Consider the following 114051-nt stretch of genomic DNA (forward strand, 5'->3'; position numbering starts at 1 on the left):
CTGGGCGGCAAGGCATTACGAAACCGGGCACTGTTGATTGCCCGTACCGAGTCCACGCGGGCGGCTAACATTGCCGCAGAGATGGGCGCTGAAACGACGGGACTGAAACTGGAAAAGCTGTGGATTGCCACGGCGGACTCCCGCACCCGGCCTGCACACCGGGCGATGCTGGGCAAGAAGGCGATTCCGAAAGACGCGCTGTTTAACGTCGGTGGGGCGATGATGAAACACCCCGGCGATCCGGCGGGCGGGGTGGCTAATATTGCAAATTGCAGGTGCTGTGTTACTTACGTGCCGGTAATTCGGAATGGAACAGCAGTGCCGGTGGATGCACCGGATTTGCCGCAGCGGATGGCGAGGAATGAGATTTTACAGGAACAAACGGCTTAAGAACATGAAAGAAGTTAATCGGCTCTTAAAAATTATGCAAATCGGTTTGTACGTAATATACGTGCTTTTGGCAGGGATGATAATAGCCATTTCCTTTGAAGTCTATTATATTTTTTTCGAGAAGAGCGGTTTGTCTGCGGGGTTACTATATTTTATTATTTCCTGTTGTGTAATCCCCCAGTTTATCAATTTAGCTATTCAAGAAATGAACCAGCGTGTTCAGAAGAAGTGTGATAAAATCATAAAAGATGCTCAAAAGAAAGACTCGGCGAGTATCAAGCCTTTTATCATTATGTCCACATTGAACTGAATATGGGCCTAACCACCAAATCACTCGCTGAACTTGACCAGGAGCCACCGAAGCCCGGCATTGCCGTGGTGACTATCCAGTTCAACGGGCGCACGGTAACACTCGAATTTGACGCACAGGAAATGAACATGATGACCCATAGCGAAGCCCTGCGGGTGGCGCTGGGGATGAAACCGAAAGAGAATGACAGCACTAACCAAAGATAAGCCCACCGAATACGACGCGTTTGTGACCATCTATGAACGCTGTAAAAAGACGATCCACAAGGCCAGCCGGGAGGATGCTTTCGAGGCTGCGCAGGAGTTGTTCTTTGTGCAGTATGGTTTTTGTTACTCCACTGGCTTCGATGGCTTTATCAAGCGGTATTACGCGAAGAACCCGGTTAGAACTCTTTCAGCCGGCCCAGTGCTCCTGAAGCGGGTTTGATGTTCTTCCAGTACAGGGTGTACGTGGCAGCATCGCCGGGCCGCACACCGCCCGTCTTGCCGCGCTGGTTATATCCATCCAGCCCAATAGCGACCTGACTGAATAGGCTAATGAGCTTGCGGAGCGGTGGATTGCCAACTAAAACACCCTGCGGGAACACAAAGCGCATGTATTCCTCATTGATTTCCGTCATGTATTCAATCAACGGGCCGACTAGATCAATCACTTCCCGTTCCATTTCAGAAAGCCCCTTGTATTTATCTATCTCTTCGCTCATTCCGGTACGATTAGAATGTCAGTCATTAAACACCAGCCCAATGTGTCCCGAAAAAACGCTAACTGATTAAATTCAACGACGGCATCCGGGTCTTTCGGTTCTGGATGCTCCAAAATATCCCGCAATGACTTCTTTAAGATCGCGTATTTTACAGTATCGGTCTGCCACACCGTATTAACAAGGCTGTCACAAGCGTGTAGCACATCACCTTCCGCTACCTCTATATTCCCTATTCCCTTCAATCCCGGCCAGACGCCTACACCGTACCGGTCCAGCATCTTGCTCTCCAGTTGTTGAAAAGCCGCCCGGCTGTATAGCTCTTTTGCTCCGAATCGCTCAATTTCATAACCTTTTCTGTCGATTAATTGCAATACAATATACACAATTTTCAGGTATTAACTACCTAACAATCAAGTAATTCTTACTCAGACCCTTCCCGCGCACGTACGGAACTTTAGCCTATCAACTGTAAGCTAACGTTTCGACCTTTGGAAGAGATACTTCGCAAGCGCCTTGCCATAAACTATAAAGATCTTGATGAGAAACAAGGCATCATGCAGGGATACTTCTCTCATTTTGACTCGAAAGACTCTGACGGCGATATTATAGTAAAAGGGGCTTACAAAAAAACTATTCAGGAGTTCGGCCCCGCTGGTGCCAATCGCACCAAACACCTCAAAAACCATTACAAGGAAGAGCCAGTCGGCATTCTAAAGGAGCTTTCCGAAGATGCTACAGGACTGGTGTATACCTCGCAACTACTGAAGGGCGACAACTCCCACGGCGACTATATTCTTCACTTAGCCTCCATGAATTACCCATTCGAGCATTCGATTGGATATGAGGTCGTCAAGAATGACACTAAATCACAGCCGGGCTCAAACATTCTACAAGAACTTAAGCTATGGGAAGGCTCAATTTTAACGGCGTGGGGCTCAAATCCTAATACGCCCGTTACAGGTCTCAAATCACTTGGATCTAGTCCGCTCGAAACACTGATCGATGCGAGACTCGTCCTGGAAAAAGCTCTTCGCGTAGGCAATCTACACGATGATGTATACCTGAAAATTCAATCCGAATACAATGCCATCGGTACGCTTCTCAAAGCCAAAACCACTGAGCCGCCTAGCACTCAGCCGGATGCAAAAGCCATCGCCGAACTGATCACCAATTCTTTTACACTCAAACTGAATTAACACATGGAAAAGCAATTTTTGCTTTTTGGATTCCTGTTGCTGCTGATCCACCTGGCGACAAACCGCACCGGCCTGGGCTTCGCGTTCGCGCAGTTGCCCGCTTCGTTTAAACCCACCGGCACCGCATCCGCCCTCTTCGAAAAAGCATCCAAGCTGTTTATCGAGGGTATGCAAGGCGTCGAAGAAGCCATTACAAAAGCCACCGAAGGCATTTCCAAACAAATCAAAAGCCTGGAAAAAGACTTCAACGAGCGGCTGGAGAAAGCCAACGAACAGGCGGAGAAAAACGGCAAGGTCGACCCGGAAACGAAAACTGAGATAGCCAACCTAGCCAAAGCCCACGAAGAATTAAAGAAAAGCCACGCCGATTTTGTGCTTCAGGTCGATGAGAAGATGGTGGCCATGAAACGGCTGGGAACGGCTGCCAACGATGGCAAACCTAAGACGCTGCTGAAACACCTGCACGAGTTGATGGACGAAAAGAAAGGCAATGGCCCGACGCTGCGCGAGCAAATCATCGCCAATAAGGACGCCAAACGGCCGATCATGTTCGACATCAAGGCGGTAGGTGATTTGTCGGGCGCCAACCTGACCGGTACGTCGGGAACGCACTTCATCGGCTATGACCTGCGCCCGGGCATCATTGGTCCGGTGCAGGAAACACACATCCGTAACCTGCTGTTGCAGGGCAGCACCGACAAGGATTTGCTGCGCTACATCCGGGAAACCACGAAAGAGGGCGGATTTGGCATGGTCGCTGCCGGTGGGCTGAAGCCCCAAATGGACTGGGATCTGCAAATCTACGATGCGCCGGTTCGCAAAGTAGCGGGCTGGTTCCGGTTGCCGGAAGAAATGATCGATGACATTCCGTACCTGCTCGGGTATCTAACGCAGCGCGGCATCGATGAGCTGCAAAACACCGAAGATTACCAGTTCCTCTACGGTGACGGTACGGGCCAGAACCTGACCGGTATCCTGCCTTCGGCCACGGCCTTCTCGGCGGGCGGCTCGACGGTAACAACGCCGAACGAGTTCGACGTACTGGTGGTGGCCAAAAAGCAGCTCCGCAAAATCAACCTGGTGCCGACGGCGGTGGTCGTTTCTCCGCAGGATTACGCATCAATGCGGCTGGCCAAAGGAACGGATGGACACTACATCTTCCCGGTTATCCCCGGCACCGAACGCATTACGGTGGATGGTACGCCGATCATCCAGAACAACAACATCACCGATGGCGACTTCCTGGTGATGGACGGCAAATGGGCGCAGGTTGTGGACCGCATGTCTGCTCAGGTTCGTCTGTACGACCAGGACGGCGACAACGCCCGGTATAACCTGGTGACCTGTGTGATCGAAGAGCGCCTGGCGCTGCCGATCTACCGGCCGCAAGCCTTTATCAAGGGAACCTTCGCCACGGCTCAAGCTGCCATCACTGCTTAATCTTCAAACCGCGTACGCCCTGGGTCAGCTAACAACTTAGCCACTCAGGGCTACCCATAAAAAGAACCATGAAAGCACTCCTGTTTTTTATCGCATTCATCACCTTCTCGCTGGTCGCTGCTGAGGATTCGCACGCCCAGACGATGGGCAAAGTGACCAAAGTTACCGCGTCAACCTCTACCACTGGCACCATTGTGCTTGAGGATACGCTGGCGGGCGGTGCCAAAGAGTACCTGCCGTTTCGCCGGGGCGATGTGGTCGTGAAGGTCGCCGGAAGCACGACCAGCGACGCCTGGGTATCGATTTACAGCAAAACTGGCGCTACCCCCAAAGCCATCTGGCAGGGGTCGATTAATAGCATTCGCGTCGTTGGTGCCGGGAACGGCACAGCCTCGCCCACCATCACGCAGAAGATCGCCTACCTACAAGCCAACAGCTATTAGCATGGAAAAGGTCGCTGTAACCGTCGTCTCGGAAAGCATGGCCGCTGCCTTTGGGGTCAAAGTCGGTGCTACCGTCAAGGTGACGCCCGCCAATGCCACCAAATTGACCGAAGAGGGCCACGCTGAAGAGGCTGGAGAAGGAAAGAAAGAAGAGAAAGCGAAAGGCGACACCAAAGAAGATAAGGCTGCCGCCGAACGCAAGACCAAAGCCGCATAACCCATGACCACCGCTGTTTCCTCTGCCTATCAAACCGAACTAATCCGCCGGACGGGTGACAACCCCGCCACGCGGCAACAGTTGATCGCGCAGCTGGAAATGGGGGATGTCGACACGGATACCGGGCTTTTGCTCGACCGCAAGCTGGCCGCCGCCCTGGTGCTGGTGGAAACCTATACCGGACTGTCGCTGACCAAATGCGAGCGGACGGTAATCTGGGAAAGCCTGGTCGGGGTAGGGCGACTGCCTTACGGGCCGGTCTGGACCACGCCCGCAGCCGTGGTTACACAGCTCGGCGGAACGGTGCTGCTGATTAGTTCTTATTCGCTTTCGGAAAGCCGGTTTCCGATGCTGACCGGCCAGTATTCCACCGGCGTTTCGGTGGCGTATACAGCCGGATACACGGCGCAGGCGGACGAAGATCACCCCGAACTGGATAAGTACGTGATTCCGGATGCGCTGTCGGATGCCATTCTGGTCTGTGCCGCCGAGCTGTACTGCCAGACCACGGGGTTTCAGTCGCCGAAGAAACTCATGAACAACTGGCGCAGCCTGGCCGCGCCGTTTCGCCGTTTCGAATGATCCGCGACCGCATTGTGATCACCCGTTCCGAGCCGGTTTCCGATGGAGCCGGGGGCTGGATTGAGCCGGAAGACGCTGAACCGATTCTGGACACGAAAGCGGAGGTGCGGGAGGTCAAACCCACGCAGACATTGGAGAACCTGCAAAACGCGCTCAAACGGGCGATTGTCTGCAAGTTCTGGGGCAAGCCAGCCGATTTACAGGCGGGCGATACCCTGCTCTGGGGCGGCCAGAAATGGGCGCTGTTGGGTCCACCGATTCCGAGTGATGCCACGCGCCGGGTGTACGAGTTAACCGCGACACAGCAATGAAAATCTACGGAATGGTGGACTTGCAAAGGAAGCTCTCAAAGCTTTCTCGCGAAGTGCCAGAAATCGCCAAAAACGAAATCGAAGCGACCGGCCGGTTGATTGAGGCTGAAGCAAAATCAAATGCCCCGGTAGATACGGGTTCGCTACGCCAGTCAGGTTATTACGAATCAATAAATGGGGGCTTCGGGGCGAAAGTGACTTTCAGTGTGGCTTATGCCCCATTTATAGAGTTCGGCACCGGCGGATCTGTCATGATTCCGGATGGATGGGGTGATTTGGCTGAGCAATTTAAAGGAAAAGGGATTCGGCAAATCAATCTTCCCGCCCGCCCTTTTCTGATTCCGGCTTATGCGAAAGAGAGTAAAGCCCTGATAGGCCGACTAAACAAGCATTTGGCCAAACTAACATGAAAGACCCGGCAACCGCCATCCGTACCGCTTACTTCTCGCTGCTCAACGGCATGACCGTGGGTGGTAAGTTGATCAAGCTCTACGACAGCGTGGCGCCGGACAACGCCGTACCGCCGTACCTGATCATCAAAAGCCAGCAGACGCTGGACGAGTCGACCAAAACGGGTTTCGGGGCGGATCACCGCATTACCCTGGCCTCGGTGGCCCGCTGGACGGGAGACACGGCCGGAAAGAAGCCCGCCGAGGAAGTGGCCAATGCGGCCCTGGCGCTGATCATGCCCGCACCGGGCGCGGTCGGATTGCCGCAGCAGGCTGAATTTCACATTTACACCGCCACATGGGAGAACGGCATTGACGTGCAGCTCGACACCAAAAGCGGAACGGATTACCAACGAGTATTCACTATTAAACACCTGGTACAGGAGCTATAGCATGGCAAAAATTAATGCTTCGAATATCCGCCTGAAGGTCAAGCTTGGCTCTCCGGGCTCATTCAAGATCGTGGCAGAGGAAACTACCTGCTCGTTCGATGTGGACACCGCCGACATTGATGTGACCAGCAAGGACAACGACGGTTGGGAAGAAACCCTGTCCGGTCTGCAATCCGGTTCCATCAACTGTGAATTCATCGTTGATTACGTTGCGCCCTCCGGTAAAGCTTCTTACGAAGACATTTATGGGCTGCTGATGGCGCGGTCGGTGAACGACTGGCAATTGGGAACGGGCGAAACGGGCGATCTGAAGCTTGACTTCAAGGGCCGGGTGAAGAAGTTCTCGAAACAGGCAGATATGGAGTCGGCCGCTAAGGTCTCATTGGAAATCAAAATAACCTCCCGGCCGGTAATGTCTGACGAAGCGTAATATGGTCAATGTATTCGAAATAAAAGGCACCGACGCCCCGCTGCGGCTTCTGTTCAGCACGTATGCCGTGCGCCGGTTTACCAAGCTTATGAACTGTGCGCCGACCGTTTCGGGTATTTTCCCTCTGTTTGACGGCGAGACCATGCTGGACGCAATGGTTGCCATGCTTCAGGCGGGCCTGGAAACCTCTTCGGCTGAACGCAAACAAGCGTTTACCATGACCGAATACGAGGTCTGTAGCCTTCTGGATGGTTTAACCGAAGAAGAGGGCCAGCAAATCACGTACGCCTTCATGGGGTCTGTATTGGGCCGTCCGGCCAGCGAAATGCCGGATTTCCTGCTTGAGATCCGGAAGAAAACGGCTGAACTGACCGCTGGTCCACAGCCCGAAGATGCGGGAAACCCGGAGCCGCTCCCAGCTTCATAGGCTGGGAGCGGCTGTCAGAACGCGCTTTTTATTACGGACTCCTGCCACAGCAGTTGTGGTTCGAGTTCAGCTTCAACGAGATACAGGTCTGGATTTGCGCCCGCGATGAACAGGAAAGTCAACAAGACATTCGGGATTGGCGCAGAACGCGCAAACAGCTTACTCAAATCTACAATCTCTTTGCGGACAAGAAATTTACCGATGCGGAATTTCTGCCGCTTCCGGGCGATGCGGTCTTGGAAGAGGTTTCGGGACTCACACCAAAAGCCTTCTTTAAAATCATAGCGACCACGATGTCTTCGAATGGAAAAGCTTCACGTTGAGATTACCGGCGATGCATCTGGCCTTGTCAAATCAACTGATCGGGCGCGCGATGCGCTAGGCCGATTTGTTGCCAGTTCTGACAGGGCGGCCGCTGCCACAAATCGAAACCGTGATGCGCTGGGGCGCTTCGTTGCCGGAGCAAAAGGATCTACGGGTGGCATAGCGGGCATAACGCGCTCTTTTGAAGGTCTGGGTGATACCCTCGCCAGCTTCGGAAGTCGTTTAACTGTTGGCTTTACTATTCCATTTTCCCTGCTGAGTGGCGCTGCTTTCAAAGCTTACGGTGATATCGATGCCTTGCGGCTGGGCCTTGAGAACATCGAAGGTTCAACAGCTGGGGCTGCGGCCCGTTTCGGTGAACTTCGGGAGGTTGCCAAATTGCCTGGTTTGGGTCTGTCGGAAGCCATAAAAGGTGACACCCGGCTACGGGCATTAGGGTTTTCAGCCATTGAATCCAAAAATGCGCTTTTGCAATTCGGCAATGCACTCGCCTTAACGGGCGGTGGAAAAACCGAACTGGACAATGTTCTGACGCAGCTTACGCAAATGGCGTCTAAATCCTCCGTATTAACCGAGGATCTAAAGCCAATTATTAACGCCGGTCCCGCCATTGCGGCTGCCGTCAAAAAGATATTCGGCACCGTCAATGCCGAAGAAATCAGCGACAAGTTAAAAGCCGCCGGGAAGGGACCGAAGGATTTTGTAAACGAGCTGGTTGCCGAACTCTCCAAACTGGAGCGCATCAAGAGCGGACCCAAGAACGCCATTGAAAACTTCGGCGATAACGTCAAGATCGCTTCCTACGAGTTTATGAAAGCTGCCGATTCCAGTCTGGGGTTAACCTCCAAACTGGAAGGATTGGGCAATATGATTGGAAGCGTCGCTACCGGCTTTTCTACGCTGCCCGGCTTTGTTCAGGGCTCTATTTTTGTGGTGACTGGCCTTGCAGCTTCGTTTGGCCCGCTAATCCTGGCCGTCGGAAGCTTTATTCAACTAATGCCCACCCTGCAAGCGGGGCTACGGGCGATACAGGGGGGAATGGCTGCGTTAACAAGTCCGATGGGTCTGCTGACTTTGGGGGCTGCTGCTGCTGCGGTGGCGCTGGGTACGTTGATCTACAGCGTCTGGAAATACAACGAAGCGCTGGATGCCTCTGTCGATAAATCCAGGCTACAGGCAAGCGTCAATGCGCAGGTCGAACAATCCATTGGTTCCGAGCGGGCCCGGCTCGAAAGCCTGCTCAAGGTAGCGCGTGACGAAAACCTTACGAAGGATGCGCGGGCAAAGGCCATCAAGGAAATCAACGACATTTCACCCCGCTACCTCGGCAACCTCAACCTAGAGACCATTGGTACCCAGAATGCCACGAAGGCAATTAATGAGTACGTCCGGGCGATGACTTTGCGGGCCAGACAAACGGCCCTCTTCAACACCATTCAGGAAAAACAGGCACAGCTTGCCGCCGAAAAGGCAAAAACGCCCGAAGCGACAGCCATTGATGTGATCGGCACCTTTGTCATGGGCAACGTGAACGAAGGTGGGTTGATGGATCAGGCCAACGAAAAGGCTACCTACCGGCAAGTAACGGCGATCAATACTTTGATCAACGAAATCGACGTCTTGACCAAAGAAGCCGAAACCGCTACGGCTCAACTTGCCAAGATGGGTGAAGGGGGGACTTCCGGCGCCGGTGGTGGATTTATGGGGTCAATGACCAATGCCTTAGAAGATGCCAGAGTTAAGCTAAAGAAACTGGGCGATGAAATTGCCCTGGATAAGTTCAATAAAGTCGCCACGCCCGCTGCTAAACTAGCGGAATATACCGAGTTAAAGAAAAAGATCGAAGAGGCTGACGCGGCCTTAAAATCGCCAAAAAAAGGCACGGCAAAAACTATCTCCGACTATTGGGAAGACGAGCTAAAGCTTGTTGAACAGAAGATCGCTGATTTCAAAGCTCGAAACGTCGGCGTTCAGGTATTACCTGGCTTCCTGACTGCCCGAAAAGACGAGGTGTTAAACCGGTTAGGTAAACTTGAGAAAACTGATCTACCATCCAGCACCGAGATTGGTCCCGTAAAATCGGCCGCACAGCGGTATTGGGAAGCGATTTCGAAAGGCTGGATGACTGAAGGACAGCGCGCCTTTGAAGCCAAGAGAAACGACTTTAACAAAATACTTTCCAGTCTATGGGAAGCATCTGACCGTGCCGGAGCACAGGGGCAGGATCAAAAGCGGGCCGCTGGCCGGTACAACAACATCAATGCGGCAATTGACCGGTTCGGGTCGATGGCGGACCTAAAAAGGTCGGTCAATCAACTGGTAGAAGGCGGATCAATTGGGCAGGGTGTCGTTGATGGGCTGGGACTGGATCAGGTTGACGAAGCCGTCAATAAGGGTCAAATTAGTTTGGCGAACCTGCGCGGCTTCTCTGACTCCTTCCAGGCAGTCTTACGGGCGTTCAGTGATGGCGTCCGGGAGCTTTCCATTGATGTCGGCGCGAGTATTATTGAGTCGCTAGGGCGGGCCATTGGTGGCGGCAAAAACGTCATGCAGGGACTTTTGCAGAGCGTAGCCAGTATGCTCGCTCAATTTCTGGTGCAAACCGGCAAGTTGTTGATCAAAGCGGCATCTTTCCTGCTGCTGGGTGGAACAACAAACCCTATTTTATTTGCCGCCGGACTTAAACAGGCGGGGATTGGCGCGGCTATGATCGCGGGCGCGGGCGTTGTTACCGCCCTGGCTGCCAAAGTGCCTGCAATGGGGAATAGCGGGCTGGCCTACGGTCCTACACTGACCATGATCGGCGATAACCCGAACGCCCGGTTTGACCCTGAAATGGTGGCGCCAGCCTCTGATATTACGTCAATGATACGGGCAGCGGCCAGTGGTGGCGGGAATGGTGGCGGCCGGGTTGAATTCGAAATTCGGGGTAGTAGTTTAATTGGCGTTCTACGGGAGGCTAATGCTGCCCAATACAATAACCGATGAAAGAGAAGACCTTAAAACTCATCGGCTTCAAAAACGAACCCATTCATGTATCCAGCGATCAGGTCGTCTATTTACGGGGCGACCGGGAATACAGCCACATTCATCTCAACGATGGACGGGTATTGGTGAGTGGTTATGATTTAAAACGCCACGAATCGCTTCTCCCGCAATTCTGGCGCATCTCAAAAGGCTACCTGGTCAATCCTGATTACATTAAATACTTCAACGTCGGCGGGGGTGTTTCGCGCCTGAATGGCTACATTAAACTCAAAAACGGGATGCACTTCGACGTAGCCCGGCGACGGGTTGGTGACACCTTTGTACGGGTATTATTCTCAAAAACAAGATAGTTACTCCTCGTCGATTACCGTAGGTTTAGTTTGCTCGGCAATTTGCTTTAACAGTTCAATCGTGCGTTTCTGGAAAGCAATGTCTTCCAGCCGTTTTGAAGCCAGAGCATCTACGGCGCCTATAAACGGGCTCAAAAAAAAGGAAAGCAAGAATGGTTCACCAAAGCCACATTCCCTGTTTTTGCCGATGAGGCCACAGAAAAATGCGCCAATAAGCCAGCCAACGGCTAGTATGATAAAGCTCTCCATTTGTGCTTTAAATGATAGTTTGCAGAAAAGTACAAACTATCCTGAGAATTGCAAAAAGTGGTGAGGGAGAACGGTTGGCAGTGCGTCAGTTGTGGCTACCTGAATGGATGATTTAGCGAACGGTAGGGCCACAAAAAAGCCCGACTTTCGCCGGGCCTGTTTGCTAAGGTTGCAGGTAATCTTGGGGGGACTCCTTCATTTGATTCAGCATAGTCAATAGTTTTTGGGCTTCTACTTCTGGAGTTCGTGGATCAAACGCCAGCTTTTCAAGTGAAATCATCGAATAAAAGAAATCAGACTTTTGCTCCTTCCATTCGCAGTGGCAGAAAAGAGCATCTTGAAAGTCCTCATCCGTCCACTTCTCTTTTGCATTGACTTCTTGCCAGCACCGTTCTTGTGTGGCCTTGATCATCGCCAGGTCTTCGGCGGTTGGGCTATTGGTGTTTACTTTCATCGCTGTGGTTTTCCAGGTCTATTTCGGTAGGTGAGTAAACATTGTGGGTTGTCTGCCGCTTAGACATCATTCTGATTTCTGGCTTTTTATAAAACATCCATCGTAAAAAAGCCCGTCCGCGTTGAGTCCAAACCATTTGTTCGGCCGACCCCGTAACCCCATTGCCTTTATCAAATAGCTGCGTTTCCATTTTCGTATATCCGCGATTTGAATATGCTACGGTCAATACCCAGGTATCACGACGTTTATATTGAATTTGCAGGTATTCAAGGATTCGATTAAGTCGGGTGGCTGAAATACCCAACTCAGTAGCTATTACAGTTGTCAATACGCAGTCTTCAGTATTTAGTAACACATCCACGTATTCAACCTTTGGCCTGTCCTGCTCGATTTTGGCCTCCAACAGCAGGAGTTTATTGTTTGCTAATATAACCGCGCGAGTTAATATCTCATCGTCGGACATTGGCGCCATTTCAGTGTTAATCTTTTCAATAATCAAATCCTCCGCCCAATCCCTGAATTTGGCAGCCCGCTCGCCGTGCATTCCAAAACCTAGTCTTATCACACCTCGCTTTGTCCAGAGTGTAGAGGTCTGATTTCCTACCGCGTAACAGTTTGTTACGCTGATAAAATGCTTTCCCTCGATTAGTTCACTGGCTTTTCTGCTTTTCCGATTTCTGATTGCATCGGGAGTAACGCCGTACCCTTTTGCAACAAGTTCGGTATCCATTAGCCATCCATGAGTTTTGTCCTCCTGAACGTTAATCTCAATGTCCTCAAATTTTACCAGCATATTATTTTCTGCCTTCTGTATTGCGGTGTTCATACGTAGTCGATGTAGTTTGGTTGTTGTTCGTAGACAATGTAAGAGTCGGCCCGGCGCTGGAGCATTTGACCGACGGCGTTGATTTCATCCAGCAATTGATCGGATGATTCGTTAGACTCGAAAACCCGCTTCGCTAGATCATCCTGCTTTTGAATGATACCGTTAATCGTTGTAGCTTCCCGGTTAACCAGGCGCTCGTTGACCCGTTGAATGCGGCCGAGTAGTGTGCTGGCCGTGGGCGATAGCTTACCGGTTCGATTGTGAAGGGATAATTCCAGATTCAGTTGCGAGATCAGATTTTCCCGGTGAGTAATGAGGTTGGCGCGTTTCATTAGCATCTCCGGTTGCATGCGTATGAAACGTATTCCCACAAACTCACGCCATATCCAAGCCGAATAGCTACATCAACCAAATGTTCCGATCCTCTGCGGGGAAACCGGCGAATGTCAACATTGAAGTCTTTAGCGAAACCATCAAAGATATCTTTCCAATGGCGTTCAGGCTCTCGTACCGTTATTCGCTTACACAGATCAATTACGATTGTCATGATGTCAGTGTGAAGTTTTTTCTTCATTACGAGATCTTCTGACTCAAAAATCTCACACTTAACGATTTTGGGGACAATATAGAGGTTGTGGATTTTTTCAAGCGAATCGATTTTCTTTTCCAATTTTGCGAGAGACGTACCACACTCGCATTGAACAGGCTTTTGCTCAACAATATCGGCAACTCGGTGAAAGACCTCGCGGTAAACCTCGAATACACTACGGACTTTCCGAGCCACAAAGAACTCCATACAAGGGACGGAAAGCGAGTAAGAAACGGTAGTTGTCGCCCCGATTTCTCGCTTGACATTTTTGTCTAATGATTGATAATCAAGCCCTTCTATAAATTGTTTCCTTAGTGCGCGGACTGCTACTTCTTTATAAGAGTAGCAAAGCGGCCATACATCATTAAGGTTAACAGGGTATTGATTACCCGACTTGAGCAGTGATCGGACTTTTTCGAAATAGATTTTGATTGACTCAGGAGTTTCGAATATCTCCCCAGTCGAACCTGTTGCTACAGGTAGTGCTTTTGTGTAACTTTGCTGGGTACTCATAATTGAGTGGTTTTAATTGTGATACATAGGCCCTGCACTGTGATCTTGGCGGATTGGTGCAGGGTTTTCTTTTATGCCATCGCTTGAGTATAGGGGTCGAATAATTGCATCCATTGCGCTTCTCGTTCGTAGGTTTTTTGAACTCCACATAATTTTGCACGAAACGTGTGCTCTTGGATGCCGTGGATTTTGCAGAACTCTTGCCGAGCGATTTGTCGATGCGAACGGCCAAATGACTTGTATGCTGTCTCGAATGCGATTCGGTTTGGGTCATATTCAAATAGATTGACTTTCTTTCTGAAACCAGGCCCTTGCTTTTTCATTGTCGTAACCATACGTTTGCGTTTAAAGTGTTATGTGATTGTGTTTGATTGTTTAGTAAATGTATTTCAAAAGAAATAATAATACAAGTTTTTGAAACAGAAAATTATCATTATGGATATAAATCCAAATGTTGACCCAAAGATTGAGAGGCTAAAACAATTGAGGGAATTAAAGGGTCTTAACCCTAATCAGTTCGCTAGGTTGTTAGAAATCAGCGGGCCTAATTATTATCAGATTGAATCAGGCCAAAGAAAGTTGGGAAAAAATATTTCAATTGCTATAGCTTATAGATTAGGATTGAACCCTAATTGGTGGGAAACTGGCGAGGGTCCAATTTTTCTAAAAGAAGAAAAAGGGGAAATAGAAAACTATGACCTACTTTTGAACCTACACAAAAGAATTGCCGAACTTGAAATGGATAAAGAGTTTTTGCAGGCACAAATAAGATCACAGAACGAAACCATCAGAATACTGCAAGCCGCTGTCACTGGCAGTAAGCCGAACTTTGGATAATTTCATCTCTAAACTCTTCTAAATATGAATCCGACTACCTTTTTCTACATTACCAATAGTAACGGGGCAACTTGTTTAATAAACGTTGACAGCATTGATTTTGTAAAAACTGAGCCTTATCGCGATACAGTAATTCGATTAAGATCCGGGGAGTATATTTATGTAGAAATGACTGCCGAACAAGTGGCCGAATTGATAGCGCAATCGGGTGGCATGATCCATTAATTTAAAAATCAGACTTTGCAGAGCGGTCAACCGTGTACGTGAGTTGCCGGTTTTGGGTATGGTTGAGGGAACGGTAAAAAGAAAGCCCGCCGGGGTGGGGCGGGCTGGGGTGATGTTTATTTTCTTTGACTGGTGATATATTCGGCAAATGCAGCCGGATCGGTGTAAACCTTACGGCCAAAGTCAGATTCGTGAAAAATGGAATTCTTGGCCCCAGGCTCCATCGTTGCCGGTTTGATTTCGTAGAAAACATTGGAGAGGTAGCCGCCCACGTCATCTAAATCATCATGCCACGTTTCCTGATAGCCGCGGCGCTTAATCCAGCCCGCAAAAGGCTTTCCATCCTGTGACCAATAGACCTTTGTGTTGAGTGCAAATTTGAAATCGATAGCTTCCATGTAAATGGTTATTAGACGGACGGCACAAAGTTGATATTATCAATACATTCCCAAATTGCTTCATCAATCGTATCTCCGCCATGGCCATCGACAGCAGTACCGAAACTAATCTCAGAATTAAACGCCCTCGCGTAGAATCCGCGCTCATCGTCTTCATCATCCCAATCTTCCGGATACACATGGATTTCAAAGCCCTTGTAATTCCCGCAAAACTCGCGTTTCTCATCGGTCGTAATGTGTCTGAATCGAAACGACTTGCCGTTTACTTTTCTGGTGATCATATCGGCGATTATTGGCCAACAGTTAATTTGATTTCCAATCCAGTCGCCTGCTCAATGGCATCTTTGATATTATTCTGCACGTCGGGCTCGATGACGATCGGCTGAACCGAATCATCGGGAATGGTAATGGTCGCTTGAAGCTGGGGTTTGCGGAACAAGGCATCAGGAATTTGAAGCGCAACCTGAACAGAGATTTCATTTGAATCCAGACCGGGGCGATTCTTAACCGTCCGGACGGTGCCGTTTGAGTTTACGACTAAGTAGAATGAGGTTTTCATCTTAAAAAGAAAGATTTGTACAGTAAATGTACGTACATAATACGTACAAAACAAGTAAATTGTACGGAAAAGTTTATATATTTAAGGCATGAAAACCGAGCGCAAAGAGATTCGACTTACCGAAGAAATGCTAAAAAAAATGGAGAAGCGCGCTGAGCAGTTGGGACTTAACCTGTCGGCTTATATTCACTATTGCATATCGCAGGAATTGAACAGCTCTGCGAAGTCCTAGCCCCAAAAAACAAAACCCGGTTCCACACGTGAACCGGGCTGTCGCCATTTTCTCTGTCCTACCTACACGTTTCCTGTGTGGTACAGCAAGGTGCAATAATTTCTGAATTAATCAAACTGTCTTCGTTGGCGGCATCCGGTGCCACTCCACTTTCTTCCAGTCCGCCTTGCCGACAATCTTGTGATGCCGCATGTACACGCTGCTGCTGCGCGTCGAATTGCCTTTTGGATCACAGGGCACCAGCACCACGCCCGCTGTATCCACTTCGGTAACTTTCAGGTAGTGGGAGCCAAATAGAAGGGCTGTATGGTGAACCACCTCGCCGGAGGCCAGCGGGGCGGTAATGGGTTTCTGGTGTTCGTACATGGCAACGGTGGTAATCGGTTACCAAAAATCACGAAATGGTGACATAAAACAAAGCCCGGCCCCAATGGATGCCAGGCTTTTATAATTTTCTCTGTCCTACAGTACACCGCACAGGTGCATACCCAAAGATAACAAACTTTCTGAAATTACCTTACAAGTATAGGATATATATTTTAGTTTTATTATAGTTGCAGTCCCAATGTCCTGCAACCGTTATGTTATTTAAAGGTTACATCTTTCATCCCAGCACCAATCTGCGAATCAAGGAGCCTGTTCTGGCTTTACTAAAGGCCGACCTTGCCGAGCGCGTCACCCGGCACCTGTATGACTATGTACACATCCAGGAGGAGTACATCGATAAGAAGAATGAAGAGGGCTACAAAGTGTCTACGGGCTTCATCGTTTTGAATCAGGGGGATTATAAACGGCTTATTAATCACTTACTAAGCCTTGTCAATGGCGACCGGGAGCACCCCACCTATAGAGCGATCCGCGCCCTAATAGACAACCCATTCCCTAATACGGCAAAAGGTAATGCCAAACCCATCGATGAAGCAGAATTATCATTATACGGGAAACAACTATGAAAACCATCACAATTACCTATCAGGGGCAACCCTACGAAATCAACGCGGAATTTGCGCGTCAGGCCCACATTGATAACTACTTTCGCGCCCGAACGCAGGACGATTTAGACGCGATTCTTGAAATGGAAAAACGCTACCTGAACCGATTAGGCCCAAAGAAATGAACACGGACAACCTGCATTACATTTACTTTCGCGGGCAGGAACTGTACCTGAATCCCGATTTTGCCGCCGCGCTGGGTATTCCCGAGTTCGCTACCATTGAGACCAAAGAGGAAGTATTCGCCCTGCTTAGGCAGCAGAAGATTTACCGAAAATACCGGATTGCCGTTATTGCCACTGACAACTAGCCCGCCCACCAGCGGGCTTTTTTATTCCTGCAATCCTTAGTGTTTCCTCAAACGGGACTTTTACCACTTTCTACGCCGGTAACTTCGAAAAAAACGCACGAAGTACCGCTTTGGCTCTCTACGGATTACGATACACCTGTCAATTTCGCACCGATCCACTTGTGAACGGTGATCTGGGATTGCTGTGTACCATCAACATCTCCAAGCGGGATTACACCGGAGAGTCAACCGAACTAAGACCGGGTGGTATATCTCCGTTGGTGCTCGACAAGCAATCCACTGAGCCAGACAATCTATTTGCGCCCATCATGGCGACGGTTGCAGAGTTTAATCTGGTTACGGATGACTCCTGGCAGCTTTCGGACCTCTATAGTGACGACGACCGCACGTTTAAAGTTGAAGTAACGCAGGAAATTGGTCTGGAAACGATCAATTTGTTTACCGGCTTCGTTGCCCCCTTTGATGCAAGAGAACCTTATCAGGAAGCCCCTTACCCGGTGCGCTTCACCGCCACCGACGGCTTAGGTGCCCTCAAGGACGTTCCATTTAACATTTACCCTACGGAGCAGCCGTTTGTACTCACGTTCGACGCGCTGAACGTGCTGAAAACCTGTCTGGCGTGGGTGGGCTACATGCTGCCCGTTTCCATCAGCATCAACACGGTGGAGTACTCCATGCTGGTCGCGGGCGAACGCCCGGACTACCCGGCGGATATTCTCAGCCAGTTCAAGATTGATACCCACCTGTTCTTAACCGATACCGGCATTCAGTCGTGCTACGAGGTACTGACCAAGCTGCTGACCGTGTTCAACGCCAGTGTGGTACAGGACCGGGGCCAGTGGCGCGTTATTCGCAAAGACGAATACCCGCAGTACTTATCCGAGGGCGGTAACATTCCGTTTTCGGTATTCTCCAGCTTCGTTTCTACCGACCACACGGCAGATCTGCACGACGCGATTCGAACCGTGTATAAACACGCTGATGCCATTCCGCTGCGGGGGTCGCAGATTTCGATTCAGGCGGACCGGAAGAAACTGACGGTCAACTACGACTACGGCAACCTGCGCAACGAACTGGTGAACGGGGATTTCCGCAGTGCGCTCGACGGCTGGACCCAGAACGGTCCAGCCTTTTCGTGGACCGGTTTCGGCACCGAAGATGAGCCGTACGGCGTCAAGGCCGATGGGCTAACCAACAACTACATCAACCAGGAGGATACGGTCTGGCTGCGCAAAACCATTGAATACCCGGCGCGGGGCGGCAACGAAGACCTGTTAACCTTCTCGTTTACCTACGTTAACATCAACACGGTCGGGGCGAAAGTAAGCGTCATGGCGACCGTGCAGGGCAAAGGGGTGTTCTTTCTGCAATCCGACGGCACCTGGTTACCGAATAACCCGAAGGTGAATTACTACATCTTCAAGGACAACGTTCGTACCGATATCGACGGGGCGTATCAGCCCAAGCCGACGCGGGGCGAAAAGGTGGAAATCGAAATGAGTGCGGTACCGGGACGGGGCAACTACCGGATCGATGTACTGCTCTACCGGGGCCGCATTTTCAAGGAGCAGGACCACGTACCTTCCACGCCTTCGCCCTACACCATTTACCGGGATGTCAAGATCACCCGCAAAGACCCGGCCCAGCTCGACGTAAAAGGCGAGCAGGTCAAGGCCGAAGCGCCGGGATCGGACCGCAAGCGCAAAGCGGATGAACTGTCTATTGTGCTGGGGGATCAATCCTCGGCGCTGATTCACCGCAATGTACCGGTCATCAATATCAAAGGCCAGATTACGGGCTACGTGCCCCTGACGGCCTATTACCCGCGTTACGGGGCACTGCTGCGATTAGACGGCACACCGACGGAGAAATGGATTCCGTACGGGGCCGATGTGGATACGCCCGGCAATTTTCAGAAGATCCAGCGCCTGTGCGCCAAAGGGCGCGTCACCATGACCGCCCGGCAAGCCATTTCGGGCGATCTGGATCTAGTCGTGGTCGACACGGCCAATCAGATGGTCGGCCCCTGCGATATTCTCCGGCTCACCGAGATCAAGAACAGCGATCAGGACGAGGTATACGCCCTGTCGTTGACCTACCGCCACGATGTGAAGGCCAACCGGCTCAAGATCAAGCCACTGGAAATCCTCAGCGTAGCGGGCGTTGCTGTCAAAAATTACTGGCAGACGGCCGACGGCGCCGAGCTAATGGAGGACAGCGGGGAAATCCCAGCGGCCAAATCGCCGTACATCGGAGCGCTGAACAATCCCGGCAAAATACGGGAAGAGATAAACCGGCAGTCGACCGGCATCGGCCACGGCTTCGCCTACGATCCGGCGAAAGGTCGCCCGGTAACCACCGGCACCGGTACGCTGGACTTTGGCAGCATCCGCAAACAAATCATAACCCGGCTTTACAAATAATGGCAGAGTCAGCCCTTTATATCGATGATCCCGTAGGCCCGTTCTGGGAGTTCGCACTCAGCCAGGATGGAACATTTGCGACCATCGGCGAGTGGCAATCCGGCGGGGAAGACGGCGAAGAAGGGCGGAGTTTTGAGAGCCTGCCGAACGGCGATCCGTTCGTATTCGGCAAGAGCTACACCACGTTTGCCCGCGACCAGAACCCGGCTAACGTGCCGCCCAGGGGCTGGAACTACAGCACCGTAATCCCCTTTCAGGGCGAGGCTTCCCAAATCCAGAACCTGCAACAGGTCACCAATATTGGCAACAAAACCACGAAGCCCATTGAAGTTGAGAAACTGTACTTTAGAACACTACCGGCTGTGGGGTCTTCGCAATTTGTTCTCGTGCCGATTAAATATCCGGACGGCACCTATGGAATTGGGGTAAACGCCACACCGGACGGCACCGGCCAGACGCCGATTCAAAGCAACCCCGGCCTGCCCGAAGTGCTTCACAATGACGCATCAGCGCCCGACTATACGCCCACGGTGGCCAACATCAAGCTGGCGCGAATCACTGGGGCTGACAATGTGGATTGCTATGTAGGGGTTGTCAAACAGCCAGACGGCACTTACCTGCCGGTCATCACCAACCCGCCCACCCAAAGCACCACCGAGCCGCCGACCGTACCGCTGGGTATCCAGAACCTGACGTACGTGGCGGGGGTGCCGTTCAGCTTTCAGCTTCCGGCTTTCATCAACGCCACGCGTCACGAAATATCGATTCCACCGACCGGGGCCACCCGCGACACGATCAACCGCGTGATCGCCGGAACCAGCACGAAGCTGGGCGATACGGTCATTCAGTACACCGGCATCAACGCGGGCGGGGAAACCACCGTGGAATTCATCATGACCGGCGTTCCGGCCCCGGTGCCGCAGGTCATTGAATCCATCTATTGGGGTGAAAACGAACCCGGTAAAACCCTTTCCATCTATGCGTTTGGAAATGCCGAGGACAGTGGGGGTATTAACATCGAGCTACGGAAAACATCCGACGATAGTGTCGTCATTGCGGCCCGAAAGCTGATTTATTCGCCGGGCGAATACACGCGGGATGATCTTTTTTCCGGCGATGCTCCTTATTCGGCACTACTGACTGGGCCGGTGATTGGCACCGAATACAAACTCCGGTCCTGGATCGAAGGTAGCACTGATGTGATTGAAGGTATTTTCACCTTTACAGTCAACGGAAAAGGGAAACTGTACCCCGCCGTCACGAATATTCTGGCGTTTAAGCCCGCCGTTGCCAGTAGCAACAATTCGGATGCGGGCAAGGTCAACGATGAAAACAACGCCACCTACTGGCTTTCAAGTGCCACGGCGAACCAAGCGGTTCAAATCGACGCGGGTGACAACTACAATGGGGATGCGTTTGCGCTGGACTGTAATGACACGCTGGCGGAATACTTCTATTTGATTCTCTATCCGTACGGAGCCGTCATTCCGCCAATCACCTCCAGTCTGAATGACTCGTTGAATGTGCCGGGCATTTACTCACAACTTTTCGGCGCGACCGGACTCAACAGCGTATCGATTCCGCACCTGAATAAAAAGTTTCAGACGATCCGGTTGCAAAAGACCAACTCGGATGCGTTTAAGGTTGCCAACATCAGCCTGACCGGCTCAAAAGTGGCCAACATTCCTCCGAATGTGGTGGAAGCGATTTCGAATCTGGTAGTCACCGAAGGCGATGCCATTACGAAAGACATTCGGCCGAACTTCAACGACGCCAACCAGGATAACCTGACGTATTGGGCTAGTCGTAAAAACGCCACAACTGGGGCATTTACGGAGGATGTTTACGACTGGATACCAATCAACAACGGCGTTTTCATTTCACCAGCGGCCGAATACGAAGGTGCTACGGGCACTACCTCGCTGGTCGACACGATCCGCGTTTTTGCCAGTGACGGCAAGGCTACGGTCTTCACCGACTTTACGCTCACCGTCAACAAAAAGAACACCGTTCCGGCGGGCCTGACCCGGGCGTACGCCTTTGTCGACAAAAACAACATGTCGCTGACGGTGCTTGCGCAGGTGGACTCGGGGACGCCCACTGTGGAGGTCATCGGCATTACGTCGACCTACCCCAACGGCGCGGTCAAAGGTACCGTCTCCGGCACGTTCAGCAACGACAAGGGCACCAACTACAACCGCCGGGCGATCTTCAACAGCGTTGAAAACGGCAAGACGTATAAAATCCGCATTACACTGGCTACCGGCGTGTTTGAGGACACGATCACGCTGTCGACCAACTCGACCCGCGATGATTTTGTGCTCTACCCCAAAACCACAAGCGGAACGGCCAAAATCATCAATGTTACTTACGACGAAGCCCGTTTAGCCTCAACCCGCCAAATAACAGCATTGACAGAGGCCGATGAATTGGTGCAGCATCAACTTAAAAAGGCTTCTGATAATTCGATTGTCTTTAATTATACGGATAGCCCCTTAACCAGTGGCAAATACACGCTGGTGAACAATACGGTGCTCACGCAGGGCGAGGGGTACGTGCTAACGGCGCGGATAAAAAGTGATCCCAACATCACCAAGAGCATTTCGTTTACGATCCCGGCGGCCGTTGTGCCGCAGATCGTCAAGATCGGGATTGCGCCCGCATCGATCACCGACGGCATTTGCCGCAGTGTGAACGTGTACGCACAGGTCACTACGGGCAACATTCAGGAGGCTTATTACGCCTATCCGGATGATTTCTACAACATGACCACCGGAACGTATCCGAACGATTACAACCGCTCAGCCAACCACGGCGGAGCGCCTGCCACCGGCATTGAGTTCGAGACTTCACGGCCGTTCAAGTTCAAATTGCCGGGCTCTACCGATGTGATCACGGTTTACTACGCCCGCAACGGCGACGCGGTAGGTGTGATCCGACAACTGTACCCGGCCCGACCCGCCGATGCACCACCGCAGAACTTTTTGATTCGGGCAGAACCCAGCGTCGCCGACTACCGTGTAAGGCATGCCGACGGCAAAGCTTATTGGCGGCTGGTGATCAATAAGGGAGACCGGCACGTCGTAACGGTCGACTCAACCGGCATCCCGAAAGTGGATGACACCGCTGAGCACGCCGTTGAAATCGGCGAAATCATCACGCTATGGGGTTATCTAACCCGGTCTACAACTGGCTACGACCTGAATAATCAACAGAACGGCGAACCACCTCCGGCGGGCGATTTCATTACCCGGCGACCACTTGCCACCGTCTACACCGATGTACAACGACTTGACACCTGACCATGGGACTAATTGCACCAAAATACATTGAACCCGGCTGGTTGTCGCTGTATCCCTACTTGGCGGACGATATGACCCTGCCGCAATTCATCAAGTACGGCGTGTACATGGGTAACCTGACCAATAACAACGCCCGCTATTTTCAGAAGGGTGTGACTCATTTGCCTGAAAGTTCGTTTGGAGTGGCTAACTCCACAAATAGGGCACTGATCCATAAAATTCCGGGTACAGGAGTCTTAAAGAACAACGGAGCGAACATCGGCGGAGCCTCGAACATGACCCGCTCCCAGGTGCGGACGGCGGCTACTCAGGCGAATATCACCTGGATGCTTAACCACCAGATGCAGGAGGGCGAGTATTACATCGCAGCAGGGAGCAACCAGGCGTATTGGTTAATGGAAAAATGGCTGGAAGACCTTGAAGGCTTCTTTCCCGGTCAGAATTACATATCCGCAGGCAACTACGGCGATTCCAGCATGGGACAGCCGGACGGCATGAACAAGGATAATGCCGTATCATTCAACGGCACACTTGCGAATGCTACAGCCGCGAAAGCGGGTCTTCCCTTCTTTCAGAGCGCTTTTTCAGCCATTGGTGGCGGCACCAAGACACTCGCCGATGTGCATACAGGTTACAACTGCCGGTTTTATCCCACCCTGCACATCGGCAACGAATACTGGATTCACCGCATGCTGTACATGATGCAGCGGTACGTCACGGCAGGTTGGGGCACCAAATGGCATCAGCTGTTTATCTGGCCGATGTTCGAGTCGACCGGTTCGGATGTGGCGCACAGTGGCTGGCCGTACCAGTTCAATACGACGAACCCTGCCGGGGTGTTGGATAAGTTCGGGCATACCGTCATGGCGATCAATCAGTGCATTGCAGCCGGGTTCCTCTGGTGCCAGGCGATGGCTGGCGTTACCAACCGGTGTGTACTCGTCTGGAACAACACCAACGGCTACAGCGCCGATATCAACAAACAGGGGGCGACCTACCCCGGCTCCAAGCCCGCCGACCGCTGGAACCCGGCACCGGGATCACCCAGCACCTTTCCGTACGTCGGCGATGGTCAGCTTTCCTACCCCGGCGAACCGCTTTATCCGTTCGATGCGATTCACGAAGGCATCAACATGTGGTACCGCAGTTATCTGGACCTGGGCGGAGAAGGTACGAAAGCCTGGGCGGCCTATTCACTGGACAACGGCTCTACGTGGGTCGATGTCGATCCGGGCGGCACCAAGTCGGTGATTTACGGCATGGCCAACCGGGGGCCGGTGGTCAGCACGGAAGACTACGGCAGCAAACGCAAATGGGTGTTTCATCACCCCTACGCGACACCGGGCGTGAAAATCAACTTCCTGATCAAGCACGTAGCGACCAATGCGGTCCACAGCGGCAGCATCATCGGGGATAAAGTATACTGTAACGTTCAAAACGCATAGAAATGGCAGCGCCTTGTGGATGTAGTGGTGATGTAACGCTCAACGGATCGGATTTCGCCGTTGGCAGCATCCCGTTTGAGAAGCTGAAGCAGTATCTCAGCGAAGATCTGCCGGGCATTGACACCTGGCCGGTCACCAAAAAGCAGCTGTTGAAATACCTGTCCACCTGGGACAATCCAGGAACGGGTAGCGGGTCTGCCGGACTTGGCTATTCTTTCGTTGATTCCTTCAGCGGAGGGGCCGGGAAGGCAAGCAATGAGAATAAATCCGCGCTGGCCCTGGCGATTGCCGACCAACAGGCAAAAGGCATTGAGGGTGTTCAGTTTGGACCGGGCACGTATGTGATGGACTTCAACGATTTTATCGGTCTTCAGAATATCGTCATTCAGGGCGTCGGTGCGGCCACTAAAATCCAGATGAGCAACACCACCGGCGACTCGGTGTTTAAGATTGCCGAGGCCCATAACGTGACCATCCGGCGCATGACCATCGACTGCGAAGGCAGTAATCCGGATGCTAAATCCGGAGCGATCTGGATTAACGGGACGGATTGCCTGGTCGAAGATGTAACGGTCTTAAACGGCGATAGCCATTCGATCATCGTATCGGGTGTTTACTCGAACGGGTCTGGTTTTGTCTCTTTCAATACCGACCGCAACAAAGTTCGCAACTGCATTATCTCTGGCCAACGGCGCTACCACACCATTGCCGGAAAAGCCGCTTTGCTGGCCGGTGACGGGGCAAAAAACACCCTGTTCGAGAACATCTTTCTGGTTGACAACTTTCTGGCGGGGGGCGAAACCGGCGATTACGTCGACAGTGATGCGGCCTTGTACACCACCATCCGAAACGTTACCTGCCTAAAAACAACGGTGGGTCTTGATGGAACCGCCATGCACCTGGAAGGGGGTGAATCGTACACGGACATGTTTGTCACCGTCGAGAATTTCTACGCAAAGAACTTCACGGTGGGCGTCTCGGTCGATGAAAACACGAAGGCTACCTTCATAGGCCAGAACACGATTGTGGGCTGCAAATACGGCATCAAGAGCTACGGGGCCTACACCAGTACATTCAGCAATTTCGAGTTCATCGGCTGCGGGGCGGGTCTGGAAGCCAGCGATACCGAGGGGGTTATTACCAATCAAAAGAGTGGTATCTACCGCAATATCCGCACGACGGGCACACTGGCCAAATGCGCGTTTGTCAACTACAACGGCAACCCGGCCAACAGCACCGGCGTCCCGGTAGACATCATTGACTGCGAGTTTGACAAGATTGTGCAGTGCAGCTACGAGAATGTGGGCAGTTACTGGGTTAATATCAGCAACAGCCGACTGCTGAACACCAATCTGGGCTGGTATAACAATGTTGGCCTGCGGGTGAACATCGATAATGTCTATTTCTACCGGAGCACGATCAATGGCTTCCGATCCAAATTTGTTCAGGTGCATAAATGCACGTTCGAAGGGTCGGGCACTGGCACGGCAGTAACGTGCGATCCGACCGACGACAAGGTCTATATCAGCAATTCGTCGTTCACCTCCTACGCTTACGTCCACAGCGGGGCAAAATTCGAATTAGGCAACATCTGGGACACGATCACCAACCCGCCGACCGACTACCTGGACGGGCTGGAATCTCGCGTGGAAAGCGTGGAGGCTGATTCGCCCACTCGCCTGAAGGTGATCTCTTCTTCGGGCGACTTTGCCACCCGTACCGAGGATATTGTTCAGTTTGGCGGGCGGGCCTTCCTGAAGAAATCCGGAAGCACCCCCAGCAACGGATCGGGATCGGTTTATTTTGCCGGACCCGGCAGTACCTACTACGAGGCCGTGGCTGACAACTTTACGGTAGATATGTTCGGGGCGGTGGGCGATGGGACGACCAACGAGACCACGGCCATCAACAACGCCGTCACGTTCGCTTCGACGCTGGGCGCGCTGCTGGGCAAGCAAATCCGCCTGCGGTTCGGCAAAGACAAAACCTACCTGACCGATGGTATACTGATTAAATCCTGGGTCTGGCTGGATTTAGACACGGCCATCCTGAAAAAACGCACGGACGGCGGCTCAGTAGCCACCAACTCGCTGATTCGAACCGTGGAGACGCTGACCAGCGGCTCCTACTACGGCACCTACAAAAACATCCGGATTACCGGCGGGGCGCTTGACGGCAACGGCAAACTGGCACCCAACAACATGGTCGCCCTGACATTCGTGGAAAACCTGGTCATCGACGGCGTCAAAGTAACGGCTTACTGCGCGGGGTCGTGGGCGATGCTGGTGGGCGGCAAAAATATCCGGGTGACCAACATCGATATTCTGGGCGGCAGCGCCCTGTTTGAAGACGGTGTACACGTCGTCCACGGCAGCAACATCGTCGTCGACAACGTGTACGTCGAATCCGGCGATGATTCGGTGGCCGTCGGCATCGACCCGTCCACGATTCCGTTCTACGGTACCAGCTACTACGACGGCATCCGGAATGTCACGATTACCAACGTGCGGGGCAAGTCCAACCGGGCCAACCTAATTTCGCTGTACACCTCCGCTGACTCATCGAACGCGGTCTATTTCATTGATAACGTCACCGTCTCGGGTGTTACCGGCGCGGGCGGGCAGCTGCGAAACGGGGTCATTCAGGTTTACGACAAATCCAGCCCGGCGCTGGGGTCGGGACGCATCACCAATGTGATCATCGACGGCTTTACCGTTTCGGCGGGGTCCTCGTCGCACGATGATACAAATCCCTATGCGGTGCTGGTCAAGAACGCGCAGAGCATCAGCGTGCTGAACGGAAAGATCAAGCTCACCGACGGCAGTTCGGCCACCACCGGCTTTCGGATGGTGCAGGTTGAGAACAGCAAGGACATCGAATTTGACAAGGTAACCACCGGGGCGCTGACCCGCCGGGAGGCCTTTTACGTCACCGGCTCGGAGGATGTGCGCATCAACGCGGCCGGAGCCAAACAAACCAGCGCGGCCGCTACGCCGATGATCACCGCGATTTCCACGCCGATGCTTCAAATCAGCAACTCACGGCTGCTGGAAGGCAAAAGCGGCCAGCACATCATCGAGGCTACCGGCGGCACAACAACCACGCTGTACATGCGGGGCAATATCCTGACCCACGCGACCGGGGCCAGCAATGCATATGCGGTGCAGCTCACCACCACCTCGCTGGCGCACCTGCAACTAGAAGGCAACGACTTTTCCGGGGTGGCGGGCATCGTGGACGGTAACTCCGTCAACCAGAAGATTTCCATTGGTGGCATTACGGGGCTGGCCAGCTACGTGGTGCAGAACAACCGGGCGCTAACGATGGATGGCAACCTGGGCCTGAACCGCAAGACGCAGGACGGCATTCAAACGATTGGCAACAGCGCAGCCACGGTAGTGCAGACCTTTCTGGGAGGTGCCGGAGGAAATGGCGTTGTGCGCTTTCAGCGGACGAGTGGTGTAAGTATTTTCCACGAAATCAAGCTGGAGAACATGTTCTCCATCGCCCAGAACGGAGGGTCTACCCACTTTGCCACGCAGGTTTCCGGGGGCGACAACATCATTTACGCGGGCGTTCCCCGCGCTACGACCACCCCGCGCCGGGGCGTCATTGCCGCCGAACCGCTGAACGCCGGGTCCGGAACCAACCTGGCCGGGGGGAATTTCGTCCTGCGGTCAGGCTTGGGCACCGGTAGCGGCACCCCCTCCGCAGTCGCGATCGAAACGGCGGACGCGGGCAGCAGCGGCACCAGCCAGCAAACCGCCAGTTCCAAGTTTACTGTCGATGGGGACAAGGTAAAAATAAAAGTGACGGTGCGCAGTGCCGACCCTACCACCTCGGATATTCTGGATGGGGAAATGATCGCCTGGCGCAACACGACCGCCGGAGAAACGCGCTGGTGGCAGCGGGTCGGCGCAACAATGATCAAGGGCTCGGTCCTGGTTTAACCACTCAAAATGTATTGCTATGCGACCCATCAGCCTGCAACCCAAAGCGATCACGATCTCAGCCTACCCGGATGTGCCGCTGCTGTTCATCGCCAAAAATCCGGTGCTGGAAAACGACGATACCCTGCTGGATTTCACGGTGCGGGCCTACCGAAGGGATAAAGTAACCGGTCAGCCGGAGAACCTGCTGCCCGAGCTCGTGGTCACCGACGAGGGAACCGAGATTCAGTATTCCGCCGAGCAGACCCGCAAGCTGGCAGCGGTTGGAGGCTGTTACACCGAGATCTGGTACGGCGATCAGCCGATCCTGACTGCCACGGCCACATTTGAAAAGTCCGCCAGCGAAACGCCGTATAACCCCGAGATTCCAATTCAGACCGTGATCGGCGCCGAAGGTATCACCATCGACGTAAAGGTCACCACGGCGTCCGGAACGGCGGGCTCTGCGCCCGTATCGGCCTACGAACACACCTTTACGGGCATTACTCATCTGGTGATCAGCCAGGCGCAGCACGGACACCCGCGCGTGGCCAGCGTACTGGTGCTGGACCAGAGCGGACACCAGTTATTCGTCGACATTACGGTGGATGCAGGCACAAAGGCTGTGACCATTGACAGCCAGGTTGCCATCACCGGAACCATTTACATTCTATAGGCATGAGAAGTACTTCGCAATTTGACTTTTCCCGCGTTCCGGTCAAGAACCTGACCCTGGAACAGGCCATTACTGCCACCCTGGATGCGGCCCTGACCGCCCTGGGGCAGATTGGCTACGACACCACCCTCCAACGCCTGAAGCTCTACGACGGCACGACGGTTCGAACTTTGCTGCAAAGCAACGATATTTCGGGCTCTTCGCTGGCCACCGCCGTTACCAACGGCGACAAGCTGGTGAGTCCGTCGGCGATCAAAACCTACATCGACGCCGTAGCCGCTGCGGGCACCAACCCGATCACCGACTTTGACGCCAGCGGGGGCAGTTTTCCTTCGGGGGCAACGCTGGCCGACCGCTACCGGGTGACGGTGGCGGGGACCGTGCAGGGCATCGTGCTTCAGGTGGGCGATATGGTCCTGCCCAAAGTCACCAGCCCCGGCACGAGCAATGCCGCCGACTGGTTCGCCGTGCAGGGCAATGTCGATGCCGCCAGCACGTCGGTATTGGGCCTGGTCATTCTGGCCTCACTCGCGCAGATTCAGGGCAATTCGGGCGGGGATGCCAACAAGGTGGTGACCGTGGCGACACTCAACAGCTGGGAGTCGGCGCTGGGGCGGGTGCGCAAGTACAGCACCTCAACGAACCTGACGAATGGGACCGTGGGCATTACCCACAACCTGAATTCAAGCACGCCGGTGGTGCAGGTGTACGATTCCGCCGGGCCGATTCTGGTTGACTGGACGGTTTCGTCCGCCAACGCGGTCAACCTGACCAGCAGCGTGGCCGTATCATCCGTAACCGTTGTCGTACTGGCATGAAAGACACCCGGCCTGTTGTTTCCGCCTACACCGACATTGCCCATTTTGGTGTGCTGGATTCGTCCATTGGGGCCAAGAAAGCCACGCCGGACCACGTACGGTCGGTGCTGGGCCTCAATGGGGAAATGGTTGCCCGGGATGTGTTCATCAACGGCATGCTGCTGGAATCCGACCCGGTATCGGCGGTCCTCGGATCTACCGACACACCCGCCAGCGGCACAGCCCAGATGAGCCGGGTTATTGCGCCGTATTCGGGCGCGGTGACCAAAGTGTGGTTTGTGATCACCGGCACAGTCGGATCGGGCTTATCGGGTACGGGAGGCAACGGAATCGGGTTGTATGCCACCGACGGCACGCGGCTGGCCTGGGCGGACTGCACCACGGCATTTACGGGATCGGGCATTATCTCGGCGAGTCTGGACGTCACCGTCAACCTGGTGGCCGGGACAGAATACCGGCTGGTGCTGGTATCGACCGGAACAACCCGGGCGACGTACCGCTGCGCGAGTCAGGGGTTTGCGATCAATGCGGGAATTACGGGCGTGGCCCGGTTTTCCACCAAAAGTAGTCAGACCTTAACCACGACGCTATCGATGACCGGCTGGTCGGCCTCAACAGCCCACCGGATCTGGATTGGATTATCGGCATAAACGAATAGCACCATGAAAGAAAAACTCTGGAAAATCTGGCTCTGGCTTTTGAACGGTGGGTTTCTCTGGTTACTGGCACTGCTGGTGATCGCCCTCGTGTCGTTTCAGCTGGGCACCTGCAAAGGTCGGAAGGCAAAACCCACCGCCGAGGTCCGCATTGACACGCTGTGGCTCAAGCCCGATACGGTATTTACAACGAACTACATCCGAACGACGGTCCGCAATGAAACGATTCGCAAAGTGGAGTATGAACAGAATAAACAGGAGGTGGACCGCATTCAGGCTTTGCCTGCTGATGAGCTTAGCGGTGCCCACATCCGCCTGCTGCGTGAAAACCGACAGTCTGCCGGTGCTTCAGCGGGCGACGATTCTGCAGATCGCGGGAGAAACGTATTATACGCTGGACGAACCCACGATGCGCGAGACGGTAACGCAGCTTCAGACCTTGAAATCGAGCTTAACGGTCCTCGAAACCTACCGGGACGACCAGGCGGCTATGCAGACCGAGTTGCAGCACAAAAACGAAGTCATACGACAAACCACTACCGATTACAACCGGCTGAAGGGTCAGATCGCCCAGAAGCAGATCGAGTGGCAGCAGTTGGACAGTGAACGAAACAAGAAGCTACAGCGGCTCGAACGCTCGCGCCTGTGGCTGTTTCTGGCCGGGGTCGGCACCGCTTTAATCGCCGTGATTGCGGCAAAGTAACATGGAAATAACCGTTCAGCGCAAACGCTTCACCCCCAAGTCCACGATCAGCGACGTGTCGTTTGATGGCAACTTCGCCGGGCATATTCTGGAAGACACGGATCGCGGGCTTTCGCAGGCAATGCCGCTCTCGGAGATTCAGGAGCGCAAGGTGCATGGCAAAACGGCGATTCCGACTGGGCGCTACGAGGTAGCGATCAGCTACAGCAACCGGTTCGGCAAGATGCTGCCGTTGCTATTAAATATACCCGGCTTTTCGGGTATTCGCATCCACCCGGGCAATCTCGCCACCGACACCGAAGGATGCCTTTTGCCGGGTCTGTCGTTCGGTGAGAACAAGGTGCTGGATTCGCGGGCGGCTTTTGCCAACTGGATGCTCAGGATTCAGGGGGCTTTGAGAAAAGAAAAGGTGTTTATTACGATTACGAAGTAGTACGCATACCATACAGGCCGCTGGCCTTTGCCCCGGCCTGATCCGGGAGTTTAAAGGGTTGGCTGTCTGATAATCAATCAACTACCCACATTCAACCGGAAATAATGGAAAGTGCATCCGTTACGGAGTTCTTCGAGATATTGAATTTGCTGCCGTTCTGGGCGCTGGCGTTTCCGGCCGCACTTTTGGGCGCACTTGCCCTTGATGCGGTAGGTGATGATAATGGCAAGGAAGGCGAACCAGTACACCGCAAAACGGTGGCGCAGAGTACGATTCTGGTGCTGGCATCTATGCTGCTGGGTGTAATTGCCAGCGGTTATGCGCACGACGATCAGAAGCTTGGTTTGTGGGCCTCGCTGGCCGTAGCCTTCACTGTCGGCATACTGGGCGTTTTTATTGTGATGGCGATTAAAACAATTGGAAAGGCATTTGCACGGCGACCGGAGAGTTTTTTGCGAAAATACTGGCCTTTTAAATGGAGCCCCTGGGAAGGGAAGGATAAGAACAACGACAACACACCATAAAGTAGCAACTTAAACCAGTAGATCAGGCAATGGATAGTAACCTTTTTCTGACTTTTCTCCACTTCTCGGATGAGATACTGAGAATATTTGAGATCGTTCTATACGGCACCCTCCAACTAGGTATTGGCTTGCTGGGTGTAATGACCTACGTCGTGCTCAAGACCACCAAGCGGCTAAATGTTCCCATCAAAATCCTGATGGTGTTCATTATCGTTTTATCGGCACTGATTTTTGTCTGGGGGCTTTTCTCTTCGCGGGTAGTTATGATCATGATGCCTCTTTACGTTGCGCTGTTCTGTCTGGCTGTTTTTTACTGGATTCAGAAGAAACGAAAGTCGGGCGTTTTGGAGGTGTCGCCACGAACGTGGAAGTTTGCCAGCATAGCGGCCGCACTCATCTCAGTAACCACGATCTTGGCCGGCCTGAAAGCCTATTTCATTGATGATCCGAACACACTCCATTGGGTTGTTCAGTCCCAGAAACGGCAGGAAAAAAGCATACGGGAGGTAAAAGAGGACACCCGGCAGGTAAAAGAGACCAACGGACAAATGGCAATGGCGCTGGCGGTTTCCCTTTCCAATCAGAACTCCATGCGCTCATCATTAAATACTGTGCAATCTGCGCTTGAAATTGCCAACCGAAAGAATGAAGAACTGGAGCGCAAACTGGCGGCTACCAACCGAACCGTGAACCGATCAGCGGCCACTATAAATACCGTGCAGCGCAACCAGGAAGCCACTCAGGAAAAGGTCGAAGCGGTTGTTGCCAAAGTCGACACGGTGAAAGCCGTGGTCTCTGCCGTTATCTTGCCCGACACGGCCCGAACCGACTCCGCCCGAACTATTGAACCAGCCGACACGCCGAAGCCCGCAGAGCGAAAGAAAGGGGGATTGTTTCGGGTGTTCAGGCGGAGAGATTAAAAGCCGAAATCTTCCCTGCAACTCGCTCAACCGTGTCTCACGGGCAGCGTAGGCCACAAAGAAGATTTCGGGCATTCCCAACGAGTAAGAGGCATCGCAAAACGGATCGCCGGATTTACAATGCCTCCCACCGTTGACAAAGCTAAAATACAAAAAAAGCGCAAATTTGGAGTCAACCTCCGACAAAGCTTTTTAATCGGCTATCCCTATCTCTTCTGAGAGTTTAAGCAAATTCCATAAGTCAAAAACAGCAATCCTGTGTTTAGGCGAAATCCTACCGCCAGGGGTCAGGGCTTTTAATCTTTGCTTTACCATTTCCCTGATTGTTCCAGTGTTTAAAGTCGGAACAGTTCGGCAATCGGAAAAACTAGAAAGTGCTGTCCCGCCAATCAAAACATCAGGTGGCGCAAAAAATTTTTCTGCCTCATCCTTTTGCCTTTTTCTTCGTTTTTGTGATTCGGTCATACTCATATAAGGTTGACTCGTAAATACCTACTCTTTTTGCCACTCCTCCACCTTCAACCCCGGCCCAATCACCACCGCCTTTCCAAAATCCGCCTTTGCCACGCTGGCGGACACCACCTCCCAATTGCGCGTCCGGCGGTTGTAATCCGCCACACTGGTGTATTTGGTATACTGGCTGGCGTTGCTGGGATCAGCGACATAGAGTGCCCCGGCGGGACTAAGGAAGGCGTCGAGGTGTTTGGCGACAGTGCATTCTGATTTCATGGGGCGAAGGTACGGATTTCTTGCGGGGGCGGCTTGCTCATGCCCCAAAGATACGCCCTGGTTATATTCCAGGTTGGGGCGGTAGATTGGAATAGGTGAATTTATAGTGCGGGAATCGGACGATTAGTTTACTGGATCAAATACAGGATACTTATTAACCTCTATCATGGCTGAATCAAAATCATGTCCCAGCCAGAATCCGTGGAAATGTATCAATTGGACAGCATCATAATTCTCAATTTCGACATTGTAGCCGCCAGCAGAACCCCATAATTCATTCTTATAAGGTTCCCACCAAACTTTTGCCTTCCATCCCTTTTCTTGCAGGACTTTCTGTAATTGAGCTGATTTTGACATGGCTAGCAAAGCATAAAGCGAAACAATAAAGCCTCTAATGAAACATTGTAAAGTGCAGCTAGCCGGTTGGCTTCGGCTACACTAGGCGTTTTGTTGCCCTCTTCAAACTTGGTTAAGTTCTCAGGCGTAACATCTGTCTGAGTAGCAACCGAATCCACGGATAGGTTTGCCCGGTTTCGTAATAGCTTTAAATTTCTTGGTAAATACATGATGGGGTTTATTTTAAAATATGATCTCCCAAATAGTGATCACTAAAACGGCGACCACAAACAAAAAAGCCAGGAATGTGCATCCTAATCTCATGGCTTCACTTGATGTACAGTGAATCTACTGCGACCTCCACCGAGCGTTTCGATGTGATCGTAAGTCTTTTTTATGCCATCAAATCTTACGGCCTGGGCGGGGTCTATAGTTGAGCCATATCCGGCGCTGCTGGTTCTTCCGGTGTAAAAGCGATTACTGCCGATAAAGCGGATTAAATAGTCCATAAAACGAGTGATTAAATAATTGGCTTGATGCCCTTGATGGCGTTTTTTGCTTCGTACTGAATGTTTTCGTAGCTCATTTCGAGACACTCTTCATATTCGAGTCCATAAGTTGACTCTGCTTCTTTTTTGATTTTTTTAGGTGTTTGATAGCCCTTGGCAATCTTCGTCAACGCAACTAACATGGCATTGAATTGCTTCTTCTGTTTCGAGTCCATAAAACGAGTGGTTAATAAGTTGTGATTCGCAGGTTTATTTAAAAATAGTGTTTACCTTCACTTCAATTAGTTCATTCTGAGTCTCTCTTCCGCCCCTTTATTCTAAGCTGCCGGTCCAGTCTCTCTCTAACCGACAGCAACATGCTCCTAATCTTTTCCGTCATATTTCCCGATAGTTCGGAAATTCGACCACTGGTTTTTTATTCAGAAAGTATTGAAATAGGCTTTGATGTTCTCAACAGCCATATCAAGCACGGCATTGTTCTCCTATCTGCTGTTTTACGGGATATTAACGGGACAGAAACTAGGCTGCCTATTGAAGCCATTGATGGCGAGCCGGTGAAGGAGTACATTGAGCGACTACAAATTGAGTGGGAGAAAATCTTGAAAAGAAGATCTTAAAACGAGTGTTTAAGTTTTGGGGCCGAATCTTAAACAAGAGGCATCCTTGATTAAGATTCGGACGTTTATCATTTATATACTTTTCTTCCCTTTCTATACCCATCCTCGCCGACCTGCATAGAAAACCGCAATTTCCTATGTATATCAACCCGGTCCACCAATCAGCGTCCCGAAAACGGTGGTTTGCGTCCCGGCGTTGTTGGACTAGGTGGCGGGTTGCAGCGAGAGGCAGTAATCACCCACCGCCAGCCAGTAAGCACCCGCTTCCTCCGGTCGATCTCGGCGTTGGTCAGGTTCATGGCTTAGGTATTTTATCAAATCGAACCCCGCAACTATGGCATGAATAATACGAGTCAGTTACCCAACTGGAAAAACCGGGGCCTAAAACACCATTGCCTTCCCGCAATTCAATCAACGCCACATCTTTACTTCGACAAACTGGGCATTTGATGGGCTTTTCTTTTGTAGGCCTCGGAAGTTGTTCAATTGGCTTAAAAATATCTACTGACGAATCACTGTTTAAGGGCGGCAACAGATCATAGACATTCACTCCAAGCACCTCGGCAATTTTATAAAGATGTTCGTATTGCAAAGCCTGACGCCCCGACTCAATATTACTCAACGAGCCACGCGACAACCCCAGAACCATAGCAAAGCGGGTTTGATTAACCCCTGCATCCTTTCGGGCCTGCCTAACCCGTTTACCTATTTCTACATTTAGTTCCATCTTCTGTTCCATCTTCTTGCCGCCCGGCGCGGGGGCTGGCGGGGGTGTTAGTTGATTAATGCCAGCGTTAAGGCGTTTTGGGCCTGATACTTACCAACGGAACTCAGTTTTGACGCGCGATTGCCAGCCACGTTGAGCACATTTACTTGAAAGTTTTTGATCCAGTTCTCAAGCTCAATGGCATTGGGATTAGCGACGAATGGCTTCTTAGCCGAGACGCAACAGTTTTTCGTCAGCTTGAAACCCGATGAATCGGTAGACCCAAACCAAACCGTCGCATCGGAGTCCACAACATTCCGGCGTGTTCGGGGCGGGTAGTTAGGGCTGCTGTCATCAATGAGTCCATAGTCAGCCAGCCACGGAGCCGGACCGTCTTCGGTTAGAAACCCTTTTGGAGTCACCCCGCCAGTTTCAATTCCGAGTTCGCGGGCCACCTTCAACGCTAACTGATCGATTCCGGTCTGACCCCCTGAAATGATTTTGATAACTGCCATATCTATTTTCGTATAACCTACTGTAAATGTAGTAAATAAATTAATTAAAGTATATACTTTTTAGAATTTATTTTTTATCTTTAGGTGCACCAAATCACTACTTCAATGGAAGACTTAGATCCTTTATTCGTTCAAGTTATGCAACAGGCTAAAACGCAAAGGCGTGCAAAGTTCTCGCGTTCGGGTCAATTATCTCTTGGTGACATTATTGATCGAATCGAGCCTTTGATCGCTAATCAGCCAGACGTGATTGAGCTTTACAAAGAAGAGGCTACCGTGCGCTACGACTTTGGCTATTTGTTTCCAACTGAAATAGATAGCTGGCGGGGCAGTTATGATGAACTAGCCCTGAACTATACCGAAGAGGGAAAAGAGACTGCGATCACAGCGTTTCTTGAATTGCTCAAGTCCGCTGTTGGCAAAACATTTGAGGGGTATAAGGGTGGCGACTATGTAATGAATGAAAATACACCGGTCTGGGTGGCAAACTATGGAAACTCAGGCAATACGGCGATTATTGACGTACTTAATCAAGAGCATACAGTTATCTTAATTACCGCATATCGTGAGTTTTGATTTAATTTGCTTCATGCCAGCAGACGAACCCAAACGCCCCGGCCGGAAAACGAAAGCACCAGAGGAGAAAACGCAACCCCTCTATGTCAAAGTTTCTCCGGCTTCCATTGAAATACTGGATCAGCAAGAGAATAAAAGCAAGTTTGTGGACAAAGCCATAAAGGAGAAACACCGGCGTGACTCCCGCCGTCGCCCCTAAACCGCCCCAGCCCTCCGGCGCGGGCATCCGTCAACACGCTATGGAAACGCAATTACCAGAAATCACGGCCGAATCATTGGTCTCATTCTCTAAATCTCTCCAGATGAACTTTGCACTGACGAGACTTACGGCCGAAGACCTCAACAAGGTGCAAAATTCCGCCAGAAAGATTCAGGCTGCCCTGCGCCGGTTAGGGCCCAAACCATAAGCCACCGCACCACCCACACCAGCGCCAGCGGCAGCAGCAGGGCGGCCAGGCACACAAAGGCCACCCAGAACTGCGAGTCGATCAGCCGGGCCGCCGGAGCGGTGACGGCGAAGGAAGTGCTTTATCCTGGCAAGTAGCATTTTGGCGGTTTTAGGCTATATTTGCGGCAAATCACCTGAATTGCGATGAAAATTAAACTAGTCGGTGAAGGATCAAGTACCCCTGTGGTCAATGCCAAAGGCTTTGTTGAAACGGAAATTCAGTTTGACGAAAGCGAAGAAGAGCAAACCTACCGGATTGAAGGTAAGAAAGGCTCCATTTCGCTGGTAACGACCTCGACGCCAGAGGGAGAAGTCCATACGCTGCTGATCAACAATAAGAGCCGCTTTTCCGGCACTGCCTACGAACTCGAGCAGTTCTTTGATGCCGTGACGGACATTGCCCGCTCAAGCCAGGTCCTCATCGACGTCACTAAGCCCTAACGCCTGCCGCTCCAAAAACTTCTCCAGTATCTTCGGAGCAGCATTGATGTACTTTTCCTGTTGAAGCAAATTGCTATGCCCCGCATTGCCTTTTAAAACCCTTGCCGGACTGCCGGAAATAGCCCGGTTGGTCATGCCCGAATCCCGGCCCAGGCCAAACACGAGATGGATCGGTTTTCCATCCTCATCTTTTAATCCCAGATCCTTCCCCACCCGGCGCAGTGTTTCCCAAAAATCCCGGTAGGTTCCGTAGTATAAGCCCGCGATGCCGCCGTATTTGCGAATCAGCCGCAGGGCGCGGGGTGTAAACTCGGAGGTGATCTTCAGGCGGGTTCCGCGCTGTTTCTTTCGGGGGTGGTTGATGTATTGAATCCCGTTTTTAAAGCGGTGGATCTTCATAATCGGAAGCGAACAGTAATCGGCGTGGTGTAAACACAATTCACCGGCCACCAGCCAGGAATCAATGATCCACCGGTCCTCTGCTTCCAGTTCGGCATCTTCGAGCTGGTTGAGCGTTTCGACCGATAAGGGCTTTGCGCCCGAGGTTCGGCCGGTCCGAATGGTGTAGCTGCTGGTCGGGTCGTTCTTGATGTATTCTTTACTGACCGCATACCGGCACAGGCGGCCAAAAAAAGTCTGGCTCAGGGCGATGGTCGACGCTTTTACTTTCCGCCCCGTATTGCCCACCAGCTGATTCATCGCCCATTCTTTGAAGTTAACCAGGAAGGAGGGCTTGACGGAAACCATCAACAGACCCACCAGCTGATTGGCTTCCAGGTAACGCAGAATAAGCTGCCACTGGCTGATGTCGTTCTCAAAGGTCTTTTTACTGATCTCATCATCGGTGCGCGTATACTGGTCATCATTGATCAGCTTGATCCGAAAGGTTTTGTACTCTTCAAATACATCCACCAGTTTTCGTTCGACCGCCACCGTGCCGGTTTCGATCAGGTTTTCGATGCGGGTCTGCCAGGCAGTGAACCGGTCCTGGTAGGCCGGGGTCTGGGTTCCGTAGGGTCGGTAAAGGGACAGTTCTTCTTCCTGCTCCATCAATTGCAGGGTCAACTGGTGGAGGAACGGTGCGGCAATGAGTTTCTTTTTATCGCGCAGCATCACCTGGGCCAGTTGAAAATGCGTCCGGTAAAATTCCAGGTCCGCCTTCAGGATGGCGTGATCGTCCAGTTTGGGGTTGTAATAGGGCTTTCCCTCGGGTGTAACGGCGTTTGGCTTGGTGTTGACCGGCAGCGGGTGGCGATCCCAGGCCAGGCGGGTCGTCTGAAAATGGGTAGAGAACGGACCATACCGCTTTTCTTTGCCCTGTTCTTTGAGAAAGATATTGACCTCAATAATTCCGCTTAATGCCTGTCCGGGCAAAAGGCGGGCGCGCGTTTTCCGAAACTTAAAGGAGCAGCGCATGGGCAGCGTATGCAGCAAGTAGTACGACATACAGTTTCCGGTTTGAATGGGTGGTGTCAGAGCCGGAAATATGCAGAAAAATACTCATGTAAAGCAAGCGGGCTGCCCGGGGCGATTTGGACTTATTTGGGATATGGATAGGATGAAAGCAGGGTTTGTCAAAAAAATCTCGGAGAAAACACTTTGTAACCATTGGACAAAATGGGTATCAGAAAATGGGATAATATTTTTGCCGGGCTGAAATTTAGTACTAGTCTAATTCTAGTTAATCCGGCCCGTTTTTGAGGTAACCAATGCGGTAACTTCGCGGCCGTTTTGGGGATTGCGTTTTAAACTCCGTGAAGGGTATTTTATCAGGCAGTGAGTTGGAATCAGGATCGGAAAACCTTTTACCAAAAGGATTTGACTACGTCGTTTAGAACCGTAAATTGGCAACCGATTCTAACACTCATTCTTTATGACAACTGCAATTGATACGGCAACCCAATCGACCATCGACCATTGGCTTAACGGCAATTATGACTCGGAAACGAAAGCGGCCATCCAAAAATTACTGGACAACGGCGAAACGACCGAACTGATTGACTCATTCTATAAAAATCTGGAGTTTGGTACGGGTGGTTTGCGCGGGGTAATCGGTGTAGGTTCCAACCGCATGAATCGCTACACCGTTGGGGCGGCCACGCAGGGTCTAGCAAATTACCTGAATGCGGCTTTCCCCGATCAGCCGATCAAAGTCGCCATTGCGCATGACAGCCGTCGGATGAGCCCGGAATTTGCCCGGATCGTAGCGGATATTTTCTCGGCCAACGGCATGGAAGTGTATCTGTTCAGTTCGCTGCGCCCCACGCCCGAACTGTCATTTGCCATTCGTCAGCTGGGTTGCCAGAGCGGAATCGTCGTGACGGCTTCGCACAACCCGCCGGAATACAACGGTTACAAAGCTTACTGGAACGACGGTGGCCAGGTGGTGGCTCCCCACGATAAGAACATCATTAAAGAAGTCAATAAAATCACTTCCATCGACGACGTGAAGTTTGAAGGTGTTCCTGAAAAGATTCACCTGATCGACGAGGAAGTGGATAGCGTATACGTGGAACGGATCAAATCCAACTCCATCAATCCGGACGTTATTGCGCGCCAGAAAGACCTCAACATTGTTTATACGCCCATTCACGGCACCGGTATTACGTTGGTTCCGCGCGTGCTGGAAGCCCTCGGTTTTACCAACGTCAACATCGTGGAGGAGCAGGCCAAACCGGACGGCAACTTCCCGACCGTGAAATCGCCGAACCCCGAAGAGCGCGAAGCCATGCAACTGGCGCTGAATAAAGCCGAAGCCATCAACGCGGATCTGATCATGGCCACCGACCCCGACGCCGACCGCGTGGGTTCGGGCGCCCGCAACCACCACGGCGAATTTGAGTTGCTGAACGGAAACCAGATGGCCAGCCTGATCATCTATTACCTGCTGCAGGCATGGAAAGACAACGGCAAACTGACCGGCAAGGAGTTTGTCGCCAAAACCATCGTGACGACCGACCTCATCGACAAGATGTGCGCAGAATACGGCGTTTTCTGTTACAACACGCTGACCGGTTTTAAATACATCGCCCAGATTATCCGCGAACTGGAAGGCCAGCAGCAGTTTATCGGCGGGGGCGAAGAAAGCTACGGCTACCTGATCGGTGATTTCGTTCGGGACAAAGACGCTATCGCTTCCTGCGCGATGATTGCCGAGCTGACGGCGTACGCCAAAGACAAAGGGCTGAGCCTGTTCGATTTGCTGATGGAAATGTATCAGAAGTTCGGGTTTTACTACGAAGGCCTGATTTCGCTGACTAAAAAAGGCAAAACCGGGGCCGAGGAAATCCAGCAGATGATGGCCGATTTCCGCGCTAATCCACCGAAACAGATTGCGGGTTCAGCGGTTTTACGGGTTGATGATTATGCGAGTCTGGAGCGGACGGATTTGAAAACCGGTGAGAAAACTGCCATTGAAGCCGGGAAAATGGGAATCGAATCGTCGAACGTGCTACAGTTCTTTACCGCCGACGGAACGAAGGTGTCGGCCCGTCCGTCGGGAACCGAACCGAAGATCAAATTCTACGTAGGTGTGAATGAACCACTTGAGCGAAAGGAAGATTTTGACGCGGTTTACGAAAAACTGAAACAAAAAGTACAAACGGTTATGACCGATCTGAATTTGAAGTAACTAACTTTTGTACCAGTATCGATTTGAAATGGATAAAAAAACCGGGCTTGTGTCCCGGTTTTTTTATATTTAATCTTAAAGAGGTTAAGGAAAAATAATAAAGCGTAGAAGTTTCGCGCTTGATTTTTGGCGAGAAAAAAGGTTATTTTCGTAAATATGTACCGTACGTGGTACATTCTTATCACCCTTTTTTAAACCAACTACCACCTCTATGAGAAACAATTACTTGAGGCCGCTGCGCGTTGGCGCAGCGGTGGCCTTGGCGTGGTTTTTGACGATGGCTGCCTGGGCGCAGGATCGCAAAATAACCGGCCTCATCACCGACGGGAACGACAACAATCCGCTTCCCGGCGCAAACGTCGTCATTAAAGGAACCACCGTGGGAGCGGCAACTGATGCCGATGGCAAGTTTACGCTCAATGTACCCGCCGGAAAAGATATCCTCACGATTTCAGCCATTGGATTCACCGGACAGGAAGTGTCCATCGGAAACCGGTCGGCCATCACGATCACCCTTCAGCCGGACATCAAGACTCTTTCGGAAGTGATTGTAACGGGCTACGGTTCGCAGTCGAAGAAAGACATCACGGGCGCCGTGGCAACGGTAGATACCAAGCAACTGCTGTCCATTCCGGCTACCAACGTTGGGCAGGCGCTGCAGGGCCGGGTGGCTGGGGTGCAGGTCGGGAACGAGAACTCACCGGGCGGTGGCGTCATGGTCCGGATTCGCGGTTTTGGTACGATCAACGACAACTCTCCGCTTTACGTCATCGACGGAACGCCCACCAAAGGCAACCTCAATACCTTGAACCTAAACGACATCGAATCGATTCAGGTGCTGAAAGATGCATCGGCGGCTTCCATTTACGGTTCACGCGCCGGGAACGGGGTGGTGATCATCACGACCAAAAAAGGCAAAGCCGGTAAACCGAAGTTTTCCTACGATGTGTATTACGGAACCCAGCGTCCGGGTAAATTCCTGAGCATGCTGAACACGAACGAATACGCTCAGCTGACCTGGGAATCCCGGAAAAATTCCGGAGCGGTTGGGGCTAACGGCAATCCGACGCACTCGCAGTTTGGCAACGGCCCGACGCCGGTGATTCCGGATTATATTTTCCCGAGTGCAGCTTCGGCCAGTGATCCGCGCGTGGCGCAGGATGCCAACGGAAACTACATCAACTACTCGAACAACATCGATGCCGCCGACTTCAACAAAACCAAGTGGCTGATTACCAAGGCGAACAAGGAAGGAACCAACTGGCTCGACGAGATTTTCAATCCGGCGCCGATTCAAAACCACCAGTTGGGGGTTTCGGGCGGCACGGAATCCGGCCGGTATGCCATGTCGCTGAACTACTTCAATCAGCAGGGGATCATGATGTATACCGGTTACAAACGGTATTCGCTGCGCGCCAACACCGAGTTTAACGTAAATAAACGGATTCGGGTCGGGCAGAATTTCCAGGTGGCCTATGGCGAACGGCTGGGCCAGCCGAACGGGAACAGCAACGAAAGCAACCCGATTTCGTTTGCGTATCGGATTCAGCCCATCATCCCGGTTTTTGACGTAACCGGTTATTACGCCGGAGCGCGCGGGGGTGACCTCGACAACGCCCGGAACCCGGTGGCCGATTTGTGGCGGAACAAGGATAACATTCAGAAAGAGGTGCGGTTGTTCGGAAATGCGTATGCCGAAGTAGACATTTTGAAAAACCTGACGGCGCGCACCAGTTTCGGGATCGACTACAACCTCTACAACTTCAAGAACTACACGATTCGGGACATTGAGTCGCCCGAATCGCGGGGTTCGAACAGCTTGCAGACCAACAACAACTACGAGTGGACCTGGACGTGGTACAACACCCTGACGTATAACAAGACGTTCGGCGACAAGCACCGGTTTAACCTCATTGTCGGAACGGAGTCGATCAAGAACTACTACGAATTCTTCGACGCCAGCCGCACCAACTTTGCCGTTGATGACATCGAAAACCGCTACCTCAGCGCCGGTACGGGCGTTCAGACCAACAACGGTGGGGCTTCAAACTGGCGGCTGGCTTCCGAATTCGCCAAACTCAATTACGCCCTGGGCGACAAGTATCTGTTCGACGCAACGATCCGGCGCGACCGGTCATCCCGGTTTGCCAAGGACTTCCGGGTGGCTTATTTCCCGGCGGTGAGCGCGGGCTGGCGGATTTCGCAGGAGCCCTTCCTGAAGTCGGCTACCTGGCTCGATGATGCCAAATTGCGGATTGGCTGGGGACAAACCGGTAACCAGGAAATCGGGAACTACAACCCCTATACCCAGTTCAGCACCAACCCGATCACGTCGTTCTACGACATTAACGGAACGCGTACGTCAGCCGTGCCGGGTTACGAGCTGACGCAGTTCGGAAACGCCAACGCGAAATGGGAAACCACCACCAGCACCAACATCGGTCTGGACGCGACCCTGCTGAAAAACAAACTGAGCATCGGTTTCGACTGGTACACCCGGACGACTTCCGACATGCTTTTCCCGGTTCAGATTCCGCTGACACAGGGAGTAGCCACGGCCCCATTCCAAAACATTGGCGAAATGCGGAACCGTGGGGTTGACCTCATGCTGAACTACAATGGCAAGGTAACCAACGGATTGACGTATAATGTGGGCGTGAACCTCGGAACGTATCGCAACGAAGTAGTGAAAACCAACGGCGATCCGAAAACGCAATATTTCGGAATTAACGATGAGCGGATTCAGAACTTTGTGGTGACGCAGCAGGGCTACCCGATTTCGTCTTTCTTCGGTTACACGATCGACGGCATTTTCCAGACTGATGAAGAGGCCGCTAAACATCCGGTACAATTCGGAAATGCTGCAACGGAAAACCGGGCGGGGCGTTTCAAATTCCGGGATGTTAACGGCGACGGCAAAGTGGATTCGGGCGACCTGAGTATCATCGGCAATCCGCACCCGAATTTCAACTACGGTGTCAACCTTAACGTGAATTACAAGAATTTTGGTCTGACGATTTTCGGTCAGGGTGTTCAGGGGAACGACATTTTCAACTACGTCAAATACTGGACCGACTTCCCGACCTTTGCCGGAAACCGCAGCACCCGCATGTTGTATGATTCGTGGCGGCCGGGCAAAACCGACGCCATTCTGCCGCAGCTCCGGTCGAGCGATCAGGTCAGTATTTTGCCCTCGACCTATTACCTCGAATCCGGATCGTATTTCCGCTTCAAGAACATTCAGCTGACCTACACGCTGCCCGCCAAACTGCTGTCGAAACTCGGTTTGGGTCAAGCGTCGGTTTATGTGCAGGGTCAGAACCTGGCAACGATTACCAAGTATTCCGGCATGGACCCCGAAATCAATTTGCGTAACTATTCGGCCGGTAACGACCGTCAGTTGGGCGTCGACGGCGGTTCCTATCCCGTTGCCAAATCCCTGTTGCTGGGCTTAAACCTAAGTTTTTAAGCGATCAAGAGACGAAAAACCATGAGAAAAATAACCTTATTTCTATTCATAGTCTGCTGCACGATCGCGACATCCTGCTCGGACAAATTCCTGGAAGTGCAGCCGAAAGCCGCTCTTTCCAATACGGTTTTGCAAAATAAAGCCGGAATCAACGCGCTGCTGATTGGGGCCTATTCGCTCCTCGACGGCTGGGCTACGGCCGAAGGCGCGTACCGGTCGTATCAGTCGTCGGGCGACAACTGGGTCTACGGCAGTGTGGCTTCCGATGATGCCTACAAAGGCACGATTGCGGGGGACCAACCGCCGATTTCGCTGATCGAACAGGGAAATATTCAGTCGGACAACATCTATTTCCGCGGAAAATGGCGGGGCATGTACGACGGAATTGCCCGTGCCAACGATGTGCTGCAGAACCTGCCGATGGCTAAGGACATCTCCGAAGCGGAAAGCAAACAGATTGTAGCGGAGTCGCGGTTTTTGCGGGGCCATTTCCACTTCGAGCTGAAAAAGATGTACAACATGGTGCCGTATATCGACGATAAAACGTACAGCCCGAGTGATCTGGAAAGTACCAAAGTGCCGAATACCGAAGATATCTGGCCGAAAATCAATGCGGATTTGCAGGCGGCTTACGACGTCTTACCGGCAACGCAAACGCAAAAAGGCCGCGTTACAAAATGGGCTGCTGCGGCTACTTTAGCGAAAGCGTATCTGTTCCAAAAAAAATACGCCGAAGCCAAAACCCTGCTGGATGCGATTGTGGCCAGCGGGCAGTATAAACTGATGCCGCTGTATCACGACAACTTCCGGGCCGTGACCAACAACAACGCGGAGTCGATTTTTGAAATCGAACACTCGGTCAACGACGGTGCGTCGGGCGGTGAAAATGGCAACATCGGAGCTACCCTGAACTACCCGTACGGCGGGGGCGGGGTCACCACCTGCTGCGGTTTCTTCCAGCCTTCACAGAATCTGGTCAACGCGTTCAAAACCGATGCAAACGGTTTGCCGATGCTGGATGACTTCAACAAAGAGGACGTGAAAAGCGATCAGGGAATTGAATCGACGGCAGCCTTTACGCCGTACGACGGCCAGGTCGATCCACGTCTGGACCATACGGTGGGCCGTCGGGGTATTCCGTTTCTGGACTGGGGTGTGCATCCCGGTAAATTATACGTTCGTGATCAGGCGTATGGCGGTCCTTATTCGCCGAAAAAACACGTCATGTATCGTTCGGATGTCGGAACGAACACCTTCGCGAGCAACCCGCGTCTGAACGCCAACAACTACCGGATGATCCGTTACTCGCACGTTCTGTTGTGGCTGGCTGAAGCTGAAATCGAAGTGGGTAGTCTGGAAAAAGCCCGTGATTATGTCAACCAGATCCGTCGGCGGGCGGCCAATCCGGACGGTTTTGTGAAAGGCACCGATGGAAAAGCGGCTGCCAATTACGTAATTAAGGAATATGCTACGGCCTGGACGGACAAAGCCCTGGCCCGCAAAGCCGTGCAATTCGAACAACGGCTGGAATTTGGCATGGAAGGCCACCGCCGGTTTGACCTGGTTCGCTGGGGCATCGCCGATGTGACGTTGAATGCCTATTATCCCGCCGAAGCCAAGAAACGGTCGTACCTGAATGGCGTTACGTTCATCAAAGGCAAGCACGAATATTTTCCGATTCCGTTGCAGGAAATCCTGAACAGCCAGAAAAACGGTAAAGCCACGCTGACGCAGAATCCGGGGTATTGATTGTTGAGAGGATAGAGTAAAGACAAGAGAGTAAAGATTAACCGGTTTTATAAACAGGCCAAGTCTTTACTCTCTTGTCTTTACTCTTTTATCGCCTTTCAAAACTCCAGCACTTTTTTCAGTTTGCTGCTTTCTCCGGCTAATTCAATGATGCGAATCACCGTCAGCGTCTGTTCGGGTGTCACTTCCTGCGGGATTTCGCCGACAATGGCCCGGTATAGGTTGTTGTAAAAATGGTGGTAATTCCCCGGCTGGCTCGGGAATGTAAACCGCCCGCTGGTAGTCGTTAGCGTACCGTACTGGCTTTCGGGCTCGGCACCCCAGTCGGGCGTATCGGGCAGGATGTTTTTCCGCTGGGTTTCCTCCTGAATATCCAGTCCATGTTTGATGAACGAACCTTTGGTGCCGTGAATGATGTACCGCAGGCTGTTATCGACCGTCAGCATCGACGATTTCAGGATGACGCGTTTATCGGCATAAAATAACCGCAGGTCGAAATAATCATCCAGAATACCGCCTTTCCGAATGATGCGAACGTCGCCCGAAACCGCTTCCGGCACGCCGAACAGGGCAACGGCCTGATCGATCAGGTGGGGCCCTAGGTTGAAAAGATTCCCTCCGCCCGCCGGATCTTTTTCTTTCCAGCTATCGAGGATATCGGGCCGATAGCGGTCATAGCGACATTCAAATTCCACGACATCGCCGATCTGGTTTTCCCGCAGGATCTGCTGGATCGTCAGAAAATCAGCGTCGTAGCGCCGGTTTTGGTATGGAATAACGACCAGCCCTTTTTCGTGTGCCATATCAAGCAGTTCTTTGGCCTGCTCCAGATTGTTGGCAAATGGTTTTTCGATCAGAACGTGTTTTCCGGCTTCGAGGGCGGCTTTGGCGTAGGAAAAATGGGTGTCGTTAGGCGAACCCACGATGATGAGTTCGAGGTCCGGATCGGCCAGTAACTCCTCATGGCTGCGGACGGTCTGGATGCCGGGGTCAAACGCTTCGGCGTCATTGCGGTGACGCTCAACCACTTTGGCTAGTTTGAAATGCGGATTAACGGTTAGGAAAGGTGCGTGAAAATACCGGCCCGATAGTCCGAAACCGATGAGTCCAACCTGAATAGTACGAGACATACGTTTGTGAAGACTGAAGTTGAGGGCCGAAGTTGCCTAATTTTGACCAGAAGGTCAACTATCGACAGGGCCTGTAGAGACAAAGAAAAGTGTTATCTTTGGAATTGGAATTATGTTGGAGGAATGACCATTCGCTTTCGAAGCCTTGCTGAATTAGACGCGGTTGCCGGTCAACTGGTTGCGGCCGGAAGTTCGCATTCGGTCTGGTTGTTCGACGGGCCGATGGGAGCCGGGAAGACGACCTTGATCAAGGCGGTTTGTCGGCAGATGGGCGTTTTGAATACGGTTCAGAGTCCAACCTTCTCGATTGTTAATGAATACGTTACAGAAAAGGGCGAACCGATCTATCATTTCGATTGTTACCGGCTTCGCGACGAGGAAGAAGCGCTCGACAGTGGTTTGGAAGAATACATCGACTCGGGGGAACGGTGTTTGATCGAGTGGCCGGAACGAATTGCCGGATTGTTGCCCCCCGATGCCTGGACAATCCATCTGGAGGTAGAGGAAGGGGAACGAATACTGAAAACCAATTGACTTCAATTATGGATTGAGACTTGCCAATGCCACTTTTTACGGGCGGTTTTCTCCAAAACCGGCTTTTGAAAAACGTGTAATCGGTACTTCTCATTCGCTAATCCCGTTTATAAGTGACTGGGTTTGAACAATTAGCAAAGCAAACGGCACTTTATCCGCAGGAAGCTCCTGCCGCTGTTAAGAAGCACAAGGGTAGTCTCATGATCGGGATGCCCAAAGAGGTCTCATTACAGGAAAACCGGATTGCGCTGACGCCCGAAGCCGTCACTATTCTGGTGCGGCACGGCCACGAGGTGCTGGTGGAAAAAGGCGCTGGCGAAGGAGCTAAATTTTCCGATAACGAGTATAGCGAAGCCGGTGCGTTGATTGTTCCGTCGCCCAAGGAAGTTTACGACGCCAACCTGATTCTGAAGATAGAACCGCTCGTTGACAAAGAGTTTGACTACATCAAAACCGGTAGCACGCTCATCTCGGCGGTTAATTTGCCAAATCACGATAAAAAATACTTCGAGCGGCTGAATAGTAAGAAAATTACCGCTTTTGGCTATGAATACATCGAAGATAAAGTCGGCGGCATGCCGGTGATTCGGGCCATGAGCGAAATTGCGGGCAGTACGGTCATGCTGATTGCCGGTGAATACCTGAGCAGCGCCAACAGCGGTCGTGGGGTAATTCTGGGCGGAATTACCGGTGTTCCACCTACGAAAGTAGTGATTCTGGGCGCCGGAACTGTGGCTGAATATGCCGCCCGAACCGCCCTGGGTTTGGGGGCCGAAATCAAGATTTTCGATAAACACATTTACAAACTCCAGCGGCTGAAATACGCCATCGGGCAGCACATTTACACCTCGATCATCGAAACCGATACGCTCTCGGAGGCCATTCAGCGCGCCGATGTAGTGATTGGGGCCATGCGGGCGGAAGACGGTTTAAGCCCGATTGTAGTGACCCAGGAAATGGTCTCGCACATGAAAATTGATGCGGTGATCATCGACGTGTCGATCGACCAGGGCGGGAATTTTGAGACATCCAAGATGACTACGCACAAGGAGCCGACGTATAAATTTCAGAACGTGATTCACTATTGCGTTCCGAACATTGCCTCGCGGGTGGCCCACACGGCCAGTCTGGCGTTGAGCAATATTTTTCTGCCGTTTTTGTTACAGACTGGAACCATCGGTGGTATTGAAGAAATGATGTTTGCCAATCGCTGGTTCATGAAGGGCGTTTACAGCCATAACGGTCTGTTAACCAATGCTTATATCGCCAAAAAATTCAACATGCGGTTTAAGGATTTAAGCCTTTTACTGGCGGCAAGAATTTAAAAAACCGAAAACCGCAAAGCTATGATCAACAATAGTAACGAAAATATCCTGCTTGATGACGCGAATTCGCCGGATGTGAACCGGAAGCTGATGAGCGTGGTTTCGGCTGATTTTGTGAAAGTGGCCGATACGTTGAAAGAGGCTTCCTATGTTATTCGGAAACGCGGTTTTACGGAAAATCCCATTTTTGTCGCTTCCCGCCGGGTAGTCGACGTGGGGCAATTGCTGCTGGGACCGAAAGAGATTACTGACAATGCCTGGACCTACCGGGCGTCGTTGCTGGAAGAGTTTGTTCAGCGCAAGCTGGTGGCTGAAGAATCGGTGGAGGCATTCAGGGAAAACTACAAAAATCCCGACGAATATTGTTGCCTGTTCGTCATCGACGGCGACTTCGCCGGTTTTATCTTCATTCCTTTTCCGGAAGACTGATGGTCGGTTTACGGTTTTACTTCGTTATTCAGTATTCGCTATTCAATATTTGGTTTTAAGTACAATATCAAATAATGAATAACGAAAATTGGATGAACCGTAAGCTGAACACTGAACAACTCATTTCCTGACCCGGTATTTATAAAAGTCCCACGTTTTGCGAATTCCGGCGTAAACGGCACTGCTGTTCGGGAACAAATCGCCCTGGTCGGCGGCTGCGGAGCAGGTGATCAGCAAACCTCGTTGATTCAGCGGCAATTCGAGCATTAACAGGGTTGAAATTTGCCGGATCGTTTCGGGAAACGGAACATCGTAGGTGCCGTAATTCTCGCTGTAGGAAAACTTCAACTGGAACAGACAATTTTTGGCAAAACCACCCTGAATGCCGGTGTGGTAGGCGCGGACCCGGTTGTTACTGAAAAAACCGTATTGCGACAAACCGGGTCGGGAATCCGTCACTGGCGTAATGAAGGGCGTTCCAATGCCCCGGCCAAAATACGACCAGCCGTCCTGGTACTGCGTATGATTGAAATAATTGTCTTTGCCCCGGAACAGGTTTCCATCGCCAAACACATTACCGCCCTGGCTTTTGGTGTATAAAAACTCGACCACGGCGCCCGTGATCCGAAAACCGGTATGCGCCGGATTCAGGTTGCGAAACCGCAAACCGGTCAAGCCATCTTCGATGTTTGTGAGATAATACAGCGAACCGTCTTCGTAAATACTCTGGTGATAAAATAACACGGAAACCTGGCGGGAACTGAACTCAACACCCAGATCGATCGTGCCCAGGTGATTGCCAACCCGGTTTTCGCGGTCAAATTTACTGTAGCGGGTGGTATCGAGTCCTCCCAGTCGACCCAGGCTATTGCCCAGAGAAACAAACAGATAGTCCTGTAAGCTGGCAGGAAAATGCCCGTCTTTGACGAGCGATTCGGGAAGCTGGTCGGTAACGCCCCCCCATTGGGCCTGGTGGTTGAAACCGGCGTAGAACTTGACGGGCCAGCGCGGTTTTCCTAACCGCACGTATAACGATTTCTGATGGAGAAAATAATGCTGGACCTTGCGCTGACTGCCGAACCAGCCGTGGGCGAAAGCGCCCCGAAACGAGAGCAATCCTTTCGTAAAACCGATGGGTGTATAGTTGGGTAAACTGATTTGTATTTTGGGCAAAGGCAGTGCGTTTCCCGACCAGCTGTAAGAGCCGGAACTTAAGGTTGAATCGACTAATCCGACTATTTCGCGTCGGCGTCCGGCCATGATCTCGAAGGCTCCGGTGCGGACTTTCACATAAGCTTCCGGGAGTAAAAGGGGTTTTTTTGGTTGCGCATTCAAATTGTAAACTGCTTCAAAACCGTACCCAATTCCGAAACGATCCCGGCGCAGGGGAGAGGTTACATCAGTCAGCGGGTAATAGCTGTAATCCTGGCGGACGCCCGCCCGAAACGTTGCGGAGGGTAAGGTGTTGGGAACAATACCATATTGATTGCTTCGCAGCCAGAAGGGCGTCGGTTGGCCGGAGGCAAAAAAACCGCCCATTTCGGCAAAGAAACGGCTCGGCCGGGTTTCTATAACGGGCTGGCCGAAGGCTAAAAACGGGACGCAAATACACAGAAGTAGCGCTCTAATCATCTCTTATGGGAAAAGGGTTCCACGTTTCGTTTAAGCACTACAGACAATAATAATTTGCTGTAATTGACTGATCAAAAATGGCTTACGTGTCCGCCAGCCAGCTGCTATCGTCGGAAATGAAACCGGTTGCCTGGCGGATAACCTAAAGTAGTTGATTAGATTGTATGTGCAAATATTGTTCCAATTATCCAAGAACGCGCGGCCCTTCCTGGTTAATACCGGAAACGTAGAGTTCGCTACCAATACCGACGGCCTGAAAAGCCGCCTGCATGCTGGCACCCACCCGAAGCGCCGTGTCCTGGTCGCGGCTGAGGGCAAACATCGATGGGCCGGAACCGGAAATGCTGCAACCGAGCGCGCCCGCGTCGAGCGCGGCCTGTTTTACTTCACTAAATTCGGGAATGAGAATGGCCCGGATTGGTTCGATGATAACATCCACCATTGAGCGGCCGATGAGGTCGTAATCGGGTTTCATTAAACCGGCAATCAAACCGGCCACGTTGCCCATCTGGATGATGGTGTTTTTCATCGACACCTCGTTTTTCAGAATGTGACGGGCATCTTTCGTGTTGACTTCGATTTCCGGGTGAACAATCGTTGCGAAGAGTTGAGCGGGTGTATTAATCGTAATGATATCCAGTGGGTTATAACTCCGGATGACCACAAAACCGCCCATGAGCGAAGGCGCCACGTTGTCGGCGTGGGCCGAGCCGCATGCCAGTCGTTCGCCTTCCATCGCGAACGGAAGCAGGTCGATCTGCTTCAGCGGACGCCCCAGTAATTCATTGATCGCAAATACCCCCGCAACGGCACTGGCCGCGCTGGAGCCCAAACCGCTGCCCAACGGCATCTTTTTATGCAGAATGACATCCAGCCCCTGGTCGGATTCGATGTGTTTCAGGTACGTCTGGATGGCAATTCCGGCGGTGTTTCGTTCGGTCTGTTTGGGTAAACGGCCTTCGTCACCAATGATGGAGTTGATCCGGACGCCCGGCAATTCACTTTTACGGATAATGATCTCATCGCCGGGGCTATCAACAGCGAAACCGAATATGTCAAAACCGCAGGCAACATTAGCGACGGTAGCGGGGGCAAATACTTTTATTGAATCCACGGTTGTAAGTTACTGCAGGCAATAACGTTCTTTAGTCTGATATACAAATTCAAAGGGTTATTTGGTTCACGCCAGATAACTACCGATACTGACTACGTCCGCAAAGACGCCGGTGGCCGTCACTTCGGCGCCTGCTCCGGGGCCTTTGATGACCAGCGGGCGTTCTTTGTACCGCTCGGTCGTAAACGAAATGATGTTGTCGGCACCGGACAGCGAATAAAACGGGTGATCGAATCCGACCGCCCGCAGCTCGATGGTCACTTTCCCATTTTCAAACGTCGCCACGTAACGCAGTTTCTCATTTCGGCCTTCGGCAGCTTGCAGCAGGTTTTCAAAATAGGCGTTGTTGGTGTCCAGTTCTTCGAAAAACGCCGGAATGCTGGGGGCGCTGATGCAGCTTTCGGGCAACAGGTTATTGATGGTAACATCGGACGGTTCCAACTCAAAACCGGCTTCCCGGGCCAGAATCAGGATTTTGCGGGCCACATCCATGCCGCTCAGGTCTTCGCGGGGATCGGGTTCCGTAAAGCCTTTTTCTTTGGCTTCCCGAACCACCGATGCGAACGAGACGCCCGGTTTGTACGTATTGAAAATATACGACAGGGTCCCCGACAGAATGGCTTCGATTTTCAGAAACCGGTCGCCGGATGTCATCAGCCCCTGCAAGGTGTTGATAATGGGCAAACCGGCACCAACGTTGGTTTCGTACAAAAACTTGACCCCGCGCCGAACCGTCGCCCGCTGCAACCGTTTGTATTCGGCATATGAACCGGAATTGGCTACTTTATTGGGCGTCACAATCGACACGTTGGCGTTCAGCAGGGGTTCATAAAACAACGGAATGTCCTTGTCGGCCGTGCAGTCGATGAACACACTGTTGGGCAGGTTATAATCCTTCAGTTTTTCGACAAATGCCGGAAGTGAAGTTGTAACACCTTCATTCATAAGACGATCCTGCCAGTCGCTGAGGTCGATGCCTTTCGGGTCGAGCAGCATCTTTTTGGTATTCGAGACGCCAACGAGGCAAATCCGCAGGAGTTTTTCGGTCCGCAGAAATTCATATTGCGACTCAATCTGTTTCAGCAGCGTCCGTCCAATCAATCCCGCCCCGACCAGATACAGGTTCAGAATCCGGGCTTCGGACTGGAAAAAGACGTTGTGCATCGCATTGAGTGCTTTCGAGAGGTTATTCTTATTGATCACCACCGAAATATTGATCTCCGACGAGCCCTGCGCAATGGCAATGATGTTAACCCCGTTTTTCCCTAATACCGAAAAGAGTTTCCCGGCAATCCCCGAACTCTTTTTCATTCCCTCGCCCACGGTGGCAATAATCGACAGGTCGCGTTCGATGCTGATGTTGTCGATGTGTCCGTGCGCGATTTCGGTGGCAAATTCCGCTTCCAGAATCTCGCGCACCCGATCCGCGTTGCGGGGTTCGATGGCAAAACAGATGGAGTGTTCCGACGACGCCTGCGAGATCAGAATCACGCTGATTTTGTAATGCGCCAGCGTGCTGAACAGTTTGGCCGAAACCCCGGCCACCCCGATCATCCCGCTGCCCTGAATGTTGACAAGCACAATATCGTCGATCGACGAAATACCGGTAATCGTGAAATCGCGCCGGTCGGCGGTGCGGCTGATAACCGTCCCTTCGTGATCGGCATTGAACGTATTCAGAATGCGGATCGGAATATTTTTGGCAAAAGCCGGTTGCAGCGTCGGCGGATAAATAACCTTGGCCCCGAAGTGGCTGAGTTCCATGGCTTCGGCGTAGGTAATCGTCGGAATGTTGAACGCATTCGGCACTTTACGCGGGTCGGCGGTCATCATGCCGTCGACGTCCGTCCAGATGTCGATGTAGTTGGCGTTCAAAGCCGCTCCCAGAATCGAAGCCGTGTAATCAGAGCCGCCCCGGCCGAGCGTGGTTGTTTCGTTGTTCGCCGTAGAACCGATAAAACCGGTAACGATGGGCAGATCCGTGCCGATGGTGGCAAAATAATTCCGAATCAACTGGTTGGTGGTCTGGTCATCGACCTCGGCCATGCTGAACTGGGCATCGGTTTTGATCAGCTCGCGGGCATCGCAAAACCGGGCGGGAACGCCCTTGCTTTTCAGGCATTCGCTGATGACGAGGCACGAAAGCCGTTCGCCGAAACTCATCACCAGATCCATTGTCCGATCGGATAATTCGCGGATGAGCGACACGCCCCGCAGCAAATCTTCCAGTTCATTGACGGTTCCGCGGACGCGGCCAAATACTTTACTTTGCTCCTTGATGGGAATCAGTCCTTTAATGACATTAAAATGCCGCTCTTCAATTCCCCGAATCAGTTCCAGGTAATCCGGATTGCTGACCGCGGCCATGCGGCCAATTTCGATCAGCTGGTTGGTTACACCACTCATGGCCGACAACACCACGGCCCCGATCACATCACCGTTCTGGCGGTGATTCAGAATGATTGCAATGACTTTTTTGATATTCTCAACGGACTTTACGGACGTTCCGCCAAATTTCAATACGTTCATACAGTGGGAATTGTAAATAATTGACTGTTAATTCCAAAATCGACAGTCTGCTATGGATTGGTGATGAAGAGAAAAGGAGCGCAAATATAGGGAAAAACCGGGTTGTGTCCAGCAAAGAGATAGAAACCGGAAGCACTTTGACGGAGCGGGTTGCGGGATTATGCCGGACCCGCGTTCTTCACCGGAAGGTTGTATGTAGAAAAATGCCGGAAATTTCGTATTTTCACTGAGCGAACAAATCTGGACAACGTGCTGTTGTTCCAGAATCGACGACTGCTAACCTAACGACCGTATTCATGAAAGGCTTTGAATTCTCAAATTATATTCCTCCCGAAAAAAAAGAAGGCAGTAAATTCGATCAGTTGTTCAATATTTTTCAGCAATTGCTGCTGATGACGTCGGGCAATGTGGAGCAGGCGCTGGCGTATCTGAACGACCTCGACCGGCGTTACGGCCTGACCGACGACAAATACGGCATTGGCAATTTTGTCGAGGAAATGAAGGAAAAGGGCTACCTGACCGAGCAGAACGAAGAAGGAACGCTTGCGATGACGGCCAAAAGTGAGCAATCCATCCGGCAGTCGGCGCTGGAGGAAATTTTCGGAAAACTGAAACGTTCGAAAACCGGGGGCAATCACCACACGCCGTTTACGGGCGTCGGCGACGAACTGAGCAGCGATCTGCGTGATTTCCAATTTGGCGATTCGCTTGAGCAGATTTCCATGACGGAATCCATTCGCAACGCCCAGATCAATAGTGGCGTCAATGAATTTACGTTGATGGAGCGTGATCTGGAAGTGGTTCAGAAAGAGCAGAAAACCCAGACATCGACGGTTTTGATGATCGATGTCAGCCACTCCATGATTCTGTACGGCGAAGACCGTATCACCCCCGCCAAAAAAGTCGGAATGGCCCTGGTGGAGCTGGTCAAGCAGAAATACCCGAAAGATACGCTGGACATTATCGTGTTTGGAAACGACGCCTGGCAGATTCAGGTCAAGGATTTGCCCTACCTGGAAGTCGGGCCGTACCACACCAATACCGTAGCGGGTCTGGAACTGGCGATGGATTTGCTGCGCCGTCGGAAAAACAAGAACAAGCAGATTTTCATGATCACCGACGGAAAACCGACCTGTCTGAAAGAAGGCATCAAGTACTACAAAAACAGTTTCGGGCTGGACCGGAAGATCGTATCGAAAACCCTGACGCTGGCGGCTCAATGCCGTCGGCTCGACATTCCCATCACGACTTTCATGATTGCTTCGGACCCGTACCTGAAGCAATTTGTGCACGAATTTACAAAAGTGAACAACGGCCGGGCTTACTACAGCGGTTTGCAGGGCTTGGGAAATATGATGTTTGAAGACTTCCAGCGAAACCGCCGGAAGAATATGAAGTAACTAGGAAGCATGACGACGATTCAAATTTCTTTGGACGACAGCCGTTTATTAAAATTACAGGAAAAAGCTCAGGCGATGAATATTCCTTCGGTAGACGCATTGGCTAAACAGATCATTGAGCAGGTAATTGATGCTGATGGTTCCTCCCCAAGTGGAGCGGTTTTGTCAGCTGAACGAAGCCTGTTATTGGAAGATATAATTAATGAAAACCGGGAATTACTCCAACGCTTAGCTCAATGATTACCGTAGATGAAGTATTATTTATTCATCGTCGATTAATTGAGGTTTTTGGAGGAAGTGATGGGGTTCGTGATGAAAGTATCATGCTTTCCGCTATTGCAAGACCTTATTCGGGTTTCGGTGATACCGAATTTTACCCGACTCCAATCGAGAAAGCGGCTGCAATCATTGAGAGCATTGTTAAAAACCATCCGTTTGTCGATGGGAATAAACGCACGGGTTATGTGCTTATGGAGATCATGCTCCGGACAAATAATCTGTTCATCAGTGCCAGCCAGGAAGAACGTTATAGTTTTGTTATTCAAATTGCAACGGGCGAACTGAACTACGATGGCATTGTGAGCTGGATTAAGAAAAACACCGAATCTCAATGACTCACTTTTGAAGGTCTTAACTAAGAGAAGCCGGTTAAGACAGTAATCATTTTTAATATTCACAACGATTTCATGAGCTATTCATCCCTGAAGAGTAAAGAGTTAATTAAAATAAAAACCCTCGGCGAACTGAAGGCGGCCGGTTACAAATCAAAATCCATTAAACAGGAACTTCGCGACAACCTAATTGAGAAAATTAAGGCGAAGGAAGTCGTTTTCCCGGGAATCTGGGGGTATGAAGATACGGTTATTCCGGACGTGGAACGGGCCATTCTGTCAATGCACCACATCAACTTGCTGGGTCTGCGCGGGCAGGCCAAAACCCGCATTGCCCGGCTGATGGTCAATTTACTGGACGAATACATCCCGGTGGTGGAAGGTTCGGAACTGAACGATGATCCGCTGGTGCCGCTCTCCCGGTTTGCGCACGATCTGGTGACGGAAAAAGGCGACGCTACGCCAATTGGCTGGCTGCACCGCGATGATCGCTACACCGAAAAACTGGCCACGCCTGATGTGTCGGTGGCCGACCTGATCGGTGATGTCGATCCGATCAAGGCTGCCACCTTAAAGTTACCCTATTCCGACGAACGGACTATTCACTTCGGACTGATTCCGCGTTCGCACCGGGGCATTTTCGTCATCAACGAATTACCAGATTTGCAGGCCCGGATTCAGGTGTCGCTCTTCAATATTTTGCAGGAAGGTGACATTCAGATTCGCGGTTTTAAACTGCGGTTGCCGCTCGACATTCAGTTTGTTTTCACGGCTAACCCGGAGGATTATACGAACCGGGGCAGCATTGTTACCCCGTTGAAAGACCGGATCGACAGCCAGATTGTGACGCATTATCCGAAGTCGCTGGAAATTGGTAAGAAGATCACGCAGCAGGAAGCCATTGTCAAAACCGAGCAGAAAGGCATGGTGAAAACCAACGATCTGATTGCGGATCTGATCGAACAAGTCGCTTTGGAAGCCCGTGATAGTGAGTATGTTGACTCGAAGAGTGGCGTCTCGGCCCGCTTGACGATTGCGGCTTTCGAAAATCTGCTGTCGTCCGCCGAACGCCGGGCCTTGCTGAACGGAGAAAAAGAAACATACGTCCGGATTACGGATTTATACGGCGTAATTCCGGCGATTTGCGGAAAAGTGGAACTGGTCTACGAAGGCGAAGTCGAAGGGCCGGTGATTGTGGCTCAGAATCTGATCGGAAAAGCCATTCGGACCCAATTCCTGAATTACTTCCCGAATCCGGAAAAAGCCAAAAAACAGAAGGGCGGCAATCCCTACAAAAAGATAACCGACTGGTTTGGCGACGGCAACGTGATGGAATTCCTGAATGACCTGCCCACCCGCGACTACGAAAACCGCCTGCGGGCGATCGACGGTCTGGACGACGCCGTGGATGCGCTGCATTCCCGATTGGGGAAACAGGAAAAACTGTTCATGATGGAGTTTGCGCTTCATGGATTGGCCGAATATTCGCTGGTTGGCAAGAAGGCATTGGACACCGGACAGCAGTTTAAAGACCTGTTAGGCAGTATGTTCAGTCCCGGCGCCAGCTTTGGGGACGACGATGATGACGACGAAGACCGGTTTTAATTAAATGATGGATTATGAATGTTGAACGATGTGTTGGCTGACGCATTCCAATCTATTCGACCACTACTTTATCGTTCATAATCCATCATTAATAAAAGGCAAACCTGAAGCCAGGTTTGCCTTTTTTGTTGTCGTGAAATGCTACAGTGAAACTACGCAAACGGAAAATCACGTAGTTTTTCGCTAAATAAAGCTTATTGGGCGATATACTTTTGCAGCATCAGTAACAACAGATACACACTCTTAAGTAATGATCACCCAAATGAAAGCATCACTATTTACCATTTGCCTTCTGGCAATTGGCCTTTTGGCAGAAGCCCAAACGGCGAAACCTAAAACGACGGCCACCGCCACGAAGCCGAAGCCGGTGGCTACGGCGCAAAAGAAAACCACCACCGCTGCTAAGCCGAAAGTTGCCGTTAAAAAACCGGCTCCGAAACCAGCCGTTGCGACTGCCCCGGCGGCAACGACGACAACCGTTGCGTCCGTAACGACCCCGGCTGAACCGGCACCGGTTTTGGCCCAGCAAACCACCGTTGAAACCAAGCCGGAGGTCGAAACTACGACCAAAGAGTCGACAAAACGTTCTAAAAAGGCAAAAGCTGAAAAACCGGAGAAAGTAAAAGCAGAGAAGGCCGAAAAACCGGCTAAACCCGAAAAACCAGTACGCGTAAAAACCGAATCGGCTTATTCCGGCAAAGGATTATCGGTCGGGATTCGGGGTGGGGTCAACGCGCTACTGAACGAATTCAATCCGGGTGTCGAAGGAACCGAAGCAGGGCAGTCCGAAACTGCTCCCGGTTTTACGGGCGGTGTGATCATCAACTACGGTGTCGGGAATGTCTTCTCGATTCAGCCGGAAATCCTGTATACGCGCCGGTCGGTAAAGTTTGCGGGTGAAGAATCCGGTCAGAAATTTTCGGTGCAGGCCTCTTTCAACGCCGTTGAAGTGCCGCTCCTGTTGAAATTATCTTTTGGTCGGAAAACCCGGTTTTTCGTGAACGCTGGTCCTTATATCTCCTACGGACTGGATGGCCGGGTGAAGTTTGTGGTTGACGGTCAGACGCTTGCCGATGAAAAACAGAAGCTGACGAACGACGATGCGCGGCTGGAATACGGGGTGACCGGCGGTTTGGGGGTTTCGATTCCTGCGGGTCCCGGCTCGATCCTGATCGAAGGACGCTATCACTATAGCCTGGGAAACAACGCTGATCCCAAACCGGTGGAATACGTCAGCCAGCAAGTGGCGACCTTCTCGGTGGGGTACCTGTTTCCACTGGGAAGAAGATAAAAATTGCCGGTGGATGAAGCATTCGGAAATGCTTCATCCACCAAACTCAGACACTTTCGATGATTACCGCCGTGCCGTTGGCGCTAACCATTAGCAGGCCGCCGTTGTTACCGACGGTTTGATAGTCCAGATCGACGCCAATAATGGCATTGGCACCTAGCCCCTGAGCCTGTTCGATCATTTCTTTCATTGCAATGCTTTTTGCTTCGCGCAGGGCCTGTTCATACGCGTTGGAGCGCCCACCGACCACGTCGCGCACCGTACCGAGGAAATCTTTGATCAGGTTCGAACCAATAATGGCTTCACCATTGGCCAGGCCAAGGTATTGCACAATCCGTTTTCCCTCAACATTGGGAGTAGTTGTTATCAGCATAGACTTGGTTTCGGGGTAAGCGTCTGACGGCTCCTTTTTAACTGGTGACTTGATGCGTCAAAATTAAATACCGGAATCATACGGTATTACGGAGTTACACAGAAGATTCTTTTTTAAGTACAGGGTATTTATTTTACCACACAGGCGGTTTTCGGTAACAATAAAGAAAAGGTCAAGCAGCCCGGTTTTTATAAAAAATAAGTGAAATGCCCGGCTAAACGGGGTATGCATTTCAACCGGCAGAATGACCAGTTTAAACATAAAGATACACATTTCAAAAGAAAGGTGTTGGGCAGCCGAACCAATTTGGCCCATTTTTGAATCACAAATCAATTTTTTCAACAAATCAACTCAAAAAACAATGAAAACGACAACACTCTTGAACCGTGTAAATTTCCGTTATGGCTGGACTTTGGTTATGTTATTGGCTTTACCGCTTTGGTTTGCCAGCTGTAGCAAAGATAAAGATGGCAACGGCGAACCAGACGTAAAACCGTCGGCAGTGAGCGGTAGCTGGAAGATTTCGGGCATGAAAATAAATCCGGGCATTGATTTTGGCAATGGCACCAAAGTAACGGATTTGCTGGGGTTCTTTGCTGCCAACGGAGGTGCTGATGCCGTAGCCTGCTTGACGGATACGAAAATTACGTTTAACAGCAACGGAACTATAACCGGAACGCCGTCAGCAAATTGCAAATCGGATGATCTGGACGATTTTAACCCCGCTGAAGACAATTCAAAATGGTCAGTTAATGGCAATAAATTGACCATTATTGATAAAGAAGGTTCACAAACCTACGATCTGGAAACATCTGGCAACACAATGAAGTGGAGTACCACAGAAAAAGATGATCTTGATGGCGACGGAAAAGATGATACGTATACAATGACGATCGAATTCAAAAAAGCGTAAGAAATATAGATTTCGGTCAGCCGCCAATCGACTTGTCGATCGGCGGCTTTTTTATTAAAAACCATTGGTGTTTGGAGAAATTACAACGCAATACAATCTGCTAAAGTAGTTACATACCGATCGACGTAAGCGTTGATGTCGCGGCTGCGGTATTGCAGAATATATCGGGGGTGATCGAGTGTAACGATCCGGCCGAAAAAACCGTGTTCCTGATTGAGTCTTTGAAAGAAAGCTTCGTTTTTCCGGCCCAGACAAACCGCTACGCTGCGGTCGCAGCCAAAGGTCAATTGCTCCCGGATCGATGAAATAATGGCGGGCCAGAGGGCTGCTGTAGTGGCTTTATCGTCGTAGAAATTATAATTCTTGCCGTTTTTGACCAATGCCAGCGGGTACAGGGATGTCAGGAAAAACCGCCCGTAAAAAGCTTCGGCACCCCCAAACGCTTCAACAATCTGGTAGATAAACCGGCTCGATAATTCCGGCGTCGGGGGCAGATTATTGTCAATGCCGCAATATTTCTGGAGGTTTTGGGGCGTCGTAAACGAGATCCCGCTGACGCCCGCGCCAAACCGGCCGGGATTGATGCCCAGAATGTAAACGCGCGGATTTGCATCGTTGAAAAACCGGGTATAAAACTGATTCACAATGGCTTGTACTTCCGGCTGGCGATACGGATTCAGGGCGCTGACGCCAGGCGGCAGGTGGTCTGGTTCGGTTTGGTGGAGGTAATACGGGATGGCGCGGTCGGCAAAGGTTTCCATTCTACAGGTATTGTTGGTAGCAGATTTGAGCTATTTCGCCAATGATTTTCTCGGCTTCGGGCGTGGTGGTTCCCTGCACAAAAACCGACAGCAGAAAGGGTTTGGAAACGTAAAAAATACCGGCATCCCCCCGAACGTACGAAAGCTCACCGGTTTTGTGGGCAATTACCGCCGATTTGGGCAAAAACAGGCGAAAGGTAGTCTGATCGGTATTGCGTTTCAGGATGTCGATCATTTGCTCGCAGAGCGCGGGCGTTGCCACTTCATGCCGGTAAATTTTCTTCAGTAATGCGTTCATTTCGAACGCTGTGACCCGGTTTTCGCGCCCCAGTTTGGCCGCCAGCGTATCCATCATCATCCGGTTCAACTGACTCTGGGTCAGGCCCAATGTCCGCATTCGCTGGTTGATATTTTCCATACCGAGTTCGCGAATCAGAATGTTGGTGGCCGTGTTGTCGCTGCGGGTCATCATGAGGGTCAACACCTCCCGATTGGTGAGTTTGCTTTGGTCGGGATAGGTTTGCAAAACGCCCGAACCACCGGTTTTTTCCGACGCCTGCAGCATGTGAATTTTTTCCAGATCAAATTGCCCGCTTTTCACCCGTTCCATCGTTTCAATCAGAATCGGAATCTTGATTACGCTCGCCGACGGAACCAGCTCGTCGGCCCGATGAGCGAACGCAGAGTGGTCCGTCAATGATTCAAAGGCAACACTGACCCGGGCCTGAGTCGGCAATTGTTGCAGGTAAGCGGTTAATTTTTCCGAAAGCGATTGAGCGGAAGCCAAAGCCGGTAAGAGCAACAAAAAGAGTAATTTCATAAACGTTCTTTTAGCTGGCTGACCAGCACTTCGTTGATTCGGACGTAACTTTCGTGCGTCCAGCCAGCCACGTGGGGCGTCAGGATGACCTTGTCCGAATTCCGAAGATAGTCAAAAGCCGCTTGCTGATCGGGCGTCAGCTTCGAAAGTTTTTCGTTTTCCAGCACGTCCAGACACGCCCCGCGCACTTTTCCACTTTCCAGCCCGCGCACCAGTGCCGCCAGCGACACGACCTCGCCCCGGGCAATGTTGATGAGGTAAAACGGTTTTTCGAACCGCTCGATAAAACCGTCGTCGATCATCATCCGGGTTTCGGCCGTCAGCGGAACGTGCAGACTGAGCACGTCGGCTTCTTCCATGATCTGCTCCATCTCTGCTTCCTGCGCGTACGCACCGCCATAGTGGGTCAGGTATTTGTCGTAACACAGCACCCGGCAGCCAAAACCGCTGAGCCGACGCGCCGTGGCCCGCCCGTTGTTCCCAAAACCGACAATGCCGACGGTCAGACTGCCGAGTTCGTAGCCCCGGTTGCCTTCGCGGTCCCAGATGCCCCGGCGCACTTCGCGATCGCTTTTGGAAATATTGGCCAGTAACGCCAGCAGCATACCAACCGAATGTTCGGCAACAGCGTCGCGGTTGCCTTCACCCGCGTGAAAAACCTGTATATTTCGCTGTTTGGCAAAGTCTAGATCAATTAAATCGAGCCCGGCACCGGCCCGACCAATAAACTTTAGTCGATGAGCCTGTTCCAGCACCTCGGCATCGACCGACGTTTTGCTGCGAATCAGGAGACCATCGTAGTTGGCAATTGCCGCCAGCAGGCCGCTTCGGGTTATTTTAGGTTCGTAGTGAAAGTCAAATCCGGCCTGTTCAAGCATGGGAAACAGGGAGGGATGCATTTCGTCGGCAATCAGGATTATAGGTCGAATCGCGGACATCCGTGTGGTTTTTGTAACTTGCAAAATAATTACCAATGAACGATTAACAATTAACCGCATGAGCGGCTCCGAATGGGAACTCCGTGTCCGGGTGTTGGCACCCTTAAATGCATTCAATATTCATTATTAATTGTTAATTTTTCACTTGAAAAAGGCGAAACTACTAAACTTAAATGGAACCACGCCAATCGGATAAGCATAACGAACGTCATTCGGAACCCCAGGCTCGTCGGCCTGTCATCGGAATTACCCTTGGCGATTACAACGGAATCGGCCCTGAAGTAATCCTGAAAGCCTTGCAACACAACCGGTTGCAGCGAATTTGTACGCCGGTTATTTACGGATCGATGCGGGTATTGAACCGCTATCGGAATATGTTGCAGCAGAGTGGATTGTCCCTGAAAGACTGGAACCTGAACGGTATTCAACAGGTCTGGCAGGCCAATCCCAAGTTTACGAATGTCATCACGTGCTGGAATGATCAGGGTGGGAATCCGGGTGGACAGAATCAGGAAGTTCAGCCGGGAAAAGTGACGCCCGAAGCGGGCGCGGCCGCACTGGCCTGTTTGCAGCGGGCGACCGATGACCTCAAAGCCGGGCACCTGGATGCAATTGTAACCGCCCCGATCAACAAGCACAACATTCAGACGGAAACGTTTACTTTTCCGGGTCATACCGAATTTTTTGCCGAAGCTTTCGAAGTAAAGGAAAATCTGATGTTTCTGGTGAGCGATGTCCTGCGCGTGGGTGTGGTAACGGGACATATTCCCCTGGGCCGGATTCGGTCGAATATTACCAAAGAAAAAGTGTCGCAGAAACTGCAACTGATGCACCAGTCGCTACGGAATGATTTCGGAATCCGGAAACCGCGCATTGCGGTGCTGGGTCTGAATCCGCACGCGGGCGAAGAGGGCTTGCTGGGGAGTGAGGAACAGGAAATCTTAAAACCGCTGATTCAGGAATTGCGCAACAAGGGGCAACTGATTTACGGTCCGTTTGCGGCTGACGGTTTTTTTGGCACCCGCGCGTATCGCAAATACGATGCGGTTTTGGCGATGTACCACGATCAGGGTCTGATTCCTTTCAAGACCATTGCGTTCGACGAGGGCGTTAATTTTACGGCGGGAATGCCCGTCGTTCGCACCTCGCCCGACCACGGCACGGCCTATGATATTGCCGGAAAAAACCAGGCCGACGAAACCTCGATGTTGCAGGCGATTTACCTGGCCTGCGATGTGTCGAAATACCGGAAGGAAATGGCAGAAATTGAACTCAATTCATTGAACAAGAAAACAATAAGTGGGAAAATAAGTGAGCAGTCTGCTTAAGATAATATGCTAAAATCAATGACCGGGTTCGGCAGTGCGACCCAGGAAGCCAACGGGCTGACGGTAACTGCAGAAGTAAAAACATTAAACTCTAAGTTTCTGGATATTTATTGCCGGCTTCCCCGGTCGTTTTCCGATAAAGAAGTTGAGTTGCGCAACCTGCTCACGCAACGGCTGGAACGCGGAAAAGTTGAAATTTCCCTGAATATCACCCGCCTGACCGATGTTCGGCCCGGCGTGACGGTAAACCGTCCGCTGATCGAAGCGTATCTGAAGGATCTGCGGGAAACGTCACAGGGACTTTTGCTGGATGTGTCGGATGGCGATCTGTTCAAACTGGCGTTGCAACAACCGAATGCGTTCAATTCGGAGGTTTCCAGCGCGTCGGATACAGCCGCCAGCGATTGGGAATTGATTCTGTTGACCGCTTTGGAAGCGATCCGGAAGTGCGACGAATTTCGACAGCAGGAGGGAAACGGGCTGGAAGGTAAGTTTCAGGAATACATCCAGCTTATTACGGATCGGCTGACGCTGATTGAAGTGCAGGACGTAAAACGGATTCCCGCCGTCCGCGAGCGGGTTCGGAACATGGTCGTGGAACTGATGGGCAACGACGAGTTTGATCAAAACCGGTTTGAACAGGAGCTAATTTATTACATCGAGAAATTTGATATTTCCGAGGAAAAAGTCCGGTTGAAAAACCACCTGAGTTATTTTCTGGAAGTGCTGGCGGCCGACGAAGCCAACGGCAAAAAGCTCAATTTCATCGCTCAGGAAATTGGTCGGGAAATCAACACGATCGGCTCCAAAGCCAACGATGCCACGATTCAGCGGCTGGTCGTACAGATGAAAGATGAGCTGGAAAAAATCAAGGAACAGACCTTGAATGTGATCTAGCCCTGACAGCGGTCGAAGACCCTGTCAGCGGCATATTTCGGCAACTTTTTACTAAAGCATACAACCGCTGACAGGGCTTTCAGCCGCTGTCAGGGTTGTCCAAAAAACGCGCCGTTCTGCGTTCCAAGGAGTAGTTCAAACGGAATGTCCTCCTGTTTGATAAAACCGTGTTGGGGCAATAAACCGTCGGCGACGAGTTCAACGACGGCGGCCACCGAACCGGCGGTTGTCCAGGAAATGGCCCGCCAGGATTGCCCGTCGATTTCGCGCGGGTGGTAGGCGCGGTAGAACTCTTCCCGCTCCAGAACCGCTCCTTTCCAGCCTTCCACCACGGCGTAAACGTAGACGACGTCGGCCTGAACGGGCGGTTTGGCTTCGGTCAGAATCTGCTCGACCAGCACCCGTTTGTCTTTCAGAATCAGTTCATAAAGCAGAAACCGCATCAGTTTGGCGTGGCCGGGGTAGCGGATGGTTTTGTAATTGAGCGTATCGACCAGGCCGGCGTAGGTTTCGCACATGGTTCCCAAACCGCCTGAGGTGCTGAAAGCTTCAAACTCCTGCCCTTCGATGTTGATGACTTCGATGCCATCAAGTGCCGTAACGGTTTTGAAAACGCCGTTTGAAATCACTTCGCAATCATTCAGATATTCATTAATCACTCCGGCGGGCGACCAGGTGAACGAATAGCCCAGCAAACCGTTTGGGTAGCGCGGCAAGGCGCCAACCCGGAGTTCAATGTCCCGAAGTTTGGTAAAACGTTTGGCCAGATCCGCGCCCACGATGCCGATCAGACCCGGTGCCAGACCGCATTGGGGGGCCATGACGCCTTTGGCGGTTTCGGCCATCAGGCGAATGGCGGTGGTGGTCGGAACGTCTTCCGTCAGGTCGAAATAATGCAGACCCAACTGCCAGGCAGTTTTGGCAATCGGCAAATTCAGGTTATACGGCAGGCAGGACACAACTGCGTCGAAATCCGCCAAGGTTTGCAGCAGCGTAGCCTCGTCCGACACATCGTCCTGAATAATCGGAAAAGGCAGATCGTAGGCGGGTTGAAGTTTGTCAAAACCCGTTACGGTAAAGCGTTTGTTGAGGAGAATACCGACCAGCGAGCCGACTTTTCCCATCCCAACCACAAGGATTTTTTTCATACTAAGCGTTCATCTCTTTCTGGATCTCCTTCACAAATTCAACCGAAACATCCACTAAGCGGGCGATGTCTTCAACGTTGAATTTGTTCTCTGCCAGCGGAGCTTTGGTAAATGACCGGTTCTCTTTTTCGACTCCCCGAATAATAAGCGGATCTCTTTCCTCTTTGAAAAAATCGGATACGCGTACCATAATTTTTGTAAGTTGAGGTTCTAAACTACGTAATTGGGACAAGATTCGCAATTGTACTAATGCCTTTTCAACGGAACTTATAGTTTAAATGGTTTTATCAATTAGTATAGACTTTTGATGAGGAATTCCGCGCTGTGTATCTTTGAGAAAGAAAGACAGCAGGTTTTTTGCGGCTACAACGATGACAAAACTTCCCATTGAATTTTACCAAAATCACGACACGATAACGCTTTCCAAACTGTTGCTCGGCTGCGAACTTGTTCATGAAAGCTCCGAAGGAACCACCGCCGGAATCATTGTTGAAACCGAAGCCTACCTGACCGGCGACCCGGCCTGCCACGCGTACCGGCGCAAAACCGCCCGAAATGCGGCCATGTTCGGCCCGGCGGGAACGCTTTACGTATATTTGATTTACGGATTTTATTATTGCCTGAACGTCGTTACCGGTCCGGAAGACGTGGGGGAAGCGGTTTTGATTCGGGCGCTCGAACCAACCGAAGGTCTGGAATTGATGGAGGAACGACGCCACCTCGATCCGGCAACGAAAACCGGTTTGCGCGGACTGACCAGCGGCCCCGGCAAACTGGTGATTGCAATGGGAATTTCGCGGGAACACAATTCCCTTTCGCTGACAAAAGCGGGCAGTGCTTCACCGGTTTTTATCCGGCCGCGCGTCCTGGAAAAGTTTGAAATTGTGACCACCACGCGCATCGGCATCACGCAGGGAGCGGATTTGCCGTATCGGTTTTACGTAAAAGGAAACCGGTTTGTGAGCAAACCGTAGCCCGCAAACCGGTTTTTGAGGCCCATCGGGCGGTTTTATTTCAGCACCTGAACCTCGATAACGGAGTTGTTATAAACCCGGTGCGTAGCTTTCTGGAAGTCTTCGGCGTTGGCTTTAAAGATGTTGTCGACGTACTTCTGTGGATTGCGGTCGATGAGCGGAAACCACGTGCTATGCACCTGAATCATTACCCGATGGCCCTTCTTGAAGGTGTGCAACACATCCTGTAAGCGGAAATTGACGTCCGTTATTTCGCCGGATTTAAACGGTTCCGGTTTTTCGAAAGAGTTCCGAAACCGCCCGCGCAACACTTCCGAACGCACCATTTGCTGGTAATTCGCCAGCATCACATTTTTGTTGGGCATGTACGGATGATTCGGTTCGTCGGGCGGGTACACGTCGATCAGCTTCACGACCCAGTCGGCGTCGGTTCCGGTGGTGCTGACTTTCAGTTTCGCCATGATTTCACCCCCGAGCGTCAGATCGTCGGTTAAGGGTTCTGTTTGAAAGACGAGCACATCCGGTCGTTTGGCCGCAAACCGCTGATCTTCCGACATGTAATTAAAGGGTGTAAAACCGGTCGTGGTCGTAATGTCTTCCGTATAGGGGACCGGTTTCTTCGGATCACTGATAAACTCGGAAAAGCCCTGCCCGTCAGCGATTTGCTGGGAAAGTTGTCCCGACGAATTGAGACTGAACGTCAGTTTTTGCGCTTCGGCAGCGGGCTATTTGGCAAAGGTTTTCCAGGTTTTTTGTCCCGTATCGAACAAATAGGCTTCCGGCAAACCGGTTTTTCCGTCGCCCGCGCCTTTCAGGAAGTGGTTGAAAAATTTGGCTTCGATATTTCGTTGGTAAAACGTCGCGATGCTGTCACCGAAATAGACGTTGCTGTGCAGGGTATGACCGGTTTCGGCCGACCACCGCCCGTGCCCGAACGGCCCCATTACCAGCGTGTTATAAGTCCCGGCATTGTTCTTCTCCAGCGTTTTGTAAACGTTCAGCGGGCCGTATAAATCCTCGGCATCGAACCAGCCACCAACAGTCATCACGGCGTGCTTGACGTTTTTAAGGTGCGGCAAAATGTTCCGTTTCTGCCAGAATTCGTCGTAGTTCGGGTGGTTAACAGTTTCCTGCCAGTAGAAATTGTCCTTATAATATTTGTCCATGTTTTTCAGCGGCCCCAGATCATATTGCCATTGGTAGCCATCCCGGATGTTGTCGTTGAACATGGCGGGCACGAACCAGTTTTCCGTCGTAGGCTTCGGGTGCTGAATACCAAAAACCGGGTAGGTGAAGATATAAGCCTGAATGAACGTCCCGTTGTGGTGAAAATCATCGAAGAAAAAATCAGAAACCGGGGCCTGGGGCGATGACGCCTTCAAGGCTGGATGCGCGTCGACAGCGCCCGCCACGGTGTAAAAACCGGGGTAGGAGATGCCCCACTGGCCCACCCGCCCGTTGTTATACTTTATATTTTTCAGCAACCATTCAATCGTGTCGTACGTATCCGAACTCTCGTCGGGCGAACCGGCGGCAGTGGCCGGGGCGGTTTTTGCTTTCTTTCTGGAAGCCGCCACCGGCGCCGGATCGGGCAGGTTGGGTGTCATGTTCGTCCAGACGCCTTCGCTCAAATACCGCCCGCGAACGTCTTGATACACAAAGATATAACCGTCCTGCATCAGCGTGGTCGACGGTCCGAGCTTGGCGGGGTACTGATCCGCGCCGTACGGGGCCACGCTGTAACACGTCCGCTGCATCATGATGGGATATTTCTGAGTTTCCGAAGCGTCTTTCGGGACATAAACGGCCGTGTGCAGTTTGGTGCCGTCGCGCATCGGAATGAGGTACTCCGATTTCTGAAAATGCTGCCGGACGTAATCGGCGGCTACGTTGGCGGGCTGTGCGCTGACTGCTCCCGTCAGTAAGATGCCTAAAAGTGAAAAAAGGCGGTTTTTCATAAGCTGGGGCGGTTTTTGCCAAACTTAGCTAATTTTTTACAAAAAAAGTTGGGCCGTTACCAGTGGGACTATACCTTTGTATTTGTAATCAGTCTAAATAAGTATAATGAATACAGCCCATATGATCAGCTTTACTTTCAAAAAATCACTCTTTCTATCCTTTGCCACGATGTGGTTGTGCCTGCTCGGTATATCGGCCAGTGCCCAGCAAACCGGTACCCTTGCTGGAAAAACGCTGGCATCCGATGCCCATCCACTGGCTCGGGTAAGTGTTCGGGTGGCAGGAACCCGCCTGGGATCGATCACCAATGAAGCCGGCGAATACGTCATCAGCAACGTTCCGGTTGGTCCGCAGGTGCTGGTAATCAGTCGGGTAGGGCATCAGCGCATTCGCCAGGCCTTAACCGTAGTGGCGGGTGAGTCGACGCAAGTAGCCGATCTGACACTGATCGAAAATGCCGAACAGCTTGACGAAGTGGTGGTTGAAGGGAAAAATTCGTACAAAACCGATGTCGCATCGTCCAGTTTGCGCTTGAAAACGCCCCTGCTCGAACTGCCTCAGAATATTCAGGTCGTAAACCGCCAGTTGCTGGCCGATCAGCAGATTTTCGACATGCTGGAAGGCGTTTCGCGTAACGTCAGCGGGGTGACGCGGCAGGAGCACTGGGACAATTACGCCCGGCTGAACATGCGCGGATCGCGTGTCGCACCCTTCCGCAACGGGATGAATGTGCAGTCGACCTGGGGGCCAACTGCGGAAGATATGTCGATGGTGGAACGAATCGAATTCGTGAAAGGTCCGGCCGGTTTCATGATGGCCAACGGAGAACCCAGCGGTTTTTACAATGTCGTCACCAAAAAACCGACGGGCGTGACGCGCGGGGAAGCGGCTTTTGCCGTGGGTAGTTTCGATACCTACCGCGCAACACTTGACCTCGACGGTAAGCTCAGCAAAGACAGCAAGTTATTGTACCGCCTGAACCTGATGGGTCAGTCGAAAGGGTCGCACCGCGATTTTGAATTCAATAACCGATATACGATTGCGCCGGTGGTCAAGTATAAAATCAACGACCAGACGTCGATTACCGCCGAATATACCTACCAATATTCGCAAATGTCGGCGATCGGCTCGGCTTATGTTTTCGATGCCAACGGTTTGGGCAAACAGCCGCGCAACGCCACCATCGCATCGGCCAATCTGGAACCGACGGTGATTCACGATCACAGCGCGTTTCTGATCCTGGAACACCAGATCAGCGAAAACTGGAAGTTGACGGGGCAACTGGCGTATTTCAATTTCACACAGGTAGGCAATTCACTCTGGGCCGATTCGGCAAAAACCGACGGACGGATTTACCGGAACTCCAGCATCTGGGATGCGGCCAACGAAAGCAAATTCGGCCAGATTTTTGTCAACGGCGAGGTGACGACCGGCCCGGTGGTCCACCGGATTCTGGGTGGTCTGGATTTGGGAAATAAGAAATACATGGCGGACTGGGGCCAGAGTTTTCCGCTCTACGACAGCACGTTCGTCTTCAACACCAATTCGCCGAATTACTATTTGCCGACGCACCTGATTCCGAAATACGACCGTTCAACGAGCCTGCGCGCCCGCGCCGGGGTCAATGTCATGAGTCAGTCGTTCACCGGTTTATACGTTCAGGATGAACTACGTTTCTGGCAGGATCGGATTCGGTTAACGCTGGCGGGCCGGTTGACGTCGGTGAAAGACAGCCAGTACGGTGCCGCAACCAACGAAACCAAGTTTACATCCCGCGTGGGCATCAGCGGTTCGGTGAATAAGCAAACCACGGTTTATGCGCTCTATGATCAGGCTTTTGTGCCGCAGTCGGGTGCCGACCGGCAGGGAAAAGCATTTGACCCGATCACCGGTAACAACCTGGAAGCCGGTTTGAAGAAGGATTGGGCCGACGGTCGCTGGAACTCCTCGGTTTCGGTCTATCAAATTACGAAAAACAACGTGCTGACCACCGACCCGACCAACCCGAATTATTCCGTTCAACTGGGTCAGACCCAGGCAAAGGGGGTGGAAGTGGACGTTCGGGGCGAATTGTTACCTGCGCTGAATCTGATGCTGAACTACGCGTATACCGACGCAAAAATCACGAAAGATACCCGGTCGGAAAGCGTAGGTTTGCCCGTTCCCGGTTTTAGCAAACACGTTACCAACGCCTGGCTTTCGTACCGGCTGCGCAATACTGCGCTGCAGGGGCTCGGCGTTTCGCTTGGGTACCAGTGGCAACTCGATCGGTACGGCTGGTTTTCGGAAGCCGTCGATAAAAACCCGACGTTGCCCAACACTTTCCGGCTGGATGGCGCCATTTCGTGGCAGAATAACCGGGTGAATATCGCGCTGAATGTCAATAACATCCTGGATGCCTACTTGTATTCGGGCGCTTATTATTCGTGGAGCAAAGCGTATTATTATCAGGCCGAAGCACCCCGGAATTTCCGGTTGAGCATGGGCTATAAATTTTGACGATTAGCGATAATGACGGTAAAAAAAATAGTTGGAAAACTGCACCTTTGGCTCGGTCTTGCGTCCGGGCTATTGGTGTTTGTCGTGGCGATTACAGGCTGTATTCTGGCTTTTGAGTACGAAATCAAAAGCATCATCCGTCCTTTTCAGTATGTCGAACCGGTGGCCAACGGCGTGTTGTTACCGCCCTCGCGGCTGCAGGCAATTGCCGAAAAACAGGTTCCGGGAAAACCGGCCAAAGGGGTGAATTACGGCGAAACCGGCCACAGCGTCAACGTGCCGTTTTACGGAGCCTCACCCGATTATTACTATCAGGTTTACCTGAATCCGTACACCGGCGAGGTCCTGAAAGTGGTGGACGAGGAAAGGGATTTCTTTCACTTTATCCTCCACGGACATTATTATCTGTGGTTACCCGAAACCATCGGCCAGCCGGTCGTTGCGTACGGAACATTGGTTTTTACGGTCCTGCTCATTACCGGGATGGTGTTGTGGTGGCCGAAGAAATGGACGAAGTCAAGCCGTGATAAGAGCTTCAAAGTCAAGTGGAAAGCGCAGTGGCGCCGGGTCAATTACGACCTGCACAACGTTCCCGGTTTTTACGCGCTGTTCTTCTCCATAATTTTGGCCATTACCGGAATGATCTTCGGCATCGAGTGGCTGGGAGATTCGATTTACTGGTCGACGACGGGCGGAAAAACCATGCCGGATTACCAGCTTCCGGTGTCGGATTCGACCCAGACCCGGCGGTTTACGAACCCTACGGATTTGCTTTGGCAGCGGTTTATTCAGACCAAACCCCCAACCGCCAGTTTGTATATTTCCATTCCCGAACGCGCATCGGAATCGATCGGTGTTTCGATCAATTACCGCCCCGGAACCTATTACAAAACCGATTATTACTCGTTCGATCAATTCACGCTGAAGGCCCTGACCGGCGAAGGACCGTATTTCGGGGAATACAACACCGCCAGTTTCGGCGACAAACTCCGGCGCATGAACTACGATATCCATGTTGGTGCCATTCTGAGCCTGCCTGGCAAAGTCCTGGCCTTTTTTGCCAGCCTGATCTGCGCCAGTTTACCCGTCACCGGTTTCATCATCTGGTGGGGCCGCCGAAAGAAAAAAACGGTCAAACCGCAGCGACGGATTCCCAGGCCGCAGGCGGTTTGACCGGTTTTTAGTTAAGGGTTTACGGTTTACAGTAAACCCTTAACTAACCTACGGATTGCAATACTGTTTGCTTTCCGATTCGGTCAGGTCGATGGGCCAACTGGTGCTGGTGACTTTATAATCTTTAATTTCGATATCCAGCCGATCCGGAATCGAGCCCCAGCGTAAATCGTAGACTTTATTCAACTCAACGAAAACCGTCGTGCTGAGCGCGGGCCAGCGCAGGGTTGGCAAATCTTTCCATTCATCCTGACTTCCGGCGGCCCGAAACTGGGCGTAGAGAACCTTAAAGGGCAACTTGTCGGGGTTGATGCCTTTGCTTCCACACTTGAAATTGAGCGTGATGGTCACATTCTGACGCTTGTCGGGAGCTGCAGGTGCAACGGGCTTATAAACCACCGATTTCAGATCAAAAGGCACTTCCGTGTTCGAACAACCGTCGATTTCGGGAGACAGGTAGACTTTATTATTGTCATTGTTGTCGTATAGCCGCAGGCGGATTTTCAGCCCTTTTTTCAGGTTGGTGATGCGGGTGGAAGAGCCGTTGTTGATTGTACCGGTGAACGAAATGGTTTCTCCGGCCCGAATCACTAAATTTCCGGCTTGATCGATCACTTCGCAACGGTAACCCGGACTCCGATCAGCGTAGTTACTAACGAATTTGAACGTTGGTCCCTGATCGCAAACCTCCTCGGTAAAAGCCGCTACCCAAAGCGAGAGGTGTTTAATTTCGGCCACGTATTCCAGTTCTCCGCTGGCATTTCGCTGCACTTTCCCGGCTTCTTCCCGCGTCCATTTGTTGGTAATTTCGTCGAAGCTGAACAACGGAATCTGATCGCCCGCCTGAACCAGCCGCCCGGCGTTGGGATTCATCATTTGCGGTTTGATCGCAAACGCAATCTGAATCGGTTTCGAAAACGTTTTTGCCAGTTGGTATTCGTCATTGTAAACCGTAATCCGGACACCACCGGCCACCGACAGAACCTGTTGATTACCGAGAAAACCCCCTTCGGACGTCGATGCGTTAATAATGCCGTGGCCCGGTAATTCGGAAACCGCCCGGGAAGTATTGCTGTTATCGACGGGGTCGGCCGTGACCGTTAACGCCCCGCCAACCGGTTGTCCGGCTACGTCTTTCACTTCGCTGCCCTGCGGAACCGTAACCGTGGCCTGGCTGACACTCGGTTCGGCTTTCGTTTTCACCGTTGCAGTGTTCTGCACCGTGCCGCTTTCCGTACCTTTGAACGATTCGTGCGCCGGTTCGGCGTTGTTTTTGTTGCTGACCAGGGTAATCGTCAGGTTCCGTTGGTTCGAGTTTTCCAGCTTAATTTCCTGAATGTGATCGACCGATTCCGGCGACAGCGCGACGACATTAAACCGGAGTGGCGCGGTGGCCGAAGGCGTAACCGAAGGTTGCAGACACAGAAATAACTTTCCGTCGGAGGTTAGCTTGAACTTTCTGGTATTGAGCGTCGTAACCACTTTTTCCGCATCCGGTCCGGCGACTTTAATGGTCAGTTTATCCAGGCTCAAACCAGTCGGAATTGTGTACTTGATCTGGACCGCCACCGCCAGCGGATCTTTAAATTTGAGCTCGAAATTTTCGAGCGGGTTTTGGCAGGCATCCAGCATCCCCACAACCAGCACACACAGAATGGATAAAATACGTTTCATAACGTTGATATTTGGAAGAAATAGACAAAAGACGATAGACAAGAGACAATAGAGATAAGACAGGGACAGGAGAATCATGAGGTCGTCTCACTTCTCATGTCTCACCTCTCAAATCTCATTTTCTAAACAACCCGTAAGAGACTAAAAACTGAAGCGAAGGCAGGAAGCGATAACCTCTTAAATTGTTCTGAATGACCGGAAGTTGTTCGTCGATCGTGGTGGTTTCCAGAAAACCGGTGTATTGCAGATCGACTTTGGGAGAACCAATATAGTAACAACCTAATTCGACGGCGAAACCTAGGCGACGAATGGGAGTGGAGCGGCCGTAGCCAAAACCGGCATATCCCAGTACGCTATTCCAGCGCAATGACGCGTTGATGACGCCTGCATTTTCTTCCGCGATCTGGAGTCCGCCGAACTTGACGTTGCCTTCGGGGATGACGTTGGCTCGCAGATCGGGGCGCCAGGTATAACCGGCACCACCGGTTACAAAAAGCTGATTTCGTTTGAACGGATGCCATTTGACCGACGCCAGCGCAATTCCGACGACCAGATCCGGCGTGATATTCAATTTCCCTTCTCCGGCTTTCACCCGTAAAACCTGATCGTAGGAGAAATAACTGACGCCGACCCGGCCGACCCAACGGGCATCTTTACTCAAAACCCGGGCGGCCTGTAAACCGATTCCCGTTGAACCCAGTTGTAAACCAATGGCGTAAGGAGCGGGTTTTAGTCGGGAAGAATCGGATGGCGTCTGGGCCGATAGCGGCAGGGAAAGGATTGGAATCAATCCACAAAGTAAGAAAGCTATAAACTTTTTATTCATACACGTTGAGTAGTTAATGATCAGATTAACAAGCTAAATTTAGTTAATTATCAGACATTAAAAGCTAAAGCGGAGGTTAAATACTAGTAATTGGTTGTAGGAAAAGAATGAATTAGAACGTTATCGGGTTTATTTATAATAATTTTGGAATCGATTGCCGCGAACGGTTTTTATCAGACAAGCGGATCGGTTCTGGAAAACACTGTGTTATGCAACAATTCCTTCAAAAACTAAAAACGCAGCCGGTAATGGCGGGTACGAGCACGGGTCAGGCGTTCTGGCATTCTTCGGAAGCCGATGGAACGGACACGCTGCTCGATTCACATTCCCCGGTTGATGGGCAATTGATGGCCCGTGTTTACCCCACTCTGCGGGAAGATTATGAGAGAGTAGTTGAAACTGCCCGGGCGGCTTTTCTGGAATGGCGGACAGTTCCGGCTCCGAAGCGGGGAGAAATTATCCGACAAATGGGGGAGCAGTTTCGGCATTATAAAAAAGAATTGGGAACGCTCGTCAGCTACGAAATGGGAAAATCCTTACAGGAGGGCATGGGCGAGGTTCAGGAAATTATCGACATCTGCGATTTTGCCGTGGGACAGTCGCGCCAGCTCTACGGTTCAACCATGCACAGCGAGCGCCCCGACCACCGGATGTACGAACAATGGCATCCGCTGGGAGTGGTTGGCATCATTTCCGCGTTCAATTTTCCGGTGGCGGTTTGGTCGTGGAACGCGATGCTGGCCTGGGTTTGTGGCAATGTCTGCATCTGGAAACCGTCGGAAAAAACGCCCCTGACGGCTTTGGCGTGTCAGCAAATCATCAAAGAAGTTCTGGAACAGAATGGCGTTCCGGAAGGGGTATCGTGTCTGATCACGGGCGGACGAGAGGTCGGCACATGGCTTGCTGAGGATCAACGCATTGCACTGGTGTCGGCTACCGGTTCCACGCGGATGGGTCGGGCGGTTGCGCAAACCGTAGCCGGGCGGCTGGGACGGTATTTGCTCGAATTGGGCGGGAACAACGCAATCATTATCTCGCAGCATGCCGATCTAACTATCGCCATTCCGGCCATCGTGTTTGGGGCGGTAGGAACGGCCGGACAACGTTGCACTTCCACGCGTCGGCTCATTATCCACGAATCGATTTATGAAGATGTCAAACAACGGCTGGTAAAAGCCTACGGCCAACTGCGCATTGGCAATCCGCTGGACGAGAAAAACCACGTCGGCCCGCTGATCGACCGGGCCGCCGTTGCCGGTTATCAGTCGGCTTTGTTTCAAATTAAAGAACAGGGCGGACGGCTATTGATCGACGGCGAAGTGCTAGAAGGGCCGGGCTTTGAATCGGGCTGTTACGTGCGCCCCGCCATTGCGGAGATGCACGCCCAAACCGAGATTGTGCAACACGAAACCTTCGCGCCGATTTTGTACTTACTGAAATACAGTACATTGGAAGAAGCCATTGACTTGCAAAATGGTGTTCCGCAAGGCCTGTCGTCATCGGTTTTTACGCTCAATCTGCGCGAAGCCGAGCGGTTTTTGTCAGCCGCCGGGTCGGACTGTGGGATTGCAAACGTGAACATTGGCACATCCGGAGCCGAAATCGGGGGCGCGTTCGGGGGCGAAAAAGAAACCGGCGGAGGTCGCGAATCCGGCTCCGATTCCTGGAAAGCCTACATGCGCCGACAAACCAACACCATCAATTACGGAACATCCTTGCCCCTGGCGCAGGGGATCAAGTTTGAGTTTTAAATGATGAATTATGGACGATGAATTGATGCGTCAACCCGTTCATCGTCCATCATCCATCATTAACGTTCTTAACTTACGCTGACGCGTATCGTGCCTTTTGCCACTTCGCCAGGTTCCAGAATGATCAGGCCCTGGCCGTTGTTCAGGCCGTTGACGTTACTTGTGAGCGATTCGATGGCAATATTGTCGCGACCGGCGGGGGTGTAAACAACCAGGTAATTGAATTTTTTGGGACCGGTTTCCTGCCAGACATTCAGTTGCACCCCCTGATGAGCGGATCGTAAAATCGTCGTAACGCCTTCACCGTTGTTTTCCTCGACAACAAAGGCCGCATCCAGTTGGCGGTCGTTGAGCGGTATTTCGCCTTTTTGTTCAAAAACTTCTTCACCGGCAGGAAGCAGATTTTCATCCAGCAAAACCTGTTTCTTGGCGGGCAGTTCAATGGTGAGATGATCAACCGGTTCTTCATTCAGGGTAAAATACGGATGCCAGCCAAAACTGACGGGAGCGGTTTGTCGACCGGTATTCTGCGCTTCGTAAGTCACTGACAAACCCGTTGCCGACAGCGTGTACCGGATTCTGAACTCAAACGGAAACGGATAGCCAATATACGTTCCATCGTGAATGTACCCGAACGCAAGCGATGCCGCTGTGTCCGTGATTTCCTGCCCCAGCAATTCAAAGGCTTTCCCGGCGACAAAACCGTGAATGGCATTGTCGTGGTGCGCTTCGTTCATCGGTAAGGTATACAAACTCCCTTCAAACTCGTAAATACCGTGCCGAATACGGCTTGGAAACGGAAACAGGAGGGCGCTGGCGTAGGTTTCGTCGGCCATAAGCGCCTGTTGCGATTTCGGCGCTTTGATGAGCGAGACCAATTTTGATTCGCGGTTTGCACCGGAATGCCGCAAAACAAGTTGCCGAACGATGGCACCGTGGGCGGGCAGAAAGCTGACGTATTCGCCGGTTGCGGTATTCAGAATAAAATATTCAGTGAGTGAGCCGAAGGGCTTGTGGAGAATCTCAAAAGGCATTGTGGTAATTCGATTAAGGAATTGGTTGGGGAAAGTTTACGCTTAGAGAACGCTCAGAACCGCTTAACTGTTTGGCGTCGTGATCGAAAGTAAAGGTACTTTTTTAACCGTATCGGGCAAATTCACGACGACTTTAGCTGATGAAATCTGAATTTTTTCCGGAATGGGCTGAATCGTTCTGCCGGTTTCGTCGAAACTTTTTGAATAAAAGCAGTAAAAAATATCCTTAATCCATAAATGTTACTTTTTGGTGTAGTAACCAAATTAAAAGTTTTTGAATATTACATAACCGTCTGAAAGATAAAGTTTAGAACGGTGGTTAATAGACATAATTATGGTGAGAATTTTTACGGTGTTGTTTCTTTTTCTTGCATTGCATGAACAGGTTCTGGGGCAGGCAGTTTCGGATTCATTGAAACCGCAGCACCAATTGGGTTTTGCCTGGCAGCAGGGAATTGCAAAGTCAAACGAAGTCGTACCGGTTTCTCAGCATAGTCCGTTGGGCGTGGAGCTGTCGTACAGCCAGCTTAGTCTGGGTCGGCGGGCCTGGGAAAACTGCCAGTGTTTTGCCCGGGTAGGTGGATACGTTAATTATTTTACGTTTCGCAATCCGGTGCCCTTAGGGCGAACGATGGGCGCGGGCCTGTTTTTTGAACCCTTGATTCACTATTCCGGAAAGTTGTATTTTTCCGTTCGGGCGCTGGCTGGTCTGACGTACCTGACGCGTGTTTATGATCCCATAAAAAACCCTTCCAACAACCATTTCAGCATGCCGGTGAGCGCCCTGATCGGAGCCAGTTTTACCGCTCATTACCGGCTCAACAGTCAGTGGAACCTGGCGGTTGGGGCGGTTTACAATCATATTTCCAATGCCGGTACGCGGTTGCCGAATCAGGGTATGAACATTCCAACCGTAACGCTGGGCGCACAATACGCCCTGCAGCCGGTGGTTTTCCCCGATATTCGCCAGTGGCAACCCGCCCGGTTGACGCATCGCTGGATAAAGCGGGCGTTGCTGATGGGGTCGGTCCGCGTACTGCCCAAAACCGATAAAAAACCGGAAATGGCCCTGCCGGTATTTGGCATCAATCTGGTCGGTGGTTACCGGGTGACCCGGAGTCACGCCTTTACGGCCGGATTTGAGCTGGTAGACGACCGGTATTTTAAAGAACAGGTAAAGACCTGGGGGCTAAAACGGGAAGTTGACACCCGCCAGGCAACGATCCTGGCGGGGTATGAGTTCTGGCAGGGGCGTTTTATCTTTGCGGCTCATCACGGCTGGAATATCATCCGCCCCCTGAAGTACAAACCGGCGACCTACCAACGGTACAATCTCCTCTACCGGTTCCGGAGCGGAATTACGATGGGAATGAGCGTGAAAGCCTACGGCGAGAATACCAAAGGTTTCAGTTTAATGGCGGGATATACGCTGTAAATCCGGCAAAACCGCAATATATTCCACACGCACGAATCAGTTCGAATCCCCGCGCCAATCCCGCCGTTGACGGAAAATTTTTTCTATCGAATGTGAAAAATGTGACTTATGCGGTATTCTATCGTATAGTAATTAGCAGGTTACATCACCAACTAAATTTATGGTTCATCGTGTTTGCATCTGAAGAAGCACTTTCTCTCGATGAAATATACAAAGCCCACAACCAAATCAATCAGCTAAAACTTGAATTGGAACGTGAAGCGTTGTTTGGAGAAGGGCAACTGCCGCAGGAAGAAGTAGATCGGCGGGAAAGACAGCATAATCTTTTGTATTTTCAGCTGGCCCAGACGGCTCGCAGCCTGAAGATCTATGATTTTATCGGACGACCTTTTTACCCCGCCACAACCGGCCTTTCGGATCGCCAGGTTTCCCTTGAAGTAGATCGGCTCCTGCTTTTGCTGGCCCACAACGGCATTGAAATCAATATTTCAGATCCCCACGCCAATGCCGATGACCGCAAACTGTATTCGTTTATCACTGACGTGGTATTCCGAAAGGAAATAAAGGAAATCCGGCTGCCGGGCATGTGTTTCAGTATCGACTACAATTATTACTGCCCGGATTATACCCACTCCTGTATTTTCATTGCGGAAGAATTGCTGACCGGTTTATTCGAGCGGGACTATGAGCGGCTGGAAGGCTGTCTGTCTTCGCATTTTTATATCAACAATAATCCCGGCGATGCCCTGTATCCGCAGGTTCATTTCAAATTCAACGATTACCGGGCGTATGTAGATGACTATCAGTTAGTAGGCTGGACAATTGAAGATATCGAACTGGATGAAAATCAGCGAAAAGGGGTGGTTCATTTGGCGCTTCATTACGGCAAGAATAAAAAATCGCTGTTTACCGACAAAGGGAGTTTTGTTTGCTACGGAAACGAAAATAACTGGTGGTTTATTCACCGCATCAACTGGCCCGGACTGGTTTTGGAATAAACCAGTCCGGAACTTACATTTCTCCTTCAACTCCCAGGCCGAACAACGCAAAATCGTACTTCACCGGGTCTGACGGGTCAAACGCTTTCAGGGTTTCGGTAAGTTCGGTCGCGGCTTTCCAGTCGGTTTGCGGGCGGGTCAGCAATCCCAGTTTCCGGGCCACGCGGCCAACGTGGACGTCGATTGGCATCACCAGTTGTTCCGGTTTGATGCGATGCCAGATTCCAAAGTCAACCCCCTGATTATCTGAGCGCACCATCCAGCGCAAAAACATATTCAGGCGTTTGCAGGACGAATTTCGGCCGGGTGTTGCAATGTGTTTGCGGGTTCGTTCCGGGAAAAAAGGATCACTGCAAAACCGGTCGTGGAACGTTTCGAGAAACGTTCCCACAGACTCAAATCCGTGATAGCTTTCGGATGATTGAATAGAAAAAGAATCTCCCGGACTCCACGGGGCCGCTCGGTGATCCGTGGGTACGAAGGCGTCTTCCAGCGTTTCGTGTTGCTGGTAGTACGTATGAAAGAAGTGCAGAAAATACAGTGTATCCGTTGCGTTGAACGTGCGGTGTTTAAAGTCCAAAAACCGTTTAAGATCGGTTTCCTGGTGATTGAGGACAAAATCGTACGGAGCCCCGTCCATTCGCTCGATCAGTTCATTTGCTTTTTTAAGAATAACCGGCCGTTGTCCCCAGGCCAGCACGGCGGCCCAGAATCCCATGATCTCGATGTCCTGCTGCCGACTGAACCGGTGGGGAATACTGATCGGATCTTTGTCGATGAACGAACGCTGATTATACTGTTCGACCTTCTGATCGAGCAATTCTTTTACTGAATCGGACATGTGAACGGTTTGGGCCGCTTCACCAAAAAGGTCGGCCAATGGAGAGAAACGGAATGCAACTTGCTGATTCGCCGACGGTTATTTGCTTTTACCTCCGCTCAAAACGTAAACCACGCCCTGAGAAATTTTGGAGAAGACGGACACCACCACCGAAAAAATGGCCGTAAAAACCGAAATGAACGGATAAGAGAGGGTGAAAACCAGGCTCCAGACTTTGTAGCCAGCCGTCGCTTTCATCTTGTCTTCCCGTTCTTTGTGCCGACGGGCAATGCGTTCGGCTTTTTGTTCAGGTGTAAGCATATTAAGTAAATAACGGAATTTAGGGAGGATGGTTTGAATAAATGGTTGCTAATGGCAGAATGGTTTACATGGTTAAAAACGGTTTGAATGACTTGGTAGTTAGGTCGTTTTTACTTGTTAACTATCAACAATTTAACCATTAAAACCATCCAGCCATTTAACCATCAAGAGCCATTAAAATCATGGCATCAAATAACTAACCTCAGCTCGAAAACGCCGATCGGCGGGAGAAAGTTTCTCGAAGGCTCGGGCTGAAATCTTGACGATCACCTTATCATTGACGCTGGTGTCGGGCAGGCGGCCGATGATTTTCACCCAGATGGATTGCTGGTTCATGTCATTTCGGACCAAAACGAGGGTGCCGACCGGAGCGGTTCGGTGCAACCCGAGGTATTTACTGGAGTTACCGGAATTTTCGATGATTTCGGCCATACCGATTTCGGAAATCCGGCGCGTATTGCCACCGGGATTCGGCAATGGGCCTGTATCGCCGGGGCGAATGATGCGGGGTTCCGACGGCGCAGCATTGGTAGATTCGGCTGCTGGGCGTTCGGCTTCGGCGGGTCGGGCGGGTTCTTCCTTCGGTGTCGTAGTCCGGGGTGGGGCAGGGCGTTCGGTTTTGGGCGAATCGTTGCGGGACGTACGCGAGCTTTCGGCCGACGAATCAGACCGGTGCGCGGGCGCGATGGCCGGTTTGGCCAGCGGCTCGCGGACGCGCCACGCTTTTTCCGAAACGATCAGCGGCTGTCCACTCACAATATGGTCGGACGATAGATTATTCCACTTGCGAACCTCATCCATTGACACGCCGTAGCGAGCAGCCAGGCTGTACAGCGTCTGGCCCGGTTCCACCTGGTGAATACCGCTGTTGGCTTCTTTAACGGTTTCCTGTTTTACTTCCCGTTCCTCCTGTTTCAGGAGTTCTTTCTCTTCCTTTTTAATCGCTTTGGTGACGGCTTTTTCTTCTTTTCGGGACAGGTTACTGGCGGGTACGCGCACGACCTGATCGTACCGGAAATTTTCGGACATGCCGGGGTTAGCGTCTTTAATGGCCTGAACGGTCGTATTATATCTTCGGACCAGCGAATACAGCGTTTGGCCCTGTTCAACCCGGTGGAGCACGAACAATTTGCCATCCTTCTTTTCCATTCCGAGCGAATCCAGTCGAAACGGGTGGGCTTGAGTAACGATACTGGTCAGCCAGCCAGCAAACAACAGCGGCATGAGTCGCTTCATGGCATTGAATTCAAATAATAACTGGTAATACACGTTGCAGTTGGTTGAAAAAGTATCTGGTTTTGCCAGACGCAGAAAAAGCCGTTTCCGAACAACGGCAGCGCGTTCGACTCGGACAGCGGTTGGGCGGTTTCCTGGTCCAGGCGCTGGTGTAACCAGATTGTTTGGAGACGGTCGGTGATCAACAGGTATGAGCGAAGCTGATCGTTTGTTTCACGATAATGATACGAAAAAATTAGTTTATCGCCAACTTCTAAATAGTCGATTGTTTCCACGGCCTGATGGCTCGTAATTTTTTTTATAAACCGGTCGACGACCGGCCACCAGGCGCTTGATGTCGTGTATGAAACGGGAAAATGCAAACGGGAATTGTGAACCGCTGCCGGATTTTCGGCGGTTTCGATTGGTTCGCCGTCGTTCAGACGAAAAGCTACCACCGGAGCCGGGGCCGTGTCGGTGAGTGAGGCCCGTTTCGCCCAAACCCGCTCGGCATTGGCGCTGATTAGCACGTGCCGGGGCCATTCCCAGCGCGACTGACCGGTTTTCAGGTCTATCCGTCCGAGCGCCGTCGGAACTGGCAAGCGGTTATTGTCAAAGCGGTGGTACAGCGCAAAACCGTTCCAGATACCGACCAGTGACGAGTGAAAGGGGAGGTGCGGTTTTTGTTCGGAACGGATTTTTCCGGTCGGCAAATCCACCGACACCAGCTCAAGCGTTTGGGATTCCCGGCTTCGTAATTCGGCGACAAACTGGCCCGGACTGGCGTCGATCTGCTCAAAAACCAGCCGCCAAACCGGGTTCGAAAACTGTAGTTGAAAAGCGAAAGGCAACTGATTCTGGGGTGTGTCGGTCATTCTGAATGGGGCTCATTGCAAGATTCAGAACCCTACTTATTCCATTCTAACCAGAGTTCCGAGTATCTTGCGCCAAAAATACCGAAAATCATCGAATGAATATCCTCGGAATTATCCCGGCCCGTTACGCGTCAAGCCGTTTCCACGCCAAAGCTTTGGCCGATATCGCCGGAAAAACCATGATTCAACGCGTCGTGGAACAATCCTGGAAGGCGAAATCGCTCAGCCGGGTGGTGGTTGCCACCGATCATGCAGCCATTGCCGAACAGGTACGTTCCTTTGGCGGAGAGGTGATCATGACCTCGGAACACCACCAGAGCGGTACCGACCGGTGTTTCGAAGCGATGCAGATTGCCAATGATTCGTTTGACTATGTGATTAACATTCAGGGTGATGAGCCTTTTATCAAACCCGAGCAAATTGATCTGCTGGCATCGGTTTTAGACGGAAATACCGAACTGGCCACGCTGGTTAAAAAGATCGATGATCCGGCGGTTTTGTTTAATACCAGCACGCCGAAAGTCGTACTGAACAGTCGGGGAGAAGCCTTGTATTTTAGCCGCCAGACGCTTCCGTATCTGCGGGAACGCCAGCCGGAAGAGTGGTTACAACACCATACGTTTTACAAACACATCGGCATATATGCTTATCGGTCCGATATTCTGGCCCAAATTACACAACTGCCCCAATCATTACTGGAGAAAGCCGAAGCTCTCGAACAACTACGCTGGCTCGAAAACGGCTACCGGATTCGTTGCGTGGTAACCGAACTGGATAGTTACGGAATCGACACCCCGGAGGATCTGGAACGGTTGTCGAAATAAGCGGTACGATTTCACTCTATCCGTATTCACCTATTGCCGCGTTGGACGATTCATGATCGACGAACGGCCTGACCCTGAATTGATAAGGAATGAATCCACGCTTTACCACTTGCTTGGTGAAGCGGTTTTATCTCTATTGAAGATTTTATAGACACATATTAATATTTCGGCATTTGAGCTTGTTGAAATGCTTCAATAAGTCTATCATTACGAATTATCGGACAACGTTATGACAATGAAAAGATTTTTTATCAGCTCTATCCTGGCTCTTGCCATTGCATTCCAGGCCTGCGTGCAGGACCACGTTCCTGTTACTCACCTTGTACTTCAACCCGATGCAGTGGCAGGGAAGGATGCACTTTTTTCAAGTGGATCACCCACAATAGTTTATGGAAATGTACAAGACTTGTTTTTCTCAGCTGTTGACAATACGATTCCCATAGTAAGCCGTGCCATCAGCCGATCCGCAGTCCAATTTGATTTAAGTAGCATTCCGGAGAATTCCGTAATTCAGGAAGCACATCTATTCTTATATTTTAATCCGACCTCACCCTACCTGAGCTTAGGTGGCAACAATACCGGACACGTCGGCGACAATGCCTTTTTCATCCAAAAAACGACTACACCTTGGGATGAAAGCACAGTTACCTGGGAAACGCAACCTCAAAGTACCACCGTAAACCAGGTTTCGGTGCCAGCTGCCTCATCGCCTACTCAGGACTACGTCATTGATGTTACCAAGATTGTGCAGGACATGGTTAATAACAAGGCTACCGATTATGGATTTTTCATGAGACATCAAATTGAGACGCCCGAAAAAGTGACTTTTATCGCATCCAGCGACCACCCCAACGCAGCCCTGCACCCGAAGCTTGAGGTGAATTACGTAAGCAAGTAAACTACTTATTGGGAGAGTCAAGGTTTAAAAAATAGTGTAAAATTCACGTGTGGAAAAACCGGCTGAGATACCGAAACTGGTAGATTTCGAGGTGATTTGGTTTTTTGCGAACTTAGATAAGGTTTCTTACCTCCTGATCAAACCGGCCGATGACTCTGTTGGCTCGCCGGTTCAAGCGCTTATTGATTTCTGGTCTTTCCTGTTTATTCTGAATGCTCCGTTAGATTTTAATCAAATGAAATTTGATTAAAATCTAACGGAGCATTCTTCAATATCCCCTTTCTGCTTTCTGGGTAAAACGATCAATGGTAGACTGTTCCTGACTGCTACTAGCTGGAGCAACCGATTTTGTTTCCCTCGAAAATAGGATTGTCAGGGTTATCGCGCCTTTTTCTCCGCTCGTTGTGGTTATTTGTACCGGTTGATAACCACTCGAAAGTATTTCAGCAATGCCCTTGTCTTGATCCCATTCAATGGGATCATACGCCCCCTCGGGATTTGGCTGAACGTTATGGATTAAGGTTATAATTCGGTATTCAGTGGCCATGTGATTGAGAAATATAGAAAGTTGATTACAATGAATTCAAATACGGACAACCATTCCCACGCTGGAATGTACCGAGACTGTATTTGCCAAAATTAGAAGTATTTTCCGAATTAAAGGAAGAGGAATGACCGAATGAAGGGAATCAGTTGAGTATAGCTATCTTTGGCCGCGTAGTTCACAGGCAACGGCATTCGGAGCGTTTTCGAAAACAACGATGCTCTTTAATTCTTAAAAACTGTTAAAATCGAACTGCCTAAACAGTTTCGGGCGTTACCATGTTGAACAAGGTAAGCTAATCAATCAAACCACACAGAATTTAGTATCATGCAAAACTATTCCATCCTCTGGGCTGACGACGAAATCGATTTACTGAAACCCCATATTCTGTTTCTGAACAACAAAGGATACACTATTACGCCTGTAAACAGTGGGGCCGATGCGCTCGAAAAAGTGGATCAGGAGAATTTCGATCTGGTTTTTCTGGACGAAATGATGCCGGGGATGACGGGGCTGGAAACCCTCCAGCAAATCAAACAGATGCGCCCCAATCTGCCGGTTGTGATGATCACAAAGAGTGAAGAGGAGCACATTATGGAAGGGGCAATCGGAGCCAAAATCGCTGATTACCTGATCAAACCGCTCAATCCCAATCAGATTTTACTGTCGGTTAAAAAGATTCTCGACAACAAACGGCTGGTTACCGAGAAAACGAACCAGAGCTACCAGCAGGATTTCCGCAACCTGTCGAATCTGTATAACGACCGCGTCGATTTTAACGACTGGGTGGATATTTATAAGAAGCTCATTTTCTGGGAATTGGAGCTGGATGGCGCGCAGGACAAGAGTATGGGTGAGGTCTTCAATATGCAGAAAAGCGAGGCCAACTCAACATTTTGCAAGTTCATCATGGACAACTACGAAGACTGGCTGAACGAACCCAAAATGGATAAACCCATCATGTCGCATCAACTGATGCGGAAGAAAGTTTTTCCGTTAATTGAGCAAAACAATCCGCTTTTCTTCGTCTTGATCGATAACCTGCGCTACGACCAATGGAAGGTGATTGAGCCGATTTTATCCGAATTTTTTACGGTTGAAGAAGAATCGTCTTATTATTCGATTTTGCCGACCACGACGGCTTTTGCGCGGAATTCTATTTTCTCGGGCATGTTGCCCAGCGAAATGGAAAAGAAATTTCCCGACCTCTGGGTCAATGACGACAACGAAGAAGCCGGTTTGAACAACAACGAAGACCAGTTTTTGAAACGCCAGATCGACAGCAGCCGGCTCAACATCAAGTTCTCGTACCACAAAATTCTAAATACCAATCAGGGCAAGCATCTGGTCGACAACTTCAGCAACCTGATGCAGAATGACCTGAACGTGATTGTCTACAACTTTGTGGATATGCTGTCGCACGCTCGAACCGACATGGCGATGATCAAGGAACTGGCGCCCGACGAGGCCGCGTACCGCTCAATCACGCGCTCCTGGTTTAGCCATTCGCCTTTGCTGGAACTGGTTCGGAAGATTTCGGAGAAGAATGGCCGACTGATCATTACGACCGACCACGGCATGATCCGGGTTCAAAAACCGGCCAAAATTGTCGGATACCGCGATACCAATACGAATCTGCGGTACAAACAGGGCAAAAACCTGGGCTTTGACGACAACCACCTGTTCGTTTGCCGCAAACCGGAAAACTTCTTCCTGCCCCGGATTCACGTTTCAACGGCTTACGTCTTTACGCTGGAAGATTATTTCTTCGCGTATCCAAACAATTACAATTATTACGTCAATTATTACCGGGATACCTTCCAGCACGGGGGCGTGTCGCTGGAAGAAATGATCATTCCTTTTGTGTATCTTAAACCGAAGCAATGACTATAATTGGTTTGATTTTAATGATTGCGGTGATGCACTTTACCAATAGATATTCATCACCGCAATCATTAAAATCAAACCAATCATAGTCCCTGCTCAATCACCTTCCCATCCTCCACGCGCAGGACGCGGGCGGGGTATTTCCGGAGGAAATCGTAATTATGGGTGGCCATCAGGATGGCGGTGCCGGAGTTGTTGATGGTTTGAAAGACATTCATGATTTGCTCGCCAACCGCCGGATCAAGGTTTCCGGTGGGTTCATCGGCAATCAGAATCATGGGTTCGTTCAACATCGCCCGCGCAACAACCACGCGTTGCTGCTCCCCGCCCGAAAGCTGGTGCGGCATTTTTTTATGCAATGTGCCCAAACCGACCTGCATCAAAACCTCCGAAATACGGTTTTTCATCTTGGCGGGATCGGTCCAGCCGGTGGCCTTCAACACAAACCGCAGGTTGTCTTCGATGTTTCGGTCCATGAACAACTGAAAGTCCTGAAAGACGATGCCAATTTTCCGGCGCAGGTAGGGCACATCTTTCGGTTTCAGTTTCTCCAGCCCAAAACCCGCTATATGACCCGTGCCGGATTGCAGCCAGAGATCGGCATAAAGGGTTTTGAGCAATGAACTTTTCCCACTGCCTGTCCGACCAATTAAAAACACAAAATCCCCTTTATTGACGTCAAACGTCACATCACCCAGGACAATCCGGCCGCCCTGATAGATATCGGCCTGATTCAGAGACAGAACGGGTTCAGTTGAAAACATAAATTTAAAATGATGGATGATGAACGATGAATAATGATTGCGAAGAACTGCTTTTACGAAGATAAACGTTAGTCAATTCATCGTTGATAATTCATCATTCATAATTATTTGGTTCCTGCATTCTTGTGGTCGGCCAGAAATTTGGCAAGACCGATGTCAGTCAGCGGATGGCTGAAGAGTGCATTGATCACGCTCAGCGGACCGGTCATCACATCGGCGCCCACTTCCGCACACTGAATGATGTGCATCGGATGACGAATGGAAGCCGCCAGAATCTGCGTCGAATAGCTGTAATTCCGGTAAATCAGCGCAATTTGCTCGATCAGCGCCACGCCATCGATCGAAATATCATCCAGCCGACCAATAAACGGAGAAACATACGTGGCTCCGGCTTTGGCCGCCAGTAAGGCTTGACCCGCCGAAAAAACCAGCGTGCAGTTCGTTTTAATCCCTTTTTCTGAAAAGTAATTGATGGCCTTGATGCCTTCTTTGATCATGGGCACCTTCACGACAATTTTGTCGTCGATTTCGGCCAGCTCTTCGCCCTCCGAAATGATTTCGTTAAAGGTCGTTGCAATGACTTCCGCGCTGACATCGCCGTCAACGATGTCACAAATCGCTTTATAATGTTGCATGACGCGATCTTTTCCGGTGATGCCTTCCTTCGCCATCAGGGATGGATTGGTGGTTACGCCGTCTAAAATACCCAGATCCTGGGCCTCGCGAATGTCATTGAGATTGGCAGTATCAATAAAAAATTTCATAAAATCTATATAGAGGAGAATAGGTTACGGTACTCGGTTTATGGTTAGCTGTAGCACAAACGCAACTGCCGGTTTGGTCGGAAAACCAAAACCGCTCCGGCAGTCCGGCGTAAACATATTGACAAATGAGTTAAATACGTCAGAATGATCCTAAAAATAAAGATAAACTTCAGCAAGGCGGTCTGATTTTTCGTATTCCCGTTGATCTTGAAGCGATCAACCCGAGGATTGGGCATGTGGGAATTCCGGAAACAAAAAAAGGCAAACCGACATCTCACCGCTACGACCGCCTACCCTTGCTTCCGTCAAGACCTGGGGGATTCAGCAGGAGCTGGTAGTGCCTGTTTGCCGGGTGCAAAATTAGTAATTTATGCAGGAAAATAAAAGTCGCTGGCTACTTTTGTGGCAATTTTAAATAGTAATCATGACAAAGATCATCCCAGATACCGTATTTGGCCATTTTATATGCAAAAGAAAGGGCTCATTTTTGAGCCTGAGTTTTATTCTCTTCAGTTTATGGATCACGCAAGCCTGTACATCTTCGGAAGCAAAGCTGACGGAGGCCCGGAGTCTGATGCAGCAGGGCAAATTTCGGGAAGCCATTCAGCCGCTGAACCAGGCCATCGATGCCGATGGAAGTAATTATGAGGCATTTAACAGCCGTGGGGTAGCTTATTTTGAGTTGAAAGACTACGAAAATGCGCTGCTGGATTACGAACAGGCGATTCAGTTGAAACCGGATTTTTATAAACCGTATTACAACCGGGCCAAATTGAAAACCGCCCGGGGAGAAACGGAGGTCGCTTTGAAGGATTATGCCGAAGCCATTCGCCGGGCGCCGGACTCGTCGGATATTTACCTCGATCGGGGACAATTATTTGCCACCTCGGGAAACCTGACCTCGGCTTTGTCGGATTTCAACGAAGCCATTCACCTGGATCCGAAGAATTCGCTGGCGTATTTCAACCGCGGCAACATTCGGTTTCAACAGGATGAGTTTCCGGCCGCTCTCGAAGATTTTACCAAAACCGTGCAATTAAACGCTAAATTTGGTAAAGCCTTTAACGCGCTGGGCGTTACGCAGATCATGCTCAATCAGCGCGAAACGGGCTGTTTAAGTTTGAAACAGGCGCTGCAACTGGGCTATTCCGAAGCGCAGCCCTACATTACGGAATATTGTCACTAAAAATGATGAATTAAGGATGATGAACGATGAATTCGTTGTTTCAATCCATTCATCGTTCATCATCCATAATTCGTCATTTAACTCTAAACCTTACGTAATATGCGTAAATTCATCGCGATTTTCTTCGGTTTGCTTTTTGTCCTTTTTGCGGCTTTTCAGTACAACGATCCTGACCCGCAGGTCTGGATTCCGATTTACGGTTTTGCGGCCATTGCCAGTTTTTTGGCTTTTGGTAATGTCGCCCGACCCTGGTTTTATATTGTAGCGGGCATTGTCTATTTAGGTGTTGCGGTGTATTGGTGGCCACCCAAATTTGAGGGGTTTTTACTGGACGAAATGGGGATGAAGACCGTCAACATCGAACTGGCCCGCGAATCGGGCGGTTTGGCCATTTGCGGGGCCGTCATGTTTCTTTTGGCCGTGCTGACGCGCGAGAGTTTCAGCAGGACCCGGTAATAGGGTTACAAAAAAAGCCGCCGGATCATTGACCCCGGCGGCTTTTTTGTGTGCTAATCGTGTTACTGAAAAGCTATTTCGCGAAGTTAAGCGGAGTTTTAAAGAGTTGAGCAGAGTTTTCTCCGCTTAACTCCTTCTAACTCTGCTTAACTTCGCGATACAACCTACTTATCATCCGAAAAACCGCTCCTTACATCGTTTCGGCGTTAAACTGAATGCCATCCAGAGCAAACAGCGGTATGCTTCCGGCTCCCGGATTGACGTACACAAAATAGAGTTTGTGCGGTCCGCTCACCGGCGTCTTGAAGGGAATATTGACGGCTTCCATCGAGTTACTTTTTACCTCGCCCATTCCCAAAACCGTTCCGGTTGGCGAATCGAGCCGAATTTCGAGCGTGCCGCCCGCCATGTATTGTTTGGAAGCCGAGCCCATGACGGTCACACTTCGAATGCCGGAGAGGTCAATGTCGTTGAACGCAAAATACCCGTTGGTTGCTCCGGCGAACACGATTTCACCGCCGGTCGGTAATTTGTATTTGGAAACACTTTTGCCTTCATCGAATGAAGCAGCCTTCATTTTAGCACTCCGGAGCGCCACTGTCGACGTGCCCGTCAGCGGCCCGATCACCGAACCGCCTTTGTCGGTGTAGCTGGCCGAGAACAGGTACGAGCCATCTTTTTCCTTGGCTTGAGCGGTGTAGGTTCCTTTCAGCGGTTTTTTATCGACCTGCTGCTTATCGCCCAGCGACATGATGTAGCTCACCATTTCTTTGACTTCGTCCACTTTCAGTTGCGGGTGGGCACTCATGGCCTGCTCACCCCAAACGCCACCACCGCCTTCGATAACCTTGGTTGCCAGTTTGTTAACAATCTCGGTCCGGCGCTCTTTGGCGTATTTCTTCGCCACATCCTGGTAGGCAGGTCCAATGGATTTTTTATCAATGCTGTGGCAGGCTTTGCAGTCGCTGAGTTCGATCAGCCGTTTACCGGTGGCAAAACCGACATTGGCCTGGTGGCCCTGCGCCAGCAGCGTTTTGTCAAAGCCTTCCAGGAAATTGATCGTCATCGTGACATCTTCGGGGCTGATTTTGCCCGTTGAAAGATTGCCATCTTCCTTATCGGCCACTTTTACCTCGTATTCAACGGGTTTATTGTCGAAATAAAAGGTTTTATTCCCCTTAACGGCCACCTCAACGTTCGGAACTTCGTTACCAACCCGGATTTCCAGTTTCTTCGTCGATACATTTCCGGCCGCATCGGTAACTTTCAGCGTCGGATAATACACGCCCGGTTTGGCATACGTGAACGCAGGATTGGCCTGCGTACTCTTGGGTAAACCGGGACCGAACGTCCACTCGTATTTGATCGCATCGCCGTCGTAATCCAGCGAACCTTTGGCGTCGAATTTAACGGCCAGGGGAGCCGAACCGACGGTTTTGCTGGCATTGGCAACCACCAGCGGTTTGCGGTTTCCGGCGTTGTAGGTGATGTGTGACAGGCGCGCGTCGTCGTTCTGGGCAAACCAGTTCTGGCCGTATTCGAGCACGTACAACGACCCGTCCTTGTGAAACTGCATGTCGATCGGGTGGCTGAATTTCGTATTTGGCATGAAGGTTTCCATCTTCACAAAATCACCTTCCTTGGTCATCGTCACCGGGTGAATCCAGTCGCGAATCCAGTCGTACGCGAAAAATTTACCATCATAATGGCGCGGAAATTTCACGGCGGTTTCCGGATAATCATCGTAGTAATACACCGGACCACCCATTGCGTTCCGGCCGCCTTTGCTGACAATCGGGCCGAATTCCGGCGAATCGGCGTACGGATAATAAATAAACGCCTTCTGCGCCGGAGGTAACTCGCTGATTCCCTTGATCAGTTTCGACGGATTGACCGGTTTGGCCGGGTCGAAAGCCGGACCGGAAGTGCTGTCGGCGAAATTGTAATGACGGTACGGCCGGTTGTCGGCAACGAACAGCGGCCAGCCGAAATAACCGGCTTTGCGGGCCTGGTTGATTTCATCGTGACCGCGTGGGCCGTATTTTTCAATGTTATTGGCCGCATCGGGACCTACTTCGCCCCAGTACAGAAAACCGGTGCGCTGATCGACCGAGATCCGGTATGGATTCCGGTTTCCCATCACGTAGATCTCAGGACGCGTATTCGGCGTCCCTTTCGGGAACAAGTTGCCTTCTGGAATGGCGTAAGTGCCGTCGTCGAGCGGTTTGATGCGCAGGATTTTACCGCGCAGGTCCATCGAATTGCTTGAGGTCGTCAGGGCGTTGAACCCTTCGCGGCCCGGCCGGTCGTCGGACGGACTGAAACCGCGCGACTCGAAGGGGTTTGTATCGTCGCCGGTCGAAAGGTAGAGGTTACCCGACTTATCCCAGGCCACCGATCCGCCGGTGTGGCAGCATTTATCGTCACGCTTGACCGGAACCCGTAACAGCACCTGCTCGCTTTCCATCTTCAGCTCATTCTTCTCGGCATCGAATTTAAACCGCGAAAGGTGCTGGGCCGTATCGGCTTTCCATTTCTCGGCGGTTGGCGAATAATACAGATACAACCACTGATTGTCTTTGAATTTCGGGTCGATGTTCATGCCCATCAAACCGTATTCCTGCTTCGTATAAACCGGCAGATTCGCAACGACTTTGGTCGCTTTTGTCTTGGGATCGTAGACTTTCAGCGCGCCTTTGCGTTCGGTGAAAAGCACCTTGCCGTTGTCGAGCACCACCAGTTCCGTGGGTTCGTCGAGTTTCTCGGCCAGCACTTCCTTGTTAAAGCGGTTTTCTTCCGGAAACGGCATCGTTTTGGCTTTGGAATAATCCAGTTTTTCCGAAACCGCATACTGAATTCCGCCGAGCAAGTGTTTGAGGTAAACGGGGTTGGCATACGTCTCGTCGGGGTGACCGAAGTTGGTGTAAAATACCTTTCCGCCGTCGTATTCGTGAAACCACGACATCGGATGGTTGTCGCCCATTTTGCCTTCCTTATACGTTTTTTCGTCGATTTTGACGAGGACGTTTATATCGGGATTGACGTTTTTGAAGTCGTAAAACTCATCCTTGATTTTCCAGCGATCCGGAAAACCGAACATCGAAACGTTATTTTTATTGACTACGTACGCTTCCCCTTCCTGCACGTTCGGGTTGCCGGGGTGGCTCATGAAATAACCGCCCACCAGTTTGCCGTACCACGGCCAGTCGTATTCGGTATCGGCAGCTGCGTGAATTCCGACGTAACCGCCACCGGCCTGAATGTAGCGTTCGAAAGCGGCCTGCTGCATATCATCCAGGACGTCGCCCGTGGTGCTCAGGAAAACGACGGCGTTGTAGCGTTTCAGGTTGGCTTCGGTGAATTTACCCGCGTTTTCGGTGGTGTCGACCGCGAAACCGTTCTCCTTGCCCAGTTTCATAATGGCCAGTTTGCCGACGGGAATCGAAGCGTGCCGGAAACCTTTGGTTTTGGAGAAAACTAATAAGCGTTTCTGGGGCGCCTGGGCCATCGACCATCCGGCCGAAAAAGTCAGACAACACACCAGCATCCACAACAGGAGCGCCCGAAAGCGAAACCGGGATTGAAGGTTGTAAGAATACATAGAGGTTAGTTAATGAAAACGAACGTTGTTCAGAAAACCGCCTTATAAAAATTCGGATTTCAAATAGACTTTTACAAAGCTTCAAAAGTACAAAAAAACCGACCGCTACCCAAGTCATAAGCTGTATCTTTGCAGCCTATTAATTCCTGTTTCCGAATGGATTTTACACACCTGCTTACCCACCTGGTGGCCGACGATTCGCTGCACGCGCGTTGGCTGAATACGCTGTCGATGATGGAAAATACCGGCGCCCGCAAGATTTCGGCGGCCGAACCCAAAACCACCGTCGATTTACTGATGCTCAAACACGCGGCCGAGGAAGCCCGGCATGCCTATTACCTGAAAAAACAGATTCAGAAAGTTTCCAAAACCGACTGCCCGACCTACGAACCAGCGTACCTGCTGGCGCCCACCGACAGCCACGCCTACCTGAACCGGCTCGATGTGCAGGTGTGCCGGTACCTGAAAACCGCCCTGGGTTTGTCGGGTGCAGACCTGAAATACGCGGCTTACCTGCTGGTGACCTACTCTATCGAGGTGCGGGCCGACGAACTCTACCCGGTTTATCAGAATGTCCTGACAGAATCGGGGAGCAAGGTGAACGTTCGCTCGATCATTGTAGAAGAGGAGGGACACCTGGCCGAGATGCTGCGGCAGATGGAAACGTTTTTCGGCGACTGGCAGACCCACGCCGAGCGGGCGGTGGCGATTGAAACCGGTTTGTATATGGCCTGGCTGGGCAGTTTGATGGCGTCGGAAAAAATCGATGCTGGAAAGGAAAACTAATTTCCGTACCTTTGCGTTACGATTCATACACGTTTCTGGGGACGACCGGAATTGACAGCTTGTTGACGCTGCGTGTAAGCATGCCGGGAGTTGAGGGCATTTCCTGTATAACAAACCTTCAAACAATAACTGGCGAATATAACTACGCCATGGCTGCTTAATCCGGAGGATTAGCTAATGCCATTGTCTCCCCAGCATACGTGCTGCTGGCTGGATCAGGAGGCATCGACTCGCAGCGCTGGCTCAGTTTATGGTGTTAACGGCTGAGTAAGACACAAGCACCTACGGATGAGGTCTGGCGTGATGCGGGCCTGGCTGATTCCCGACAATCCCAATCGCATCTAAGCATGTAGAAAGCACGACGGTTTCCTTGTCTGGACCAGGGTTCGACTCCCTGCGTCTCCACTTTTCAAAGCCCTGTAAATCAAGTATTTACAGGGCTTGTCTTTGCCATGAGTGCAAAAATGGCAAAAAAATGGCAAAGAAAAGTGAAATTTCTCATGTCCGACAATTCCACCACCACCGCAAAATTTCCTTATAAAGAGCCATTTATCTCCAAACCAGCCGATGACGATTTGACGAAGCAATGGGTCGTCGAATACGGAATTTGGTCCAAAAAAAAACAGTGCATCGTTCGGAAACGGGTCGTTCTTTCCGGCAATACCGTTGCCCAGCGACTGGCTGACGCCAAAGAAATTATTGCCGAACTCAAACGGATTTTGAAGAAAGGAGAGGCCTACGTCGATGAAGTAGAACCCACCCAGGCGAAAAATAAAAAGAACCCGAAAGTCGATCCACCCCCAACCCGTTCCTCCCGAGTCAAACATGGCTCCGTCTCCAAAATTCTCATTCTGGAAGCGATTGACCAGTTTATGAGTTTTAAGGAGAAGACGACCAAGCCCAACACCATCATGACGTACCGGACGCACGTCAATACCTTATTAAAGTATTTAAAGCGTCATCAATTGCAGAAAAAGGCCCTGGTTAACTTCACCGATGCCGATGCCCTTCATTTTTTGGATGAAGCCACCACCGTGGAGCGCCTGGGAAACCGGTCACGGAACAATGCACGAGATGCCATATTTACGCTGTTCGAGCATTTCCGGAAACGAAAACATATTGAGGTCAATCCATTTAAGGAGATTGGCAAGCTGTCGTTTCGTCGGTATAAACACATGCCGTACACCTTTGAACAACGCGATCAGATCAAGCAATTTTGCCTGGAGACCAATCAGCATCAACTACTCCTTTTTATCAGCTTTATTTATTACGGCTTTATGCGGCCGCACGGCGAGGTGTCGAAATTGAAAGTCAAGGATTTAAGGGAGCGGACCATTGCGATCGATGCGGATAATGCCAAAGACATCGAGGCCGAACATATTCAGATTCCGCCCGGACTTGAAAAACTCATCGACGAATATCAACTCCGGAGTTACCCGCCGGAAGCCTACCTGTTTACTAAAACTGGTCAGCCTGGTTCAAAACACGTCGATAAACTGTATTTCTACCGGCGTCATCGAAAAATACTGGCTAAACTGGGGTTTACCGATAAGCGCTTTGATTTATACGGCTGGAAACATACCGGAGTCATTGCCCTCTGGGTGGCCACGCAGAATATCCGGTTGATTCAGCGACAATGCCGACACTCCAATGCCCAGCAAACTGAAGAATACCTGCGGGATTTGGGGATCATTGTGAAAGATACCGATATCGACAAATTTCCGGATTTTTAAACCCGCCACATTTCGGCTTCGCAGGTGACCACCGGGTTGTCGCCCAGGGCGGTTTTCAAGGTGCTGATCAGGTAATCAACTCCCTGAATGTGCACTTTCTGCCGCATGGTAAACCGCGCCAGATCCGCAGCCGATAGATACAGGTTCCGCCGGATCGGGAAGGTGCGGCCCCGGAACTGCTCGAACCGCTGCCAGTAGTTCTCCACCAGGTTGCCAGGCTCCGACCACAGCAGCGTCTGGCCATCGTGCGCGTGGGTAGCCGTCGGCACGCCACCGATCAGCCCGTTCCAGAATAAAAACCGGTTACTCAAGACAGGTCTGGCATCTTTATTCAGTACGCTGAACCCGGCCTGGCTGGTGGTGGCCAGGCCCGATGCCGGATCGGTCAGTAGAGTGGAAAACCGCGACTTGATCGGCAGCAACACCCCGCCCGCATTCTCTGCGGTTTCCGGGGTCTGGTATTTGTCCATCGGGGCCGGAATGGGCTTCATCGTCGCATCGTTTCCGTCGATCTCGTAGCTCAACTCCAGTCGCCCATGCTGATCCGGAATCCGGAGATGCGCCGTGCCGGTTTTATAACTCCAGTTGGTCAGCGTGGGCTGACCCAGCACGTCGTCGACAAAATCAATCGTGCAGATCTTCCGGCGCGCGTTGAAGTCCAGCCAGAGGTTGAACAGTTTCCGCAGTTCGATCAAAAGGCCACCCATCGTGACTTCGGGCAGGTGATTGCTATAGGTCAACGTGGTTTGCTGGTCCAGGGCGTACAGGTTGTAAAACACCAGCCGCTGCAAAGCCGCATCGTCCTGGGCCTTGCGGGCGTCTTCTTCGGCTTTCTGGGCTTCCATCTGGGCGATCTTGGCTTCAAACTTGGCCTGTTCGGCCTGCTTTTTGGCTTTGCCTGAGCCAAACAGATACATTCGTCCACCCTGCAGCGGCTCCAGGTAGGAGCGGTATTCTCCGCCGTCGCCGAAGACGGCCCCGTTACGCGCCAGGATCGGCGCGCCGTTGCGGTGCAGCGAGGAATGCAGCAGTTTGTCAATAACGGGTCGGTTGTTGCGGTAAGTGTTGCGGGACAGGATCATAATCGGTTCTCCACCCTCCATCTCGCCGATTTCCTGCCCCGTATCGCGCCGGGTGAGGGCAATGCCCGCCTGGCCGTACTGCGTGCCGTGGCCGGGTCCGGTGGGTACACCCCCGTTGCGCAAATAGCCGCCCTGAGCGTAGGAAGGCGGCTTCTGGGATTTAATGATGCCGATCTGAATGGCGGCCATCGCTGCCGACGCGGCCACGCCGATCAGCCCCAGAGGAAAGCCCATCGTAGCCAGCGACTTTAGGGCGGCCATCGCGGCATTGATCAGCGCCATGGCAATCTGCATGGCCTGGTCCCGTTTCCAGGCTTTCAATTTCTCCTGTTTCTCCTTTTCGGCGGCATCGGCATTGATCTTGGCAATCGTCTTTTCGTACTGGTCCTTGGAAATTTTGCCCTGATCGTACTGCTCTTTCCACGATTTGAGCTGCGATTCCTTTTCTTTTTCAATCTTTTTGAGCTGATTGTCCAGGTATTGCTTATTTAAAGCGGTCAGTCCCTGAATAACGACACCTGCAATCTCTAATTTTTCCTTCGATTTTTCTTTCCAATCCTGTTGTTCATCGGCATTGGCTTTTTTGGCATTTGTCAGTTTCTGAAGCAGGAAATTCATGAAAGTGGAATAATCTCCATTCATCAGCCCTTCCACGGCGGAGAAAAATTCCTGGACGTTTTGCTTCCGTTTTTCGTGATGCTCTTTATGGAGTGCCGTGGCTTCCTGTTCAAACTTCCGATCGGCCGCCCCCAACTGGGCATTTTTCCACTGGTTAAGCTGGTCGATAGCCTGGGCTTTTTTCGTTTCGTCAGTCAACACCCGTTCAATGTGGGCTTTCTTTTCATTGTACTCGGTCTGGATTTTCTGACGCTCTTCAGCGAGCTCAGCCGCCAGGCGCTGTTTCTTCAGTTCAAAGGTCTGCTGCTCATTGTTGCGGGCGGCAAACAGTTGGTTTTCGTAGAGCGTTTTGGTGGTTTGTGACTGGTAATCGGCCAGGTCCTTGAACAGCGATTTCTCCTTCTCAGCCTGCTCTTTCTCCGCCTGCAGCTTTTTCTCCCGTTTCTCCAGCTCCTCCTTTTCTTTTTTATCGCGGAACTGCTTTTGCGTTTCCGCGACCCGGTTTTCAAAGTCTTTCTCGATCAGGTCAATCTGCTGGGCCTTTAGTTTGGCATCGGCCACGGACTCCTGCACGGCGCGTTTCTGCTGATCGCGCTTGAATGTCAGGTTGGCAATTTCCCGCTGTTGGTCATCGGCGATCAGCTCGATCTGCATGCGCCGAATGTCATCGTTAGCCTGGCGGTTGGCGCGTGTCTTTTCTTCGGCAACCTGTTTGGCGTGATCTTCCTGTTTTTTCTTCTCGGCATCCCGGTGTTTATCGTTATCACCTCCCATGGCCGTCAGCGCCTGGGCGTTGATCTGAACTCCGGCGGTGGCGGCATCCTGGGCCCCGGTTTTGGAGGTGGTAACCTTTTTGTCAACGTGGGTTTTATGATCCGCTTCGGTTTTTGCGTGGGCTTCCTTCAGCGTGCTCTGATACGTGGTGCTGAAGGCATCAGCTACCTTCTTGCCGCCGTTCATCATCACGTCGGCCATGCCCTTTATATCCATTGTCAGGAAGGCTTTGACAAACTGTACGGTGACTTCGGCAGCCGTTTTCATAGCCTGCCACAAGCCATTGACGCCCGCGCGGAAGGTGTCACTGTGCTGATAAGCCGCCACCAGGGCAGCTCCCAGCGTCAACAATATGGCGATGACGGCCGCAATAGGATTGGCCGACATGGCCACATTCAAGAGCCGTTGGGCTACAGCCGCGGCTTCGGTGGCGATGGTACGGGCTTTCTCGGCCGCGGCCATTCGGAGGGAATTGGCTTCGGCCAGAATCGCCTGGGCATTGAAGGTGACCAGAGCGGCTACTAGGAGTCCAATACTTACTTTATTCTCATTGAGGAATGCTGGAATTGCGCCTACGGCTTTACCGAAGGCGATGGCGTATTCGCCCCCTTTCAGCACCATCGGCAAAAGCTTGTTGCCCAGATCGACGGAAACCGCCTGGACCGCTTTGCCCATTTTTTCGAGTTGTCCGGCCGCATTCGTGTTCTTGAGGATAAATTCGTTGGTCAGTGAGGTGCCCTGCTGCATGGATTTGTTTGCCAACTCCTGTTTGTCGCGCACCAGTTGGGTCTGGTCTTTCAAGAGCGACATGACTTTAGTGGCTTCCTGGGATTTGATGCCCAAATCGGCCAGTCGTTTGGCGACCACATCGGCGGGCAGTCCTTTCAGACTTTCGGCCAGTTTCAGCAAAAACTCATTGGGGTTAGTGTTGATGAGCTTTTTCATTTCCCCCTCGGTGATGCCGAGCTGACGGGCAAAAGTGGCCGTATCTTTGGCCGCCGTCAGCAGAATATTTGACAAACCGCCAGCGGCTATTTCTGCACTCAGACCCATTTCCTGAAAAGCGGCTCCCAATCCCAGGGTCTGGGAAATCTGGGGCGACAGGTTGCCGAGCTGCCCCATCCGCTGGGTGAAGTCGGCCACGACCGGAGCGGTGGCGGTTCCGGCGGCTCCCAGGTCGTTGAGCGCTGAGCCAATCTGTTTGATGGCCGTGCCGGCATCGAGGTTTTTGGTTTCCTGAAACAGATTTTTAAGCGTGCCCAGCGTGGTGGTCACCTGCTCAACGCCCCCGGAAAATTCATCGCCCAGGGCGACGACTGCCTGATCAGTGGCCTGGACAAAACCGAGCATTTCGTCTTTGGCAATATTGATCTGGCCGCCGACTTTGGCGATTTCCAACAGCTCGGACTGAGCGGTGCGGGTGTCGATTTTGGCGATTTCATCATTCAACCCCTTTACTTCGTCGGCGGTCATGCCGGTGCTTTTCTGCACATCGGCGAAGGCATCGGAGGTTTCGGCGGCCGCATGGATGGACTCTTTACCGAATTGGACGACTTCCTGAATCACATCATCCAGCAGAAAAGCGCCGAAGGTACTAACGAAGGTATCTTTCAGGCGGCTCCAGGTGGAAACATTCTCGTCGGTGGAATCGCGCAGGGCGCGCATTTCGGCGTTAACCCCATCGAGCCGCCGATCCACGTCGACAACCTCTTTCATTTTATCGATCCACTCGTCGGAGTTGATTTTGAGGTCTTTCAGCTCATTGTTGAGCAGCCGTTTTTTTGCCCGAAGTTCGTTAACCGACGCGTTTTCCAGATCCAGATTCTGGATGTACTCGCGGGTTTCGACGTTGAGCTGTTTCTTTTGGGCGGCCAGTTCGCGGTAAGCGTCGGTGTTTTCTTCCCCGGCTTCCTTCATCCGGCGCATCTCGGCGGTAATTTCGCGGGCTTCCTGGCGCATTCCGGCTAGGCTCCGCTCGGCATCTTCGCCGTCGATGATGAGCTTTATTTTACTCTCTTCAACCTGGTTCATGCGGTGGCATTAGTAGAATGTCCACCAAATTGAAAAGCTGCCCGGGGTTGAAACAGGACGGCTTTTGTAAAAGTATATTAGAAATACAGTGTCTTACTAAAAGGAGGGATTATTGAAACTTTTAATAACCGTCGACCCCAGTTAGTAGAACACTACATAAAGCATCCTAAAAAAATAATAATTCATAGTTAATCACTAAAGTGGGTAGCTTTATTTCGGTACTTTTGACGGACAACCAAAGAACTACCCCGCACCAGAGGAATCTTACTCCAATCCGAAATTTATTATTATGGGTATCCAGGGAGCCGTTGGATATCCCATCGACCATGGCGCAAAGTCTAATAAACAGCTTAATTACATTTTAATATCTTGGGGCTATGTTCAGTTCACCCGATGAAAAGTTACTGACGTCCGTACTCGATAACCATCCCGAACCGATTGTATTGCATACTCCCGTATTTGGATCAGAAGAGGGTGATACGATTGTTGATTTTACCTTGCTCTATTTCAACGATGCTGCCAGGCAGCAGGCAAATCTACCTTACGCCCTGATGAAAGGGCAAAAAGTTAGTGAGCTGGCAGGCTATAGCGAAGAAGGAAGAAAAAAGCTTACTCAGCAATTAATCGAGGTGTATACCTCGGGCAAGGATTTACAAACTACCTATTACAATGAACTGCTTGACATATATTTTGACGTACTCCGACGCAAAATAGACGGTGCAATCCTCTCGATTACTAAGAATGTTAATGCAGAAATGAAGGAACGCCTGGAAAAACAAAAGCAACAGGAGCTGGTAAACCTGATACTCAATAATTCCCTGAATGGCTGGTACGTGTTGGATGCGGTGTTAAATGAGCAACAAAAAGTGATCGATTTCATGTTTACTTAACAATATCTTTTTACAGTTCAGTGGTCTTTCCCAGGAACAAGTGATCGGAAAGCGACTTTTAGCCCTGTTTCCAGCCACAAAATCCACCGGTTCTTTTGAGCGATATAAGGAGGTCTATCGGACTGGTAACTCTCAACGAAGCCAATCTCATTACACTGCCGGGGGGAAGGATGCCTGGTACGATAGTGTTGTGGCTAAATTGGGCGAGCATTCGCTGATGGTAACGTTTGCTGATGTGACGGAGCTTAACACAAAAGCCAGGGAGCTTGAAAACAAAAATTACATTCTCGATAACATCTTTACCCATTCATCAAATGGGATTTCATTTGGCCAGGTTATTCGCGATCAGGAAGGAAAGATCATTGATGGGAAACCGATCATGGCGAATAAGGCAGCCATCCAACTGGTTGGCATTCCCCAGGATCTCTACTTTTCAAAAACATCGGTTGAACTTGAGCCGAATATTTTAAACACACCCTATTTTCAAAAAATTATCCACACCATGGATACGGGTGAACCGTCCCTGGTCGAATACCAACTGGAGTCGACTGGGCGGTGGATCGAGATTTCACTTTCCCGCATGGACAGGGATCACCTGATTATCATTTTTACCGATGTTACGGAAATAAAAGAGATTGAGCTGCAAAAAGAACGGCTGATTGACGAACTCAAACGAACCAATGCGGCACTCGAAGATTTTACAAGAGCGGCATCCCACGACCTGAAAGAACCCTTGCGCAAAGTGCAACTGTTCACCGAGCGGCTCCAAGATATGCTGGCCACGAAGATGAATGACGAAGAAACTATCTTAATGGAAAAAGTAAAAGGGGCAAACAAGCGAATGATGCTGCTGGTAGAAGACCTGCTATCTTATGCTGATATTAGTTACGGGCCTCACCAACTGGAAGAAATTGACTTAAACGAAAAACTGGCGGATGTACTTTCGGACCTGGAACTGGTGATCCAGGAAAAAGGCACTACTCTTACAATGGATAAGTTGCCAGTGGTCAAAGGATATGGAAGGCAATTAGGGCAACTCTTTCAAAACTTAATCAGCAATGCACTAAACTACAGCAAACCTGGCGAACCATCGGCAATAACCATCACAGTAAACGAAATAAACAAAGCCGATGTACCGTCACATTTTATCCCTGATTCAAATCATTACTACCTTTTTCAAGTAAAGGACAATGGGATCGGCTTCAACCAGGAGTATGCTGAAAAGATCTTCAATGTGTTTACCCGCCTTCACAGACGGGAATTATATCCAGGAACGGGTATAGGTCTTTCCATTGTAAAAAAAGTTGCGGCAAACCACCAAGGTTTTGTCTATGCGGAAAGCGAAGAAGGGAAGGGTGCCACCTTCAGTGTGCTACTGCCACGGGATGCTTAAGTAAACCACTATTTGATCGACTTAGGAGTACAGCAAATACCCTGGTATTGCAAAAAGCAAAGTTCAGTCAATACGAATCCTATAATCCAAAAATTCTTCGCCTGCTATTATATCGTCTCACGAAACCCCCGTATTACGAGTAGAACAGGATGGATCAAATTACCTTTCATTTATCTCAATGCCACGTCTCAAATTGTTGTCTCACAATTCTATAGCTCAAAAAGCATGGACTTCCTGAGTTTTTGAGACAAATACTTTTCAGTTCAAATCATTTTTGAATAGAGTTACTCGAAATCTCTCTTCTCCAGCAACCGGGCGTACCACTGCCCGACGACTTCCGCCGTCTTAACGCGCAGCCGATAGCGGGCCGAATTGATCAGCCGCATCTTGGTGCTGTTGTACCAGGTGCCGTTGTACTGTTTTTTGACCACTGGCATCTTCCGGCGGGAAAAGAGAATAGCGGCTGCAATCCGGCGGGCTGCCTCGTTGATGCTGCTTACTGTGCGGCCCCGGTAGCCTGGTACCCGACCAAACTGCCCCAGCCCCACACTGGCCACGAATTGCTCCAGGGCTTCCGGCGGGGGCAGTTTGTCGTTGTACCGGAGTTGGGACATATCCTTAAACCGCCCATACTCGTTGAAGGATATTTCGGCCACCAGCGTCAGGGCCGAGCGGCTGACACCGGCCTGAAACTGCCGTAGCAGGTCTTCGGTCAGCACGAGCCCTTTTTCTTCGATGGCCCGCTGAAACATCGCCACGCCGTCGTGTACAATGTCCTGGGCGAGATCGACCAGTTCATCCAACAAATCTAGCTCCTCGCTCATTGTTCGGTCATTTTAACGTACACCTTCGCTCCGCTGGTGGGGTTGTAGAAGTTTACCCCATCATAACTAAACAGCCAGATGTGCTCGGTGCCTTCGTGGTTCATCACCACCACCTTGTCGATAATGACGGCCCCATTCGAAAACACCTGAATGCGGTAACTCTTCAGCGGCTTTCCACTCAGGAAGGCAAACCACCAGTACACATCAGGTTGCACCGGAAAATTCTGGTTGTTGGTATTTTGAGGATACACATACGGCCCCGGTAGCCCCTGCACTGTCCAGCTATTGCCCCAGGGCTGCATGCCAAAATAAACCTGCATTTGGGTATGACTGCCCGACCGGTAATGCCAGTGACCCGCCGGAACTTCCCAGGCATACAGTTCCGGGGCCGTCGTGCAAGAACCGTACAGATCGGCGTACGACTGGGTGTTCAGGCGTTGGTATTCGGCTTCGGCTTTGCTGTCAGCATCAGCCTGGCTGACTTCCGAGCCAAAAAGCCCGGCCGGTACCGAAATAAGCGCCGGACCACCTACCTGATCCGCACCACAATTGCTGCGCTGGTAGGTGCCCGACCGGCCGATGGCCGCACTCAGGAAAGGCGTCACCTGGCAGTCGACGCTGGGCACCGGCGGCAAATACCCTTCCGTACCGGGTACGTTCGACTTGATGGGCGCTTCGGGCACGCGGGTGTTATCGTCCAGGTAGTATTTCTCCAGCAGAACAGCGGCCTTTAGGCCGGTGCGCTTGCCGTTGGCATCCAGCAGGCAGGTGATGGCTTTGGGCCGCCAGCCGGTGGGACGCTTGGGTAGATTTTCCGGGGAGGGCAGGCGGCTGTAGTGCTGTTCGGGATTGGTGTAGCGGAACACGAAGGTGCGGCCGATCAGCGTCTCGTCGTCATCGGCGGTTTTGAGGCTGTCGGTCACCGGCATTAACGGCAGGTAGGCCCGATCGGTCACCAGATAGACCTCCGGAGATAGGGCCAGTTCCTGCAAATACTCCGCCTGGACCTTGCTCAGCCAGCCGGTACTGACCGTCAGTTCCCGTTCGCCGGTGACCTGGTTGATCTGTTTCTCGGAGAATTCGGGCGGGTAATCATATCCGGTAAACCGTTCGGTGATCTGACGCACGTACTTCACCTGTTCGACGCCCTTGCCGGTGCAGTAGAGCGTATCAAATCCGCCCAGGCTGTTGGCAAATAAAAGAAACCGCACGTTGCGCCGGTACTGGGTTTCCAGCCGGTACCAGCGGATTTCGGTCAGCCGCTCGTCGTCCTGGTTGCTGACCCAGACCTCAAAGTGACTCACCGGTTTGGGGCTATTCAGCAGGCCCAGGGCTCTGGGGCCGACCGGAAACGAATAGACCTTGTACGGGTAAACCGTTGTGAGCTGATTGCCCACCCGACGCTCCGAGGTTCCATCGGTGTAATAAGCCTGGCAGATCAGCTTAAGGCTGGTGGGCAGGGGCGAAAAGTGGGTCAGCAGGTACAGATACTCCTGATGGTCGGCGTGGACGGTGCGGGCGTTGGGTGCCCAGGTTAGAAACCGTTTGCCCTTGCCAATGTACTCGGTAAAAAAGAAATCATGGTAGGCGGCATACTCCCGCTCGGCAATCCCGGCTTTTATGGCGTAGGCCACCGGCGCATCGAGCTGATCAATGGGCGCATCATCGTGAGTGCGGATTTTGCGAACGTAGTAAGGCGTGGTCAGGCTTTCGCAGATCCCGATGGTGGTTTGCCGGAACAGGGGCGGGGTGCGGATCAAGAGCGAGTCCAGGTGCGGAGCCACGTCGAAGTAAGCTCCTTTGAAGACCGACCCGGTGCTGAGCACTTCGGGCGGAATTTCCGAAGCCACCAGCGTATCCATTTCTTCAAAGGTGTTTGATAGAAAGTAGGGTGGGGTCATCAGCGTCAAGCCGTAGCGCAAACCGGTCCGGTCGGCGAAGGTGATGGGGTCGGCGGCTTCGATGTTGACGACGATGTGATTGCCGGTCAGGTGAACCGGGTAGTGGGTCAGGCTTGCCAGGGCGTCCATGTTAATACAGGAATTCGTTCAGATTCATTTCGAAATTGACCTCCATGCGCCATCCGTAATGCGAATCGGCCCAGAGTAGGCTGACGGCTTCCAGGCGGATGCTGTTCAGATCGCACAGGATGGTTTTGGCGCGGTTGTCGAGCCGGAGTTTTTTGAGCAGCGTCAGCAGAATCTGGAAGGATTGGGCATAGGCGGCAATCTGGGCGTCGTTGTCGTCGAGCGGGGCCTGCACCAGCACCGAAAGACCGGTTTTGTAGACGGCCATGTGGTTAGCGGCAAAGTTGTCGCCGGGTAGAACGATGGGCTGCTCCAGCCAGGCCAGGGGGTAATCGAAGTCAGGAAAGGAGCGGGCATAGTCCATGCCTTTTTCGACCCCGCCGTAGAGAAAGAATTTTAGATCGGGGTGAGCAGTGGCCCACTGCCGGAAGTAGGCCACGTAGGAAGTAAAATCGCCGGAAAGTATCATATTGAGGATGGTTTCCGGCGAAAATGAAAGGAGAGTGTCTTAAGCAACAGGACAGTTTTCTCAATTCTAAAATTTAGTCGGTACTTTTATAAACAATATATCGGCTAAATTTTAGCAGCATGCTATGAACCAAAGAACTTGCTAAAATCAACTTTAATACCAAGGTAAGCCCCTACTTGCGGGGGATATTTTCCGTTTCCTCGAAGATCAAGTCCAATGGTTGCATTAACTTTTGTGAATTTCTCGGTTAATAGGGCTCTTACAAAATAGAACCACTTCGAAGACCTATCGATTTCTAATATGGGATCACGTCGAGGATTAGTGAGTTCATTAAAAAATAGTTGTTGACGAGCATTAAAGTTATCGGTTGTTCTTCCTCCAACAGCGTTAAGACTAAAGTTAAATTTATCTTTCTGCTTGACATTCCATAAAACTCCAAGTCCAAAGTAACCATGTGAAAAGGGTAATGTTATAGTTCGATCAGGTTCAGGAGTACGGTTGCTTCTGAGGACAATCTTTTCATCACGGGGTAATACAATTTTTAATGTGTCAATCTGAACATTTTTTTCAGATATTTTAGAATTTGACGTTTGGGATAGAAATTCTAGATGACCAAGTATAGAAAGATTATAGTTTTCTCCGGAAAATAGCTCAAAAGTTGGTTGCATATAATAAGACCAGCTGGTTAGATTCTCGGAACGGTAACGCTTATAGGTTATACTTTCGTAGGCTGCACCAGAGACAAAGCCTGATTTTGGATCAATTAAAACATTTTTCGGTGGGTAAATTACATTTGAAAAACTAGGGTCATCCATCGTAAAATTTAAATTTGAGATACCGACGGAAATTCCCAATCTACCAATGATATTAGGCATATAAGCGTTTAAAATTCCTGCGAAATTGGTGAGTTTTGGCTTTTCAAAAAAGCTAAAATTGCTACCCGTTAATAGTGTAAACTGAAAATCGCTTGAATCAAAGTCTTTCACTTGCTTTTTCTCCAACTTCACTTGTAAAATTACACCATCTTCTTTGATCAGCTCTTCTGGGTCTGATTCGAGACCGATTATAATGTTTTTGTTTTTGAATAGGCTATAACTAAACCCCTTCTTAATGATTATTGGTACTCCTATGGTCTCGCTTTGCTGGAAGGAGTGTTCAAGATCAATGAAATCGATATACTTATTCAAACTATCAATGTCGAGAGTACCCATTTTTAATAGACTAACTCTAGCCTCAACTATTTTTTCACTTCTTAATTGAACTCTTTTGTCTTTTAAATTAGCCCCTACCTTTTCATATGTTAGAAAAATTGTGGCATAGGTGTCCTTTGTTGAGTCCACTATTATAGTCAACTCTTTAATATGTTTACCTTTTTCAGAGAAATAAAGGTCTTGACAAATGGCCTGTTGGAAGAAGAAGGCAAATAAGAAAAATAAAAGTAGCTTCATATTTTAAAGTGATTAAATTGTTGCGAGGAAAACTTAGTAATTTGATTATATAAACTTAAATAATTCTTGTTATTGAAATATTTCAGAAAGGAGTATATCAATCAAATAGGATTGCCTTTGCCAGAAGCAAGAAAAGAAAGATTAATTTTTAAATCAACGGTGTTTTTCACGTATTTCTTAGAAGCTGAGTTTTATAAATTGGATTCAAAAAAGTTAAATATTTTTTCTGCTTAATCAGTATTATATCTGATTAACCGCCAATCGAATCGCGGTATTTTTCCATTTCCTTTTCCATTCGCTCGGTTTCCCGTTTAATCTTCAGGTTGTTGTCCCTCAGAAATAGCCAGACGGTGTGCACGTTTTGTTTGCAGACCTGATCGAAGTTGCCAAAAACGCCCAGTTTGGCAATGTCCATCAGTGAGGTCAGAATGCCTTCTCCGTTTTTGTACAGGGGCGGCTCCTCGGACGCATCTTCGTCGTAAACATCCTGGTAGTTCTCAAAAAACCGGTTGTTCATCCACTCAAAGTATTTTAAAACCGCCATTACCTGCCCAATGGTGAGCTTCTGAAACTTGCGGGCGCGCTCGTCGGCCAGTACCGAGTTGAACTCTTCGCGCAGATCACCAGTCCAGTCGGCCGACTGACGGAAGGTCTCGGCATCCTTGCGGATTGGGCGGCACAAGGTGGCAATCAGCGTATAGACAGCCAGCGTGTTGGGTTGTTCGGGCCGGGTGTAGGCCAGGTAGTGGATGTTGGCCATCGCAATTTCAATCGCCGAGGTGTTGCTGTAGTTTGGCTCGGGTAAATTATACCGAACCCCGTCAATCTCGAACCAGTCCAGGGGCTTGTGTTGCAAGGGCGTCTGCCAAAGCCAGCGGGTGAGTTGGCCCAGCCGGTAGCGTTGTTCGGAGCTGAGCTGTCGATGGATTTTCGGGGGAATGGGCATCAGCACCGTCAGGGCGCGGGCCTTCAGGTCGGCTCGCTCTTTCAGCTCCAATAGGTCAACCGGCAACAGCGTCAGGGGCAACAGGGTTACGATCTGGCGGCTGGTGCATTCGTGCCACGCCTGGGGTACCGGATAGGCGAGGGCGTTGAGCCAGACGGTTTTCATGGGCGGGCTTGCCAGTACGGGCTGATCTGGTTGACGATGAGCTTGATTTCCCGCATCCGACGGCGGGTTTTGTAGACGCCCCCAATGCCGTTGGTGCCGCCGGTATTGAAACCGATGCAATCGATGGATTCGGCTTCGGGGTCCCAGCGGGTCTGGGCGAAGCCTTCAATGTGGCTGGCAAACAAACTGACGCCATCCATCAGCATCGGTTTTTGACCGACCCGCTGATTGCCGCGCGTGCTGCGCCGGTAGACGATCCTTTTGGAATTCGCAAACCAACTGGCCACACTGCCGGGGCTGGCGATGGGTAGTTTGACGCCGTTGCGCAGGTGGCACCAGTATAATCCGGAAGCACAATAGTAAGCCCGTTCGGGCAGGCCCAGCGACTTGTTGTACAAGGCGATTTTGGGGTGATCATTGCGGTTCGTGCGTTCGCGGAGGCCCACCTGCGCGCGGGCGGTATCAAAAATGGCCTGTCGCAGCGTGCCTTCATCAGCGAAGGTGAGACTGGTCAGGGCCAGGGTATAGGGGTTCGATTTGGCCGGTTTCATGGTTTGACCAGGTGCGATAAAGCTGCCAAGAGCAAGAAGCCCAAGATAAAGCAGGTTGCGAGTTTGGATCGTTGCCACGGTGTTAGTTCATCAAAGAATTCCCGGTAAAAATCTTTCCCCGACTGCACAAATGGAAGGACATAAAAGCCCACCATCGGCACCACGAACATCAGCAGCAGCAGGGCAATGGGCAGATCGGTGAGCTGCACGAACTTCTCGTAGGCGAATTTCTGCACACTCGTCAGATCGTAGGGCTGCATCTGCTTGTCAAACGCCAGGCTTTTATTCACCTCCTGAATCATATTGTGCAGGTCAGTGAAGCTATTGTAGGCCACCCAAAGGGAAACAAAGACACCCAGCAGTTGAAAGGCCAACGTCAGGCGGTGGTGCTGTTCAAACCAGCGTTTGTCCGGCGATGCTTCGCTGGGATCACTAGTCGCCAGCCCCAATTTGCGATCAATGTCGCGGGCCTGCCGCTCCGAATCGGCCGCAAAGCTGTAGAGAGTGCGTTTCTCATCTTCGTTGGGGGCCTGCCGGGCCTGCTGCCGAAAATCCCGGGCATCTTCCAGCAAGGAATCACGCTCCGCCACCAGTTGGTTGCGCTCGGTTTCCTGCGCCTGGCGCTTGCGGTCTTCGATGGCCTGTTTCTGGCTTTCGATGCGTTCCAAATCGGCATTCAACCGCTCTTCTTCGGCTTGAATGGCCGAGAGTTCGGGCACAACATGGCCGTTCACGGCCAGCGTCTTGCCCGCTTCGGTGACTTTTGTGTGTTTAGTGAGGTTTTGCATAGACGGTAATCAAAACGGCGTAGAAAAAAAGAAAGACGGTCAGGGCCAAAGCCAATGCCAGCGGCCCCCAAAGCGGGGCGGTGATCCACCACCATGATAGGTCGGGAAACAGCGTGTATTTCAAGGCGATAAGTAGCAGGCATAACCCTATCAGCAACAGGGCAACGTAGGCGCGGTTCATAGGACAAAGTAGTTTTGGTTGGGATCGTTGGGAAAACCGTTACCAGTGGCGGTTTTCTGCACCGGGGGCGTGTAGGCCGGTGAGTTATAATAGGCGGCCAGCACGGTGGGACTGGCTGTTTGGTCCAGGTAATTTTTGAGCAATCCGGCAAATTTCTCGGCTTCTTTCCCGGCCTGCAGCGCCAACTCTTCCCGGCGGCCAGAGGGCAGGTAGTCCTCGTTGGTGATGCCGTCAGTTTCGGCCAGCAGCCGCCAGTCTTCGGTGATGTTGAGGAACGGAATCGATTCGCGGAATGATTCATTGGCCAGGGCAAACCGAATGAGCTGCAAAGCGTGCGTTTCTTCCTCGGTGAACGAATACGTAGCATCCACCAATTTCGCTTTGAGATCTTCAGCGAACGGTTTGCCCAGCAGGGGCTGGAGGAAAAAATCTTCCGCTTTCCGGATGTAATCCCGCTGGGCCAGGTACAACCGGCGCGACTTCTGGGCGTGGGGAAAATACCGGGTCAGTTCGGTGGCTGAGTGCAGAAAACTACCGTGGGTCATCGAGTAAGCCGCACTCTGTTTCCAGATCGTGAAGTCGGCTTCGTAGCTCTCCAGGTAAAACAGGGCATCTTCCAGCGCCCGGTTGGCATTGGCGATAATGTCCTTCTTCATGCTGACGTACAGCCACTTGCCCATCGGCTGGGCCTGCGCTGGATTGGACACCGACACCCCACCGTCGCCCATCGTTGAGACCATCTGGGGCAAACCGATGAAATAGGCGTAGTAGGCCGTGGCAATCTGCAGGTGTTTCAAGAGCCGCACAAACCGGCCAGTGGGAGAGCTGAGCGCCGACAGCTCTTCGTACAGCTCATCGCCGATGGCCGGGATGATATACTTCAGCTCGGCCTGTTCGACGAAGGGCTGCCAGGTGGGCCATTGCATGGTTTTCTGAATGCCCCCTAAAACGGCTTTCAATTGGGCGGTGTCTTTAATCAGCATTGGGTTTTTGAGCCGGTTTGGGCTTGTTTTTCGGTTCGTCTTCGGACGGATCGCCTTCCTCGTTCCGCGGATTATCCAGGTGGTTTTTGGCTGTTACGTCGTACGTGTAGGTTTTGATCTGGCGGATGTACAGCGTTTTGGCGGGGTCCAGGCCGTCGATCTTTTGAGCGAGCAGGAGGGGTTTGAGGATCAGCCGCCGGTGCTGCACCGTCAGAAAGTCCTGCATGTAGTTGGCGGAGGCTTCCAGTTCCTTGCCCGAACCGCCGAGCTTCGCGCCGGTTTCGATCCCGGCCAGGGCGGGCAGCACGCCGTGGCCCTGCGCCTGGGCGATATTGGCAGCATTGTACAGGTTCAGAAACGCTTCGTCGTCGATGGTGGACTTCAGGGGCGTGATCCGCACGCCCGGCAGTTCCTT

Annotated in this window: 118 protein-coding genes, 1 other RNA gene and 1 pseudogene (2 of these 120 running past the window's edge); 67 read left to right on the plus strand and 53 right to left on the minus strand. The window is 51.3% G+C overall.

Annotation, left to right across the window (positions count from 1 at the left end):
• The 3 genes in view from GJJ30_RS10785 to GJJ30_RS10795 are tightly spaced (at most 4 nt apart) and all read left to right on the plus strand, a layout consistent with a single transcriptional unit that may run on beyond the window.
• Nucleotides 1-390, plus strand: the end of a protein-coding gene (locus GJJ30_RS10785) for a phage minor head protein (RefSeq protein WP_154175163.1). Its footprint begins 489 nt before the window's first position; the window shows 390 of its 879 coding nt (coding positions 490-879); the start codon falls outside the window, past its left edge; the stop codon is at nt 388-390.
• 4 nt (nt 391-394) lie between these two features.
• Complete coding sequence (locus GJJ30_RS32185) at nt 395-700, plus strand: hypothetical protein (RefSeq protein WP_154175164.1); 306 nt, start codon at nt 395-397, stop codon at nt 698-700.
• A gap of 2 nt (nt 701-702) precedes the next feature.
• Nucleotides 703-906, plus strand: a complete 204-nt coding sequence (locus tag GJJ30_RS10795; protein WP_154175165.1) for a hypothetical protein — start codon at nt 703-705, stop codon at nt 904-906.
• A 176-nt stretch (nt 907-1082) separates the two neighbouring features.
• Here the strand turns inward: GJJ30_RS10795 and GJJ30_RS10800 are convergent, their stop codons facing one another.
• Both GJJ30_RS10800 and GJJ30_RS10805 read right to left on the minus strand, forming a co-directional pair.
• Nucleotides 1083-1403, minus strand: a complete 321-nt coding sequence (locus GJJ30_RS10800; RefSeq protein ID WP_154175166.1) for an amidohydrolase family protein — start codon at nt 1401-1403, stop codon at nt 1083-1085.
• Nucleotides 1400-1786, minus strand: a complete 387-nt coding sequence (locus tag GJJ30_RS10805) for a hypothetical protein (protein WP_154175167.1) — start codon at nt 1784-1786, stop codon at nt 1400-1402. Before GJJ30_RS10805 ends, GJJ30_RS10800 begins: the two co-directional genes overlap by 4 nt.
• 105 nt (nt 1787-1891) lie before the next feature.
• Here GJJ30_RS10805 and GJJ30_RS10810 point away from each other — a divergent pair, with 105 nt between their 5' ends.
• From GJJ30_RS10810 to GJJ30_RS10870, 13 genes are all read left to right on the plus strand, one after another.
• A complete protein-coding gene (locus GJJ30_RS10810) occupies nt 1892-2599 on the plus strand; it encodes an HK97 family phage prohead protease (RefSeq protein ID WP_154175168.1) in 708 nt (235 codons plus the stop codon).
• 3 nt (nt 2600-2602) lie between these two features.
• A complete protein-coding gene (locus GJJ30_RS10815) occupies nt 2603-4039 on the plus strand; it encodes a phage major capsid protein (protein ID WP_154175169.1) in 1437 nt (478 codons plus the stop codon).
• A 68-nt stretch (nt 4040-4107) separates the two neighbouring features.
• Complete coding sequence (locus GJJ30_RS10820) at nt 4108-4482, plus strand: hypothetical protein (protein ID WP_154175170.1); 375 nt, start codon at nt 4108-4110, stop codon at nt 4480-4482.
• 1 nt (nt 4483) lies between these two features.
• Nucleotides 4484-4699 (plus strand): hypothetical protein, encoded by a 216-nt coding sequence (locus GJJ30_RS10825; RefSeq protein WP_154175171.1) that lies wholly within the window; start codon nt 4484-4486, stop codon nt 4697-4699.
• 3 nt (nt 4700-4702) lie between these two features.
• Nucleotides 4703-5281, plus strand: a complete 579-nt coding sequence (locus GJJ30_RS10830) for a type 1 periplasmic-binding domain-containing protein (protein ID WP_154175172.1) — start codon at nt 4703-4705, stop codon at nt 5279-5281.
• Nucleotides 5278-5592, plus strand: a complete 315-nt coding sequence (locus GJJ30_RS10835; RefSeq protein ID WP_154175173.1) for a head-tail adaptor protein — start codon at nt 5278-5280, stop codon at nt 5590-5592. Before GJJ30_RS10830 ends, GJJ30_RS10835 begins: the two co-directional genes overlap by 4 nt.
• Nucleotides 5589-6002 (plus strand): HK97-gp10 family putative phage morphogenesis protein, encoded by a 414-nt coding sequence (locus GJJ30_RS10840; protein WP_154175174.1) that lies wholly within the window; start codon nt 5589-5591, stop codon nt 6000-6002. Before GJJ30_RS10835 ends, GJJ30_RS10840 begins: the two co-directional genes overlap by 4 nt.
• Nucleotides 5999-6433, plus strand: a complete 435-nt coding sequence (gp17, locus tag GJJ30_RS10845; RefSeq protein ID WP_154175175.1) for a tail completion protein gp17 — start codon at nt 5999-6001, stop codon at nt 6431-6433. The genes GJJ30_RS10840 and gp17 overlap by 4 nt, the downstream gene beginning before the upstream one ends.
• A gap of 1 nt (nt 6434) precedes the next feature.
• Nucleotides 6435-6863: a phage tail tube protein gene (locus tag GJJ30_RS10850; RefSeq protein WP_154175176.1), complete on the plus strand. Its 429-nt coding sequence runs from the start codon at nt 6435-6437 to the stop codon at nt 6861-6863.
• 1 nt (nt 6864) lies between these two features.
• Nucleotides 6865-7290, plus strand: coding sequence for a hypothetical protein (locus tag GJJ30_RS10855; protein ID WP_154175177.1), 426 nt, complete (start codon nt 6865-6867; stop codon nt 7288-7290).
• A 53-nt stretch (nt 7291-7343) separates the two neighbouring features.
• Nucleotides 7344-7613, plus strand: a complete 270-nt coding sequence (locus GJJ30_RS10860; protein WP_154175178.1) for a hypothetical protein — start codon at nt 7344-7346, stop codon at nt 7611-7613.
• Entirely contained in the window at nt 7594-10602 is a 3009-nt protein-coding gene (locus GJJ30_RS10865) for a tape measure protein (RefSeq protein ID WP_154175179.1), read from the plus strand. The genes GJJ30_RS10860 and GJJ30_RS10865 overlap by 20 nt, the downstream gene beginning before the upstream one ends.
• Entirely contained in the window at nt 10599-10952 is a 354-nt protein-coding gene (locus tag GJJ30_RS10870; RefSeq protein ID WP_154175180.1) for a LytTR family DNA-binding domain-containing protein, read from the plus strand. Before GJJ30_RS10865 ends, GJJ30_RS10870 begins: the two co-directional genes overlap by 4 nt.
• Here the strand turns inward: GJJ30_RS10870 and GJJ30_RS10875 are convergent, their stop codons facing one another.
• The 6 genes from GJJ30_RS10875 to GJJ30_RS10900 all read right to left on the minus strand — a co-directional run bounded on the left by GJJ30_RS10875 (nt 10953) and on the right by GJJ30_RS10900 (nt 13906).
• Complete coding sequence (locus GJJ30_RS10875) at nt 10953-11201, minus strand: hypothetical protein (protein ID WP_154175181.1); 249 nt, start codon at nt 11199-11201, stop codon at nt 10953-10955. It lies immediately after the preceding gene.
• A gap of 163 nt (nt 11202-11364) precedes the next feature.
• Nucleotides 11365-11655 carry a hypothetical protein gene (locus tag GJJ30_RS10880; protein ID WP_154175182.1) on the minus strand — a complete coding sequence of 97 codons (291 nt, stop codon included), beginning with the start codon at nt 11653-11655 and terminating at the stop codon, nt 11365-11367.
• Nucleotides 11636-12481, minus strand: coding sequence for a phage antirepressor KilAC domain-containing protein (locus GJJ30_RS10885; protein ID WP_154175183.1), 846 nt, complete (start codon nt 12479-12481; stop codon nt 11636-11638). The genes GJJ30_RS10880 and GJJ30_RS10885 overlap by 20 nt, the downstream gene beginning before the upstream one ends.
• Nucleotides 12478-12813 carry a hypothetical protein gene (locus tag GJJ30_RS10890; RefSeq protein ID WP_154175184.1) on the minus strand — a complete coding sequence of 112 codons (336 nt, stop codon included), beginning with the start codon at nt 12811-12813 and terminating at the stop codon, nt 12478-12480. Before GJJ30_RS10890 ends, GJJ30_RS10885 begins: the two co-directional genes overlap by 4 nt.
• Entirely contained in the window at nt 12813-13583 is a 771-nt protein-coding gene (locus tag GJJ30_RS10895) for a hypothetical protein (RefSeq protein ID WP_154175185.1), read from the minus strand. Before GJJ30_RS10895 ends, GJJ30_RS10890 begins: the two co-directional genes overlap by 1 nt.
• Nucleotides 13584-13654: 71 nt before the next feature.
• Nucleotides 13655-13906, minus strand: a complete 252-nt coding sequence (locus GJJ30_RS10900) for a hypothetical protein (RefSeq protein ID WP_154175186.1) — start codon at nt 13904-13906, stop codon at nt 13655-13657.
• 91 nt (nt 13907-13997) lie between these two features.
• Here GJJ30_RS10900 and GJJ30_RS10905 point away from each other — a divergent pair, with 91 nt between their 5' ends.
• Both GJJ30_RS10905 and GJJ30_RS10910 read left to right on the plus strand, forming a co-directional pair.
• Entirely contained in the window at nt 13998-14420 is a 423-nt protein-coding gene (locus GJJ30_RS10905; RefSeq protein ID WP_154175187.1) for a helix-turn-helix domain-containing protein, read from the plus strand.
• A 24-nt stretch (nt 14421-14444) separates the two neighbouring features.
• On the plus strand, nt 14445-14645 hold the full coding sequence (locus GJJ30_RS10910) for a flagellar FlbD family protein (RefSeq protein WP_154175188.1): 201 nt from the start codon (nt 14445-14447) through the stop codon (nt 14643-14645).
• 116 nt (nt 14646-14761) lie between these two features.
• On the opposite strand, the gene GJJ30_RS10915 is transcribed toward GJJ30_RS10910, so the two are convergent.
• The 4 genes from GJJ30_RS10915 to GJJ30_RS10930 form a co-directional block, all read right to left on the minus strand.
• The gene (locus GJJ30_RS10915; RefSeq protein ID WP_154175189.1) at nt 14762-15043 is read right to left on the minus strand and encodes a hypothetical protein; all 282 of its coding nucleotides are present in this window, start codon (nt 15041-15043) and stop codon (nt 14762-14764) included.
• 11 nt (nt 15044-15054) lie between these two features.
• On the minus strand, nt 15055-15324 hold the full coding sequence (locus tag GJJ30_RS10920; RefSeq protein ID WP_154175190.1) for a hypothetical protein: 270 nt from the start codon (nt 15322-15324) through the stop codon (nt 15055-15057).
• A gap of 8 nt (nt 15325-15332) precedes the next feature.
• The gene (locus GJJ30_RS10925) at nt 15333-15602 is read right to left on the minus strand and encodes a hypothetical protein (RefSeq protein ID WP_154175191.1); all 270 of its coding nucleotides are present in this window, start codon (nt 15600-15602) and stop codon (nt 15333-15335) included.
• Nucleotides 15603-15945: 343 nt separating this feature from the next.
• Complete coding sequence (locus GJJ30_RS10930; RefSeq protein ID WP_154175192.1) at nt 15946-16200, minus strand: hypothetical protein; 255 nt, start codon at nt 16198-16200, stop codon at nt 15946-15948.
• Between the two features lie 215 nt (nt 16201-16415).
• Between GJJ30_RS10930 and GJJ30_RS10935 the strand changes: the two genes are divergently transcribed.
• The 14 genes from GJJ30_RS10935 (at nt 16416) to GJJ30_RS11000 (ending at nt 32965) form a co-directional block, all read left to right on the plus strand.
• A complete protein-coding gene (locus tag GJJ30_RS10935) occupies nt 16416-16787 on the plus strand; it encodes a hypothetical protein (RefSeq protein WP_154175193.1) in 372 nt (123 codons plus the stop codon).
• Entirely contained in the window at nt 16784-16951 is a 168-nt protein-coding gene (locus GJJ30_RS10940; protein ID WP_154175194.1) for a hypothetical protein, read from the plus strand. The genes GJJ30_RS10935 and GJJ30_RS10940 overlap by 4 nt, the downstream gene beginning before the upstream one ends.
• Nucleotides 16948-17136, plus strand: a complete 189-nt coding sequence (locus GJJ30_RS10945; RefSeq protein ID WP_154175195.1) for a hypothetical protein — start codon at nt 16948-16950, stop codon at nt 17134-17136. Before GJJ30_RS10940 ends, GJJ30_RS10945 begins: the two co-directional genes overlap by 4 nt.
• Before the next feature lie 110 nt (nt 17137-17246).
• Nucleotides 17247-19559: a hypothetical protein gene (locus GJJ30_RS10950; RefSeq protein ID WP_205880555.1), complete on the plus strand. Its 2313-nt coding sequence runs from the start codon at nt 17247-17249 to the stop codon at nt 19557-19559.
• Nucleotides 19559-22861 carry a hypothetical protein gene (locus GJJ30_RS10955; RefSeq protein ID WP_154175197.1) on the plus strand — a complete coding sequence of 1101 codons (3303 nt, stop codon included), beginning with the start codon at nt 19559-19561 and terminating at the stop codon, nt 22859-22861. Before GJJ30_RS10950 ends, GJJ30_RS10955 begins: the two co-directional genes overlap by 1 nt.
• A gap of 2 nt (nt 22862-22863) precedes the next feature.
• Nucleotides 22864-24306 carry a hypothetical protein gene (locus tag GJJ30_RS10960; RefSeq protein ID WP_154175198.1) on the plus strand — a complete coding sequence of 481 codons (1443 nt, stop codon included), beginning with the start codon at nt 22864-22866 and terminating at the stop codon, nt 24304-24306.
• Between the two features lie 2 nt (nt 24307-24308).
• Entirely contained in the window at nt 24309-28256 is a 3948-nt protein-coding gene (locus GJJ30_RS10965; RefSeq protein WP_154175199.1) for a hypothetical protein, read from the plus strand.
• Nucleotides 28257-28275: 19 nt separating this feature from the next.
• Nucleotides 28276-28911 carry a hypothetical protein gene (locus tag GJJ30_RS10970; protein ID WP_154175200.1) on the plus strand — a complete coding sequence of 212 codons (636 nt, stop codon included), beginning with the start codon at nt 28276-28278 and terminating at the stop codon, nt 28909-28911.
• 2 nt (nt 28912-28913) lie between these two features.
• The gene (locus GJJ30_RS10975; RefSeq protein ID WP_154175201.1) at nt 28914-29729 is read left to right on the plus strand and encodes a hypothetical protein; all 816 of its coding nucleotides are present in this window, start codon (nt 28914-28916) and stop codon (nt 29727-29729) included.
• A complete protein-coding gene (locus tag GJJ30_RS10980) occupies nt 29726-30379 on the plus strand; it encodes a hypothetical protein (RefSeq protein WP_154175202.1) in 654 nt (217 codons plus the stop codon). The genes GJJ30_RS10975 and GJJ30_RS10980 overlap by 4 nt, the downstream gene beginning before the upstream one ends.
• A gap of 295 nt (nt 30380-30674) precedes the next feature.
• Complete coding sequence (locus tag GJJ30_RS10985; protein ID WP_154175203.1) at nt 30675-31088, plus strand: hypothetical protein; 414 nt, start codon at nt 30675-30677, stop codon at nt 31086-31088.
• On the plus strand, nt 31075-31521 hold the full coding sequence (locus tag GJJ30_RS10990) for a DUF5675 family protein (RefSeq protein ID WP_154175204.1): 447 nt from the start codon (nt 31075-31077) through the stop codon (nt 31519-31521). The genes GJJ30_RS10985 and GJJ30_RS10990 overlap by 14 nt, the downstream gene beginning before the upstream one ends.
• A gap of 104 nt (nt 31522-31625) precedes the next feature.
• On the plus strand, nt 31626-32045 hold the full coding sequence (locus tag GJJ30_RS10995; protein ID WP_154175205.1) for a hypothetical protein: 420 nt from the start codon (nt 31626-31628) through the stop codon (nt 32043-32045).
• Nucleotides 32046-32074: 29 nt separating this feature from the next.
• Nucleotides 32075-32965, plus strand: a complete 891-nt coding sequence (locus GJJ30_RS11000) for a hypothetical protein (RefSeq protein ID WP_154175206.1) — start codon at nt 32075-32077, stop codon at nt 32963-32965.
• A gap of 192 nt (nt 32966-33157) precedes the next feature.
• On the opposite strand, the gene GJJ30_RS11005 is transcribed toward GJJ30_RS11000, so the two are convergent.
• The 5 genes from GJJ30_RS11005 to GJJ30_RS11025 all read right to left on the minus strand — a co-directional run bounded on the left by GJJ30_RS11005 (nt 33158) and on the right by GJJ30_RS11025 (nt 34754).
• Nucleotides 33158-33430, minus strand: a complete 273-nt coding sequence (locus GJJ30_RS11005) for a hypothetical protein (RefSeq protein WP_154175207.1) — start codon at nt 33428-33430, stop codon at nt 33158-33160.
• 27 nt (nt 33431-33457) lie between these two features.
• Nucleotides 33458-33694, minus strand: coding sequence for a hypothetical protein (locus tag GJJ30_RS11010; protein ID WP_154175208.1), 237 nt, complete (start codon nt 33692-33694; stop codon nt 33458-33460).
• A 123-nt stretch (nt 33695-33817) separates the two neighbouring features.
• Nucleotides 33818-34051, minus strand: coding sequence for a hypothetical protein (locus tag GJJ30_RS11015; RefSeq protein WP_154175209.1), 234 nt, complete (start codon nt 34049-34051; stop codon nt 33818-33820).
• Between the two features lie 2 nt (nt 34052-34053).
• Nucleotides 34054-34260, minus strand: a complete 207-nt coding sequence (locus GJJ30_RS32665) for a helix-turn-helix domain-containing protein (protein WP_154175210.1) — start codon at nt 34258-34260, stop codon at nt 34054-34056.
• A 290-nt stretch (nt 34261-34550) separates the two neighbouring features.
• On the minus strand, nt 34551-34754 hold the full coding sequence (locus GJJ30_RS11025; protein WP_154175211.1) for a hypothetical protein: 204 nt from the start codon (nt 34752-34754) through the stop codon (nt 34551-34553).
• A gap of 141 nt (nt 34755-34895) precedes the next feature.
• Here GJJ30_RS11025 and GJJ30_RS11030 point away from each other — a divergent pair, with 141 nt between their 5' ends.
• Complete coding sequence (locus GJJ30_RS11030; protein WP_154175212.1) at nt 34896-35156, plus strand: hypothetical protein; 261 nt, start codon at nt 34896-34898, stop codon at nt 35154-35156.
• A 295-nt stretch (nt 35157-35451) separates the two neighbouring features.
• On the opposite strand, the gene GJJ30_RS11035 is transcribed toward GJJ30_RS11030, so the two are convergent.
• Both GJJ30_RS11035 and GJJ30_RS11040 read right to left on the minus strand, forming a co-directional pair.
• A complete protein-coding gene (locus tag GJJ30_RS11035; RefSeq protein ID WP_154175213.1) occupies nt 35452-35895 on the minus strand; it encodes a helix-turn-helix domain-containing protein in 444 nt (147 codons plus the stop codon).
• A gap of 35 nt (nt 35896-35930) precedes the next feature.
• Nucleotides 35931-36377 (minus strand): YpsA SLOG family protein, encoded by a 447-nt coding sequence (locus tag GJJ30_RS11040; protein WP_154175214.1) that lies wholly within the window; start codon nt 36375-36377, stop codon nt 35931-35933.
• Nucleotides 36378-36482: 105 nt separating this feature from the next.
• On the opposite strand from GJJ30_RS11040, the gene GJJ30_RS11045 reads away from it, so the two are divergent.
• The 3 genes from GJJ30_RS11045 (at nt 36483) to GJJ30_RS11055 (ending at nt 37842) form a co-directional block, all read left to right on the plus strand.
• Nucleotides 36483-36953, plus strand: coding sequence for a hypothetical protein (locus tag GJJ30_RS11045; RefSeq protein ID WP_154175215.1), 471 nt, complete (start codon nt 36483-36485; stop codon nt 36951-36953).
• Between the two features lie 13 nt (nt 36954-36966).
• A complete protein-coding gene (locus tag GJJ30_RS11050) occupies nt 36967-37152 on the plus strand; it encodes a hypothetical protein (RefSeq protein WP_154175216.1) in 186 nt (61 codons plus the stop codon).
• 393 nt (nt 37153-37545) lie between these two features.
• Nucleotides 37546-37842 carry a hypothetical protein gene (locus GJJ30_RS11055; protein ID WP_154175217.1) on the plus strand — a complete coding sequence of 99 codons (297 nt, stop codon included), beginning with the start codon at nt 37546-37548 and terminating at the stop codon, nt 37840-37842.
• Here the strand turns inward: GJJ30_RS11055 and GJJ30_RS11060 are convergent.
• Nucleotides 37807-39288, minus strand: a complete 1482-nt coding sequence (locus GJJ30_RS11060; RefSeq protein WP_154175218.1) for a phage integrase SAM-like domain-containing protein — start codon at nt 39286-39288, stop codon at nt 37807-37809. The genes GJJ30_RS11055 and GJJ30_RS11060 overlap by 36 nt on opposite strands.
• Before the next feature lie 427 nt (nt 39289-39715).
• Here GJJ30_RS11060 and GJJ30_RS11065 point away from each other — a divergent pair, with 427 nt between their 5' ends.
• The 3 genes from GJJ30_RS11065 (at nt 39716) to GJJ30_RS11075 (ending at nt 46691) form a co-directional block, all read left to right on the plus strand.
• Nucleotides 39716-41473 carry a phospho-sugar mutase gene (locus tag GJJ30_RS11065; RefSeq protein ID WP_154175219.1) on the plus strand — a complete coding sequence of 586 codons (1758 nt, stop codon included), beginning with the start codon at nt 39716-39718 and terminating at the stop codon, nt 41471-41473.
• A 211-nt stretch (nt 41474-41684) separates the two neighbouring features.
• Nucleotides 41685-44942, plus strand: coding sequence for a SusC/RagA family TonB-linked outer membrane protein (locus GJJ30_RS11070; RefSeq protein WP_154175220.1), 3258 nt, complete (start codon nt 41685-41687; stop codon nt 44940-44942).
• A 21-nt stretch (nt 44943-44963) separates the two neighbouring features.
• Nucleotides 44964-46691: a RagB/SusD family nutrient uptake outer membrane protein gene (locus GJJ30_RS11075; RefSeq protein WP_154175221.1), complete on the plus strand. Its 1728-nt coding sequence runs from the start codon at nt 44964-44966 to the stop codon at nt 46689-46691.
• Nucleotides 46692-46789: 98 nt separating this feature from the next.
• On the opposite strand, the gene GJJ30_RS11080 is transcribed toward GJJ30_RS11075, so the two are convergent.
• Nucleotides 46790-47821 (minus strand): oxidoreductase, encoded by a 1032-nt coding sequence (locus GJJ30_RS11080; RefSeq protein WP_154175222.1) that lies wholly within the window; start codon nt 47819-47821, stop codon nt 46790-46792.
• A gap of 123 nt (nt 47822-47944) precedes the next feature.
• Here GJJ30_RS11080 and tsaE point away from each other — a divergent pair, with 123 nt between their 5' ends.
• The 3 genes from tsaE (at nt 47945) to GJJ30_RS11095 (ending at nt 50109) form a co-directional block, all read left to right on the plus strand.
• Nucleotides 47945-48355 carry a tRNA (adenosine(37)-N6)-threonylcarbamoyltransferase complex ATPase subunit type 1 TsaE gene (tsaE, locus tag GJJ30_RS11085; RefSeq protein WP_154175223.1) on the plus strand — a complete coding sequence of 137 codons (411 nt, stop codon included), beginning with the start codon at nt 47945-47947 and terminating at the stop codon, nt 48353-48355.
• Nucleotides 48356-48468: 113 nt separating this feature from the next.
• Nucleotides 48469-49680, plus strand: coding sequence for an alanine dehydrogenase (locus tag GJJ30_RS11090; protein ID WP_310588228.1), 1212 nt, complete (start codon nt 48469-48471; stop codon nt 49678-49680).
• Between the two features lie 21 nt (nt 49681-49701).
• Nucleotides 49702-50109 carry a hypothetical protein gene (locus GJJ30_RS11095; RefSeq protein ID WP_154175224.1) on the plus strand — a complete coding sequence of 136 codons (408 nt, stop codon included), beginning with the start codon at nt 49702-49704 and terminating at the stop codon, nt 50107-50109.
• Nucleotides 50110-50229: 120 nt separating this feature from the next.
• Here GJJ30_RS11095 and GJJ30_RS11100 read toward each other — a convergent pair whose 3' ends face one another.
• From GJJ30_RS11100 to thrA, 3 genes are all read right to left on the minus strand, one after another.
• Nucleotides 50230-51741, minus strand: coding sequence for a capsule assembly Wzi family protein (locus GJJ30_RS11100; RefSeq protein ID WP_154175225.1), 1512 nt, complete (start codon nt 51739-51741; stop codon nt 50230-50232).
• Between the two features lie 184 nt (nt 51742-51925).
• On the minus strand, nt 51926-52855 hold the full coding sequence (locus GJJ30_RS11105) for a homoserine kinase (RefSeq protein ID WP_310588229.1): 930 nt from the start codon (nt 52853-52855) through the stop codon (nt 51926-51928).
• A gap of 66 nt (nt 52856-52921) precedes the next feature.
• A complete protein-coding gene (gene thrA, locus GJJ30_RS11110) occupies nt 52922-55384 on the minus strand; it encodes a bifunctional aspartate kinase/homoserine dehydrogenase I (RefSeq protein ID WP_154175226.1) in 2463 nt (820 codons plus the stop codon).
• 296 nt (nt 55385-55680) lie between these two features.
• Here thrA and GJJ30_RS11115 point away from each other — a divergent pair, with 296 nt between their 5' ends.
• The 5 genes from GJJ30_RS11115 to GJJ30_RS11135 all read left to right on the plus strand — a co-directional run bounded on the left by GJJ30_RS11115 (nt 55681) and on the right by GJJ30_RS11135 (nt 60291).
• Nucleotides 55681-56784: a vWA domain-containing protein gene (locus GJJ30_RS11115; protein WP_154175227.1), complete on the plus strand. Its 1104-nt coding sequence runs from the start codon at nt 55681-55683 to the stop codon at nt 56782-56784.
• Between the two features lie 9 nt (nt 56785-56793).
• A complete protein-coding gene (locus tag GJJ30_RS11120; RefSeq protein WP_154175228.1) occupies nt 56794-57024 on the plus strand; it encodes a hypothetical protein in 231 nt (76 codons plus the stop codon).
• A complete protein-coding gene (locus tag GJJ30_RS11125) occupies nt 57021-57398 on the plus strand; it encodes a type II toxin-antitoxin system death-on-curing family toxin (RefSeq protein WP_154175229.1) in 378 nt (125 codons plus the stop codon). The genes GJJ30_RS11120 and GJJ30_RS11125 overlap by 4 nt, the downstream gene beginning before the upstream one ends.
• Before the next feature lie 72 nt (nt 57399-57470).
• Nucleotides 57471-59000, plus strand: coding sequence for a sigma 54-interacting transcriptional regulator (locus GJJ30_RS11130; RefSeq protein WP_154175230.1), 1530 nt, complete (start codon nt 57471-57473; stop codon nt 58998-59000).
• 262 nt (nt 59001-59262) lie between these two features.
• On the plus strand, nt 59263-60291 hold the full coding sequence (locus tag GJJ30_RS11135) for a porin family protein (RefSeq protein WP_170299168.1): 1029 nt from the start codon (nt 59263-59265) through the stop codon (nt 60289-60291).
• Nucleotides 60292-60337: 46 nt separating this feature from the next.
• On the opposite strand, the gene GJJ30_RS11140 is transcribed toward GJJ30_RS11135, so the two are convergent.
• On the minus strand, nt 60338-60664 hold the full coding sequence (locus GJJ30_RS11140; protein ID WP_154175232.1) for a heavy metal-binding domain-containing protein: 327 nt from the start codon (nt 60662-60664) through the stop codon (nt 60338-60340).
• A 361-nt stretch (nt 60665-61025) separates the two neighbouring features.
• Between GJJ30_RS11140 and GJJ30_RS11145 the strand changes: the two genes are divergently transcribed.
• Nucleotides 61026-61577 (plus strand): lipocalin-like domain-containing protein, encoded by a 552-nt coding sequence (locus GJJ30_RS11145; RefSeq protein WP_154175233.1) that lies wholly within the window; start codon nt 61026-61028, stop codon nt 61575-61577.
• A gap of 80 nt (nt 61578-61657) precedes the next feature.
• On the opposite strand, the gene GJJ30_RS11150 is transcribed toward GJJ30_RS11145, so the two are convergent.
• Genes GJJ30_RS11150 through GJJ30_RS11160 form a run of 3 tightly spaced genes read right to left on the minus strand, consistent with a single transcriptional unit; the run spans nt 61658 to nt 64096 of the window.
• Nucleotides 61658-62338, minus strand: coding sequence for a uracil-DNA glycosylase family protein (locus tag GJJ30_RS11150; protein ID WP_154175234.1), 681 nt, complete (start codon nt 62336-62338; stop codon nt 61658-61660).
• A gap of 1 nt (nt 62339) precedes the next feature.
• On the minus strand, nt 62340-63158 hold the full coding sequence (locus GJJ30_RS11155) for a serine hydrolase (protein ID WP_154175235.1): 819 nt from the start codon (nt 63156-63158) through the stop codon (nt 62340-62342).
• Nucleotides 63155-64096 (minus strand): 2-hydroxyacid dehydrogenase, encoded by a 942-nt coding sequence (locus tag GJJ30_RS11160; RefSeq protein ID WP_154175236.1) that lies wholly within the window; start codon nt 64094-64096, stop codon nt 63155-63157. The genes GJJ30_RS11155 and GJJ30_RS11160 overlap by 4 nt, the downstream gene beginning before the upstream one ends.
• A gap of 173 nt (nt 64097-64269) precedes the next feature.
• On the opposite strand from GJJ30_RS11160, the gene pdxA reads away from it, so the two are divergent.
• Together pdxA and GJJ30_RS11170 are read left to right on the plus strand one after the other, a co-directional pair.
• Nucleotides 64270-65424 carry a 4-hydroxythreonine-4-phosphate dehydrogenase PdxA gene (pdxA, locus tag GJJ30_RS11165; RefSeq protein WP_154175237.1) on the plus strand — a complete coding sequence of 385 codons (1155 nt, stop codon included), beginning with the start codon at nt 64270-64272 and terminating at the stop codon, nt 65422-65424.
• Between the two features lie 6 nt (nt 65425-65430).
• Complete coding sequence (locus tag GJJ30_RS11170; RefSeq protein ID WP_154175238.1) at nt 65431-66321, plus strand: YicC/YloC family endoribonuclease; 891 nt, start codon at nt 65431-65433, stop codon at nt 66319-66321.
• 89 nt (nt 66322-66410) lie between these two features.
• Here the strand turns inward: GJJ30_RS11170 and GJJ30_RS11175 are convergent, their stop codons facing one another.
• Together GJJ30_RS11175 and GJJ30_RS11180 are read right to left on the minus strand one after the other, a co-directional pair.
• Nucleotides 66411-67469, minus strand: coding sequence for a saccharopine dehydrogenase family protein (locus GJJ30_RS11175; RefSeq protein WP_154175239.1), 1059 nt, complete (start codon nt 67467-67469; stop codon nt 66411-66413).
• A gap of 1 nt (nt 67470) precedes the next feature.
• Nucleotides 67471-67659 carry a hypothetical protein gene (locus GJJ30_RS11180; protein WP_154175240.1) on the minus strand — a complete coding sequence of 63 codons (189 nt, stop codon included), beginning with the start codon at nt 67657-67659 and terminating at the stop codon, nt 67471-67473.
• Between the two features lie 181 nt (nt 67660-67840).
• Here GJJ30_RS11180 and GJJ30_RS11185 point away from each other — a divergent pair, with 181 nt between their 5' ends.
• Nucleotides 67841-68443, plus strand: coding sequence for a DNA-3-methyladenine glycosylase (locus GJJ30_RS11185; RefSeq protein WP_154175241.1), 603 nt, complete (start codon nt 67841-67843; stop codon nt 68441-68443).
• 35 nt (nt 68444-68478) lie between these two features.
• On the opposite strand, the pseudogene GJJ30_RS11190 reads toward GJJ30_RS11185, so the two are convergent.
• Nucleotides 68479-70401 (minus strand): annotated as a pseudogene (locus GJJ30_RS11190) (CocE/NonD family hydrolase).
• Nucleotides 70402-70570: 169 nt separating this feature from the next.
• Between GJJ30_RS11190 and GJJ30_RS11195 the strand changes: the two are divergent.
• Together GJJ30_RS11195 and GJJ30_RS11200 are read left to right on the plus strand one after the other, a co-directional pair.
• Nucleotides 70571-72901: a TonB-dependent receptor gene (locus GJJ30_RS11195; RefSeq protein ID WP_205880556.1), complete on the plus strand. Its 2331-nt coding sequence runs from the start codon at nt 70571-70573 to the stop codon at nt 72899-72901.
• Nucleotides 72902-72913: 12 nt separating this feature from the next.
• Nucleotides 72914-74074, plus strand: a complete 1161-nt coding sequence (locus GJJ30_RS11200) for a PepSY-associated TM helix domain-containing protein (RefSeq protein WP_154175243.1) — start codon at nt 72914-72916, stop codon at nt 74072-74074.
• Nucleotides 74075-74122: 48 nt separating this feature from the next.
• Here the strand turns inward: GJJ30_RS11200 and GJJ30_RS11205 are convergent, their stop codons facing one another.
• Nucleotides 74123-75748, minus strand: a complete 1626-nt coding sequence (locus GJJ30_RS11205) for a hypothetical protein (RefSeq protein WP_154175244.1) — start codon at nt 75746-75748, stop codon at nt 74123-74125.
• 115 nt (nt 75749-75863) lie between these two features.
• Nucleotides 75864-76574 carry a hypothetical protein gene (locus GJJ30_RS11210; RefSeq protein ID WP_154175245.1) on the minus strand — a complete coding sequence of 237 codons (711 nt, stop codon included), beginning with the start codon at nt 76572-76574 and terminating at the stop codon, nt 75864-75866.
• A 209-nt stretch (nt 76575-76783) separates the two neighbouring features.
• On the opposite strand from GJJ30_RS11210, the gene amaB reads away from it, so the two are divergent.
• On the plus strand, nt 76784-78325 hold the full coding sequence (gene amaB / locus GJJ30_RS11215; protein WP_154175246.1) for an L-piperidine-6-carboxylate dehydrogenase: 1542 nt from the start codon (nt 76784-76786) through the stop codon (nt 78323-78325).
• A gap of 68 nt (nt 78326-78393) precedes the next feature.
• Here amaB and GJJ30_RS11220 read toward each other — a convergent pair whose 3' ends face one another.
• Nucleotides 78394-79359 carry an aldose 1-epimerase gene (locus GJJ30_RS11220; RefSeq protein ID WP_154175247.1) on the minus strand — a complete coding sequence of 322 codons (966 nt, stop codon included), beginning with the start codon at nt 79357-79359 and terminating at the stop codon, nt 78394-78396.
• Nucleotides 79360-79693: 334 nt separating this feature from the next.
• Between GJJ30_RS11220 and GJJ30_RS11225 the strand changes: the two genes are divergently transcribed.
• Entirely contained in the window at nt 79694-80794 is a 1101-nt protein-coding gene (locus GJJ30_RS11225) for an acyloxyacyl hydrolase (protein ID WP_154175248.1), read from the plus strand.
• A gap of 170 nt (nt 80795-80964) precedes the next feature.
• Nucleotides 80965-81792, plus strand: a complete 828-nt coding sequence (locus GJJ30_RS11230; RefSeq protein ID WP_154175249.1) for a hypothetical protein — start codon at nt 80965-80967, stop codon at nt 81790-81792.
• Between the two features lie 13 nt (nt 81793-81805).
• Here GJJ30_RS11230 and GJJ30_RS11235 read toward each other — a convergent pair whose 3' ends face one another.
• From GJJ30_RS11235 to GJJ30_RS11250, 4 genes are all read right to left on the minus strand, one after another.
• Entirely contained in the window at nt 81806-82633 is an 828-nt protein-coding gene (locus tag GJJ30_RS11235) for a TIGR02757 family protein (protein WP_154175250.1), read from the minus strand.
• A 78-nt stretch (nt 82634-82711) separates the two neighbouring features.
• Complete coding sequence (locus tag GJJ30_RS11240) at nt 82712-82933, minus strand: hypothetical protein (protein ID WP_154175251.1); 222 nt, start codon at nt 82931-82933, stop codon at nt 82712-82714.
• Between the two features lie 180 nt (nt 82934-83113).
• A complete protein-coding gene (locus GJJ30_RS11245) occupies nt 83114-84169 on the minus strand; it encodes a LysM peptidoglycan-binding domain-containing protein (RefSeq protein ID WP_154175252.1) in 1056 nt (351 codons plus the stop codon).
• Nucleotides 84166-85023, minus strand: a complete 858-nt coding sequence (locus tag GJJ30_RS11250) for a hypothetical protein (protein ID WP_154175253.1) — start codon at nt 85021-85023, stop codon at nt 84166-84168. Before GJJ30_RS11250 ends, GJJ30_RS11245 begins: the two co-directional genes overlap by 4 nt.
• 95 nt (nt 85024-85118) lie before the next feature.
• Between GJJ30_RS11250 and kdsB the strand changes: the two genes are divergently transcribed.
• From kdsB to GJJ30_RS11265, 3 genes are all read left to right on the plus strand, one after another.
• Nucleotides 85119-85847 (plus strand): 3-deoxy-manno-octulosonate cytidylyltransferase, encoded by a 729-nt coding sequence (gene kdsB / locus GJJ30_RS11255; RefSeq protein WP_154175254.1) that lies wholly within the window; start codon nt 85119-85121, stop codon nt 85845-85847.
• 235 nt (nt 85848-86082) lie between these two features.
• Nucleotides 86083-86745 (plus strand): DNRLRE domain-containing protein, encoded by a 663-nt coding sequence (locus tag GJJ30_RS11260; RefSeq protein WP_170299169.1) that lies wholly within the window; start codon nt 86083-86085, stop codon nt 86743-86745.
• Nucleotides 86746-86794: 49 nt separating this feature from the next.
• Nucleotides 86795-86995, plus strand: a complete 201-nt coding sequence (locus GJJ30_RS11265; RefSeq protein ID WP_154175256.1) for a hypothetical protein — start codon at nt 86795-86797, stop codon at nt 86993-86995.
• 18 nt (nt 86996-87013) lie between these two features.
• Here the strand turns inward: GJJ30_RS11265 and GJJ30_RS11270 are convergent, their stop codons facing one another.
• Nucleotides 87014-87292 (minus strand): hypothetical protein, encoded by a 279-nt coding sequence (locus GJJ30_RS11270; RefSeq protein WP_154175257.1) that lies wholly within the window; start codon nt 87290-87292, stop codon nt 87014-87016.
• 324 nt (nt 87293-87616) lie between these two features.
• Here GJJ30_RS11270 and porX point away from each other — a divergent pair, with 324 nt between their 5' ends.
• Nucleotides 87617-89176 carry a T9SS response regulator signal transducer PorX gene (porX, locus tag GJJ30_RS11275; protein ID WP_154175258.1) on the plus strand — a complete coding sequence of 520 codons (1560 nt, stop codon included), beginning with the start codon at nt 87617-87619 and terminating at the stop codon, nt 89174-89176.
• Nucleotides 89177-89259: 83 nt separating this feature from the next.
• Here porX and GJJ30_RS11280 read toward each other — a convergent pair whose 3' ends face one another.
• The gene (locus GJJ30_RS11280; RefSeq protein ID WP_154175259.1) at nt 89260-89940 is read right to left on the minus strand and encodes a cell division ATP-binding protein FtsE; all 681 of its coding nucleotides are present in this window, start codon (nt 89938-89940) and stop codon (nt 89260-89262) included.
• A 104-nt stretch (nt 89941-90044) separates the two neighbouring features.
• The gene (gene fsa / locus GJJ30_RS11285; protein ID WP_154175260.1) at nt 90045-90704 is read right to left on the minus strand and encodes a fructose-6-phosphate aldolase; all 660 of its coding nucleotides are present in this window, start codon (nt 90702-90704) and stop codon (nt 90045-90047) included.
• A gap of 424 nt (nt 90705-91128) precedes the next feature.
• Between fsa and GJJ30_RS11290 the strand changes: the two genes are divergently transcribed.
• Nucleotides 91129-91890 (plus strand): tetratricopeptide repeat protein, encoded by a 762-nt coding sequence (locus GJJ30_RS11290; RefSeq protein ID WP_154175261.1) that lies wholly within the window; start codon nt 91129-91131, stop codon nt 91888-91890.
• A 99-nt stretch (nt 91891-91989) separates the two neighbouring features.
• Nucleotides 91990-92346 carry a transmembrane 220 family protein gene (locus GJJ30_RS11295; RefSeq protein ID WP_154175262.1) on the plus strand — a complete coding sequence of 119 codons (357 nt, stop codon included), beginning with the start codon at nt 91990-91992 and terminating at the stop codon, nt 92344-92346.
• Between the two features lie 190 nt (nt 92347-92536).
• On the opposite strand, the gene GJJ30_RS11300 is transcribed toward GJJ30_RS11295, so the two are convergent.
• On the minus strand, nt 92537-95893 hold the full coding sequence (locus GJJ30_RS11300) for a ThuA domain-containing protein (protein ID WP_154175561.1): 3357 nt from the start codon (nt 95891-95893) through the stop codon (nt 92537-92539).
• A gap of 210 nt (nt 95894-96103) precedes the next feature.
• Between GJJ30_RS11300 and GJJ30_RS11305 the strand changes: the two genes are divergently transcribed.
• The 3 genes from GJJ30_RS11305 (at nt 96104) to GJJ30_RS11315 (ending at nt 98466) form a co-directional block, all read left to right on the plus strand.
• Nucleotides 96104-96733 carry a hypothetical protein gene (locus GJJ30_RS11305; protein WP_154175263.1) on the plus strand — a complete coding sequence of 210 codons (630 nt, stop codon included), beginning with the start codon at nt 96104-96106 and terminating at the stop codon, nt 96731-96733.
• A 37-nt stretch (nt 96734-96770) separates the two neighbouring features.
• Nucleotides 96771-97141: a transfer-messenger RNA gene (gene ssrA / locus GJJ30_RS11310) on the plus strand.
• A gap of 92 nt (nt 97142-97233) precedes the next feature.
• Entirely contained in the window at nt 97234-98466 is a 1233-nt protein-coding gene (locus tag GJJ30_RS11315) for a tyrosine-type recombinase/integrase (protein WP_170299170.1), read from the plus strand.
• Here the strand turns inward: GJJ30_RS11315 and GJJ30_RS11320 are convergent.
• A complete protein-coding gene (locus GJJ30_RS11320; RefSeq protein WP_154175265.1) occupies nt 98463-102971 on the minus strand; it encodes a phage tail tape measure protein in 4509 nt (1502 codons plus the stop codon). The genes GJJ30_RS11315 and GJJ30_RS11320 overlap by 4 nt on opposite strands.
• 377 nt (nt 102972-103348) lie before the next feature.
• Between GJJ30_RS11320 and GJJ30_RS11325 the strand changes: the two genes are divergently transcribed.
• Nucleotides 103349-103861 carry a hypothetical protein gene (locus tag GJJ30_RS11325; protein ID WP_154175266.1) on the plus strand — a complete coding sequence of 171 codons (513 nt, stop codon included), beginning with the start codon at nt 103349-103351 and terminating at the stop codon, nt 103859-103861.
• Between the two features lie 40 nt (nt 103862-103901).
• Nucleotides 103902-105254: a PAS domain-containing sensor histidine kinase gene (locus GJJ30_RS32580; RefSeq protein ID WP_154175267.1), complete on the plus strand. Its 1353-nt coding sequence runs from the start codon at nt 103902-103904 to the stop codon at nt 105252-105254.
• Between the two features lie 284 nt (nt 105255-105538).
• Here GJJ30_RS32580 and GJJ30_RS11335 read toward each other — a convergent pair whose 3' ends face one another.
• From GJJ30_RS11335 to GJJ30_RS11380, 10 genes are all read right to left on the minus strand, one after another.
• A complete protein-coding gene (locus GJJ30_RS11335; protein ID WP_154175268.1) occupies nt 105539-106078 on the minus strand; it encodes a hypothetical protein in 540 nt (179 codons plus the stop codon).
• Nucleotides 106075-108108 (minus strand): DUF5977 domain-containing protein, encoded by a 2034-nt coding sequence (locus GJJ30_RS11340; protein WP_154175269.1) that lies wholly within the window; start codon nt 108106-108108, stop codon nt 106075-106077. The genes GJJ30_RS11335 and GJJ30_RS11340 overlap by 4 nt, the downstream gene beginning before the upstream one ends.
• A 1-nt stretch (nt 108109) precedes the next feature.
• On the minus strand, nt 108110-108574 hold the full coding sequence (locus GJJ30_RS11345; protein ID WP_154175270.1) for a hypothetical protein: 465 nt from the start codon (nt 108572-108574) through the stop codon (nt 108110-108112).
• 122 nt (nt 108575-108696) lie between these two features.
• Entirely contained in the window at nt 108697-110022 is a 1326-nt protein-coding gene (locus tag GJJ30_RS11350; protein WP_154175271.1) for a hypothetical protein, read from the minus strand.
• Nucleotides 110023-110272: 250 nt separating this feature from the next.
• A complete protein-coding gene (locus tag GJJ30_RS11355; protein ID WP_154175272.1) occupies nt 110273-111133 on the minus strand; it encodes a hypothetical protein in 861 nt (286 codons plus the stop codon).
• Nucleotides 111130-111684, minus strand: a complete 555-nt coding sequence (locus tag GJJ30_RS11360) for a hypothetical protein (RefSeq protein WP_154175273.1) — start codon at nt 111682-111684, stop codon at nt 111130-111132. The genes GJJ30_RS11355 and GJJ30_RS11360 overlap by 4 nt, the downstream gene beginning before the upstream one ends.
• Complete coding sequence (locus tag GJJ30_RS11365; RefSeq protein ID WP_154175274.1) at nt 111681-112472, minus strand: hypothetical protein; 792 nt, start codon at nt 112470-112472, stop codon at nt 111681-111683. The genes GJJ30_RS11360 and GJJ30_RS11365 overlap by 4 nt, the downstream gene beginning before the upstream one ends.
• The gene (locus GJJ30_RS11370) at nt 112456-112653 is read right to left on the minus strand and encodes a hypothetical protein (RefSeq protein WP_154175275.1); all 198 of its coding nucleotides are present in this window, start codon (nt 112651-112653) and stop codon (nt 112456-112458) included. The genes GJJ30_RS11365 and GJJ30_RS11370 overlap by 17 nt, the downstream gene beginning before the upstream one ends.
• Complete coding sequence (locus GJJ30_RS11375; protein WP_154175276.1) at nt 112650-113636, minus strand: DUF6712 family protein; 987 nt, start codon at nt 113634-113636, stop codon at nt 112650-112652. The genes GJJ30_RS11370 and GJJ30_RS11375 overlap by 4 nt, the downstream gene beginning before the upstream one ends.
• Nucleotides 113626-114051, minus strand: the end of a protein-coding gene (locus tag GJJ30_RS11380) for a hypothetical protein (RefSeq protein WP_154175277.1). Its footprint extends 933 nt past the window's final position; the window shows 426 of its 1359 coding nt (coding positions 934-1359); the start codon falls outside the window, past its right edge; the stop codon is at nt 113626-113628. The genes GJJ30_RS11375 and GJJ30_RS11380 overlap by 11 nt, the downstream gene beginning before the upstream one ends.

Origin of the sequence: Larkinella terrae (assembly GCF_009668025.1) — a bacterium.
Lineage (GTDB): Bacteria > Bacteroidota > Bacteroidia > Cytophagales > Spirosomataceae > Larkinella > Larkinella terrae.

Coding starts and splice junctions, on each gene's coding strand:
- GJJ30_RS32185 (WP_154175164.1), top strand. CDS start 395: ATGAAAGAAGTTAATCGGCTCTTAAAAATTATGCAAATCGGTTTGTAC.
- GJJ30_RS10795 (WP_154175165.1), top strand. CDS start 703: ATGGGCCTAACCACCAAATCACTCGCTGAACTTGACCAGGAGCCACCG.
- GJJ30_RS10800 (WP_154175166.1), bottom strand. CDS start 1,403: ATGAGCGAAGAGATAGATAAATACAAGGGGCTTTCTGAAATGGAACGG.
- GJJ30_RS10815 (WP_154175169.1), top strand. CDS start 2,603: ATGGAAAAGCAATTTTTGCTTTTTGGATTCCTGTTGCTGCTGATCCAC.
- GJJ30_RS10820 (WP_154175170.1), top strand. CDS start 4,108: ATGAAAGCACTCCTGTTTTTTATCGCATTCATCACCTTCTCGCTGGTC.
- GJJ30_RS10825 (WP_154175171.1), top strand. CDS start 4,484: ATGGAAAAGGTCGCTGTAACCGTCGTCTCGGAAAGCATGGCCGCTGCC.
- GJJ30_RS10830 (WP_154175172.1), top strand. CDS start 4,703: ATGACCACCGCTGTTTCCTCTGCCTATCAAACCGAACTAATCCGCCGG.
- GJJ30_RS10835 (WP_154175173.1), top strand. CDS start 5,278: ATGATCCGCGACCGCATTGTGATCACCCGTTCCGAGCCGGTTTCCGAT.
- GJJ30_RS10840 (WP_154175174.1), top strand. CDS start 5,589: ATGAAAATCTACGGAATGGTGGACTTGCAAAGGAAGCTCTCAAAGCTT.
- gp17 (WP_154175175.1), top strand. CDS start 5,999: ATGAAAGACCCGGCAACCGCCATCCGTACCGCTTACTTCTCGCTGCTC.
- GJJ30_RS10850 (WP_154175176.1), top strand. CDS start 6,435: ATGGCAAAAATTAATGCTTCGAATATCCGCCTGAAGGTCAAGCTTGGC.
- GJJ30_RS10855 (WP_154175177.1), top strand. CDS start 6,865: ATGGTCAATGTATTCGAAATAAAAGGCACCGACGCCCCGCTGCGGCTT.
- GJJ30_RS10865 (WP_154175179.1), top strand. CDS start 7,594: ATGGAAAAGCTTCACGTTGAGATTACCGGCGATGCATCTGGCCTTGTC.
- GJJ30_RS10870 (WP_154175180.1), top strand. CDS start 10,599: ATGAAAGAGAAGACCTTAAAACTCATCGGCTTCAAAAACGAACCCATT.
- GJJ30_RS10875 (WP_154175181.1), bottom strand. CDS start 11,201: ATGGAGAGCTTTATCATACTAGCCGTTGGCTGGCTTATTGGCGCATTT.
- GJJ30_RS10880 (WP_154175182.1), bottom strand. CDS start 11,655: ATGAAAGTAAACACCAATAGCCCAACCGCCGAAGACCTGGCGATGATC.
- GJJ30_RS10885 (WP_154175183.1), bottom strand. CDS start 12,481: ATGAACACCGCAATACAGAAGGCAGAAAATAATATGCTGGTAAAATTT.
- GJJ30_RS10890 (WP_154175184.1), bottom strand. CDS start 12,813: ATGAAACGCGCCAACCTCATTACTCACCGGGAAAATCTGATCTCGCAA.
- GJJ30_RS10895 (WP_154175185.1), bottom strand. CDS start 13,583: ATGAGTACCCAGCAAAGTTACACAAAAGCACTACCTGTAGCAACAGGT.
- GJJ30_RS10900 (WP_154175186.1), bottom strand. CDS start 13,906: ATGAAAAAGCAAGGGCCTGGTTTCAGAAAGAAAGTCAATCTATTTGAA.
- GJJ30_RS10910 (WP_154175188.1), top strand. CDS start 14,445: ATGAATCCGACTACCTTTTTCTACATTACCAATAGTAACGGGGCAACT.
- GJJ30_RS10915 (WP_154175189.1), bottom strand. CDS start 15,043: ATGGAAGCTATCGATTTCAAATTTGCACTCAACACAAAGGTCTATTGG.
- GJJ30_RS10920 (WP_154175190.1), bottom strand. CDS start 15,324: ATGATCACCAGAAAAGTAAACGGCAAGTCGTTTCGATTCAGACACATT.
- GJJ30_RS10925 (WP_154175191.1), bottom strand. CDS start 15,602: ATGAAAACCTCATTCTACTTAGTCGTAAACTCAAACGGCACCGTCCGG.
- GJJ30_RS10930 (WP_154175192.1), bottom strand. CDS start 16,200: ATGTACGAACACCAGAAACCCATTACCGCCCCGCTGGCCTCCGGCGAG.
- GJJ30_RS10935 (WP_154175193.1), top strand. CDS start 16,416: ATGTTATTTAAAGGTTACATCTTTCATCCCAGCACCAATCTGCGAATC.
- GJJ30_RS10940 (WP_154175194.1), top strand. CDS start 16,784: ATGAAAACCATCACAATTACCTATCAGGGGCAACCCTACGAAATCAAC.
- GJJ30_RS10945 (WP_154175195.1), top strand. CDS start 16,948: ATGAACACGGACAACCTGCATTACATTTACTTTCGCGGGCAGGAACTG.
- GJJ30_RS10955 (WP_154175197.1), top strand. CDS start 19,559: ATGGCAGAGTCAGCCCTTTATATCGATGATCCCGTAGGCCCGTTCTGG.
- GJJ30_RS10960 (WP_154175198.1), top strand. CDS start 22,864: ATGGGACTAATTGCACCAAAATACATTGAACCCGGCTGGTTGTCGCTG.
- GJJ30_RS10965 (WP_154175199.1), top strand. CDS start 24,309: ATGGCAGCGCCTTGTGGATGTAGTGGTGATGTAACGCTCAACGGATCG.
- GJJ30_RS10970 (WP_154175200.1), top strand. CDS start 28,276: ATGCGACCCATCAGCCTGCAACCCAAAGCGATCACGATCTCAGCCTAC.
- GJJ30_RS10975 (WP_154175201.1), top strand. CDS start 28,914: ATGAGAAGTACTTCGCAATTTGACTTTTCCCGCGTTCCGGTCAAGAAC.
- GJJ30_RS10980 (WP_154175202.1), top strand. CDS start 29,726: ATGAAAGACACCCGGCCTGTTGTTTCCGCCTACACCGACATTGCCCAT.
- GJJ30_RS10985 (WP_154175203.1), top strand. CDS start 30,675: ATGAGCTTAGCGGTGCCCACATCCGCCTGCTGCGTGAAAACCGACAGT.
- GJJ30_RS10995 (WP_154175205.1), top strand. CDS start 31,626: ATGGAAAGTGCATCCGTTACGGAGTTCTTCGAGATATTGAATTTGCTG.
- GJJ30_RS11000 (WP_154175206.1), top strand. CDS start 32,075: ATGGATAGTAACCTTTTTCTGACTTTTCTCCACTTCTCGGATGAGATA.
- GJJ30_RS11005 (WP_154175207.1), bottom strand. CDS start 33,430: ATGACCGAATCACAAAAACGAAGAAAAAGGCAAAAGGATGAGGCAGAA.
- GJJ30_RS11010 (WP_154175208.1), bottom strand. CDS start 33,694: ATGAAATCAGAATGCACTGTCGCCAAACACCTCGACGCCTTCCTTAGT.
- GJJ30_RS11015 (WP_154175209.1), bottom strand. CDS start 34,051: ATGTCAAAATCAGCTCAATTACAGAAAGTCCTGCAAGAAAAGGGATGG.
- GJJ30_RS32665 (WP_154175210.1), bottom strand. CDS start 34,260: ATGTATTTACCAAGAAATTTAAAGCTATTACGAAACCGGGCAAACCTA.
- GJJ30_RS11025 (WP_154175211.1), bottom strand. CDS start 34,754: ATGGACTCGAAACAGAAGAAGCAATTCAATGCCATGTTAGTTGCGTTG.
- GJJ30_RS11030 (WP_154175212.1), top strand. CDS start 34,896: ATGCTCCTAATCTTTTCCGTCATATTTCCCGATAGTTCGGAAATTCGA.
- GJJ30_RS11035 (WP_154175213.1), bottom strand. CDS start 35,895: ATGGAACAGAAGATGGAACTAAATGTAGAAATAGGTAAACGGGTTAGG.
- GJJ30_RS11040 (WP_154175214.1), bottom strand. CDS start 36,377: ATGGCAGTTATCAAAATCATTTCAGGGGGTCAGACCGGAATCGATCAG.
- GJJ30_RS11045 (WP_154175215.1), top strand. CDS start 36,483: ATGGAAGACTTAGATCCTTTATTCGTTCAAGTTATGCAACAGGCTAAA.
- GJJ30_RS11050 (WP_154175216.1), top strand. CDS start 36,967: ATGCCAGCAGACGAACCCAAACGCCCCGGCCGGAAAACGAAAGCACCA.
- GJJ30_RS11055 (WP_154175217.1), top strand. CDS start 37,546: ATGAAAATTAAACTAGTCGGTGAAGGATCAAGTACCCCTGTGGTCAAT.
- GJJ30_RS11060 (WP_154175218.1), bottom strand. CDS start 39,288: ATGTCGTACTACTTGCTGCATACGCTGCCCATGCGCTGCTCCTTTAAG.
- GJJ30_RS11065 (WP_154175219.1), top strand. CDS start 39,716: ATGACAACTGCAATTGATACGGCAACCCAATCGACCATCGACCATTGG.
- GJJ30_RS11070 (WP_154175220.1), top strand. CDS start 41,685: ATGAGAAACAATTACTTGAGGCCGCTGCGCGTTGGCGCAGCGGTGGCC.
- GJJ30_RS11075 (WP_154175221.1), top strand. CDS start 44,964: ATGAGAAAAATAACCTTATTTCTATTCATAGTCTGCTGCACGATCGCG.
- GJJ30_RS11080 (WP_154175222.1), bottom strand. CDS start 47,821: ATGTCTCGTACTATTCAGGTTGGACTCATCGGTTTCGGACTATCGGGC.
- tsaE (WP_154175223.1), top strand. CDS start 47,945: ATGACCATTCGCTTTCGAAGCCTTGCTGAATTAGACGCGGTTGCCGGT.
- GJJ30_RS11095 (WP_154175224.1), top strand. CDS start 49,702: ATGATCAACAATAGTAACGAAAATATCCTGCTTGATGACGCGAATTCG.
- GJJ30_RS11100 (WP_154175225.1), bottom strand. CDS start 51,741: ATGATTAGAGCGCTACTTCTGTGTATTTGCGTCCCGTTTTTAGCCTTC.
- thrA (WP_154175226.1), bottom strand. CDS start 55,384: ATGAACGTATTGAAATTTGGCGGAACGTCCGTAAAGTCCGTTGAGAAT.
- GJJ30_RS11115 (WP_154175227.1), top strand. CDS start 55,681: ATGAAAGGCTTTGAATTCTCAAATTATATTCCTCCCGAAAAAAAAGAA.
- GJJ30_RS11120 (WP_154175228.1), top strand. CDS start 56,794: ATGACGACGATTCAAATTTCTTTGGACGACAGCCGTTTATTAAAATTA.
- GJJ30_RS11125 (WP_154175229.1), top strand. CDS start 57,021: ATGATTACCGTAGATGAAGTATTATTTATTCATCGTCGATTAATTGAG.
- GJJ30_RS11130 (WP_154175230.1), top strand. CDS start 57,471: ATGAGCTATTCATCCCTGAAGAGTAAAGAGTTAATTAAAATAAAAACC.
- GJJ30_RS11135 (WP_170299168.1), top strand. CDS start 59,263: ATGAAAGCATCACTATTTACCATTTGCCTTCTGGCAATTGGCCTTTTG.
- GJJ30_RS11140 (WP_154175232.1), bottom strand. CDS start 60,664: ATGCTGATAACAACTACTCCCAATGTTGAGGGAAAACGGATTGTGCAA.
- GJJ30_RS11145 (WP_154175233.1), top strand. CDS start 61,026: ATGAAAACGACAACACTCTTGAACCGTGTAAATTTCCGTTATGGCTGG.
- GJJ30_RS11150 (WP_154175234.1), bottom strand. CDS start 62,338: ATGGAAACCTTTGCCGACCGCGCCATCCCGTATTACCTCCACCAAACC.
- GJJ30_RS11155 (WP_154175235.1), bottom strand. CDS start 63,158: ATGAAATTACTCTTTTTGTTGCTCTTACCGGCTTTGGCTTCCGCTCAA.
- GJJ30_RS11160 (WP_154175236.1), bottom strand. CDS start 64,096: ATGTCCGCGATTCGACCTATAATCCTGATTGCCGACGAAATGCATCCC.
- pdxA (WP_154175237.1), top strand. CDS start 64,270: ATGGAACCACGCCAATCGGATAAGCATAACGAACGTCATTCGGAACCC.
- GJJ30_RS11170 (WP_154175238.1), top strand. CDS start 65,431: ATGCTAAAATCAATGACCGGGTTCGGCAGTGCGACCCAGGAAGCCAAC.
- GJJ30_RS11175 (WP_154175239.1), bottom strand. CDS start 67,469: ATGAAAAAAATCCTTGTGGTTGGGATGGGAAAAGTCGGCTCGCTGGTC.
- GJJ30_RS11180 (WP_154175240.1), bottom strand. CDS start 67,659: ATGGTACGCGTATCCGATTTTTTCAAAGAGGAAAGAGATCCGCTTATT.
- GJJ30_RS11185 (WP_154175241.1), top strand. CDS start 67,841: ATGACAAAACTTCCCATTGAATTTTACCAAAATCACGACACGATAACG.
- GJJ30_RS11195 (WP_205880556.1), top strand. CDS start 70,571: ATGTGGTTGTGCCTGCTCGGTATATCGGCCAGTGCCCAGCAAACCGGT.
- GJJ30_RS11200 (WP_154175243.1), top strand. CDS start 72,914: ATGACGGTAAAAAAAATAGTTGGAAAACTGCACCTTTGGCTCGGTCTT.
- GJJ30_RS11205 (WP_154175244.1), bottom strand. CDS start 75,748: ATGAAACGTATTTTATCCATTCTGTGTGTGCTGGTTGTGGGGATGCTG.
- GJJ30_RS11210 (WP_154175245.1), bottom strand. CDS start 76,574: ATGAATAAAAAGTTTATAGCTTTCTTACTTTGTGGATTGATTCCAATC.
- amaB (WP_154175246.1), top strand. CDS start 76,784: ATGCAACAATTCCTTCAAAAACTAAAAACGCAGCCGGTAATGGCGGGT.
- GJJ30_RS11220 (WP_154175247.1), bottom strand. CDS start 79,359: ATGCCTTTTGAGATTCTCCACAAGCCCTTCGGCTCACTCACTGAATAT.
- GJJ30_RS11225 (WP_154175248.1), top strand. CDS start 79,694: ATGGTGAGAATTTTTACGGTGTTGTTTCTTTTTCTTGCATTGCATGAA.
- GJJ30_RS11235 (WP_154175250.1), bottom strand. CDS start 82,633: ATGTCCGATTCAGTAAAAGAATTGCTCGATCAGAAGGTCGAACAGTAT.
- GJJ30_RS11240 (WP_154175251.1), bottom strand. CDS start 82,933: ATGCTTACACCTGAACAAAAAGCCGAACGCATTGCCCGTCGGCACAAA.
- GJJ30_RS11245 (WP_154175252.1), bottom strand. CDS start 84,169: ATGAAGCGACTCATGCCGCTGTTGTTTGCTGGCTGGCTGACCAGTATC.
- GJJ30_RS11250 (WP_154175253.1), bottom strand. CDS start 85,023: ATGACCGACACACCCCAGAATCAGTTGCCTTTCGCTTTTCAACTACAG.
- kdsB (WP_154175254.1), top strand. CDS start 85,119: ATGAATATCCTCGGAATTATCCCGGCCCGTTACGCGTCAAGCCGTTTC.
- GJJ30_RS11260 (WP_170299169.1), top strand. CDS start 86,083: ATGAAAAGATTTTTTATCAGCTCTATCCTGGCTCTTGCCATTGCATTC.
- GJJ30_RS11270 (WP_154175257.1), bottom strand. CDS start 87,292: ATGGCCACTGAATACCGAATTATAACCTTAATCCATAACGTTCAGCCA.
- porX (WP_154175258.1), top strand. CDS start 87,617: ATGCAAAACTATTCCATCCTCTGGGCTGACGACGAAATCGATTTACTG.
- GJJ30_RS11280 (WP_154175259.1), bottom strand. CDS start 89,940: ATGTTTTCAACTGAACCCGTTCTGTCTCTGAATCAGGCCGATATCTAT.
- fsa (WP_154175260.1), bottom strand. CDS start 90,704: ATGAAATTTTTTATTGATACTGCCAATCTCAATGACATTCGCGAGGCC.
- GJJ30_RS11290 (WP_154175261.1), top strand. CDS start 91,129: ATGACAAAGATCATCCCAGATACCGTATTTGGCCATTTTATATGCAAA.
- GJJ30_RS11295 (WP_154175262.1), top strand. CDS start 91,990: ATGCGTAAATTCATCGCGATTTTCTTCGGTTTGCTTTTTGTCCTTTTT.
- GJJ30_RS11300 (WP_154175561.1), bottom strand. CDS start 95,893: ATGCTGGTGTGTTGTCTGACTTTTTCGGCCGGATGGTCGATGGCCCAG.
- GJJ30_RS11305 (WP_154175263.1), top strand. CDS start 96,104: ATGGATTTTACACACCTGCTTACCCACCTGGTGGCCGACGATTCGCTG.
- GJJ30_RS11315 (WP_170299170.1), top strand. CDS start 97,234: ATGTCCGACAATTCCACCACCACCGCAAAATTTCCTTATAAAGAGCCA.
- GJJ30_RS11320 (WP_154175265.1), bottom strand. CDS start 102,971: ATGAACCAGGTTGAAGAGAGTAAAATAAAGCTCATCATCGACGGCGAA.
- GJJ30_RS11325 (WP_154175266.1), top strand. CDS start 103,349: ATGTTCAGTTCACCCGATGAAAAGTTACTGACGTCCGTACTCGATAAC.
- GJJ30_RS11335 (WP_154175268.1), bottom strand. CDS start 106,078: ATGAGCGAGGAGCTAGATTTGTTGGATGAACTGGTCGATCTCGCCCAG.
- GJJ30_RS11340 (WP_154175269.1), bottom strand. CDS start 108,108: ATGGACGCCCTGGCAAGCCTGACCCACTACCCGGTTCACCTGACCGGC.
- GJJ30_RS11345 (WP_154175270.1), bottom strand. CDS start 108,574: ATGATACTTTCCGGCGATTTTACTTCCTACGTGGCCTACTTCCGGCAG.
- GJJ30_RS11350 (WP_154175271.1), bottom strand. CDS start 110,022: ATGAAGCTACTTTTATTTTTCTTATTTGCCTTCTTCTTCCAACAGGCC.
- GJJ30_RS11355 (WP_154175272.1), bottom strand. CDS start 111,133: ATGAAAACCGTCTGGCTCAACGCCCTCGCCTATCCGGTACCCCAGGCG.
- GJJ30_RS11360 (WP_154175273.1), bottom strand. CDS start 111,684: ATGAAACCGGCCAAATCGAACCCCTATACCCTGGCCCTGACCAGTCTC.
- GJJ30_RS11365 (WP_154175274.1), bottom strand. CDS start 112,472: ATGCAAAACCTCACTAAACACACAAAAGTCACCGAAGCGGGCAAGACG.
- GJJ30_RS11370 (WP_154175275.1), bottom strand. CDS start 112,653: ATGAACCGCGCCTACGTTGCCCTGTTGCTGATAGGGTTATGCCTGCTA.
- GJJ30_RS11375 (WP_154175276.1), bottom strand. CDS start 113,636: ATGCTGATTAAAGACACCGCCCAATTGAAAGCCGTTTTAGGGGGCATT.